At 71.4% G+C, this 113106-nt stretch carries 102 protein-coding genes and 1 riboswitch (2 of these 103 only partly in view); of the genes, 52 read left to right on the plus strand and 50 right to left on the minus strand.

The window, feature by feature from the left end; genetic code table 11:
* Together ACFVQ0_RS21260 and ACFVQ0_RS21265 are read right to left on the minus strand one after the other, a co-directional pair.
* On the minus strand, window positions 1–984 hold the 5' portion of the coding sequence (locus tag ACFVQ0_RS21260; RefSeq protein WP_390090192.1) for a hypothetical protein. Its footprint begins 969 nt before the window's first position; only the first 984 of its 1953 coding nucleotides appear in the window; the start codon lies at window positions 982–984; its stop codon lies off the left edge, out of view.
* A 76-nt stretch (window positions 985–1060) separates the two neighbouring features.
* Entirely contained in the window at window positions 1061–1612 is a 552-nt protein-coding gene (locus ACFVQ0_RS21265; protein WP_390090194.1) for a carboxymuconolactone decarboxylase family protein, read from the minus strand.
* A 69-nt stretch (window positions 1613–1681) separates the two neighbouring features.
* Here ACFVQ0_RS21265 and ACFVQ0_RS21270 point away from each other — a divergent pair, with 69 nt between their 5' ends.
* Together ACFVQ0_RS21270 and ACFVQ0_RS21275 are read left to right on the plus strand one after the other, a co-directional pair.
* Window positions 1682–2176 carry a MarR family winged helix-turn-helix transcriptional regulator gene (locus ACFVQ0_RS21270; RefSeq protein ID WP_390090196.1) on the plus strand — a complete coding sequence of 165 codons (495 nt, stop codon included), beginning with the start codon at window positions 1682–1684 and terminating at the stop codon, window positions 2174–2176.
* A gap of 162 nt (window positions 2177–2338) precedes the next feature.
* Complete coding sequence (locus tag ACFVQ0_RS21275; protein ID WP_390090198.1) at window positions 2339–3997, plus strand: alpha-L-fucosidase; 1659 nt, start codon at window positions 2339–2341, stop codon at window positions 3995–3997.
* Here the strand turns inward: ACFVQ0_RS21275 and ACFVQ0_RS21280 are convergent.
* On the minus strand, window positions 3994–4641 hold the full coding sequence (locus ACFVQ0_RS21280) for a LuxR C-terminal-related transcriptional regulator (protein ID WP_371773638.1): 648 nt from the start codon (window positions 4639–4641) through the stop codon (window positions 3994–3996). The two genes, ACFVQ0_RS21275 and ACFVQ0_RS21280, sit on opposite strands and share 4 nt — an antisense overlap.
* Window positions 4626–5894 carry a sensor histidine kinase gene (locus ACFVQ0_RS21285; RefSeq protein WP_390090200.1) on the minus strand — a complete coding sequence of 423 codons (1269 nt, stop codon included), beginning with the start codon at window positions 5892–5894 and terminating at the stop codon, window positions 4626–4628. Before ACFVQ0_RS21285 ends, ACFVQ0_RS21280 begins: the two co-directional genes overlap by 16 nt.
* A 285-nt stretch (window positions 5895–6179) precedes the next feature.
* On the opposite strand from ACFVQ0_RS21285, the gene ACFVQ0_RS21290 reads away from it, so the two are divergent.
* The gene (locus ACFVQ0_RS21290; protein ID WP_390090202.1) at window positions 6180–8315 is read left to right on the plus strand and encodes an MMPL family transporter; all 2136 of its coding nucleotides are present in this window, start codon (window positions 6180–6182) and stop codon (window positions 8313–8315) included.
* 91 nt (window positions 8316–8406) lie between these two features.
* Here ACFVQ0_RS21290 and ACFVQ0_RS21295 read toward each other — a convergent pair whose 3' ends face one another.
* The 4 genes from ACFVQ0_RS21295 to ACFVQ0_RS21310 form a co-directional block, all read right to left on the minus strand.
* A complete protein-coding gene (locus ACFVQ0_RS21295) occupies window positions 8407–9018 on the minus strand; it encodes a winged helix-turn-helix domain-containing protein (RefSeq protein WP_390090204.1) in 612 nt (203 codons plus the stop codon).
* 357 nt (window positions 9019–9375) lie between these two features.
* On the minus strand, window positions 9376–10410 hold the full coding sequence (glnII, locus tag ACFVQ0_RS21300) for a glutamine synthetase (protein WP_390090206.1): 1035 nt from the start codon (window positions 10408–10410) through the stop codon (window positions 9376–9378).
* 153 nt (window positions 10411–10563) lie between these two features.
* Window positions 10564–11697, minus strand: a complete 1134-nt coding sequence (locus tag ACFVQ0_RS21305) for a hypothetical protein (RefSeq protein ID WP_390090208.1) — start codon at window positions 11695–11697, stop codon at window positions 10564–10566.
* Entirely contained in the window at window positions 11694–13370 is a 1677-nt protein-coding gene (locus ACFVQ0_RS21310; protein ID WP_390090747.1) for a hypothetical protein, read from the minus strand. The genes ACFVQ0_RS21305 and ACFVQ0_RS21310 overlap by 4 nt, the downstream gene beginning before the upstream one ends.
* A 66-nt stretch (window positions 13371–13436) precedes the next feature.
* On the opposite strand from ACFVQ0_RS21310, the gene ACFVQ0_RS21315 reads away from it, so the two are divergent.
* Entirely contained in the window at window positions 13437–14351 is a 915-nt protein-coding gene (locus ACFVQ0_RS21315; protein ID WP_390090210.1) for a Gfo/Idh/MocA family protein, read from the plus strand.
* Between the two features lie 18 nt (window positions 14352–14369).
* Here the strand turns inward: ACFVQ0_RS21315 and ACFVQ0_RS21320 are convergent, their stop codons facing one another.
* Window positions 14370–14879 carry a MarR family winged helix-turn-helix transcriptional regulator gene (locus ACFVQ0_RS21320; RefSeq protein WP_390090212.1) on the minus strand — a complete coding sequence of 170 codons (510 nt, stop codon included), beginning with the start codon at window positions 14877–14879 and terminating at the stop codon, window positions 14370–14372.
* A gap of 69 nt (window positions 14880–14948) precedes the next feature.
* Between ACFVQ0_RS21320 and ACFVQ0_RS21325 the strand changes: the two genes are divergently transcribed.
* Complete coding sequence (locus tag ACFVQ0_RS21325) at window positions 14949–15827, plus strand: alpha/beta fold hydrolase (protein WP_390090214.1); 879 nt, start codon at window positions 14949–14951, stop codon at window positions 15825–15827.
* 18 nt (window positions 15828–15845) lie between these two features.
* On the opposite strand, the gene ACFVQ0_RS21330 is transcribed toward ACFVQ0_RS21325, so the two are convergent.
* Window positions 15846–16205, minus strand: coding sequence for an arsenate reductase family protein (locus ACFVQ0_RS21330; RefSeq protein ID WP_390090216.1), 360 nt, complete (start codon window positions 16203–16205; stop codon window positions 15846–15848).
* A gap of 119 nt (window positions 16206–16324) precedes the next feature.
* Here ACFVQ0_RS21330 and ACFVQ0_RS21335 point away from each other — a divergent pair, with 119 nt between their 5' ends.
* On the plus strand, window positions 16325–16594 hold the full coding sequence (locus ACFVQ0_RS21335; protein WP_390090218.1) for a hypothetical protein: 270 nt from the start codon (window positions 16325–16327) through the stop codon (window positions 16592–16594).
* A gap of 60 nt (window positions 16595–16654) precedes the next feature.
* On the opposite strand, the gene ACFVQ0_RS21340 is transcribed toward ACFVQ0_RS21335, so the two are convergent.
* On the minus strand, window positions 16655–17104 hold the full coding sequence (locus tag ACFVQ0_RS21340; protein WP_390090220.1) for a hypothetical protein: 450 nt from the start codon (window positions 17102–17104) through the stop codon (window positions 16655–16657).
* 130 nt (window positions 17105–17234) lie between these two features.
* Between ACFVQ0_RS21340 and ACFVQ0_RS21345 the strand changes: the two genes are divergently transcribed.
* Window positions 17235–17720: a hypothetical protein gene (locus ACFVQ0_RS21345; protein ID WP_390090222.1), complete on the plus strand. Its 486-nt coding sequence runs from the start codon at window positions 17235–17237 to the stop codon at window positions 17718–17720.
* A gap of 184 nt (window positions 17721–17904) precedes the next feature.
* Window positions 17905–18843, plus strand: coding sequence for a metallophosphoesterase family protein (locus ACFVQ0_RS21350; RefSeq protein ID WP_390090224.1), 939 nt, complete (start codon window positions 17905–17907; stop codon window positions 18841–18843).
* Window positions 18844–19032: 189 nt separating this feature from the next.
* Here ACFVQ0_RS21350 and glnA read toward each other — a convergent pair whose 3' ends face one another.
* Entirely contained in the window at window positions 19033–20442 is a 1410-nt protein-coding gene (gene glnA / locus ACFVQ0_RS21355) for a type I glutamate--ammonia ligase (protein ID WP_390090226.1), read from the minus strand.
* A gap of 254 nt (window positions 20443–20696) precedes the next feature.
* Here glnA and ACFVQ0_RS21360 point away from each other — a divergent pair, with 254 nt between their 5' ends.
* On the plus strand, window positions 20697–21164 hold the full coding sequence (locus ACFVQ0_RS21360) for an RDD family protein (protein ID WP_390090228.1): 468 nt from the start codon (window positions 20697–20699) through the stop codon (window positions 21162–21164).
* A 106-nt stretch (window positions 21165–21270) separates the two neighbouring features.
* Here the strand turns inward: ACFVQ0_RS21360 and ACFVQ0_RS21365 are convergent, their stop codons facing one another.
* The 4 genes from ACFVQ0_RS21365 to lipB all read right to left on the minus strand — a co-directional run bounded on the left by ACFVQ0_RS21365 (window position 21271) and on the right by lipB (window position 24420).
* Entirely contained in the window at window positions 21271–21981 is a 711-nt protein-coding gene (locus ACFVQ0_RS21365; protein WP_311306100.1) for a DUF4191 domain-containing protein, read from the minus strand.
* A gap of 19 nt (window positions 21982–22000) precedes the next feature.
* Entirely contained in the window at window positions 22001–22201 is a 201-nt protein-coding gene (locus tag ACFVQ0_RS21370) for a hypothetical protein (RefSeq protein WP_024492387.1), read from the minus strand.
* Between the two features lie 310 nt (window positions 22202–22511).
* Complete coding sequence (lipA, locus tag ACFVQ0_RS21375) at window positions 22512–23474, minus strand: lipoyl synthase (RefSeq protein WP_390090231.1); 963 nt, start codon at window positions 23472–23474, stop codon at window positions 22512–22514.
* 133 nt (window positions 23475–23607) lie between these two features.
* Complete coding sequence (gene lipB, locus ACFVQ0_RS21380) at window positions 23608–24420, minus strand: lipoyl(octanoyl) transferase LipB (protein ID WP_390090233.1); 813 nt, start codon at window positions 24418–24420, stop codon at window positions 23608–23610.
* A 265-nt stretch (window positions 24421–24685) separates the two neighbouring features.
* Here lipB and ACFVQ0_RS21385 point away from each other — a divergent pair, with 265 nt between their 5' ends.
* Window positions 24686–26425, plus strand: coding sequence for a regulator (locus ACFVQ0_RS21385; protein WP_390090235.1), 1740 nt, complete (start codon window positions 24686–24688; stop codon window positions 26423–26425).
* A gap of 9 nt (window positions 26426–26434) precedes the next feature.
* On the opposite strand, the gene ACFVQ0_RS21390 is transcribed toward ACFVQ0_RS21385, so the two are convergent.
* Window positions 26435–27802 carry an NAD(P)/FAD-dependent oxidoreductase gene (locus tag ACFVQ0_RS21390; RefSeq protein ID WP_390090237.1) on the minus strand — a complete coding sequence of 456 codons (1368 nt, stop codon included), beginning with the start codon at window positions 27800–27802 and terminating at the stop codon, window positions 26435–26437.
* A gap of 262 nt (window positions 27803–28064) precedes the next feature.
* Window positions 28065–28964 (minus strand): TIGR01777 family oxidoreductase, encoded by a 900-nt coding sequence (locus tag ACFVQ0_RS21395; RefSeq protein ID WP_390090239.1) that lies wholly within the window; start codon window positions 28962–28964, stop codon window positions 28065–28067.
* Window positions 28965–29017: 53 nt separating this feature from the next.
* Here ACFVQ0_RS21395 and ACFVQ0_RS21400 point away from each other — a divergent pair, with 53 nt between their 5' ends.
* On the plus strand, window positions 29018–29545 hold the full coding sequence (locus ACFVQ0_RS21400; RefSeq protein WP_390090241.1) for a GNAT family N-acetyltransferase: 528 nt from the start codon (window positions 29018–29020) through the stop codon (window positions 29543–29545).
* A 17-nt stretch (window positions 29546–29562) separates the two neighbouring features.
* Here ACFVQ0_RS21400 and ACFVQ0_RS21405 read toward each other — a convergent pair whose 3' ends face one another.
* Window positions 29563–30192 (minus strand): TetR/AcrR family transcriptional regulator, encoded by a 630-nt coding sequence (locus tag ACFVQ0_RS21405; protein ID WP_390090243.1) that lies wholly within the window; start codon window positions 30190–30192, stop codon window positions 29563–29565.
* A gap of 140 nt (window positions 30193–30332) precedes the next feature.
* On the opposite strand from ACFVQ0_RS21405, the gene ACFVQ0_RS21410 reads away from it, so the two are divergent.
* Window positions 30333–31103, plus strand: a complete 771-nt coding sequence (locus ACFVQ0_RS21410) for an SDR family NAD(P)-dependent oxidoreductase (RefSeq protein WP_390090245.1) — start codon at window positions 30333–30335, stop codon at window positions 31101–31103.
* Window positions 31104–31139: 36 nt separating this feature from the next.
* Here ACFVQ0_RS21410 and ACFVQ0_RS21415 read toward each other — a convergent pair whose 3' ends face one another.
* The 7 genes from ACFVQ0_RS21415 to ACFVQ0_RS21445 form a co-directional block, all read right to left on the minus strand.
* Window positions 31140–31661, minus strand: a complete 522-nt coding sequence (locus ACFVQ0_RS21415; protein WP_390090248.1) for a DUF4240 domain-containing protein — start codon at window positions 31659–31661, stop codon at window positions 31140–31142.
* 87 nt (window positions 31662–31748) lie between these two features.
* A complete protein-coding gene (locus ACFVQ0_RS21420; RefSeq protein ID WP_390090250.1) occupies window positions 31749–32729 on the minus strand; it encodes a helix-turn-helix transcriptional regulator in 981 nt (326 codons plus the stop codon).
* Between the two features lie 174 nt (window positions 32730–32903).
* Complete coding sequence (gene aceE / locus ACFVQ0_RS21425) at window positions 32904–35573, minus strand: pyruvate dehydrogenase (acetyl-transferring), homodimeric type (RefSeq protein ID WP_390090252.1); 2670 nt, start codon at window positions 35571–35573, stop codon at window positions 32904–32906.
* Between the two features lie 273 nt (window positions 35574–35846).
* Window positions 35847–36470: a GntR family transcriptional regulator gene (locus ACFVQ0_RS21430; protein WP_073735619.1), complete on the minus strand. Its 624-nt coding sequence runs from the start codon at window positions 36468–36470 to the stop codon at window positions 35847–35849.
* Between the two features lie 147 nt (window positions 36471–36617).
* Window positions 36618–38408 carry a 2-oxoglutarate dehydrogenase, E2 component, dihydrolipoamide succinyltransferase gene (gene sucB, locus ACFVQ0_RS21435; RefSeq protein ID WP_390090254.1) on the minus strand — a complete coding sequence of 597 codons (1791 nt, stop codon included), beginning with the start codon at window positions 38406–38408 and terminating at the stop codon, window positions 36618–36620.
* A gap of 60 nt (window positions 38409–38468) precedes the next feature.
* Complete coding sequence (lpdA, locus tag ACFVQ0_RS21440; RefSeq protein ID WP_390090255.1) at window positions 38469–39857, minus strand: dihydrolipoyl dehydrogenase; 1389 nt, start codon at window positions 39855–39857, stop codon at window positions 38469–38471.
* 325 nt (window positions 39858–40182) lie between these two features.
* On the minus strand, window positions 40183–41718 hold the full coding sequence (locus tag ACFVQ0_RS21445; RefSeq protein WP_390090257.1) for a leucyl aminopeptidase: 1536 nt from the start codon (window positions 41716–41718) through the stop codon (window positions 40183–40185).
* Window positions 41719–41978: 260 nt separating this feature from the next.
* Here ACFVQ0_RS21445 and ACFVQ0_RS21450 point away from each other — a divergent pair, with 260 nt between their 5' ends.
* Window positions 41979–42824, plus strand: coding sequence for an endo alpha-1,4 polygalactosaminidase (locus tag ACFVQ0_RS21450; protein ID WP_390090259.1), 846 nt, complete (start codon window positions 41979–41981; stop codon window positions 42822–42824).
* A gap of 9 nt (window positions 42825–42833) precedes the next feature.
* Here the strand turns inward: ACFVQ0_RS21450 and ACFVQ0_RS21455 are convergent, their stop codons facing one another.
* Complete coding sequence (locus ACFVQ0_RS21455; protein WP_390090261.1) at window positions 42834–43613, minus strand: adenosylcobinamide-GDP ribazoletransferase; 780 nt, start codon at window positions 43611–43613, stop codon at window positions 42834–42836.
* 88 nt (window positions 43614–43701) lie between these two features.
* Between ACFVQ0_RS21455 and ACFVQ0_RS21460 the strand changes: the two genes are divergently transcribed.
* The gene (locus ACFVQ0_RS21460; protein WP_390090263.1) at window positions 43702–44463 is read left to right on the plus strand and encodes a hypothetical protein; all 762 of its coding nucleotides are present in this window, start codon (window positions 43702–43704) and stop codon (window positions 44461–44463) included.
* Here ACFVQ0_RS21460 and ACFVQ0_RS21465 read toward each other — a convergent pair.
* The 4 genes from ACFVQ0_RS21465 to ACFVQ0_RS21480 form a co-directional block, all read right to left on the minus strand.
* Window positions 44364–45137 carry a hypothetical protein gene (locus tag ACFVQ0_RS21465; protein ID WP_390090265.1) on the minus strand — a complete coding sequence of 258 codons (774 nt, stop codon included), beginning with the start codon at window positions 45135–45137 and terminating at the stop codon, window positions 44364–44366. The two genes, ACFVQ0_RS21460 and ACFVQ0_RS21465, sit on opposite strands and share 100 nt — an antisense overlap.
* Window positions 45134–46942, minus strand: a complete 1809-nt coding sequence (locus ACFVQ0_RS21470) for a phosphatidylglycerol lysyltransferase domain-containing protein (RefSeq protein WP_390090267.1) — start codon at window positions 46940–46942, stop codon at window positions 45134–45136. The genes ACFVQ0_RS21465 and ACFVQ0_RS21470 overlap by 4 nt, the downstream gene beginning before the upstream one ends.
* Window positions 46943–47034: 92 nt before the next feature.
* Window positions 47035–48183 carry a nicotinate-nucleotide--dimethylbenzimidazole phosphoribosyltransferase gene (gene cobT / locus ACFVQ0_RS21475; protein WP_390090268.1) on the minus strand — a complete coding sequence of 383 codons (1149 nt, stop codon included), beginning with the start codon at window positions 48181–48183 and terminating at the stop codon, window positions 47035–47037.
* 162 nt (window positions 48184–48345) lie between these two features.
* Window positions 48346–49548 carry a bifunctional adenosylcobinamide kinase/adenosylcobinamide-phosphate guanylyltransferase gene (locus ACFVQ0_RS21480; RefSeq protein WP_390090270.1) on the minus strand — a complete coding sequence of 401 codons (1203 nt, stop codon included), beginning with the start codon at window positions 49546–49548 and terminating at the stop codon, window positions 48346–48348.
* A gap of 126 nt (window positions 49549–49674) precedes the next feature.
* Here ACFVQ0_RS21480 and ACFVQ0_RS21485 point away from each other — a divergent pair, with 126 nt between their 5' ends.
* Window positions 49675–49920, plus strand: coding sequence for a hypothetical protein (locus ACFVQ0_RS21485; protein WP_390090272.1), 246 nt, complete (start codon window positions 49675–49677; stop codon window positions 49918–49920).
* A 105-nt stretch (window positions 49921–50025) separates the two neighbouring features.
* On the opposite strand, the gene ACFVQ0_RS21490 is transcribed toward ACFVQ0_RS21485, so the two are convergent.
* From ACFVQ0_RS21490 to ACFVQ0_RS21500, 3 genes are all read right to left on the minus strand, one after another.
* Window positions 50026–51117, minus strand: a complete 1092-nt coding sequence (locus ACFVQ0_RS21490; RefSeq protein WP_390090274.1) for a S1C family serine protease — start codon at window positions 51115–51117, stop codon at window positions 50026–50028.
* A 144-nt stretch (window positions 51118–51261) separates the two neighbouring features.
* On the minus strand, window positions 51262–52014 hold the full coding sequence (locus ACFVQ0_RS21495; RefSeq protein WP_390090749.1) for a class I SAM-dependent methyltransferase: 753 nt from the start codon (window positions 52012–52014) through the stop codon (window positions 51262–51264).
* Window positions 52015–52103: 89 nt separating this feature from the next.
* Window positions 52104–52703, minus strand: coding sequence for a DUF3043 domain-containing protein (locus ACFVQ0_RS21500; protein ID WP_390090276.1), 600 nt, complete (start codon window positions 52701–52703; stop codon window positions 52104–52106).
* 352 nt (window positions 52704–53055) lie between these two features.
* On the opposite strand from ACFVQ0_RS21500, the gene ACFVQ0_RS21505 reads away from it, so the two are divergent.
* From ACFVQ0_RS21505 to ACFVQ0_RS21525, 5 genes are all read left to right on the plus strand, one after another.
* Entirely contained in the window at window positions 53056–53841 is a 786-nt protein-coding gene (locus ACFVQ0_RS21505) for a PspA/IM30 family protein (RefSeq protein ID WP_311306124.1), read from the plus strand.
* Window positions 53842–53850: 9 nt separating this feature from the next.
* Window positions 53851–54129: a hypothetical protein gene (locus tag ACFVQ0_RS21510; protein ID WP_390090278.1), complete on the plus strand. Its 279-nt coding sequence runs from the start codon at window positions 53851–53853 to the stop codon at window positions 54127–54129.
* Between the two features lie 152 nt (window positions 54130–54281).
* Window positions 54282–55544 carry a sensor histidine kinase gene (locus ACFVQ0_RS21515; protein WP_390090280.1) on the plus strand — a complete coding sequence of 421 codons (1263 nt, stop codon included), beginning with the start codon at window positions 54282–54284 and terminating at the stop codon, window positions 55542–55544.
* Window positions 55541–56236: a response regulator gene (locus tag ACFVQ0_RS21520; RefSeq protein ID WP_390090282.1), complete on the plus strand. Its 696-nt coding sequence runs from the start codon at window positions 55541–55543 to the stop codon at window positions 56234–56236. Before ACFVQ0_RS21515 ends, ACFVQ0_RS21520 begins: the two co-directional genes overlap by 4 nt.
* A gap of 163 nt (window positions 56237–56399) precedes the next feature.
* On the plus strand, window positions 56400–59549 hold the full coding sequence (locus ACFVQ0_RS21525) for an efflux RND transporter permease subunit (RefSeq protein WP_390090284.1): 3150 nt from the start codon (window positions 56400–56402) through the stop codon (window positions 59547–59549).
* A gap of 154 nt (window positions 59550–59703) precedes the next feature.
* On the opposite strand, the gene ACFVQ0_RS21530 is transcribed toward ACFVQ0_RS21525, so the two are convergent.
* Both ACFVQ0_RS21530 and nadA read right to left on the minus strand, forming a co-directional pair.
* Complete coding sequence (locus ACFVQ0_RS21530) at window positions 59704–63774, minus strand: hypothetical protein (protein ID WP_390090286.1); 4071 nt, start codon at window positions 63772–63774, stop codon at window positions 59704–59706.
* Between the two features lie 238 nt (window positions 63775–64012).
* Window positions 64013–65200: a quinolinate synthase NadA gene (nadA, locus tag ACFVQ0_RS21535; RefSeq protein ID WP_390090288.1), complete on the minus strand. Its 1188-nt coding sequence runs from the start codon at window positions 65198–65200 to the stop codon at window positions 64013–64015.
* A 247-nt stretch (window positions 65201–65447) separates the two neighbouring features.
* Between nadA and ACFVQ0_RS21540 the strand changes: the two genes are divergently transcribed.
* On the plus strand, window positions 65448–65804 hold the full coding sequence (locus ACFVQ0_RS21540) for an iron-sulfur cluster assembly accessory protein (protein WP_024488899.1): 357 nt from the start codon (window positions 65448–65450) through the stop codon (window positions 65802–65804).
* 106 nt (window positions 65805–65910) lie between these two features.
* On the opposite strand, the gene ACFVQ0_RS21545 is transcribed toward ACFVQ0_RS21540, so the two are convergent.
* Entirely contained in the window at window positions 65911–67371 is a 1461-nt protein-coding gene (locus ACFVQ0_RS21545; RefSeq protein ID WP_390090290.1) for a hypothetical protein, read from the minus strand.
* A gap of 161 nt (window positions 67372–67532) precedes the next feature.
* A complete protein-coding gene (locus ACFVQ0_RS21550) occupies window positions 67533–67730 on the minus strand; it encodes a hypothetical protein (protein WP_390090292.1) in 198 nt (65 codons plus the stop codon).
* A 179-nt stretch (window positions 67731–67909) separates the two neighbouring features.
* Between ACFVQ0_RS21550 and ACFVQ0_RS21555 the strand changes: the two genes are divergently transcribed.
* Window positions 67910–68884 (plus strand): carbohydrate kinase family protein, encoded by a 975-nt coding sequence (locus ACFVQ0_RS21555; RefSeq protein WP_390090294.1) that lies wholly within the window; start codon window positions 67910–67912, stop codon window positions 68882–68884.
* A gap of 8 nt (window positions 68885–68892) precedes the next feature.
* On the opposite strand, the gene ACFVQ0_RS21560 is transcribed toward ACFVQ0_RS21555, so the two are convergent.
* Window positions 68893–70275, minus strand: coding sequence for a cysteine desulfurase/sulfurtransferase TusA family protein (locus ACFVQ0_RS21560; protein ID WP_390090296.1), 1383 nt, complete (start codon window positions 70273–70275; stop codon window positions 68893–68895).
* Window positions 70276–70546: 271 nt separating this feature from the next.
* Between ACFVQ0_RS21560 and coxB the strand changes: the two genes are divergently transcribed.
* The 4 genes from coxB (at window position 70547) to ACFVQ0_RS21580 (ending at window position 75013) form a co-directional block, all read left to right on the plus strand.
* Complete coding sequence (coxB, locus tag ACFVQ0_RS21565; protein WP_390090298.1) at window positions 70547–71509, plus strand: cytochrome c oxidase subunit II; 963 nt, start codon at window positions 70547–70549, stop codon at window positions 71507–71509.
* On the plus strand, window positions 71506–73242 hold the full coding sequence (gene ctaD, locus ACFVQ0_RS21570) for a cytochrome c oxidase subunit I (RefSeq protein WP_073735590.1): 1737 nt from the start codon (window positions 71506–71508) through the stop codon (window positions 73240–73242). The genes coxB and ctaD overlap by 4 nt, the downstream gene beginning before the upstream one ends.
* Window positions 73239–73637: a cytochrome c oxidase subunit 4 gene (locus tag ACFVQ0_RS21575; protein WP_390090300.1), complete on the plus strand. Its 399-nt coding sequence runs from the start codon at window positions 73239–73241 to the stop codon at window positions 73635–73637. The genes ctaD and ACFVQ0_RS21575 overlap by 4 nt, the downstream gene beginning before the upstream one ends.
* Before the next feature lie 122 nt (window positions 73638–73759).
* Window positions 73760–75013: an Ig-like domain-containing protein gene (locus ACFVQ0_RS21580; RefSeq protein WP_390090302.1), complete on the plus strand. Its 1254-nt coding sequence runs from the start codon at window positions 73760–73762 to the stop codon at window positions 75011–75013.
* 49 nt (window positions 75014–75062) lie between these two features.
* Here ACFVQ0_RS21580 and ACFVQ0_RS21585 read toward each other — a convergent pair whose 3' ends face one another.
* Window positions 75063–75464 carry a hypothetical protein gene (locus tag ACFVQ0_RS21585; RefSeq protein WP_390090303.1) on the minus strand — a complete coding sequence of 134 codons (402 nt, stop codon included), beginning with the start codon at window positions 75462–75464 and terminating at the stop codon, window positions 75063–75065.
* A 202-nt stretch (window positions 75465–75666) separates the two neighbouring features.
* On the opposite strand from ACFVQ0_RS21585, the gene ACFVQ0_RS21590 reads away from it, so the two are divergent.
* From ACFVQ0_RS21590 to ACFVQ0_RS21615, 6 genes are all read left to right on the plus strand, one after another.
* Window positions 75667–76287, plus strand: a complete 621-nt coding sequence (locus ACFVQ0_RS21590; RefSeq protein ID WP_024494183.1) for a heme-copper oxidase subunit III — start codon at window positions 75667–75669, stop codon at window positions 76285–76287.
* Between the two features lie 62 nt (window positions 76288–76349).
* Window positions 76350–77159: a c-type cytochrome gene (locus tag ACFVQ0_RS21595; protein ID WP_024494182.1), complete on the plus strand. Its 810-nt coding sequence runs from the start codon at window positions 76350–76352 to the stop codon at window positions 77157–77159.
* The gene (locus tag ACFVQ0_RS21600) at window positions 77156–78208 is read left to right on the plus strand and encodes a Rieske 2Fe-2S domain-containing protein (RefSeq protein WP_390090305.1); all 1053 of its coding nucleotides are present in this window, start codon (window positions 77156–77158) and stop codon (window positions 78206–78208) included. The genes ACFVQ0_RS21595 and ACFVQ0_RS21600 overlap by 4 nt, the downstream gene beginning before the upstream one ends.
* Window positions 78205–79830 carry a cytochrome bc complex cytochrome b subunit gene (locus tag ACFVQ0_RS21605; RefSeq protein WP_390090307.1) on the plus strand — a complete coding sequence of 542 codons (1626 nt, stop codon included), beginning with the start codon at window positions 78205–78207 and terminating at the stop codon, window positions 79828–79830. Before ACFVQ0_RS21600 ends, ACFVQ0_RS21605 begins: the two co-directional genes overlap by 4 nt.
* A 126-nt stretch (window positions 79831–79956) precedes the next feature.
* Window positions 79957–81021 carry an anthranilate phosphoribosyltransferase gene (gene trpD / locus ACFVQ0_RS21610; RefSeq protein WP_390090308.1) on the plus strand — a complete coding sequence of 355 codons (1065 nt, stop codon included), beginning with the start codon at window positions 79957–79959 and terminating at the stop codon, window positions 81019–81021.
* Between the two features lie 84 nt (window positions 81022–81105).
* Window positions 81106–81223: riboswitch (SAM riboswitch) on the plus strand.
* Window positions 81224–81396: 173 nt separating this feature from the next.
* Window positions 81397–82812: an aminotransferase class V-fold PLP-dependent enzyme gene (locus tag ACFVQ0_RS21615; protein WP_390090310.1), complete on the plus strand. Its 1416-nt coding sequence runs from the start codon at window positions 81397–81399 to the stop codon at window positions 82810–82812.
* Between the two features lie 63 nt (window positions 82813–82875).
* Here the strand turns inward: ACFVQ0_RS21615 and ACFVQ0_RS21620 are convergent, their stop codons facing one another.
* Both ACFVQ0_RS21620 and ACFVQ0_RS21625 read right to left on the minus strand, forming a co-directional pair.
* A complete protein-coding gene (locus ACFVQ0_RS21620; RefSeq protein ID WP_073735580.1) occupies window positions 82876–83157 on the minus strand; it encodes an Lrp/AsnC family transcriptional regulator in 282 nt (93 codons plus the stop codon).
* Window positions 83154–83891, minus strand: a complete 738-nt coding sequence (locus tag ACFVQ0_RS21625) for a rhomboid family intramembrane serine protease (RefSeq protein ID WP_390090312.1) — start codon at window positions 83889–83891, stop codon at window positions 83154–83156. The genes ACFVQ0_RS21620 and ACFVQ0_RS21625 overlap by 4 nt, the downstream gene beginning before the upstream one ends.
* Window positions 83892–84052: 161 nt before the next feature.
* Between ACFVQ0_RS21625 and ACFVQ0_RS21630 the strand changes: the two genes are divergently transcribed.
* From ACFVQ0_RS21630 to ACFVQ0_RS21650, 5 genes are all read left to right on the plus strand, one after another.
* The gene (locus tag ACFVQ0_RS21630) at window positions 84053–84295 is read left to right on the plus strand and encodes a hypothetical protein (protein ID WP_390090314.1); all 243 of its coding nucleotides are present in this window, start codon (window positions 84053–84055) and stop codon (window positions 84293–84295) included.
* A 37-nt stretch (window positions 84296–84332) separates the two neighbouring features.
* Entirely contained in the window at window positions 84333–85694 is a 1362-nt protein-coding gene (locus ACFVQ0_RS21635) for an NYN domain-containing protein (protein WP_390090316.1), read from the plus strand.
* Between the two features lie 310 nt (window positions 85695–86004).
* On the plus strand, window positions 86005–87030 hold the full coding sequence (locus ACFVQ0_RS21640; protein ID WP_390090318.1) for an NlpC/P60 family protein: 1026 nt from the start codon (window positions 86005–86007) through the stop codon (window positions 87028–87030).
* Window positions 87031–87266: 236 nt separating this feature from the next.
* Complete coding sequence (locus tag ACFVQ0_RS21645; protein WP_390090320.1) at window positions 87267–88298, plus strand: NlpC/P60 family protein; 1032 nt, start codon at window positions 87267–87269, stop codon at window positions 88296–88298.
* A 16-nt stretch (window positions 88299–88314) separates the two neighbouring features.
* On the plus strand, window positions 88315–89568 hold the full coding sequence (locus ACFVQ0_RS21650; protein WP_390090322.1) for a hypothetical protein: 1254 nt from the start codon (window positions 88315–88317) through the stop codon (window positions 89566–89568).
* Here ACFVQ0_RS21650 and ACFVQ0_RS21655 read toward each other — a convergent pair.
* Window positions 89525–90757, minus strand: a complete 1233-nt coding sequence (locus ACFVQ0_RS21655) for a glycosyltransferase 87 family protein (RefSeq protein ID WP_390090324.1) — start codon at window positions 90755–90757, stop codon at window positions 89525–89527. The two genes, ACFVQ0_RS21650 and ACFVQ0_RS21655, sit on opposite strands and share 44 nt — an antisense overlap.
* Before the next feature lie 101 nt (window positions 90758–90858).
* Here ACFVQ0_RS21655 and ACFVQ0_RS21660 point away from each other — a divergent pair, with 101 nt between their 5' ends.
* Window positions 90859–92001, plus strand: coding sequence for a glycosyltransferase family 4 protein (locus ACFVQ0_RS21660; RefSeq protein WP_390090326.1), 1143 nt, complete (start codon window positions 90859–90861; stop codon window positions 91999–92001).
* Window positions 92002–92056: 55 nt separating this feature from the next.
* On the opposite strand, the gene ACFVQ0_RS21665 is transcribed toward ACFVQ0_RS21660, so the two are convergent.
* A complete protein-coding gene (locus tag ACFVQ0_RS21665) occupies window positions 92057–93856 on the minus strand; it encodes an AMP-dependent synthetase/ligase (protein WP_390090328.1) in 1800 nt (599 codons plus the stop codon).
* 279 nt (window positions 93857–94135) lie between these two features.
* Between ACFVQ0_RS21665 and ACFVQ0_RS21670 the strand changes: the two genes are divergently transcribed.
* The 6 genes from ACFVQ0_RS21670 (at window position 94136) to ACFVQ0_RS21695 (ending at window position 99225) form a co-directional block, all read left to right on the plus strand.
* On the plus strand, window positions 94136–94942 hold the full coding sequence (locus ACFVQ0_RS21670; protein ID WP_390090330.1) for a metallophosphoesterase: 807 nt from the start codon (window positions 94136–94138) through the stop codon (window positions 94940–94942).
* 117 nt (window positions 94943–95059) lie between these two features.
* The gene (locus tag ACFVQ0_RS21675) at window positions 95060–95509 is read left to right on the plus strand and encodes an SRPBCC family protein (RefSeq protein WP_311306157.1); all 450 of its coding nucleotides are present in this window, start codon (window positions 95060–95062) and stop codon (window positions 95507–95509) included.
* Between the two features lie 4 nt (window positions 95510–95513).
* Window positions 95514–96779 (plus strand): ArsA family ATPase, encoded by a 1266-nt coding sequence (locus ACFVQ0_RS21680; protein ID WP_390090332.1) that lies wholly within the window; start codon window positions 95514–95516, stop codon window positions 96777–96779.
* An 83-nt stretch (window positions 96780–96862) separates the two neighbouring features.
* Window positions 96863–97321 (plus strand): DUF5304 domain-containing protein, encoded by a 459-nt coding sequence (locus tag ACFVQ0_RS21685; protein WP_390090334.1) that lies wholly within the window; start codon window positions 96863–96865, stop codon window positions 97319–97321.
* Window positions 97322–97394: 73 nt separating this feature from the next.
* Entirely contained in the window at window positions 97395–98336 is a 942-nt protein-coding gene (locus tag ACFVQ0_RS21690) for an ROK family glucokinase (protein ID WP_073735568.1), read from the plus strand.
* A 79-nt stretch (window positions 98337–98415) separates the two neighbouring features.
* Window positions 98416–99225 (plus strand): endonuclease/exonuclease/phosphatase family protein, encoded by an 810-nt coding sequence (locus ACFVQ0_RS21695; RefSeq protein WP_390090336.1) that lies wholly within the window; start codon window positions 98416–98418, stop codon window positions 99223–99225.
* A 457-nt stretch (window positions 99226–99682) separates the two neighbouring features.
* Here the strand turns inward: ACFVQ0_RS21695 and ACFVQ0_RS21700 are convergent, their stop codons facing one another.
* Both ACFVQ0_RS21700 and ACFVQ0_RS21705 read right to left on the minus strand, forming a co-directional pair.
* Entirely contained in the window at window positions 99683–100363 is a 681-nt protein-coding gene (locus ACFVQ0_RS21700; RefSeq protein WP_390090338.1) for a hypothetical protein, read from the minus strand.
* Window positions 100356–101135 (minus strand): alpha/beta hydrolase, encoded by a 780-nt coding sequence (locus ACFVQ0_RS21705; protein ID WP_390090340.1) that lies wholly within the window; start codon window positions 101133–101135, stop codon window positions 100356–100358. The genes ACFVQ0_RS21700 and ACFVQ0_RS21705 overlap by 8 nt, the downstream gene beginning before the upstream one ends.
* A 177-nt stretch (window positions 101136–101312) precedes the next feature.
* Here ACFVQ0_RS21705 and ACFVQ0_RS21710 point away from each other — a divergent pair, with 177 nt between their 5' ends.
* From ACFVQ0_RS21710 to ACFVQ0_RS21730, 5 genes are all read left to right on the plus strand, one after another.
* A complete protein-coding gene (locus ACFVQ0_RS21710) occupies window positions 101313–102071 on the plus strand; it encodes a lysophospholipid acyltransferase family protein (protein WP_390090751.1) in 759 nt (252 codons plus the stop codon).
* 52 nt (window positions 102072–102123) lie between these two features.
* A complete protein-coding gene (gene macS, locus ACFVQ0_RS21715; protein WP_390090753.1) occupies window positions 102124–103359 on the plus strand; it encodes a MacS family sensor histidine kinase in 1236 nt (411 codons plus the stop codon).
* Window positions 103356–104051 (plus strand): response regulator, encoded by a 696-nt coding sequence (locus ACFVQ0_RS21720; RefSeq protein ID WP_390090342.1) that lies wholly within the window; start codon window positions 103356–103358, stop codon window positions 104049–104051. The genes macS and ACFVQ0_RS21720 overlap by 4 nt, the downstream gene beginning before the upstream one ends.
* Before the next feature lie 110 nt (window positions 104052–104161).
* Window positions 104162–105190 (plus strand): 6-phosphofructokinase, encoded by a 1029-nt coding sequence (locus ACFVQ0_RS21725; protein WP_390090344.1) that lies wholly within the window; start codon window positions 104162–104164, stop codon window positions 105188–105190.
* A gap of 121 nt (window positions 105191–105311) precedes the next feature.
* Window positions 105312–106316 carry a 2-hydroxyacid dehydrogenase gene (locus tag ACFVQ0_RS21730; protein WP_390090346.1) on the plus strand — a complete coding sequence of 335 codons (1005 nt, stop codon included), beginning with the start codon at window positions 105312–105314 and terminating at the stop codon, window positions 106314–106316.
* Window positions 106317–106326: 10 nt separating this feature from the next.
* Here the strand turns inward: ACFVQ0_RS21730 and ACFVQ0_RS21735 are convergent, their stop codons facing one another.
* The 3 genes from ACFVQ0_RS21735 to ACFVQ0_RS21745 form a co-directional block, all read right to left on the minus strand.
* Window positions 106327–108231: an anthranilate synthase family protein gene (locus tag ACFVQ0_RS21735; RefSeq protein WP_390090348.1), complete on the minus strand. Its 1905-nt coding sequence runs from the start codon at window positions 108229–108231 to the stop codon at window positions 106327–106329.
* 97 nt (window positions 108232–108328) lie between these two features.
* Window positions 108329–108385, minus strand: coding sequence for a trp operon leader peptide (locus tag ACFVQ0_RS21740; RefSeq protein WP_073735655.1), 57 nt, complete (start codon window positions 108383–108385; stop codon window positions 108329–108331).
* A 20-nt stretch (window positions 108386–108405) separates the two neighbouring features.
* Entirely contained in the window at window positions 108406–110427 is a 2022-nt protein-coding gene (locus ACFVQ0_RS21745; protein ID WP_390090350.1) for an N-acetylmuramoyl-L-alanine amidase, read from the minus strand.
* A 187-nt stretch (window positions 110428–110614) separates the two neighbouring features.
* Here ACFVQ0_RS21745 and ACFVQ0_RS21750 point away from each other — a divergent pair, with 187 nt between their 5' ends.
* Window positions 110615–111961, plus strand: a complete 1347-nt coding sequence (locus ACFVQ0_RS21750) for a class II 3-deoxy-7-phosphoheptulonate synthase (RefSeq protein ID WP_390090755.1) — start codon at window positions 110615–110617, stop codon at window positions 111959–111961.
* Between the two features lie 170 nt (window positions 111962–112131).
* Entirely contained in the window at window positions 112132–112398 is a 267-nt protein-coding gene (locus ACFVQ0_RS21755; protein ID WP_390090352.1) for a bacterioferritin-associated ferredoxin, read from the plus strand.
* A gap of 6 nt (window positions 112399–112404) precedes the next feature.
* Here ACFVQ0_RS21755 and bfr read toward each other — a convergent pair whose 3' ends face one another.
* The gene (bfr, locus tag ACFVQ0_RS21760; RefSeq protein ID WP_390090354.1) at window positions 112405–112884 is read right to left on the minus strand and encodes a bacterioferritin; all 480 of its coding nucleotides are present in this window, start codon (window positions 112882–112884) and stop codon (window positions 112405–112407) included.
* Window positions 112885–113038: 154 nt separating this feature from the next.
* On the opposite strand from bfr, the gene ACFVQ0_RS21765 reads away from it, so the two are divergent.
* A protein-coding gene (locus ACFVQ0_RS21765) for a sulfite oxidase-like oxidoreductase (protein ID WP_073735556.1) crosses the window boundary here: on the plus strand, window positions 113039–113106 show its beginning. 565 nt of this gene lie beyond the right edge of the window; 68 of the gene's 633 nt are visible here — the first part of the coding sequence; it begins with the start codon at window positions 113039–113041; its stop codon lies off the right edge, out of view.

The following is a 113106-nucleotide window of genomic DNA, read 5'->3' on the forward strand; positions in this document are numbered from 1 at the left end:
GGGCGTCCGGGGCGTCGCCGACGTCCGCACCCCGCCGCCCGGCCGGGCCCACACCGTCAGCGCCCGCCGCAGCAGCCGGACGTCCTCCGTGCGGTCGCCCCGGGTGGGCCACGCGGTGAAGTCGGTACGCGCTGAGCGCCGCCAGAACGTCGCGGGGACCACCCGTAGCGCCCCCGGGTCCAGGGCCTGCTCCGCCGCCGGATTGCGCGCGTACGGGGGCGCGGCCGGATCCCCGCGCCCCCAGCCGCCGCCCGGCAGCCCGAGCAGCGTCCCGCACACCGCGGCCGCGGCGACGGCGGCCAGCGCGGCCCGCGCGTATCTGCGCCGCCGCGGCAGGTCCGGCGGCCTGGCCTGGAGCGAGCACGGGTCGAACTCGGGCGAGGCCAGCAGCGCGTAGGGCGCCGCGACCCCGTCCGCCTCCCGCAGGGCCGCGTGCGGATCGGCCACCCCGGCGGCGGCCAGCTCCCGCCGGACCTCGCCGTCCGCGAGCGACTCCAGGCCGCGCAGGACGAACGCGGCACGGGCCGGTCCGCGGAGCGCGGAGAGCCGCTGCTCCAGCGCGAGTTCATCGGCTCCGCCGGAGTGCGGGAACAGCCGGAGCCCCCAGACCAGCGGAAGGACGGGCGGCAACTGGGCGCGCCGCGGCCACCACCGCCGACGCGGTGGCAGCCCCGCCGCCAGGGCGCCGCGCAGCACCCGCCGCCGGACGGACGCGTAGTCGGGCCCGGCCGCCGCCGCCGTACGGCCGGGACGGCGTGGCAGCGGGAGGCCCGTGTCCCGCGCCGGACCGGACCGGCGCGCCGCTTGCAGGGAGCGCTGGGCCAGGGCGTGGGCCGCCAGGACGCGCCGGGAGCGGCTCGGCGAGGGCGGCAGGACGAGATAGCCGAGCCGGACCAGTCGCGGGTAGTGCTCGACCAGCGAGGCCTCGGCCTGCTCCGCATCGACCGGGGCGGCGGCTGACGGTACCTCTGGCAGTGGGCGCACGTTCAGCTGAACGAGCGAATCGTGCGATGGTCACCCCGGGCGGGGTGCTCCGGGGGCGGCGTTCCGGCCCCGGGCCTCAGGCGAACCGGGCCAGCTGGGGGTCGACCGGGGCCGCCGTCATCCGGTTGGCCAGGGTCGACATGGTGTAGGCGCCGATCCCCAGGACCACCTCCAGCGCGTTGCGGGGGGTGTAGCCGTGGGCCAGGAACGACCGGAGGGTCTCGTCGTCCACGGCCCCGCTCGACTCGACCGCGGCGACGGTGAACCGGCGTACCTCCTCCAGTCGTTCGTCGGGGAGCGGCAGGGGGCTCTCGCCGCGCAGTGCGGCGATGAGCGCGCTGTCCGCGTCGAGGGCGGTGAGCTTCGCGGTGTGCATCGCCACGCAGAGGTGGCAGTCGTTGCGGGTGGCCATCGTCATGATCACGACCTCCCGGGAGAGCTGGTCCAGGGTGGTCGACTCGAAGAGCGCGCTCATCTTCAGGAAGCCGTTGAGCAGCTCCGGTGAGGAGGCGAGCAGGCCGACGCCGGTGGGCAGGTAGCCCTGTTTCGCCGTCACGGCCGCCATGGCGGGGCGGGACGCGGCGGGGGCGGATTCGGGGGTGTGGTCGGTGAAGACGGATGCGGGCATGGCTGACCCCTCGCGGTAAACTCGACAACGTGATTGACGAAAAGGTAAACCAAGTTGTCGAGTACCGCAATGGCTGAGCGCACCGGACAGGGCTCCCGGGGCACCGTCGGCGCGGGCTTCGAGCTGCCCATCCTGCTGTTCGCGGGGTTCCGGTCGATCATCGACGACCTCCACCGCGAGCTGGCCGGGCAGGGGCACCCCGAACTGCGCCCCGCCCATGGCTACGCGCTCCAGGCGGTCGGCCGCGACGGTGCGACCGCCAGTGAGATCGGGCGACGGCTCGGCGTCTCCAAGCAGGCGGCGGGGAAGACCGTCGACAGGCTCGAAACCCTCGGCTACGTCGAGCGCGCCGACGATCCGCAGGACGGCCGCCGCAAGGTCGTACGGCTCACCCCGCGCGGGATCGACGTACTGGCGCGGTCCGCCGCGGGCTTCGACCGGCTGCGCGCCGAATGGGTCCGGGTGCTCGGCGCGGAACGGGTCGCGGCGCTGGAGGCCGACCTGCGCACGATGGCCTCCGCGGACGCCTTCCGGCTCGACGTGGCGAGCTGGATCAACAGCTGAGCGGGTCGGCGGTTGACCGAATGTGCTGAGCACTTGGACTTTGCGGACGAAAGATAGGACGTATCTGGCTGGCACCCTTCCCGGGAGCCACTCCGTGCGGCAACATGCACGCGTCGGTACCCAAGAGATCCGACCACTCGTGGTCGGGAATGGGAGGGAACCATGGCACGACGCACCCATGTGCTCAGCGCGCTCGCACTGGCGGCCGCCGCCGCGCTCATCCCCGTACAGGCCACGGCGCAGCAGCCGGCGCATCCCGCCGCCCCCTGCGGCGCACCCGTGAGACCCGCTTCGCAGATGACGATCGAGGCGTGCGACAGCCCCGGCCGGATCATCGAGAAGGCCGCGAACATCGTCCCCACGACGGGGCAGCTGGCCTGGCAGCAGCGGGAGGTGACCGCCTTCACGCACTTCGGGATGAACACCTTCACCGGCCGTGAATGGGGCTCCGGCACCGAGGACGAGAAGCTGTTCGCGCCCAAGAGCATCGACGCCGACCAGTGGATGCGCGCCTACAAGGCCGCCGGTATCAAGCAGGTCATGCTCACCGTCAAGCACCACGACGGCTTCGTCCTCTACCCGAGCCGCTACACCGACCACTCGGTCGCCCTCAGCCCCGGCAGCCCCGACGTCGTCGCCCTCTACGTGAAGGCCGCCCGCAAGGCGGGCCTGAAGGTCGGCCTCTACCTCTCGCCCTCGGACGGCGCCGAACTCCCGCACGCCTGGCACGCCGACTGGGTCGAGAAGATCCGCGCCAAGGAGGCCGCCGGCGAGACGCTGAGCCTGCCCGAGCGGATGGCCCTGGAGGACGGCGACCGCGCCCCCGCGGGCCAGGGCCGCTTCGGCAACGGCAGCGCCGTCACCGAGCGCACCATCCCCACCCTCGTACCCGGCGACGACCGCGCCGCCCGTGTGAAGAGCGGCAAGCTGCCCACCTTCAAGGTGAAGGCCGACGACTACGACGCGTACTACCTCAACCAGCTCTACGAGATCTTCACCCAGTACGGCCCGGTCGAGGAGCTCTGGCTGGACGGCGCCAACCCCTGGTCCGGATCCGGCATCACCCAGAAGTACGACGTCAAGCAGTGGTTCGACATGGTCAAGGCGCTCTCGCCGAACACCGTCGTCTTCCAGGGCCCGCAGGGCGTGCGCTGGGTCGGCAACGAGTCCGGCGTCGCCCGCGAGACCGAGTGGAGCGTCACCCCGCACGTCACCGACCCGTGGACGGGCCTCGGCAGCCTGCCCAACGACTCGACCGACCCCGACATCGGTTCCAGGAGCAGGCTCCTCGAACCGGGCATCAACTACCTCCAGTGGTACCCGGCAGAGGCCGACGTCTCCAACCGCCCCGGCTGGTTCTTCCACCCGGAGGAGAAGCCCAAGACCCCGGCGCAGCTGATGGACCTGTACGAGAAGAGCGTCGGCCGCAACGCCTCGCTGCTGCTCAACGTCCCGCCCGCGCCCGACGGCCGGATCGCGGACGAGGACGTCACCTCGCTGACCGCCTTCGGGGCCGATCTGCGCCGGGTCTACGGCACCGATGTGCGCAAGAAGGGGCCGGGCCCGTACACCTTCGACCGGGTCGCCGTCCGTGAGGACATCCGGCACGGACAGCGGGTGGAGAAGTTCGCCGTGGAGGCCCGGATCGACGGGAAGTGGCAGCGGATCGCGGACGGCACCACCATCGGCCACGAGCGCATCCTGCCGCTGCCCGGGGCCGTCACCGCGACGGCGGTGCGGGTCAAGGTCCTGGAAACCAGGGCGAAGCCGTACCTGGGAGCCACGACCCTGCACCTCACCACCGCGCCGGACAAGCCCTAACCGCGGTCGAGATACGCGAGTACGGCCAGAACGCGGCGGTTGTCGTCGTCGGAGGGCGGCAGGCCGAGCTTCCCGAAGATGTTCGAGGTGTGCTTGGCCACCGCCCGCTCCGTGATCACCATGTGGGCGGCGATCGCCGCGTTCGAACGGCCCTGTGCCATCTGCTCCATGACCTCCTTCTCGCGCGGCGTCAGCCCGCCCATCGGCTTGTCCTGCGAGCGCCGCGACAGCAGCTGCGAGATCACCTGCGGGTCCATCGCGGTGCCGCCCGCCGCGACCCGGCGGACCGCGTCGATGAACTGCTCGGCGTCGAAGACCCGGTCCTTGAGCAGGTAGCCGATGGCGCCGTTGCCGTCCGCCAGCAGCTCACGCGCGTACAACTGCTCGACGTGCTGGGAGAGCACCAGCACCGGCAGGCCCGGCCTGGCGCGCCGGGCCGCCAGCGCGCACTGGAGCCCCTCATCCGTGTGGGACGGCGGGAGCCGGACGTCGACGACAGCGACGTCCGGCTCCAACTCGGCCAGTGCCCGGGTGAGTTCGGGCCCCGTCTCGACGGCGGCCGCGATCTCGAAGTCGTACGCCTCCAGCATGCGCACCAGGCCGTCGCGCAGCAGGAAGAGATCTTCGGCTAGGACAACTCGCAAGGGATCTCCATGGTCACCATGGTGGGACCGCCCGCGGGGCTGCTGACGGCCATGATGCCGTCGAATGTACCGAGTCGGCGTTCGACTCCGCTCAGGCCCGAGCCCGATCCGGCGCTCGCACCGCCCTTTCCGTTGTCCGTGACGGAGATCCGCAGCATGTGGTCGTCATGGTGCAGGTCCACCCAGATCCGGTCCGCGCCCGAGTGCTTCGCGGCGTTCGTCAGGATCTCGCTGACCGCGAAGTACGCGGCCGACTCGACCGGCGCCTCCGCGCGGCCGTTCAGCTCCACCTCGACCTCGGTCCCGATCGGCATCCGCAGCGCCAGCGCCTTGACCGCGTCACCGAGCCCGCGCTCGGCCAGGACCGGCGGATGGATGCCCCGCACCAGATCGCGCAGCTCGGTGAGCGCCTCGGCGGACGACTCGCGGGCCATCGCCAGGAGCTTCTTCGCCTGCGCCGGGTCCTTCTCGACCAGCGCCTCGATGGTGCCCAGATTCATGCCCATGGCGACCAGCCGGGCCTGCGCGCCGTCGTGCAGATCGCGCTCGATGCGCCGCAGCTCGGAGGCGGCGGTGTCGACCGCCTCGTGCCGGGTCTCGGTCAGCCGGTCGACGCGCAGCGCGAGCTCCCGCTCATGGGTGGGGGCCAGCATCGAGCGGGCGATCGCGAAGTGCGCGTGCAGCAGCCGCTCGCTCAGCAGCACCCCGACCCCGAAGATCGCCACGCCGAGCCCGGCGGCGACGAGCGCGGTCGCCTGGCTGTCGACGGGCACGAACCCGTACCAGTACCGGTCGTCGGTGAAGACCCGCCACAGCCCCGCCGCCAGGACGAAACCCTCCACCGGGTAGATCATCAGCACCGCGGCCATGATCGACACCACATAGCCGGCCGTCATGTCGACCAGCAGCCACTGCATGTCCCGCCAGGTCGCCGGGTCCTTCAGTATCAGCGTGGTCCGCTCCACCTGCCCGGTGAACCCGCTGCGGACATCCTTCGGGAACGGCCGGTACGGGACCGGGATCCGCACGTCCGACCAGGTGACCGCCAGCAGCCGGCGCTGATTGGCGTGCTTGCGTACCGCTGTCATGACGTACGGGGTGGTCACCAGGCCGATGCCCAGCGGGATGAGCGTGATGGAGACCAGCGCGAGCACAAATAGCGTGACCGACCCCACGATCGACGCGAACGACAGCGCCAGCCCGCGCCCCGCGGCCAGCAACGCGGCCCTTGTCCGTCCGTGCGGCGTGTTCATATCGGTTCCTCTTCTCTCGCCGGCACTCGTGGCAGCCCCGGTCCGCACACAGTCTGACGCCTGGGACGGCCCGGCCGTCAGCCGCTCTGACACCCGGCGGGGGTGTACCCAGCACCACCCCCGGGGCCTCGCCCTATGTCGCGGGGGAGTGGGTGTTCCAGCGGCTGGGGCGGCGGGCCCCGGATTCCTAGATTCGAGGTGTCTCGACAACCGGTTCTTCCACCGGTCATTACGCCGGTTCTTCCACCGGCTTTTCCAACGACTCTTTCAGGGGGCGAACACGCCATGAGGCGCAATCTCGCGGCACGTATCGGTGTGTGGAGCGCACACCACCGAAAGACGGCCATTCTCGGCTGGCTGCTCTTCGTCGTGCTCGCCGCGGGCATCGGCGGTGCGTCGGGCATGGTCGAGATGACCAACGCGGAGAACGGTGCGGGCGACTCGGCGCGGGCCGAGCAGATCCTCTCCGACGCCGGCCTCGGCCACCGGGCGGGCGAGCTGGTCATGGTCTCCTCCGCGCGGCCGGACGGCTGGAGGACCGCGGCACGGGAGCTGACCACCGCGCTCGGGAAGACCGGTGAGGTGACCGGCCTCAAGGCTCCGGTCCCCGCCGAGAACGGCAAGGACGCGCTGATCACCTTCGAGATGAAGGGGGACGCCGCCACCGCATCCGACCGGGTGCAGCCCGTCCTGGACGCCGTCGAGGGGGTCCGGAAGGGGCAACCGGACGTCACGGTCCACCAGTTCGGCGACGCCAGCGCCGGGAAGTGGCTGGGCGATCTGCTCTCCGACGATTTCAAGAAGGCCGAGTTCACCGCCGTACCGCTGGCCCTGGGCATCCTGCTGGTCGCCTTCGGCGCCGTCGTCGCGGCGCTGCTGCCCGTCGGTCTCGCGCTGACCGCCTGCATGGCCGCCTTCGGCCTGCTGTCGCTCGCCAGCCACCAGCTGCACCTCTTCCAGACCACGTACTCCGTGATGTTCCTGATGGGCTTCGCCGTCGGCGTCGACTACTGCCTCTTCTACCTGCGGCGCGAGCGGGACGAGCGGGCGGCGGGGCGCGACGCCGAGACGGCGCTGCGGATCGCCGCGGCGACCAGCGGCCGGTCCGTCCTGGTCTCCGGGCTGACCGTCATGGTCGCGATGGCCGGCATGTTCCTGTCCGGACTGCTGCTGTTCAAGGGCTTCGCCGTCGCCACGATCATCGTGGTCTTCATCGCCATGATGGGCTCCGTGACGGTACTGCCCGCCCTGCTGTCCTGGCTGGGCGACCGGATCGACGCCGGACGCGTACCGCTGCTCAACCGGCGAAGCAAGCGGGGCGCGAAGAAGGAGAGCGGCCGGATCGCCGGAAAGCTGCTGCGGCCCGTGCTGTCCAGTCCGAAGTTCTTCGCGGCCGCCTCTGTCGTCGTGCTCCTCGTCCTCGCCGCGCCCGCCCTCGGCATGAAGACCGAGTCGCTCGGCCTGGAGAAGCAGTTCGGCTCGCAATCCGAACTGGCCGTCGCCTACCGCCACATCAGCGAGACCTTCCCCGGCGGCCCCGCCCCGGCCCAGGTGGTCGTCGAGGCCGACGACATCGAGGCCCCCGCCGTGCGCGAGGCACTCGACGGCTTCGACAAGGTGACCGTCCACCGGGAGCGGAACGTCGCGGAGTTCGAGGTCCCGCTGGAGCGCGGGAAGGCCGATCTGACCGAGCTGCGCGAGCACCGGCTGCCCGCCGCCTTCGACGGGACGGGCGCCCGCGCCTACGTGACCGGTGAGACCGCCGGGTCCGTGGACTTCACGGCCCAGCTCAAGAGCGGCATCGCGCCCGTTTTCCTCTTCATCGCCGCGGTGACGTTCCTGGTGATGCTGTTCTGCTTCCGCAGCTACGTCATCGCCGTGACCGCGATCCTGCTCAACCTGCTCTCGGTGGCCGCCGCCTACGGAGTGATGGTCGCCGTCTTCCAGCACGGCTGGGGCGCCTCGCTGATCGGCTCCGAGGGCGTCGGCGCGATCGAGTCCTGGATGCCGCTGTTCGTGCTCGTCGTCCTGTTCGGGCTCTCGATGGACTACCACGTCTTCGTGGTCTCCCGGATCCGCGAGGCCCACGGCCGGGGCCTCGCCACCCCGGCCGCGATCGACGAGGGCATCCGCCGGACGGCGGGCGCGGTGACCGGCGCGGCCGTGATCATGGTGGCGGTGTTCGCGGTCTTCGGGACGCTGTCCATGCAGGACATGCAGCAGATGGGCGTCGGCCTGGCCGTCGCCGTGCTGCTGGACGCGACGATCGTCCGGATGGTGCTGCTGCCCTCCGTGATGGCGCTGCTCGGTGAGCGGAACTGGCGGACCCCGCGCGGACTGTCCCGGCTGCCCGCCCTGGACCACAGCGAGCCGGAGCCCGGCCCGGCGGCGGACCCGGTGGGCGCGGTCCGGCACGGCTGACCCCGGCAGAGCAGAGGACGTACGGGTGGGCCCCGGTTCCGGTACGTACCGGAACCGGGGCCCACCCGTACGTGACGCGAAAGGCCCTGGGTCAGGGCGTGTACTTGTACCCGACGCGCCGCACCGTCTGGATCGACCGGCGGTGCTCGGCGCCCAGCTTGCGGCGCAGCCGGGCGACATGGACGTCGACGGTGCGCCCGTCGCCCACGTGCCCGTAGCCCCAGACCGTGGTGACCAGCTGGTCGCGGGTGTGCACCCGGTTCGGGTGCGCCACCAGATGGGAGAGGAGCTCGAATTCCAGGTAGGTGAGGTCGAGCTTGTCGCCGTTCACCGAGGCGGTGCGCTGCACGGGGTCGATGCGCACGGGGCCCGCGCCCGGTTCCTCCAGTACCTCCGGCACCACGTACTGCCCGGCCCGGACCGCCGCGGCGGGCGGCTGCTGGTCGGCCGGGACGAGCACCAGATAGCCGACCATCGGAGGCCGGCCCGGCAGCGCCGGCAGGGTGTGCTGGGGTGCGGGCAGCCAGGTCGTGCCCGGCGCCAGGAACGCGGCCACATCGGCCTGCTCGAAGACCTCGTCCGGCGCGACGGCCCGCAGCCGGTGCCGGTTGGGGGAGGGGGGACGGGAGGCGGTGGCCGCGGCGGCCGCCGACTGGGCCGCGGTGGCGGCGGAAACGGCGGAGACGGTACGAGTGTTCGCCATGGGGTCAGCTCTTTCGCGCGAGGAGTCGTCTGTGGACGGACTTGCTGCGTGCGCGCGGACCGAAGACCGGGGTGAGCGGCTTTAGGGGGCCAGCGCGTTCAACGCGCGGCAACACACCCGGTCGAAGTCGTGATGCTGACGGGAAGGCCAGAACGGCTCCAGGTCGCTGCGACCTGTCGAGGTGTGCTGGATGCTGGCCATGTCCCCATTGAACCAGAGGAAACGGTCCCGCAGCAGACTTATCCCAGCCGTCGGTACGGACCCCTGGTGTTGAATCGCTCACCCCGGACGTACGACGAGGCGCCCACCGGCCGTGCGGTGGGCGCCTCTTGGCGCGCGGGCGTGTGCGGGGCGGGATCAGACCTGGGCGGCCTTCTCCAGCGCGGTGCAGCAGGTGTCGACGATCAGTCGCGTGACGACGTACGGGTCGACGTTGGCGTTGGGACGGCGGTCCTCGATGTAGCCCTTGCGGTCCTGCTCGACCTGCCACGGGATGCGGACGGAGGCGCCGCGGTTGGAGACGCCGTAGCTGTACTCGTTCCACGGGGCGGTCTCGTGCAGACCGGTCAGCCGGTCGTCGATGCCCGCGCCGTAGTGCTTGACGTGGTCCATCGGCTTCGAGCCCTCGCCCAGCGACTCGCACGCGGTGATGATCGCGTCGTAACCCTCGCGCATCGCCCTGGTGGAGAAGTTGGTGTGCGCCCCCGCGCCGTTCCAGTCGCCCTTGACCGGCTTCGGGTCCAGGGTCGCGGAGACGTTGAAGTCCTCCGCGGTGCGGTACAGCAGCCAGCGCGCGATCCACAGGTGGTCGGAGACCTCCAGCGGGGAGACCGGTCCGACCTGGAACTCCCACTGACCGGGCATCACCTCGGCGTTGATGCCGGAGATGGCCAGCCCCGCCTTCAGGCAGTTGTCGAGGTGCTTCTCGACGATCTCGCGGCCGAAGATCTCGTCCGAGCCGACGCCGCAGTAGTAGCCGCCCTGCGCGGCCGGGAAGCCGCCCTCGGGGAAGCCGAGCGGCCGGTGGCCGTCGAAGAACGTGTACTCCTGCTCGATGCCGAAGACCGGCTCCTGGCCCGCGAACTGCTCGGCGACCGGGCGCAGCGAGGCCCGCGTGTTGGACTCGTGCGGGGTCATGTCGATGTGGAAGACCTCGCACAGGACCAGGACGTCGTCGCCGCCGCGGATCGGGTCGGGGCAGGTGAAGACCGGCTTCAGCACCCGGTCGGAGGCGTGGCCCTCGGCCTGGTTGGTGCTCGATCCGTCGAAGCCCCAGATGGGCAGCCCGGCCGCGTCGGACGACGGGGAGCCGGGCATGATCTTCGTCTTGGAACGGAGCTTGGCGGTCGGCTCGGTGCCGTCGATCCAGATGTACTCAGCCTTGAACGTCACGGAAGCCATCCTTTGGGGGTGCTGCGGTCTATGCAGCGCAGCTTCGCAAGAGGCGATTTCCCGTCCGTTGCTCTCGTGTGAACCCCGTGTTACCTCAGGGATTACGGGACAGCCCTGAGGTTTCCCGCGCGGGACGGGCGTGTTGTACGGGCCTCAGCCGCGGGCCCGCAGCAGCGTCCCGAAGCCCGCGGCCCGGATCCGCCGGATCAGTTCCTCCTCGGTGGCGCCCAGCGACGCGGCGGCGCGCGGGAGCCGCCAGTCGGCGGCGTCGAGCGTCCGCAGCAGATGGCCGCGCCGGATCTGCGCCTCCGACAGCCGGAACGTCTTGAGGTAGGCGACCCGCCCCTTGTGGTCGGTGACTGTCTCCCCGATGTGCTGCCCGGTCCCGTTCCGCAGGAACGGCGGCAGGAACCGCCACAGCGTGAACGAGCCCATCCGGTACACCCGGTCGAAGCTGTACGAGGAGTCCAGCAGTTCCCGGGCGAACAGCGTGTCGTGCGCCTCGCTCCACTCCCGCTCCTGCTCCAGCGCGGCCGCCCGCAGCCCGGCGAGCGTGCCGAGGCCCGGCCCGTCCGCGATCCGCGCCCCGAAGGCGGCCACCGGGGCGCCGTACATCGCGTACTGGTGGACCAGTTCCCCGTACAGGTCCCGGACGAGCGACGCGTGCAGCAGGCGGTAGTCCTCGGGGTGCGGCACGACGAACGCGGCGGCAAGCGCGTCGGCCGCGTACACCATCACCCCGCACTGGCCGGGGTGGATCTCGAACACCCGCAGCGCGTCGCCGAGCCCGCGCACCGACCACCCCAGGTACGCGTCCTCGCCGCGCGGCGAGAGACCGTCGCGCAGCGCCTGCCGCGACCACTCCTCCCAGGCGGTCGACGGCCCGCCGAAGTGCAGCGAGAGATAGCCCTCCAGCGCGAGGTGGAGCGGCAGGAAGCGCAGCCGGTCGCCGGGCCGCCGCTTGGCCATCCGGTGGTGCGGGTGCCGAGGCAGCCGCAGGGTGCGGGGCGGGGTGCTCCCCGCACCGCCACCGGCGGCCAGCTGGGTGCCGTACGCGGCCGCCCCCGTCCCCTCGCCCGACCAGTCGGCCACGAAGCCGTGCGGGATGTACGCGGTGTAGTGGGTGCGCGGCCCCACCTCCACGACACCGGCCCCGCTCCCCGTGTACACCTCGCGGTGCAGCCGGAGCCCCTCGACGGGGTTCCCGCGCACCAGCGGCACCAGCCGGATGCCGCCCCAGACCTGCGAGGGGCGGGCGGTGAGCCCGGTCAGTTCGAGCCTGTTCACAGTGGATCCCCCTCCTGGCCGGCCGTCACGAACCGGGCGACCTGCCGGTCCAGGTACGCGTGCAGTGCGGCGGGCCCGGTCCGGCCCTCGGAGAACTGTGCGATCTCCACCAGGGCGGGCAGGTCCTCCGCGTCCCGGATACCGGCCGTCGGCACACTCGGGGCGAGCCGCCGGACGTCGAAACCGGCCGCGTCGTATACAGGGTTCACATGAACCACCGAGGTGCGCCGGTCCGGGTCGATCCTGGTCCGCCACACCCGCAGCACCTCGCCCGCGAGTCCGGCGGGCGCGTTGTCCCAGCCGTCCGAGACGATGACCAGCCGGTCGGGGCCGCACTCCAGGGCGTCCAGGATCCGGCTGCCGAGCGGCGTCGGGCCCCGGGGCACGACCAGCAACGGATCGGCCGCCCCGGTGGTCCACAGCGGGGTGTACGCCCCCGGCGCGGCCAGCTCCTCCAGCAGAAAGGCGCAGGCCAGCGCCACGGCGAGCGGCCGACGCCGCTTCTCGCCCGAACCGGACGACGAGTAGCTGTCATCCAGCACGGCGGCGACCCGCCCCCAGCTCCCGGCGTGCGGACCCGCCGCTCGACGGGCCGCGGCGCGCAGGGCCGAGGTCAGCACCTCGCGGTGGCGCCCGCGCAGCTCGGGGCGGAACGACAGGACGTACAGGGCGAGCCGGGTCAGCGGCATCACCGTCAGATCGACGTCCGTCGGCAGTTCCGGCGCGGCGGCCGTACCGCGCTGCCCCAGGGTGCGAAGCCGCTCCAGCCGGGTCATCCGGGGCACCATCCGCTCCAGGAACGCCTCCCGCTTCATGCCGTGCCGGGCGGCGAAGCCCTCGGCGACGGTGAAGGGGAGTTCACCGACGGCGCCCTGCTCGTAATGGGCACGGCGCCAGGCGTCGAGCAACTGGTTGCGGTAGCGGGGCAGTCTGCCGGGCCGGAAGAGGAAGTCCCCCAGCTCACCGCCGCTGCCGCTTCCGCGTTCGTGATCGCGTTCGCCGAGAGGGAGGTGCGCGTGGCGGGCGGCGTTCTTCAGCCCCGCGCGGTACTTCACCGCGTCGTGCGCCGGATCGGGCCGCGCGGCCACCCAGTCACGCATGATCGCGCGGGTGCGCCGGTTGTTGACCCCGGCCGCGCGCAGCTCCCGGAACAGCCGGTACACCCGCTGCGGAGGCAGCTTCGCCAGCCGGGCGGCGATCAGCCGGCCCTCGGTGCGCTTCTCCTGGACGGTGGCCTCACCGGCGTACTCCAGCAGCCCCCGCACGATGCGCGCCGCGTTGTGGTCGTTGATGTCGAGGGCGAGCGAGGCGGCGTACACCCGGCGGTAGTTGACCCGTACGTACTCGTGCAGGAAGTCGAGGGAGAGCTGCTGCCGGTACGCCCCCGAGTGGAACTCGCGCTGCCCGGTCGCGGTGACCGCCGCGTTGACGAAGAGGAGCACGTCCTCGGCGGCGACCAGGTCGGCAAGGGTCTCGGTCGTCATGATGCATCCCCCGTGGTGCCCGCGAGACGGTACGCGCAAGCGGAAGCCGGCCGGGGAATGGGGGCGCGAACAGCGAAATATTTGCTTTACAGGCAAGTCCCGGAAGTCGCACCGGAGTCCCGCGGCCGGCCGGCTCAACGTAACCGCCCGGCCGCGCGCCCCGCCACCGGATTCCGCGCGCCCCGCCAGCCGGTTCCGTGCGCCCGCCACACCCGGATTCTTCGAGGCGCCGTCCGTACCGGGCACACTTGTGCCATGACGACATCCGTGAAACCCCTGCGTATCGGCCTGGTCGGTACCGGCCCCTGGGCCGGCAACGCCCACGCCCCCGCCATCGCCGCGCACCCAGGCGCCGTGCTGAGCGGGGTGTGGGGCCGCCGGGCCGAGGCCGCGCGGGAGCTGGCCGGGGCCCATGGCGCCCCGGCTTACACCGGTGACGCGGGGCTCGACGAGCTGTTCGCCGCGAGCGACGCCATCGCGTTCGCCCTGCCGCCGGACGTCCAGGCGCCGCTGGCCGCCCGCGCCGCGGCGGCCGGCTGCCATCTGCTGATGGACAAGCCGGTGGCGACGAGCGTCGCGGCCGCCCGCGAGGTGGCGGAGGCGGCGGAGCGGGCCCGGGTCGCCTCGGTCGTCTTCTGCACGCTGCGGTTCGCCCCGGAGACCGCGGCCTGGATCGCGGAACAGCACGCGGCGGGCGGCTGGTTCACCGCGCACGCCCACTGGATCGGCGCCCTGTGGGCGCCCGGCGTCGACAGCGAGTACGCCGCGTCCCCCTGGCGCCACGAGAAGGGCGGCCTCTGGGACGTCGGCCCGCACGCGCTCTCCGTCCTCATCCCGGTGCTGGGCGACGTGACCCGGCTGACCGCCGCCCGCGGCCCCGCCGACACCCACCACCTCATCCTCCGCCACGCCTCCGGGGCCTCCAGCACGGTGACGCTCACCCTGGCCGCCCCGCAGGCGGCGACCGGGGTCGAGGTGGAGCTCAGGGGCGAACACGGCATCGTCGGGCTGCCCCGGTGGGACGGTGCGGTGGGCGCCTTCGGGGCGGCGGTGGACGCGCTGATCGAATCGGTGCGTACGGGAGTGGCGCACCCCTGCGACGTACGGTTCGGGCTCCGGCTGACGGAACTGCTCGCGGAGGCCGAGGCACAGGCGGGGTCCGCGGAGTAGCCGGGGACCGGCGTCGGGTCAGGGCCGCGGGGGTGCGCCGGCCGGTCCGGCGCCGGGGCCCTTCCCCGGCGCCGCGTCGCCCGGTCCCCGCGACAGCGCGGCGCGGAAGCCGTCCAGGAAGCGCCGGACGGCGGCCACCTCGGTGTCGTCGAAGCCGCGCAGCAGCTCGACGGCGCTCCCGATCGCCGGTCCGAACGCCGCCCACCCCAGCTCCACCGCCTGCGGCGTCACACTCAGCAGCACCCGGCGCCGGTCGCGCGCGTCACGGGACCGGGTGAGGTGGCCGAGCCGCTCCAGCCGGTCGATGAGCGAGGTGGTGCCCGCCGAATTCAGCCCGAGCTCCGCGCCGAGCCCGCCCGCCGTCACATCGGTCCCGTTCCGTCCGGCGTCGAGCAGACAGACCAGGGCCCGCACATCGGTCGGATGCATCCCGTTCCGGGCCGCGAACTCGGCCTGCCGCAGCCCGAATTCGGCCGTGACCCGGCGCAGCAGATGGACGATCTCCATTTCACGTCCCCGGTCGCTCATCACCGCTCCTCGTCTATTATCTCGCTCAGCGAGATAATATCCAGGTGTACGGAGTCCAGGGAGCACCCCATGACATCCACCCGGCAGCCCGCGACCGGTGACGCGGCCTTCCTCGCGGCGTACGACGAGGTCATCACGGCCAAGTGGCCCGCCGGAACGGCGCGGAGCGACATCCCCACCCCGTACGGCACCACCCGCCTCAACAGCCACGGCCCCGAGGACGCACCGCCCCTGATCCTGCTGCCCGGCGGCGGCGCGACCTCCACGGTCTGGTACGCCCAGGCCGCAGAGCTGGGCCGCACGCACCGGGTACACGCCGTGGACCTCGTGGGCGAGCCCGGCCGCAGCACGCCGGGGGAGCGCCCCATCCGTACCGTGGACGATCTGAACGCCTGGCTCGACGCGGTACTGGACGGCCTGGGCGCTGAACCCACCGCGCTGTGCGGCCACTCGTACGGCGGCTGGATAGCCCTCCGGTACGCCCTGCACGCGCCCCGCCGGGTCGGCGGGCTGGTCCTCGTCGACCCCACCGGCTGCTTCACCGGCTTCCGCCCCGGCTATCTGCTGCACGCGCTCCCGATGCTGCTGCGCCCGAACCCCGTACGGACGCGCGCCTTCCTGGACTGGGAGACGGGCGGGGCCGCGCTCGACCCGGTCTGGCTGCGGCTGCGCGAGGCGGCGGCCGGATTCCCCTCGGCCCGCCCGGTCACCGGCCCCCGCCCGTCCCCCGAGGCCCTGCGCGCGCTCGACGTACCGGCCCTGGTGCTGCTCGCCGGACAGGGCCGGGCCCATGACGCGGACCGGGTGGCGGCCACCGCGAACAGGCTGCTGCCGCACGCGGAAACGGCCGTCCTGCCCGGCGTCTCCCACCACGCCCTGCCGCTCCACGGGCCGACGGCGGCCGAACTGAACCGCAGAATGGCCCAGTTCCTCGACCAGGCGCGGTAGAGGTCCGCGGCCCCCGGCTCAGCGCCCCATCGCGTCCCGTACCGCCTCGTCGGTGCGCGCGACCACGGCGGTGCCGTCCTCGGCGGTGATGATCGGCCGCTGGATCAGCTTCGGGTGCTCGGCGAGCGCCGTGATCCATCGCTCCCGAGCGGCGGCATCGCGCGGCCACTCCTTGAGCCCCAGCTCCTTCGCGTCCGCCTCCTGGGTCCGCGTGATGTCCCACGGCTCCAGCCCGAGCCGGCCGAGGACGGCCCGGATCTCGTCCGGCGACGGCACGTCCTCCAGGTAGCGGCGGACCGTGTAGTCGGCGCCCTCCGCGTCGAGCAGCTGCACCGCGCCGCGGCATTTGGAACAGGCGGGATTGATCCAGATCTCCATGGGGCCAACGGTACGGGATGGACCCGCGAAAGCCCCTCTGGCCAGGGGCGATTGTCAGTGCCGGGCAGTAAAATGGAGGGAGTTCGTGAGGGTTCCACCACCGTGCCAGGAGGTTGCCAATGGCCGTTGCCGCAGTCACGACCAAGCCGCTCCACAAGCCCCTGCAGAAGAAGCGCCTGCCCGCCGGACGCCCCCGTGAGTGGTACGTCGCCCACAACCGGCGGCTGAAGGCGATGCGCCTGGCGATAGTCCTGCTCGACAGCGGAGTTCACCAGCCGTCGAGCGCGAGCAACGCCCGGATACGCACGGCCGCGGAGCGCCTCGGTATCCACCCGCCGTCCGACACCACCTGCCGCATGGTCCGCGCGCTCATCCGCTACGGCCGCTGACCGGGGGCCACCGGTCCGGTCCGCCGCGCCCCCGGGAGATCCCGGGGGCGCGGCCGCGTCTCAGTACCCGTCGCAGGTGGCGGTGGCGAAGGCGCCGGAGGCCCGGTCGGTCCGCCGGGTGATGTCGTCCACCTTCACGGAGCACGCGACGTCGCCGCCGGACCTCCCGAGGCTGACGACGAACGAGCCGCTGTTCATGAACCCCCTGGTCTCCAGCTCCCCGGCCCAGGGCAGCGTCCGCAGGGTGAGCCGCCCGGTGGAGAGGGCCTCGCCCTGCCAGGTGCTGTAGGTGAGCGTCACGTCCTTGGCGGTGCCGGTGACCTCGTACCTGATCCGCAGCCGCTCCGAGCTCTGCTCGGCCAGCCCGTGGGCCAGCACCGCGGAGACCGCGCCCGCGGCCAGTGCCAGGAGTACGACGGCCATCAGCAGCACCCACGGCCAGAGCCGCCGCCGAGGGGGCCGCGACCCGTCCGGCCCGTCCGGCCCGTCATCGGTCACCTGCTCGCTCATGCGCCCACCCTCCCCGCTCCGGCCCCGCCCCGCGACCCCGCCGCCCCCCTCACCCGTCCGGCCCACAGCGCATGCGGCACCACCCGCCGCCGCCTTGACTTGGGACGGTCGACGAGTGCTGGGAGGCACGATGACGAGGCGAGTCGTACGGGGCGTGGGTGCCGTGCTGGTGGCGGTGGCCGTGGCGGCGGGGGCCACGGCGTGCTCGGACGACGGGGACAGCGCGTCCAGCTCGGCGTCCAAGGCCGCGTCGGCGGCCTCCTCACTGGCGTCCAGGGGCGCCGACGCGGTCGCCTCCGCGACGGCCGCCGCCCAGGACAAGCTGAACAGCTTCAAGGACGGCGTGAACGCGAGCGGCGACGTCAAGGCCGGTGCGGCGACCACCGGCAAGGACGGCCGCGCCTCCTCGAAGGTCACCGTCCACAACAGCGGAGACTCGAAGCAGTCCTACGGCGTACAGATCAACTTCCGCGATCAGAGCGGAAACCTGCTCGACACGGTCGTGGTGACGGTCGACGACGTCGCCGCCAAGGCCACCAAGGACGCCACCGCCCGCAGCAACCGCAAGCTCGACGGCGACATCAAGGCCGAGGTGGGCAAGGCACTGCGGCACTGACCGCGACGGGCGCCAACGGATTCCGCCGGTCCGCAGACACCGGCACGGGCAGCGGACAGCATCACCCCAAAGCGGACAACTGATCATTGCCATCGCGCAGTTGGCCATGAGACGGTGATTTCGAAAAGCTCCGCACGGTCGCCGCGGGGGCACTCTTCGGCCGACAGAACGGGAAACCGTCTCCATGAGTCTTCCGAACGATCCCGGCCCGTCGGCGGGAGCGGTGGAGAGCCGGCTCCTCGCGGTCAGTGACCTGCACGTCGGCATGGCCGAGAACCGGCTGATCGTCGAGTCGTTGCGCCCGTCCGGCGACCAGGACTGGCTCATCGTCGCCGGCGACGTGGCCGAGAAGATGGCTGACGTCGAATGGGCTCTTGAGCTGCTCGCCGAGCGGTTCGCCCATGTCGTCTGGACCCCCGGCAACCACGAGCTGTGGACGACGGACAAGGACCCGGTGCGACTGACCGGCCGGGCGCGCTACGAGGGCCTGGTCGAGCTGTGCGGAAAGCTGGGCGTGAGCACCCCGGAGGACCCGTTCCCGCTGTGGCAGGGACCGGGCGGCCCGGTGGCCGTCGCGCCGATGTTCCTCCTGTACGACTACACCTTCCGGGTCCCGGGCACGGCGAACAAGGAGGAATCCCTCGCCCGCGCCCAGGAGGCCGGCGTCATTTGCACGGACGAGTACATGCTGCACCACGACCCGTACCCCGCACGGGACGACTGGTGCCGGGCCCGGGTGGCCCTGACCGAGCAGCGGCTCGCCGCCCACGACCCGGACATCCCCCTGGTCCTCGCCGGCCACTGGCCGCTGGTCCGCGAGCCCACATCGGTGCTGTGGCACCCGGAGTTCGCCCAGTGGTGCGGAACGGAACTCACGGCGGACTGGCACCGCCGTTTCAACGTCGCGGCAGTGGTCTACGGGCACCTCCACATCCCCCGCACCACCTGGTACGACGGGGTGCGCTTCGAGGAGGTCTCGATCGGCTACCCCAGGGAGTGGCGCAAGCGGGGCCACCCCTACGGACTGCTGCGCCAGATCCTCCCGTACGAACCACCGCCCAAGGAGCCGGACAGCGGAGGGGAAGCGGCCGGGAGCGGCAACGCGCCCACTGGCAGGGCGTGATGGAGCAGGTCACGAAGGAGCTGAGCTGACCGGGACAGCCGATCCGCTCGCCGCGCGGGCGGCACAGAGGCGGCCGACCGCTTCGAACTCCGCGGCAGACCGAAGAGGGCCGCTCCCACGCGATGGGGAAGCGGCCCTCTTCGGCTGTTCTGGGATCAGGTCGGCGACCGGGTCACCCGGCCCCGCCTCTTAGAGGTCGAAGTACAGCTCGAACTCGTGCGGGTGCGGGCGCAGCTGGATCGGGGCGATCTCGTTCGTGCGCTTGAAGTCGATCCACGTCTCGATCAGGTCGGGCGTGAAGACGCCGCCTGCCAGGAGGTACTCGTGGTCCGCCTCAAGGGCGTCGAGGACGGCCGGGAGGGACGTCGGGACCTGCTGGACGTTGGCGTGCTCCTCGGGAGCCAGCTCGTAGAGGTCCTTGTCGATCGGCTCCGGCGGCTCGATCTTGTTCTTCACGCCGTCCAGGCCGGCCATCAGGAGGGCCGAGAAGGCGAGGTACGGGTTGGACGACGGGTCCGGGGCGCGGAACTCGACGCGCTTGGCCTTCGGGTTGGAGCCCGTGATCGGGATGCGCATCGCGGCGGAGCGGTTGCGCTGCGAGTAGACCATGTTGACCGGGGCCTCGAAGCCGGGGACCAGGCGGTGGTAGGAGTTCACCGTCGGGTTGGTGAACGCCAGCAGCGACGGGGCGTGCTTCAGGATGCCGCCGATGTAGTAGCGCGCCATGTCCGAGAGGCCCGCGTAGCCCTGCTCGTCGTAGAACAGCGGGTCGCCGCCGGCCCACAGGGACTGGTGGACGTGCATGCCCGAGCCGTTGTCGCCGAAGATCGGCTTCGGCATGAAGGTCGCGGTCTTGCCGTTGCGCCAGGCGACGTTCTTCACGATGTACTTGAAGAGCATCAGGTCGTCGGCCGCGGCGAGCAGCGTGTTGAACTTGTAGTTGATCTCCGCCTGGCCGGCGGTGCCGACCTCGTGGTGCTGGCGCTCGACCTGGAGGCCGTTCTTGTCCAGCTCCAGGGAGATCTCCGCACGCAGGTCGGCGAAGTGGTCCACCGGCGGGGTCGGGAAGTAACCGCCCTTGTAGCGGACCTTGTAGCCGCGGTTGTTCTCCTCCGACCCGGTGTTCCAGGCGCCCGCCTCGGAGTCGATGTGGTAGAAGCTCTCGTTCGCCGACGTCTGGAAGCGGACGTTGTCGAAGACGTAGAACTCGGCCTCGGGACCGAAGAACGCGGTGTCGGCGATGCCGGTGGAGGCCAGGTACGCCTCGGCCTTCTTGGCCACGTTGCGCGGGTCACGGCTGTACTGCTCGCCGGTGATCGGGTCGTGGATGAAGAAGTTGATGTTGACGGTCTTGTCACGGCGGAAGGGGTCGACACGGGCGGTCGACAGGTCCGCGCGGAGCGCCATGTCGGACTCGTGGATGGCCTGGAAGCCGCGGATCGACGAGCCGTCGAAGGCGAGCTCCTCGGTCGGGTCGAAGACCGCCGCCGGGATGGTGAAGTGCTGCATCACACCGGGCAGGTCGCAGAACCGGACGTCGATGAACTTGACGTCTTCGTCGGCGATGTACTTCTTCACGTCGTCGGCGTTCTGGAACATCCAACTCCTCCTACTCCCGGCCCGGGGTGGGACGGGGTTGCAGCTCGTTGTGCGGCCAGTGCGGTGGCACACGCTGGACCCGACCATAGGCAGACCGGATTTCTCAAGCATGACCCATTTGTTTCGCTGAAGTTAACCGGGCCGGGTGTGAGTAGCGCCTCGTGATCGTGCGGTAACCGGTTCCGGGGGTGCCGGAACGCGGCTGCTCCCACCCGCCCGGCAGGGGTCAGGGGCGGGCGCAGTACCGTGTTCGGGTGGACAATAGGCAAGCAATCGGATCGTGGCTCTCCGGGCCGCGTGCGGCCGCCGAGGACATGGGCGCCGACTTCGGGTACCGGGGCAAGCGGCTCGGGCTCCCCGAGCAGGGGCCGGGGGCCGTCGCGCCGCTCGGCCGCCGCTTCGGCGCGATCTTCATCGACTGGGCCCTGTGCATGGTGATCGCATACGGGCTGTTCGCTCGCGGTGACCAGCAGGCGGCCGGCAACTGGGCGGTGGGGATCTTCCTCGTACTGAGCCTGCTCACCGTCGGCACCATCGGCTGCACGCCCGGCAAGCGCCTCATGGGCATCAGGGTCGTCGCGGAGGGTGGCGGGCGGCTGGGGCTCGGGAGGGTGTTGGTGCGCACCGTGCTCCTGTGCCTGGTGATCCCGGCCCTGGTCTGGGACCGCGACGGCCGCGGGCTGCACGACCGGGTCGCCCGCGCCGTCCAGATCCGCGGCTGAGACGGGATACGACGCGTACGACGGATGCGAAGAGGGCGGGTCCCGAACTCCTGGTTCGGGACCCGCCCTCTTCGCATCCGTCGTATCCGGAGGCCTGCTCCGTACGTCAGCGCATCTTTCCGCCGCGCGGCATCCGCATGCCCTTCGGCATCGGGCCCTTCGGCAGCGGCATGTTGCTCATCAGGTCACCCATCGCGCGCAGCCGGTCGTTGGCGGCGGTCACCTGGGGGCCGGTCAGGACGCGCGGCAGCTTCAGCATCTTGGTGCGCACCTTCTTCAGCGGCACCTGGCCCTCGCCGTTGCCGACGATGATGTCGTGCACGGGGACGTCGACCACGATGCGGGCCATCTTCTTCTTCTCGGCCGCGAGCAGGGACTTCACCCGGTTCGGGTTGCCCTCCGCCACCAGCACGATGCCCGCCTTGCCCACGGCGCGGTGGACGACGTCCTGGCTGCGGTTCATCGCGACCGCGGGGGTCGTGGACCAGCCGCGGCCCACCCGGTCCAGCACCGCCGCCGCGGCGCCGGGCTGCCCCTCCATCTGCCCGAAGGCGGCCCGCTCGGCGCGCCGTCCGAAGACGATCGCCATCGCGAGGAGGGCGAGCACGAAGCCCAGGATGCCCACGTAGATCGGGTGGTTGATCAAGAAACCGATCGCGAGGAGGACACCGAAGGTGACGATTCCCACACCCGCGACGACAAGACCGATCTTGGAGTCGGTCCGCCTGGTCATCTTGTAGGTCAGGGCGATCTGCTTGAGTCGCCCCGCGTTCTCGGCGCTGTCCGCGCCTTCAGTGGTTTTTGCCTTCCTCGCCATGCAATGAAGTTTACGTGGCCTAAGAACGGTGCTCGGCCACGGCCTCCAGTACGGACTCGGACTCGACCCGGTCCTTGGCCCGGCGGCGGTCCTCCAGGACGGCCGTCCAGGCGTTGCGACGTGCGGTGCGCTGGCCACTGCTCAGCAGCAGCGACTCGACGGCGCGGAGGGCGTTGGTGACGGTCGGAATGGCTGTGGCGCGTACCGGCGCGGCCTGCATCGTGGAAGTCCCCTCGGAACGGATGCGCGGACTGAGCGGCGCTCAGTGGGCGGACTGTGTTGCGCGGACTGGATACGGAAGCGGCATGGCCAGCGGCCGGGAAGCCACTGCGCTGCGTGCATCCAGGGTCACTGCTCGGTGTTACCAGCGCATGACCGGTCGGTCAAACACCAATGAAACCTTGATAGCGGCGCCGCGCACGTCGGCGCGGCCCATCCGCGCCTCCGACCTGCGAGGAGCGGACGGGCCGCGTCGAATCAGCTATTACTGCTCAGTAACTACTTGTGCCCGGTTTCACACGGGCGTCCGGCTACGCGGTCGGCGCGGTGGCGGCCTCACGCCGCTCCATCGCCTGCTGGAAGAGCCGGCCCGCGCGGTACGAGGAACGGACCAGCGGCCCGGACATCACACCGGAGTAGCCGATCGCGTCGGCCTCGTCCTTGAGCTCCACGAACTCGTGCGGCTTCACCCAGCGCTCGACCGGGTGGTGGCGCGGGGTCGGCCGCAGGTACTGCGTGATCGTGATGAGCTCGCAACCCGCGTCGTGCAGGTCCCGGAGCGCCTGGCTGACTTCCTCGCGGGTCTCGCCCATGCCGAGGATCAGGTTGGACTTGGTCACCAGACCGGCCTCGCGGGCGCGGGTGATGACCTCCAGGGAGCGCTCGTACCGGAAGCCGGGGCGGATCCGCTTGAAGATCCGCGGCACCGTCTCCACGTTGTGCCCCAGCACCTCGGGGCGCGAGGAGAAGACCTCCGCGAGCTGCGCGGGCTCGGCGTTGAAGTCGGGGATCAGCAGCTCCACCTTGGTGTAGCCGCCCTCCCGCTCCGCCGTCTGCGCGTGGATCTGGCGCACGGTCTCCGCGTAGAGCCAGGCACCGCCGTCCTCCAGGTCGTCGCGGGCGACGCCGGTGATGGTGGCGTAGTTCAGGTCCATCGTGACGACGGACTCGCCGACGCGGCGGGGCTCGTCCCGGTCCAGCGCCTGCGGCTTGCCCGTGTCGATCTGGCAGAAGTCACAGCGCCGGGTGCACTGGTCGCCGCCGATGAGGAACGTGGCCTCGCGGTCCTCCCAGCACTCGAAGATGTTGGGGCAGCCCGCCTCCTGGCACACCGTGTGCAGACCCTCGCTCTTCACGAGCTTCTGCAGCTGGTTGTACTCGGGGCCCATCTTCGCCCGGGTTTTGATCCACTCGGGCTTCCGCTCGATGGGGGTCTGGCTGTTCCGGACCTCAAGGCGCAGCATCTTGCGCCCGTCGGGTGCGACAGCGGACACTCCGGCACTCCCCTTTGCTTTCACTGCATTGGATTCTTCGGCGAACACCAGGGTACGCCCGTGGTTCATGCGGCTTTACGTCTGGACCAACCTGTGGCCGCCAGGCCCTATTCCCGGTGCGGTGTTCCGAGCGTCACGCCGTGGCCACGGCATCGGCCGGATGCTCGATGACGCGCGGAGCGAGTTCGGCGTTCTCCAGGACGTCCCGCAGGTGCTTCTCGACGACCGGGAGCACGTCCGTGATCGTGAGATCGCGTCCCAGCTCGTACGCCAGTGAGGTGACGCCCGCGTCCCGGATGCCGCAGGGCACGATCCGGTCGAACCAGGTGTTGTCCGGGTTCACGTTGAGGGAGAAGCCGTGCATCGTCACGCCCTTGGCGACCCGGATGCCGATCGCGGCCAGCTTGCGGTCCTCGCGGCGCTGTCCGGCGTTGGACGGGGCGTACTCGGGGCCGTTCAGCCGGGCGTCGAACTCCTCGTCCTGGATCCTGGGGTCGAAGTCCAGGGAGAGGCCGCCGATCGCCGGGCGCTCCTCGACCGGGTCCCCGAGCACCCATACGCCGCTGCGGCCCTCGACCCGGCTGGTCTCCACCCCGAAATCGGCCGCCGTACGGATCAGCGCGTCCTCCAGGCGGCGGACGTGCGCGACGACGTCCACCGGGCGCGGCAGCTTCTGGATGGGGTAGCCGACCAGCTGGCCCGGCCCGTGCCAGGTGATCTTGCCGCCCCGGTCCACGTCGATGACCGGCGTGCCGTCCAAGGGGCGCTCACTGTCGAGCGTGCGCCGGCCCGCCGTGTAGACGGGCGGGTGCTCCAGCAGCAGACAGGTGTCGGGGACGGTGTCCTCGAACCGTGCCGCGTGCACCTCGCGCTGCTTCTGCCAGGCCTCCCGGTAGTCGACGGATTCCTCGCCGAATCCCAGACGGACGAACCGAAGCTCAGTCACGGCAGCAGCCTTTCTCCTTGCGGTGCCGGAAGCCGGGAAGTGTCCCGGCGCCACGTCACCATGCACCGAATCGCGCCACCCGCAACTGTACGACCGGCGTCCGGGTGCCGGCCGGGCAGGTGGTTCCCGTCAGCTTCCCCGCAATCCTCACACGATCGGATGAAAGTGAAGCGAAGGTGGCCGAGGTCGCCCCGGAGGCCGCTAAATTCGCGCCGTTCCATAAGGGCTGCCCGCCCGGCCCCGAAGGCAGGAGACCGTACAGCTGATGTCGGATCGACCTCCGCAGCGCACGCCCAACCGCCGACTCGCCTCGCTCATCACCGAAGCCGGTTTCTCCAACGCCGGCCTCGCCCGCCGGGTGGACCAGCTCGGCCTCGAACACGGCCTGGACCTGCGGTACGACAAGACCTCCGTGACCCGCTGGCTGCGCGGACAGCAGCCGCGCGGGACGACCCCGGCGCTGATCGCGGAGGTCTTCACCCGGCGGCTCGGGCGCAGACTCTCCGCCCAGGACCTGGGCCTCGACGCCTGCGCCCCCGTCTACGCGGGCCTGGAGTTCGCCGCCACCCCCGCGGAGGCGGTCGACATCGTCAGCGGGCTGTGGCGGAAGGACTCCGGCAGTCATGCGGAGCTGCGGAAGATCGCCTTCACCCCGGCAGGGCTGGTCGTCCCCAGCCGGGACTGGCTGATCGGCCGGGCGGACGAGTGGGTGGCGCGCGGCGTCGAGCCCGGGGCGGCCGTGGGGGCGGCCGGCGGACCGGTGCGGACCGGTGGCGCTCCCGGCGCCCAGACCCAGACACCCGGCGGTCCCCGCGGGACGTCCGGTCCGAACGGCCTGAACGGTCCGAACGGCTTGAACGGTCCGATCGGCCTGAACGGTCCGAACGGCGGCCATGGCGGCTACGGCGGCGGAGCGAACGGGCATCCCGGCGGCGGTCTCGGCGCGGTGCCGGAGCAGGGCGGTGCCCCCGGTCCCGGCTCGCGGAGGCCGGTCCCGGTCCGGCCGCCCGGAACGCCGGGGATGCCCGTGACACCGCACGCTCCGGGTATGCCGGGTCTCCCCGGCGTGCCCCGGCAGCGGCAGACTGAGCGGGGCTCCGGTCAGAAGGTCAGCAGCGGCGACGTCGCCGCCCTCAGGTCGGTCGCCGAGCTCTTCCGCACCCTCGACAACGCCTACGGCGGCGGCCATGCCCGCCAGGCCCTGGTGCGGTACCTGGAGCACGAGACGGAGCCGATGCTGCGCGGCACGTACGGCGAGGCCACCGGGCGCCGGCTGTTCGCCGCCGCCGCGGATCTGACCCGGCTCGCGGGCTGGACCTCGTACGACATCGCCGCGCACGGGCTCGCCCAGCGGTACTTCGTGCAGTCCTTACGTCTGGCCCAGGCCGCCGGCGACCGGGCCTACGGCAGCTACGTCCTGATCACCATGAGCAGGCAGGCCGTCTACCTCGGCCACGGCAGGGAGGCGGTGCAGCTGGCGCGGGTGGCCCAGCAGGGCATCGGCTCCGCCGCGCCGAACGCGGTCCTGGCGCTGCTGCACGCGGTCGAGGCGCGCGGACACGGCGTCCTCGGGGAGGCCAAGGCCTGCGTGGCCTCACTGGCGCGGGCCGAGCGCGCGCTTGAGGTATCGCGCCCCGGGGACGAAGTGCCGCACTGGGCGCGCTACTTCGACGAGGCCCAGCTCGCCGACGAGTTCGGGCACTGCCACCGGGACCTCCAGCAGTACCGGGCCGCCGCGCAGCACGCGGAGCGCTCGTTGCAGCTGCGGGCCCCCGCGTACGCCCGCAGCCGGCTGTTCTGCCGGGTGGTGCTGGCCTCCGCCCGGCTCGGGCTCGGGGAGCTCGACCAGGCCTGCCGGCTGGGCGCGGAGGCCGCCCAGCAGGCCGCCGAGATGCGCTCGGTGCGCGCCACCGAGTACGTACGCGACTTCGAGCGCCGGCTCGAACCGTTCCGGGACGCCGCCCCGGTACGCGGGTACCGGGAGCGGGTCGCCGCACTGGGCTGAAGACGGGCCCTACGCCGCCTCCGGGAACGCGGTGGTGGCGCCGCGGCCCGGCCGTACGCCCAGGTCGGTGAGGATCGCCTCGGCCGCGCGGCGGGCCGAGGACAGCGCCCCCTGGACGGTGCTCGTGTCACGGTGGTCGCCGCACACGTAAAGACCCGCGAGCAGCCGGACCGGGCGGTGCGGGTCGTGCGGGGCCGCCATGGCGGGCACCGCCTCCGGGTCGTGGTGGACGGCCAGCAGCTCCCAGTCGTCCGTGGGCGTGCCGTACAGCACGGCGAGATGGGCCAGGACCGCGCGGTCCAGATCGGGCGGCGGGGTGCCGAGCACCGTCGAGCTGACCAGCGTCCGGCCGTGCGGGGCGCGGGCCGGGTCGACCTCGCTCATCACCGCGGTGTGCGCGACCGGGCCCGAGCGGTCGGCGTCCAGCACCAGGGACGCACCGGTCCGCGGGGGAGCGGGAGCGGTGTGGTGAAGCACCGTCACCGGGTGGAAGGACGGCACCCGCAGACCGGGCAGCAGTTCGGCGGCGGCGCCCGCACCGGTGGCCAGCAGCAGTGAGCGGCAGCCCAGTTCGCCGTGCTCCTTGGTGCGCACAGAGGTGATGTCGGCTGCCGTGACATGGACGCCCGTCCGTACCGTGCCGGGCGGCAGCGCCGCCGCCAGCAGTTCGGGCAGCGTGCCGGAGCCGCCCGACGGCACGCAGAGCCTGCCGCTCGCGTAGCTGCGCAGGGCCAGGTCGGCGCACCGGCTGGACGTGGTGAGTCCGGGGTCGCTGAGCAGCGCGGTGAGCAGCGGGCGCACGAAGCCGTTGAGCGTACGGGGGGACAGGCCGCGTCCGGACAGGGCTTCCAGCGCGGTCCGTTCGGGCCGGGCCAGTACCCGGGCCCGGGGGGTGGCGGCCAGCCGGGACAGCGCCGCGCCGAGCCTGGCCTGGTCTATCGCGCCGCCCATGGCCCCGGTGATGGTCTCGCCGAGCGGCGCCCTGGGCGCACTGGCGAGAGCGCGCGCCGCCTTGAGCGCGCCGCGGGCGTTGCGCGTGCCGAGTGCGTTGCGCGCGCCCCGGGTGCTCCGGATCTCACCGGTGCGGTGGCGGCGGCCCTCGCTGTGGACGAGCACGCCGGGGGCGAAGTTCCGCAGGACGAGATCGCTCAGTCCCGGTGCCGCGTACAGCTCCGGATAGGAGGTGTTGAGGAGCGGGCCGAGGAGGTCGAGCCGGAACCCGTCCACCTCCTCCGTCATCATCCGGCCGCCGACCCGGGGGCCGGCTTCCAGGACGCTGACGCTCACTCCCGCGCTGGTCAGCTGGTGAGCCGCTGCCAGGCCGGCGATCCCGGCCCCGATGATGACGACGTCCGCGTGGTGTGCCGTGCTGAGCACGTGCCCTCCCCGAGTCGGCGCGATTGGTGGGAGGGTTGTGCCCTCAACAGGCCACCGGAATGCGCGAGTTCGCCATGAGGCTAGGAGTGCGGCCGGTTATCGGCGCAGTCGCGCGCACCGGGGCACCGGTGCACGGGGTCGCACATCCGTCTGAATTCGCCTACGGGTGGGGTTCCTGGCGTCGCTGGGGCTTCAGGGGTCCGGGACCTGCGGCAGCCGGGGGTGGCGGCGGACCCGCCGCCGTGGTTCGCGGTGGGCCGGATCAGCGCAGTGCCGCGCGGATGGCGGCGTCGATCCCGGGGAAGGCGAACGAGAACCCCGTGTCCAGCAGCCGCCCCGGCAGCACCCGCTGACTGCCCAGCACGTCCCCGGCGAATTCGCCCAGGGCGATCCGCAGCGCGGGCGCGGGCGCGGTGAAGAGGGTCGGGCGGCGCAGCACCCGGCCCATCGCCGCCGTCACCTCGCCGTTGGTGACGGGGTCGGGCCCCGTCAGGTTCACCGCCCCGGACAGCTCGGGGGTGTCGAGGATGTGCCGCAGGGCCGCGATGTGGTCGTGCAGCGCGATGAAGCTCCAGTACTGCCGCCCGTCGCCCAGCCGCCCGCCGAGCCCCGCGCGGAAGAGCGGGAAGAGCCGGCCCCAGGCCCCGCCCTCCCGGGCGACGACCAGTCCGGTGCGGGCGTGCGCGGTCCGCACCCCCGCCTCCTGCGCGGCGGCCGTGGCCTCCTCCCACTCCACGCACACCGACGGCAGGAACCCGTCGCCGGGCGGAGCGCTCTCGTCGACCGCCCGGTCGCCGGTGTCCCCGTAGAAGCCGATCGCGGAACCGGCCAGCAGCACCTTCGGCGGGGTGTCGAGCGAGGCGACGGCCTCCGCGATGGCGGCGGTGCCCAGCACCCGGCTGTCCCGGATCTCGCGCTTGTACGCCTCGGTCCAGCGGTGGTCGCCCACCCCGGCCCCGGCGAGGTGGACGACGGCGTCGCAGCCCACCAGCCCGGCCACGTCGACGTAGCTCCGCTTCGGATCCCACTCCACCTCGTCACCCGACCTGGCCGGGTGCCGGACCAGCCGGACCACCTCGTGCCCGTCGGTGCGCAGGGAGCGCACCAGGGCCGCTCCGATGAGTCCGGTCGATCCGGTGACAGCGATACGGGAGTGCGGCATGGTGCCATCCTGCCGTACCGGGCGGGCCGCAGGGGCGTGGCACAGTGGCGCGCATGTCCGAGATTCATACGCACCTGGCCCACTCCGTCCGCCACTCGGTCCCTTCCGACGAAGCCGCGCTCGGTGAACTGGACCGCGCCACCTGGTCGACGCTGCACGCCGTGTCGCCCCGGCCGCAGCCCCCGTACGCCCCGTTCTTCGACGATGCCCACCGGCCGCCGGACTTCCTGGTGGCCGAGGTGCCGGACGGGACGGGCGGGACGAGGCTGGCCGGGTACACCAGGCTGGTCCCGCCGACCCCGCTGGCCTGCAACACACACGTACGCCAGATACAGGGCCTGGCCGTCGCCGACTGGGCGCGCGGCCGGGGGATCGCCAGGGCGCTGCTGCGGGCGGCGATGGCGGCGGCGCGCGAGCAGGGCGCGAACCGGATGACCCTGCGGGTGCTCGGGCACAACGCGCCCGCGCGGGCGCTGTACGCGTCGGAGGGGTTCGTCGTCGAAGGGGTGCTGCCCGGTGAGTTCTTCCTGGCCGGACGCTACGTCGACGACGTACTGATGGGGCGCTCGCTCGCGCCCTGAGCGGTTCCCGCTCGCAGTCAGTCCTTGAAGAGCCGCATTCCGCCCGTGAGTTCGTGCAGACAGCGCACCGCGAGCTCTGCGGGGGAGCCGGCCCCGGCCGCCGGGGCGTCGGTGCCCGCCCAGGTCTCCAGGGCGACCCGTACCGCGTCCGTGGCGGCGGCCGCGGCGAGCCGGATCTCCAGGGGGTCAGCCGCGTCACCCGCCAGCCGTGTCAGCACCGGCAGCAGCCGCTCCTCCGAGTCCTGGTTGACCCGGTACCAGACGGCTCGCAGCGCCGGATCGTCCTGCGCCGCCCGCAGCAGCCCGCGCGTCTGGCCGAGCTGCTCCGTGGCGTACTCGTCCCCGGGGCTGAGCGCCTCCGTCACCGCCCGCTCCAGAACCCCGGCGAACGGGGCGCCCGGCTCCGCCGCTTCGAGCAGCGCCTGCCAGCGCTCGGCGCCGCCGGTGAGCAGCGGCCCCACCGCGTCCTGCTTCGAGCGGAAGTAGCGGTAGAAGGTGCGCAGCGCGACGCCCGCCCGCAGGGCGATGTCCTCCGCGGTGGTGCCGTCGGGGCCGCGTTCGGCGAAGAGCGCGGCGGCCGCGCGCGCGATGTCCAGCTGGGTCGCGGCCTTGCGGCGTTCGGTGAGTGACGGCTGCGGCGGGTTCATTCCCCGCAGATTACCCCGCCCGTGCCCGGACCGCACCGAAAGACTGCACTAAATGCCGTCGTGGCAAAACGTGCCACTCAGGCGTACGGTGGACAGCGAAAGAGAACGTCATCGGGGGATTCGAGATCGGGAGACCTCATATGAACCGCTACGAAGGCCGACGCGTACTCATCACCGGCGCGGGCTCCGGTATCGGGCAGGCCACCGTCCACCGCGTCCTCGCGGAGGGCGGTCTCGTGGTCGCCGCCGATGTCAGCGAGGCGGGGCTGAAGGCCACGTACGCGACTGCCGTGGCGGACGGCACCGCGGAGCGCCTCACCACCACCGTCCTGGACATCTCGGACGAGACCGCCGTGCGGACCGGTGTCGCCGCCGCCGTGGCCACCCTCGGCGGGCTGGACGTGCTGGTCAACGCCGCGGGCATCCTGCGCTCCGAGCACACGCACAAGACCTCGCTGGAGTTCTTCAACAAGGTCATCGCGGTCAACCTCACCGGCACCTTCCTGATGATCCGCGAGGCGATACCGGCCCTGCTCGCGGGCGACAGCCCGGCCGTCGTGAACTTCTCGTCGACGTCCGCGAGCTTCGCGCACCCCTACATGTCCGCCTACGCGGCGAGCAAGGGCGGCATCCAGTCGATGACCCACGCGCTGGCCGCCGAGTACAGCAAGCAGGGGCTGCGCTTCGCCGCCGTCGCACCCGGCTCGATCTCGTCCGACATGACCAGTGGCAACGGCCCCGGGCTCCCGGCCGACGCCGACATGTCCCTCTTCGTGAAGCTGGCCCCGGCCCTCGGTCAGGGCTTCGCCAGCCCGGACACCGTGGCGGGCGTCGTCGCGATGCTCGGCTCGCAGGACGGCGCGTTCATCACCGGTACGGAGATCCGCATCGACGGCGGCACCCACTACTGACCTGACCGGGAGGGCGGAGCACGGGGGCGGTACGGCTCAGACGCCGCCGAACCGCTCCTGGAGCGACGGGAAGCGCTCGGCCAGGGCCGCGCCGTCCTCGATGCTGAACGGGATGCCCTCCGGCTCCGCGGGCTGGGGCGGCAGCCCGAGGTCCGGCGTGACCACCCCGGTGAGCTGTTCGTACGCCTCGTCGGCGGCGTAGCCCAGCTCCTCCGCGTCCCCGTCCAGCTCCTCGTCGAAGTCGTCGAGGAGCTCGGCGAGGCTGTCCGGATCGTGTACGGCGCCCTCGAAGACCTCCCGGCCCTGACCGATCAGCCAGCAGCGGAAGTAGTCGAAGGCGTCGTCGCTCGCCCCGCCGAGCAGTACGGCGGCGGCGCCCCACAGCTCCCAGCGGTAGGCGCGGTTGTAGCGGGCCTCGAAGTGCCGGGCGAAGTCCAGCACGGAATCGGGATCGAGCTGCACCAGCCGTTCGACCAGCAGATCGGCGTGGTCCTCGGGGTCGCCGTCGGCGGCCTCGCGGGTGCTGTCGATGAGCTCCCAGAATTCCGTCTCGTCCATCACGGGTCCAGCATCTGCCCTGGCGGCGGGCGATGCACGCGGAGACACCGAAATGAAGCCTTACGGTCTCCGCCGCAGGGGTGATCGTTACCGGGGCCGCCGGTAGAGCGAATGCAGCCGTTCGGCCGCGTCGGCGAACCGGGTCCGCAGCCCGGCCGGTTCCAGCACCTCCAACTCCGGTCCCAGGGAGAGCAGCTGGCCATACGCCACATCCAGGGACTCGACCGGCAGAGTGACCGTGACCCAGCCGTCCGGCCCCGCCGGCCCGGCCGCGTCCAGGGCGTCCTGGGCGGCGGCCCGGTCCACGGTGTGCGGCAGCCGGGCGGCCGCGGTCTCCGAGAGGCGCAGCGTCACCTCGGCACGCAGGATCGACCGGGCGAACTGCGCCGCGCGCTCGTCCCAGAACCCCGGCAGGTCGAAGCTCTCGTCCCGGACGAACCTGGTGTCGGACACGGTGACGGCCGTGAACCGGTCGATCCGGTAGACCCGGAAGTCGTCCGCCGCACGGGCGCAGAGGTACCAGACCCCGGCCTTGAGCACGAGTCCGTACGGCGACAGCTCCCGCTCCACCTCGGTGTCCCCGCCGGGCCGCCGGTAGCGCGCCAGCACCGTCCGGTCGTCCCGGACCGCCTCCGCGACGGCGGGCAGCAGCTCGGGAGTGACGGGTTCCCGGTACCAGCCGGGTGCGTCCAGGTGGAAGCGGCGGCTGACCCCGGTCGAGGCGTCGCGCAGGGAGGGCAGCAGAGCCGCAGAGACCTTCAGCCGGGCGGCGTCCCCGGCGTCCGCAAGGCCCATCTCGCGCAGCGCGGAGGGCAGCCCGGAGAGGAAGAGCGCCTCGGCCTCGTCACGGGCGAGCCCGGTGAGCCCGGTGCGGTACCCGCCGACGAGCCGGTACCCGCCCGCCCGCCCCCGCTCCGCGTAGACCGGGATCCCCGCCTCGGAGAGCGCCTGGGCGTCCCGGGTGACGGTCCGCTCCGACACCTCCAGCTCTTGGGCCAGCTCGGCGGCGGTCATGGCGGGGCGGTTCTGCAGGAGCAGCACCATTCTGATGAGCCGGGCAGCACGCATGCGGCCATTGTGTCCGGGGAGAGGGACACGTGTGCCCGCGGCCCGGCGCGCATGACACCGCACCGGCGGGCAGACCAAGCCCGTCCGGCGATTGAGGACAGAGCCTCTGCCGGACGGGCTGGAAGAAACACAGGACGGGGAGCAGGGTGGGCCCGCGCCCCGTCCTCCGGGCCGTCAGAGCCCGTAACGCTCGCGCGCGTCCTTGACCGCGGACGCCGGTACCTCGCCGCGGCGGGCCAGCTGGGCCAGGGCCGCGACGGTGACCGACTGCGCGTCCACGCCGAAGTGGCGGCGGGCCGCGTCGCGGGTGTCGGAGAGGCCGAAGCCGTCCGTACCGAGCGAGGACCAGTCCTGCTCCACCCACTGGCTGATCGAGTCCGGAACCGCGCGCATCCAGTCGCTGACCGCGAGGACCGGACCCGGTGCGCCCTCCAGCGCCTGGGTCACGTACGGCGTCCGCTGCTCACCGCGGAGCAGCGCCTCGTCGCACTCCAGCGCGTCGCGGCGCAGCTCGCCCCACGAGGTGGCGGACCAGACGTCGGCCGTGACACCCCAGTCCGCGGCCAGCAGCTCCTGGGCCTCCAGGGCCCAGTGGATCGCCGTACCGGACGCCATCAGCTGAAGGCGCGGCGCGTCCGCCTTCGCGGGAGTGCCCTCCTTGAACCGGTAGAGGCCCTTGACGATGCCCTCCTCGACGCCTTCCGGCATCGCGGGCTGCGGCTTCGGCTCGTTGTAGACCGTCAGGTAGTAGAAGACGTTCTCGGCCTCGGGGCCGTACATCCTCCGCAGACCGTCCTGGACGATCACCGCGATCTCGTACGCGAACGCCGGGTCGTAGTTGAGCGACGCCGGGTTCGTGGACGCGATCAGGTGCGAGTGGCCGTCCGCGTGCTGGAGGCCCTCACCCGTCAGGGTCGTACGGCCCGCCGTGGCACCGACCACGAAACCGCGGCCGAGCTGGTCGCCCAGCTGCCAGAACTGGTCGCCCGTACGCTGCCAGCCGAACATCGAGTAGAAGATGTAGAACGGGATCATCGGCTCGCCGTGCGTCGCGTACGACGTGGAGGCGGCGATGAAGTCGGCCATCGCGCCGGCCTCTGTGATGCCCTCGTTGAGGACCTGGCCGTCCTTGGCTTCCTTGTAATACATCAGCTGGTCGCGGTCGACCGGGTCGTACGTCTGGCCCAGCGGCGAGTAGATGCCGGCCGACGGGAACAGCGCCTCCATACCGAAGGTGCGGGCCTCGTCGGGGACGATCGGAACCCAGCGCTTGCCGGTCTCCTTGTCCCGCATCAGGTCCTTGGCGAGGCGGACGAAGGCCATCGTGGTGGCCAGCTCCTGCTTGCCGGAGCCCTTCTTCAGCGCGGCGAACGCGCGCTCCTCGGGCGCGGGCAGCGCCACCTGGTGCACCCGGCGGGCCGGGGCGGGGCCGCCGAGGGCGGCACGGCGCTCCTGGAGGTAGCGGACCTCGGGGGAGTCGGCGCCCGGGTGGCCGTACGGCACCAGGCCCTCGTCCAGCTTCGAGTCCGGGATCGGCAGCTCCAGCAGATCGCGCATGGCGCGGAACTGCTTGCCGTCGAGCTTCTTCATCTGGTGGTTGGCGTTGCGCGACTCGAAGCCGGGGCCGAGCGTGTAGCCCTTCACCGTCTGCGCCAGGATCACCGTCGGAGCACCCTTGTGCTCCAGCGCCGCCCGGTACGCCGCGTACACCTTGCGGGCCTCGTGGCCGCCGCGCGAGGTGTGGAAGCACTCCGCGATCTTCGCGTCCGTGAGCAGCTTCGCCAGCTCGGCGAGCGCGGGCTCCGCACCGAAGAAGTGCTCGCGGATGTAGGCCACGTCACGGGTGGCGTACGTCTGGAACTGGGCGTCCGGGACCTCCCGGAGCCGGCGCACCAGCGCACCCGTGGTGTCGAGCTGGAACAGCTCGTCCCAGGCGGTGCCCCAGAGCGTCTTGACGACGTTCCAGCCGGCCCCGCGGAACGCGCCCTCCAGCTCCTGGACCACGCGGAAGTTGGCGCGGACCGGACCGTCGAGGCGCTGCAGGTTGCAGTTGATGACGAAAGTCAGGTTGTCGAGCTGCTCACGGGCCGCGAGGGCGAGGGCCGCGGTCGACTCGGGCTCGTCCATCTCGCCGTCGCCCAGGAAGGCCCAGACGTGCGAGTTCGACGTGTCCTTGATGTTGCGGTTGGTCAGGTAGCGGTTGAAGCGCGCCTGGTAGATCGCCGAAAGCGGGCCGAGGCCCATCGAGACGGTGGGGAACTCCCACAGCCAGGGCAGCCGCCGCGGGTGCGGGTAGGAGGGCAGACCGTCGCCGCCCGCCTCCTGGCGGAAGTTGTCGAGCTGCTGCTCGCTGAGCCGGCCGTCCAGGAAGGCGCGGGCGTATATGCCGGGGGAGGCGTGGCCCTGGATGTAGAGCTGGTCACCGGAGCCGTCCCCCTCCTTGCCGCGGAAGAAGTGGTTGAAGCCGGTCTCGTACAGCCAGGCCGCGGAGGCGAAGGTGGCGATGTGGCCGCCGACGCCGAACCGGGAGCCGCGGGTGACCATCGCGGCCGCGTTCCAGCGGTTCCACGCGGTGATCTTCGATTCCATCTCCAGGTCGCCGTCGAACGCGGGCTCGGCGGCGGTCGGGATGGAGTTGACGTAATCGGTCTCCAGCAGTTTGGGCAGCGCGAGACCGGCGCCCTCGGCATGCTGGAGCGAGCGGCGCATCAGGTATGCGGCGCGGTGCGGGCCTGCGGCCTTGGTGACGGCATCGAGGGAGGCCGCCCATTCGGCGGTCTCCTCGGGGTCGCGGTCCGGGAGCTGGTCGAGCTCGCTCGGAAGCTTTCCTACGGGGTCGGTCATGATCGCCGCCTTCCGGTGAGGAGGGGGGTGGAGAAAGGTCCCTGACTGGCAGGACAGGGCGATGGGGCCGGTGGGCCCGCGGATGAACTGTAAGTCTCCGATCGATGATCGATCAAAGGATGAAAGGCAAAACTTCTCGATATGGAGAAAGTGGCATGGCGTGCCGCAGAACAGGGCACCCAGTGACGGGATATAGCACCTAAAAGGGGCGCCCGTCTGCACGGGTGAGCACCTCTCGCGTCACATGCGCACCATGGTCAGCGCCCGCCCCGCTCAGGCGCGCGGAGCGCAGCCGAGCACATGGGCCTTGACCAGTACGCCGATGTCCGGGTCCTTGCGCAGGAACGCCTCGATGAGCGCCTCGTGCTCCTCCGCGTACGACTTCTGCACCGTGCCGAGCCAGCGGATCGAGAGGGCGGTGAACACCTCGATGCCCAGCCCCTCCCAGGTGTGCAGCAGCACGGCGTTGCCCGCCGCCCGGACCAGCTCGCGGTGGAAGCCGACCGTGTGGCGCACCTGCGCCTCCCCGTCGGCCAGCCGGTCCGCCTCGTACAGTGCCGTGACGTGCGGGGCGAGCCGTGAGCAGTTCTCGCCCAGCCCCGGGGCCGCCAGCTCCGCCGCGATCTGCTCCAGGCCGGCCCGGACCGGGTAGCTTTCCTCCAGATCGGCGGCGGTGAGGTTGCGGACCCGGACGCCCTTGTTCGGTGCGGACTCGATCAGCCGGAGCGTCTCCAGCTCCCGCAGCGCCTCGCGCACGGGCGTCTGGCTGACCTCCAGCTCGGTGGCGATGCGCCGCTCCACGATCCGCTCGCCCGGCTTCCAGCGCCCGCTGACGATCCCGTCCACGATGTGCTCGCGGATCTGTTCGCGCAGCGAGTGGACGACGGGCGGGGTCATGTGGGGCTCCTTCGGGCAAACCGGTGCTGCCTGCACCCAACTCGGCTGCCGGAGCGGCCGGTGGTGTCTAGACAATACGGCGGCGCCCCCGCCCGGGAGTGTTCCGGACGGGGGCGCCGCTGGTGAGGCTGGTTACAGCCGCTGTGCTCAGAGGCCGAGCTCGACCTCGAACTCACCGGCCTCCAGGATCGCCTTGACCGAGGTCAGGTAGCGGGCGGCGTCGGCGCCGTCCACCAGACGGTGGTCGTAGGAGAGCGCGAGGTACGTCATGTCGCGGACACCGATGACGGTGCCCTCCTCGGTCTCGATGACGGCCGGGCGCTTGACGGTGGCGCCGATGCCCAGGATGGCTGCCTGGTTCGGCGGCACGATGACGGTGTCGAACAGCGCACCGCGCGAACCGGTGTTGCTGATGGTGAAGGTGGCACCGGACATGTCGTCCGGCGTCAGGCCGCCACCGCGGGCCTTGCCGGCCAGCTCGGCGGTCTTCTTCGAGATACCGGCGATGTTGAGGTCGCCCGCACCCTTGATGACCGGGGTCATCAGACCCTTCTCGGCGTCCACGGCGATGCCGATGTTCTCCGAGTCGAAGTACGTGATCGTGCCTTCGTCCTCGTTGATCCGGGCGTTGACGACCGGGTGGGCCTTCAGCGCCTGGGCGGCGGCCTTGACGTAGAACGGCATCGGGGAGAGCTTGACGCCCTCACGGGCCGCGAAGGCGTCCTTCGCCTTGTTGCGCAGCTTCATCAGCTTGGTGACGTCGACCTCGACGACCGTCGTCAGCTGAGCCTGCGAGTGCAGCGCCTTCATCATGTTCTCGCCGATGACCTTGCGCATGCGGGTCATCTTGACCGTCTGACCGCGCAGCGGGGAGGCCTCCAGCTTCGGCGCCTTGGAGGCGGCCGGAGCAGCGGCGGCGGGTGCCGGGGCGGCGGCGGCCTTGGCGGCCTCCGCGGCGGCGACGACGTCCTGCTTGCGGATACGGCCACCGACGCCGGTGCCCTTGACCGCGCCCAGGTCGACGCCGTTCTCGGCGGCGAGCTTGCGGACCAGCGGCGTGACGTACGCGCCGTCGTCACCGGAGGTCGCGGCCGGGGTGACCGGAGCCGGGGCAGCGGCGGCGGGCGCCGGTGCGGCCGGGGCCGGGGCGGCGGCAGGTGCCGCGGGAGCGGCCGGTGCCGGTGCCGGTGCCGGGGCAGCGGGAGCCGGGGCGGCCGGAGCCGGAGCGGCGGGAGCTGCCGGGGCGGCCGGGGCGGCCGGTGCCGGAGCGGCGGCCGGTGCCGGAGCGGCCGGAGCCGGGGCAGCGGCCGGGGCGGCGCCGGGGGCACCGATGACGGCGAGCTTGGCGCCGACCTCCGCGGTCTCGTCCTCGGCGACGACGATCTCCAGCAGCACACCGGAAACCGGGGCCGGGATCTCGGTGTCGACCTTGTCCGTGGAGACCTCAAGGAGGGGCTCGTCCTCCGTGACCTCCTCGCCGACCTCCTTCAGCCAGCGGGTGACGGTGCCCTCGGTGACGCTCTCACCGAGCGCCGGAAGGGTGACGTCGGTACCGGAGGCGCCACCGGCGGGGGCGGCTGCCGGGGCCTCGGCCTCGGCAGCGGGGGCCGGGGCGGCGGCGGGGGCCTCTGCGGCCGGTGCCGGTGCCGGGGCGGCCTCGGGCTCCGCGGCAGGGGCCGCCTCCGCGGCCGGCGCACCGGTGCCGTCGTCGATGACGGCCAGCTCGGCGCCGACCTCGACGGTCTCGTCCTCGGCGACCTTGATGGAGGCCAGGATGCCGGAGGCGGGAGCCGGGATCTCGGTGTCGACCTTGTCGGTCGATACTTCGAGCAGCGGCTCGTCGGCCTCGACGCGCTCGCCCTCGGCCTTCAGCCAACGGGTGACAGTGCCCTCGGTGACGCTCTCGCCGAGCGCCGGAAGGGTTACGGAAACCGACATGGTTTCAGTTGCTCCTTACGAATGTGCGGAAGTAGGTCGGTCGTCGCGCCCGTCGACTGATCAGTCGTGGGAGTGCAGAGGCTTTCCGGCCAGGGCCAGGTGGGCTTCGCCCATCGCCTCGTTCTGCGTGGGGTGGGCGTGGATGAGCTGCGCGACCTCGGCCGGCAGCGCCTCCCAGTTGTAGATCAGCTGGGCTTCGCCGACCTGCTCGCCCATACGGTCACCGACCATGTGGACGCCGACCACGGCACCGTCCTTGACCTGGACGAGCTTGATCTCGCCCGCGGTCTTGAGGATCTTGCTCTTGCCGTTGCCCGCGAGGCTGTACTTGAGGGCGACGACCTTGTCCGCTCCGTAGAGCTCCTTGGCCTTGGCCTCGGTGATACCGACGGAGGCGACCTCGGGGTGGCAGTACGTCACCTTCGGGACACCGTCGTAGTCGATCGGAACGGTCTTCAGACCGGCCAGCCGCTCCGCGACGAGGATGCCCTCGGCGAAGCCGACGTGCGCGAGCTGGAGAGTCGGGGCCAGGTCGCCCACGGCCGAGATGGTCTCGACGTTCGTCCGCATGTACTCGTCGACGAGGACGTAGCCGCGGTCCATCGCGACACCGGCCTCCTCGTACCCGAGGCCCTGCGAGACGGGGCCGCGGCCGATGGCGACCAGCAGCACCTCCGCGTCGAAGGTCTTGCCGTCGGCGAGGGTCACCCGGACGCCGTCCTGGGTGTACTCGACGCCCTGGAAGAACGTACCGAGGTTGAACTTGATGCCGCGCTTGCGGAACGCGCGCTCAAGGAGCTTCGAGCTGTTCTCGTCCTCGACCGGGACCAGGTGCTTCAGGCCCTCGACGATGGTGACGTCGGTGCCGAAGGACTTCCACGCCGAGGCGAACTCGACGCCGATGACGCCGCCGCCCAGCACGATCGCGGACTTCGGGACCCGGTCCAGCTTCAGCGCGTGGTCCGAGGAGATGACGCGGTTGCCGTCGATCTCCAGGCCCGGCAGCGACTTCGGCACGGAGCCGGTCGCCAGGAGCACGTGGCGGCCCTGGATGCGCTGGCCGTTCACATCCACCGAGGTGGGGGAGGAGAGCCGTCCCTCACCCTCGATGTAGTGCACCTTGCGGGAGGCGATGAGACCCTGCAGACCCTTGTACAGGCCCGAGATCACGTCGTCCTTGTACTTGTGGACGGCCTCCATGTCGATGCCCTCGAAGGTGGCCTTGACACCGAACTGGTCGGCCTCGCGCGCCTGGTCCGCGATCTCACCGGCGTGCAGCAGGGCCTTCGTGGGGATACAGCCGTTGTGCAGGCAGGTGCCGCCGACCTTGCCCTTCTCGATCAGAGCGACGTCCAGGCCCAGCTGCGCTCCGCGCAGGGCCGCGGCGTAACCGCCACTGCCACCGCCGAGGATCACTAGGTCGAAAACGGTGCTGGCGTCGTTCGCCACGTCACGTCCTCCATGCATGTGCGCCGTACGCCGGGCCCCGTCATCGGGGTGTGACCGGCCGGTCGGCTGGTGTGCGGCCGCTTTTGTCATTCGGCCCTGTGGTGGGGGCCCTGTCCTGCCGAGAACCCATCTTCGCACTTGTTGACGGTGGGCGGGACGCGGGGCCCTGCTCCGGGACGGACGATCGTCCGTTCCAGCGGGTTACCGCCGCTCGGGGAGGGCTGATTTCGTCGAGAGCGAAACCCGCCCGGACCCGGCAGCGGTGCCGTGGGTGCAACACGGACGGCCCCGGACGTATGCCCGGGGCCGTCCATCGCCTTCACCCTCAGCCGAGGTCTCCGGCAGCGGTGCGCTCCGCCAGCTTCACCAGGGTGCGGACCGCGGATCCGGTGCCGCCCTTCGGCGTGTAGCCGTACGGGGCGCCCTCGTGGAAGGCGGGACCCGCGATGTCCAGGTGCGCCCAGGCGATGCCCTCGCCCACGAACTCCTTCAGGAACAGACCGGCCACCAGGCCGCCGCCCATCCGCTCGCCCATGTTGGCGATGTCGGCGGTCGGGGAGTCCATGCCCTTGCGCAGGTCGGCGGGGAGCGGCATCGGCCAGGAGGCCTCACCGACCTCCTCGGCGATCTCGTGGATCGAGGTGCGGAAGGCGTCGTCGTTGGCCATGATGCCGAACGTGCGGTTGCCCAGGGCCAGCACCATCGCGCCGGTCAGGGTCGCCACGTCGACGATCGCGTCCGGCTTCTCCTCCGAGGCGCGGGTCAGTGCGTCGGCCAGGACCAGCCGGCCCTCGGCGTCCGTGTTGAGCACCTCGACGGTCTTGCCGCTGTACATGTTGAGCACGTCACCGGGGCGGGTGGCGTTGCCCGACGGCATGTTCTCCGCCAGCGCCAGCCAGCCGGTGACGTTGACGCGCAGGCCCAGGCGGGCGGCCGCGACGACGGAGGCGAACACGGCGGCGGCGCCGGCCATGTCGCACTTCATCGTCTCGTTGTGGCCGGCCGGCTTCAGCGAGATGCCGCCCGAGTCGTAGGTGATGCCCTTGCCCACAAGGGCCAGGGTCTTCTCCGCCTTCGGGTGCGTGTAGGCGAGCTTCACCAGGCGCGGGCCGCGGCTCGCGCCCTGGCCGACGCCGAGGATGCCGCCGTAGCCGCCCTTGACGAGCGCCTTCTCGTCGAGCACCTGCACCTTGACGCCGTGCTCCTTGCCGGCGGCGGAGGCCACGGCGGCGAAGGACTCGGGGTACAGGTCGTTCGGCGGGGTGTTGATCAGGTCGCGGGCGCGGTTGATCTCCTCGACCAGCGCGACGGCACGCTCCGCGGCGGCCTTGAACGCCTTGTCGCGGGGCTTGGCGCCGAGCACGGCCACCTCGGCGAGCGGCAGCTTGGCGCCACCGGAGGCCTTGGGGGCCAGCTTGTTCTCACCACGCTGGTAGGCGGTGAAGGCGTACGCGCCCAGCAGGGCGCCCTCCGCGATGGCCTCGGCGTCCTCGACGGTGCCGATGGGCAGCGCGAAGCCGGCCTTCTTCGAGCCGGTGAGCGAGCGGGCGGCGGAGCCTGCGGCCCGGCGCAGCGCCTCGGCGTCGTAGCTGCCGTCCTTGTCCGGGACCGGGCCGAGTCCGGCCGCGATGACGACCGGGGCCTTCAGGCCGTCGGGCGCGGGGAGCTTGGTCAGTTCGCCCTCGGCACCACTGGCGCCCAGGGTCTCCAGGACGGCGGCGAGCTTTCCGCCGAACGCCTTGTCGACGGCCTCGGCGCCCGGTGCGAGGACCAGGCCCTTGTCGCCCTTGGCGACGCCGACGACGAGCGCGTCGGCGCGCAGTGTCGCCGCACCGGAGGTGCTGAGAGTGAGAGCAGTCACGGTGGTGAAATCTCGCTTCCTAGAGTTCTGTGCCGGTCGAGAGGGTGGGCCGACCGTGCCCGGCGCATCGTAGACGCCGCCGCAATGTGCCGGGAATGAGCCTACGCGCGCCCTTGGTGCCGGATCACGGCGGCGGGCCGAGTACGTGGCCGAGCGCGTGTCCGGGCCGTCGTACGGTTGTGCTGCCGGGATGATCTTCCCGGGGGAACGGGCCACGGCCGTAGCGCGGTTGGCGGCACGTCGGTGAGCTGGGGGGAACGATGCGTGAGCGGCTGCCCGCGAGGGTGACCGGAGGGCCGGCCGGGCTGTCCGTCGCCGTACTGATTCTGCTGGCCGTGCTGGCGGGCTGCACCTCGGCGCCGGAATCCGCCGGATCCGGCCGGTCCGCCGGGGCCCGCTGGCAGCCGGAGCCGGGAACCGACTGGCAGTGGCAGCTCTCCGGCCGGCTGGACACCACCGTGGACGCCCCGGTGTACGACATCGACGGCTTCGACCGCGACGCGTCCCAGGTGGCCGCGCTGCACCGCAAGGGGCGCAAGGTCATCTGCTACCTCTCCACCGGTGCCTGGGAGGAGTTCCGCCCGGACGCGGACGACTTCCCGGCGGCGGTCCTGGGGAAGAGCAACGGCTGGGCGGGGGAGCGGTGGCTCGACATCCGCCGCACCGACGTGCTGGAGCCGCTGATGGAGGCCCGGATCGCGATGTGCGCGAAGAAGGGCTTCGACGCGGTGGAGCCCGACAACATGGACGGCTACCGCAACCGTTCCGGCTTCCCGCTGACCGCCGCCCACCAGCTGCGCTACAACCGGCTCGTCGCCCGCGCCGCCCACCGCCACGGCATGGCCGTCGGCCTGAAGAACGACCTCCCGCAGATCCCGGAGCTGGTGGGGGACTTCGACTTCGCGGTCAACGAACAGTGCGCCCAGTACGAGGAGTGCGAGGAGCTCAGCCCGTTCGTGAAGGCGGGCAAGGCGGTCTTCCACGTGGAGTACGAGCTGCCCGTGGCGCGGTTCTGCGCGGACTCCCGGCGGCTGGGCCTGAGCTCGCTGCTGAAGAAGTACGAGCTCGGCGTCTGGCGCGAGCGGTGCCCGGCGGCCGGGGCCTGAGCGGACTTCTCAGCCGAGCGCCAGCCCGACCAGCGTCACGGTCGCCGCCGTCTCCGCCAGCGCCCCGAACACATCGCCGGTCACCCCGCCGAACCGCCGCACGCAGTGCCTCAGGAGCAGCTGGGCGACCGCGAGAGCGGCCAGAGCGGCCAGCCCGTACCTCAGGGCCCCGTACCCGCCGAGCAGCGCTCCCGCGCCCGCGCAGGCCGCCACCGTCACGAGCGCGACCGCCACCGCGCCCCGGACCGGCACCGCGCCCGCCACCGCGGCGCCCAGCCCCTCCGGGCGGGCCGCCGGGACCCCGTCGCGGGAGGCGAGGGTGAGGGCGAGCCGGGCGACGACACCCGCCACGACGGCGGCCGCCGCGCCCTGCCACCAGCTCCGCGCGTACAGCTGCTGAAGGACGGCCACCTGCGCGAGCAGCGTGAACAGCAGGGTGATCACACCGAACGGCCCAATGTCGGACTGCTTCATGATCCGCAGCGCGTCCGCTGCCGGTTTCCCGCTGCCGAGGCCGTCGGCGGTGTCCGCGAGACCGTCGAGGTGCAGCCCCCTGGTGAGGGCGGCCGGTACCGCCGCGCTGACCACGGCGGCGAGCAGTGGTCCCGAGCCGCACAGCAGCAGCAGGCCGCCCGGCACCGCCGCGAGCACCCCCACGGCCAGACCGGCCAGCGGGGCGCACAGCATTCCGGCCCGCGCCGCCGCGCGGTCCCAGCGGGTGACGCGGACGGGGATCACGGTGAGGGTGCCGAAGGCGAAACGTATGCCGTGGCTGTTCAGGGAGGTCACGGCGCGCAGGCTAATCGGTGGGCGCGGCCGATAGATTGTCCGAAACGCCATGGAGCGGGGCGAAAGCGGCTTATCGGGAGTGGGTGGCATGGGTCACTGGTTCGATCAGAACATCGTCGAGCCGGGCAAGCTGCCCCTGCTCCTGGCGCTGGCCTCGTTCGTGCTGACCTTCGGGATCACCAGGGTCATCACCCGGATGATCCGGGCCGGTAAGGGCCCGTTCCGCAACTTCACCCCGGGCGGGGTCCACGTCCACCACGTGGTGCCGGGGGTGGTGCTGAGCGTGGTGGGCGGCTTCGGCGCGGTCGGCAGCGGGCGGCACGGTGTCACCGCCGGGATCTGCGCGGTGGTCTTCGGCATGGGCGCCGGCCTGGTGCTGGACGAGTTCGCGCTGATCCTGCACCTGGACGACGTGTACTGGACCGAGGAGGGCCGCCAGAGCGTGGAGGTCGTGGTCCTGACCGCCGCGCTGGTGCTGCTCGTGCTCGGCGGGTTCTCGCCGCTCGGCGTGAACGACCTGAGCGACGATCAGCAGCAGGGCCGGCTGAGCGCCGTGCTCACCGTCGTCGTCAACTTCTGCTTCGTGCTGATCTCACTGTTCAAGGGCAAGGCGCGGATGGCGGTGGTGGGCACCCTCGTCCCGTTCGTCGCCCTCATCGGGGCCATCCGCCTCGCCCGGCCGACCTCGACGTGGGCGAAGCGGTTCTACCGCAACCGGCACCGGGCCCGCTCCCGCTCCGTGCTGCGCGCCTACCACCACGACGTCCGCTGGGCCGGTCCGCGCCGCAGGTTCCAGGACCTGATCGGCGGCGCACCCGACCGGGTCCCGGCGCCCACCCCCAAACCCTGACGGCGGCGCCGCAGCCTGCGCCGGTCGTGCCGGGCCGAGACCGCGCACAGCACGAGGGCCGCCACGATGGCCGCCAGATGCTCCTTGCCCGCCAGGTTGTCCTTGACGGCGACCTCGGCCACCATCGCCCCGATCACCAGCGCCCCGGTGAACCAGGCCCGGTGGACGTAGGCGAGGTAGACCGCCAGGGCGACCACGGCGGCCGAGGGCCCGGTGTCGACCTCAAGCGCGTCGGAGGCGTGCAGCCCGAAGAGCCCGTCGGGGCCGACCGCGACGCCGATCCGCGCGTACAGCGTCCCGGCCAGCGTCGCGACGTACGCGATCAGCAGCGTCCGCCACCGGCCCAGGCAGATCTCGGCGATCCCGAACACCAGCAGCAACTGCGCCAGCGCGCCCCAGACGGGCAGGTCCGGCGCGGGCACGAACAGCGACAGCGGGGTACGCAGCAGAGCCGCCCACAGCGGATCCTCCGCCCGCACCGCGCCGAGCGTCTGGACAGGCCCGAAGCCCCAGGACTGGTTCTGCACCACCTGGAGCAGCGCGGTGAGGCCGACCGCCGCCAGCGTCATCGGGACGGCCCGCAGCCGGTCGGCGCGAAGCCCCGCCCGTACGGTCGTCCACAGCGGGCCCCACTCCCGGCGGGCCGCACGGCCGAGGGCGCGCACCGGTCTCATCCACGCGGTCCGAGGTGGGAGCGGTGCAGCCACTTGGGCAGTCCGGGCGCCTCCAGGAACCCTTCGGCGCGGCCGGCCGCGATGCCGATGCGCAGCAGGTCGGAACTCTTCTCGAAGAGCAGGAAGCGCGGTTCCCAGATCGGCCGGTACTTGGCGTTGGCGCGGTAGAGCGATTCGATCTGCCACCAGCGCGAGAAGAAGCTGAGCAGCGACCGCCACATTCTGAGCACCGGCCCGGCACCGAGCCGGGAGCCCCGTTCGAAGACCGAGCGGAACATCGCGAAGTTCAGCGAGACCTGGGTGATGCCGATCTCCTCCGCCCGTTGCAGGAGTTCGATGACCATGAACTCCACCAGGCCGTTCTCCGCGTCCCGGTCACGGCGCATCAGATCGAGCGAGAGGCCGTTCGGGCCCCAGGGGACGAAGCTCAGCACGGCGCGCAGCTCGCCCTGTTCGCCCTCCTCCGGAGATGTGCCGGTGTACCGGCATTCGAGCATCACGCACTGCCCGTCGGCCGGGTCGCCGAGCCTGCCCAGCGCCATTGAGAAGCCGCGCTCCGTCGCCCCGTCGCGCCAGTCGTCGGCCCGGCGCACCAGCTCGGCCATCTCGGCCTCCGGGATCTCCTCGTGCCGGCGCACCGTGACCTCGTAACCGGCCCGCTTGACCCGGTTGTAGGCCTGGCGGACGGTGCGCATCGCCCTGCCCTCCAGGGTGAACTCGGCGGTCTCCACGATCGCTTCGTCCCCGAGCTCCAGGGCGTCGAGCCCGTGCCGGGCGTAGACGGTGCCGCCCTCCTCGCTCACCCCCATCGCGGCCGGGGTCCAGCCGTGCTCGCGCGCCTCTGCCAGCCAGGGGGCGATCGCGCCCGGCCAGGCCTCCGGGTCGCCGATCGGATCACCGGAGGCCAGCGAGACCCCGCCGACCACCCGGTAGGCGACGGCCGCCTTACCGGTCGGGGACCAGATGACGCTCTTCTCGCGGCGCAGGGCGAAGTACCCGAGCGAGTCCCGGTCGCCGTGCTTGCCGAGCAGGACGCGCAGCGCCTCCTCGTCCTGCGGGCTGATCGGGTCGACCGCCCGGCGGGAGCGGAAGGCCGCGTAGACGACGGCGATCAGCAGCAGCGTGGACATGATGTTGATCAGGACGTTGACCCAGCCGGGCGTAGTGATGCCGGGGAACCGGGAGTCGTTGTCCGCGACGGACACCAGCCGCAGCGCCCCGTAGCGCCAGCGGTCCAGGAACGTCGAACGGGCCTCGTCGTGCGCGGTGTTGGAGGCGGCGACCAGGGCCGCCGCGATCAGCGAGGTGACCAGCAGCCCGACGACCGCCACCAGCGCGGCCAGCTTCGGGTTGGACCGGTCGCCCTTCGCGTAGAACTCGCGCCGGCCGAGGGCCAGCGCGAGGACGAAGGACGCGGTCAGTACCAGCGAGATCCAGTTCTGCGGGTACCGGCGGATCTCCGGGAAGCCGATCACCGCGGCGAAGAGCAGCAGCGTGAGCCCGCTCAGGACCATGTTGACGATCCACGCGGCGCGTTTGCGGCGCCGCATGGTGACCGCGAGGAAGAGCGCCACCACACCGGACGAGAACCCCGCGGTGAGCAGATAGGGCGTGAAGTAGTTCTCGGTGTTGTGGCGCCGGAGATCCTGTCCGAAGGTGACCCAGACGGCGCTCAGGAAGTTGATGAACGACACGACGCGCAGGTACCAGATGGCGAACGCGGCGCTGCGTCGTGACCGGACGGTGCTCTGTGCCGGGACGGCGCCCTGCCCGGATTCCTCGCTGGCCAATCTGACCTCTCCCATGAAAAGCGATCATATGGGGCATCGCACTTCATAAAGGGCCACTCCGCGGCCGGTGTCCGGCGATCGCAGCCTGATCGGTCAGCTGCTTCTCGTCAGTTCCCGGCCGGTTCGCTCTCGTTGGCCCCTTCGACGGCGGCCGCCTCCTCGCCGTCGTCCCCGTCCCCGAGCTCTTCCTTCTCTCCCGCTTCGTCCTCGTCGGCGGCCGGTGCGCGCTCGGGCAGCTCCGCTGCCAGCGCGGCAGCGGCCTGCACGAACGGAAGTGCGAGCAATGCCCCGCTTCCTTCCCCGACCATGACGCCGTGGTCGAGCAACGGGTTGAGTGCCATCCGGTCCAGCGCCTTCGCCTGCGCGGGCTCCCCGCTCACGTGCCCCGCCAGCCACCAGTCCGGCGCCCGGAACGCCGCCCGCTGGCCGACCAGCGCGCAGGCCGCGGAGACCACGCCGTCCAGCACCACCGGCAGCCGTCGCACCGCGCACTGGAGCAGGAAGCCGGTCATCGCCGCCAGATCCGCGCCGCCCACCGTGGCCAGCAGCTCCAGCTGGTCGCCCAGCACCGGCCGGGCCCGGCGCAGCGCGTCCCGGATCGCCGCGCACTTGCGCATCCACGCGAGGTCGTCGATGCCCGCGCCACCGCGCCCGGTGACGACCGAGGCGTCGGTGCCGCACAGCGCCGCGATCAGGGTGGCCGCGGCCGTCGTGCCGCCCACGCTCAGGTCACCGAGCACCACCAGGTCCGTGCCGGAGTCGGCCTCCTCGTCGGCGATCGCCATACCGAGGCGTACCGCCTGCTCGGCCTCCTCCGCCGTCAGCGCGTCCTCGATGTCGATCCGGCCGCTGCCGCGCCGCACCCGGGTCCGTACCACCTGCTCGGGCAGCAGCTCCGGGTCGCAGTCCAGGCCGGCGTCGACGATCCGCACCGGAACGCCGGACCGGCGGGCCAGCACGGCGGCCGGTGTCGCACCCTCCAGCGTGGCCCGCACCAGCTCGTACGCGGTGCCGGCCGCCCGGCCCGAGACGTCCAGCGCCGCCACCCCGTGGTCACCGGCGAACAGCACCACCCTCGGCTGCCCGATCGGCCGGACCGGTACGGCCTGCTGGGCCGCCGAGAGCCATTCACCCAGCTCGTCCAGGCGGCCGAGGGCGCCAGGGGCTACCGCGAAGCGCTCCCGGCGCTCCTCGGCGTCTCGCCGTACACCCCCGTCGGGGCGTTCGATCAGGTCGGAGAAGTCGTCCAGATTCACGGGGGTCTGCCTCGCGGGTCGATACGTCAGGTGGGCCGGGGGAGCCCGGCGGCAGCCTCGCAGAGGCTGCCGGGTGACCTCCCCTGCGGAACAGTACCTGCCGCGATTTCCGGACCCCGCCGGTGCGCTGCCCCATCCGCTGCCCCGTCCGCTGCCGGGCGCTCAGCCGCGCAGCGGCAGCGACTGCCCGGCCACCACCAGCAGCACCTGTTCGCACTCGGCGGCCACCGAGGCGTTCAGCCGGCCCAGCTCGTCCCGGAACCGCCGCCCGGCCGCGGAGGCCGGCACCACCCCGGAACCGGTCTCATTGGTCACCAGGACGACGGTGCGCCGCGTCCCGCGCACCGCGGCCACCAGCTCCGCCGTCCGCCCGCGCAGCGTGCTCCGCCCGCCACCGGCCCACGCCGCGTCCTCCCAGGCGTCCACCCGGTCCATCGCGTCCGTCAGCCAGAGCGAGAGGCAGTCGATGAGCAGCGGGGGCCCGTCGGAGGTCAGCAGCTCCACCAGCTCGCAGGTCTCCTCCGTGCGCCAGGCCGCCGGTCTGCGCTCCCGGTGCAGCCCGATCCTGGCCGCCCAGTCCGCGTCGCCGTCGCGGGTGCCGCCGGTGGCCACGTACACGACCTCCGGATACGTCTCCAGGCGCCGCTCGGCCTCGACCGACTTCCCGGACCGCGCGCCGCCGGTGATCAGGGTGCGCCGGGGGACGTCCGGTGCGGAGTGGTACCCGCCGACCGGCAGCGTCGTCCCGTCCGGCACGGCCCGCGCCCCGGCGGCCGCGAGCCGGCGGTCGAGCGCGGGCCCCGACGGCGCGTCATGGTCCAGATGGACGGCGACCACCTCGGTGGCCGGCCCGACCGCCTCGACGGCCCGCAGCCGGGCCACCGTGTCGGGCCTGCCCACCACATCGCAGACCACCATGTCGTACGGCTCCGCCATCCGGTCGGCGAGACCGGCGGGGGCGCCGCCCGGCGGCAGGTACAGCAGCCGCTCGCCCTCCGGCGCGATCACCTCGTACCCGGTGCCCGGCGCGTCCATCGGGACGGCCCGCACCCGGTGTCCGCTGATCAGCGTCAGCACCTGCCCGTCCGGCACCCGGCCCGCCGGGGGCAGCCCGGGAGGCAGCTCGACGGCGGGACCGTCGTGCGGGTGGGTGAGCAGCACCTGGCGTACGCCGGTCAGCGAATGCCCCGCGCGGGCGGCGGCGAACACCGCCCCCGGGGTCAGGTCGAGCAGCAGCGCGTCGTCGACCAGCAGAGCGGTCGCGGCCCGGCTGCGCACTCCGTGGGCGGTGGCGCAGGCGGCGCAGGGGCATTCCGGCCGGGGCAGCCCGTCGGGGGCTCCGGTGCCGAGCAGAGTCAGTTCCACGGTCCGATCCTCCCGCGTACCCGCACCGGGTGCGCGACGTGGGGTGCACCGGGCGTGCCCGCCCCCTTCCTTGCAGGTCCGCAGCCACTAGGCTGCGGAGCGTAACAAGTGACCCAGGAGGCGGACATGGCGTGGACGTGGCGGTTCGAGAAGTCCGACGGTACGGAGACGGAGCCGGCCCTTCAGCCGGAGGAATTCACGACGCAGGGCGACGCGGAGTCCTGGATCGGTGAGTACTGGAAGGAACTCCTCGACGGCGGGGCGGCTCAGGTGACGCTCTTCGACGACACGACGAAGATCTACGGCCCGATGAGCCTCCAGGCCGAGCAGCCCGAGCAGGCGGAACAGCCCGAGCAGGCTGAACAGAGCTGAGCCGGGCAGGCCGAGCTGAGCGGACGGCCGCCGGACGCACCCCTCGGGGTCCGTCCGGCGGCCGTCCCGCGTACCGGCTCGGGCTCAGATCTCGGCTCTCGGATCTCAGATCTCGCCCAGGGTGACCTTCGCGGTCTTCTCCGACTCGCTGCGCAGATACGTCACGGTGACCTTCTCGCCCGGCCTGTCGGAGGCCAGCGCCTCCGACAGGGACGTGATCGTGGTGACCGGGGTGTCGCCGATCTTGGTGATGATGTCGCCGGCCCGCAGCCCCGCCTTCTCCGCCGCGCCGCCCTTCGAGACGCTGACGATCGCGACCCCGGCCGGCTTGTAGCTGTTGTCGACGACCGTGCGGCCGGTGATGTCCAGCGCCGCCCGGCCCGAGTCGGTGACCTTGCCGCTCTTGATGATCTGGTCCGCGACCGTCTTCACCATCGAGACCGGGATCGCGAATCCGATCCCCGGCGCCGCGCTCCCGCCGAGCTGCGGGTCGGTCGCGGCCAGCGTCGGGATGCCGATCACCTCGCTGTTCAGGTTGACCAGCGCGCCCCCGCTGTTGCCCGGGTTGATCGCGGCGGAGGTCTGCACCATGTTCGCGATGGTGGCCCCGGTGCCGCCGCCCGCGCTGCTCTCGCTGACGGTCCGGCCGAGCGCCGAGACGATCCCCTGGGTGACGCTGCTGGACAGCCCGAGCGGCGAACCCATCGCCAGCACGATCTGGCCCACCGCGACCTTGTCCGAGTCACCGAACTTCGCGGCCTTGATTCCCTTGGGCACCTTGTCGAGCTTGATGACGGCGAGGTCCTGCTCCGGGTAGGCGGCGACCAGCGAGGCGCTCTGCACCCGCTCGCCGGTGGCCGAGCTGACCTTGAAGGTCTTCTCCTTGCCGACGACGTGAGCGTTGGTGACGATATGGCCCTTGGTGTCGTAGACGATGCCGGCACCCAGGCTGTCCGACGCGTCGATCTGCACCACGGAGGGCAGCACGTCCTTGATGACGGACTCGTATTCGGCCTGGAGGTCGCCGGTGGCCTTCGCGGCCGGGCCCTGCTGGACCTGCCCGGACTTCGTGGCGTCGGGGCCCGAGGAGTTCGAGTTCGAGTCCGAGCAGCCGCCGACCAGCGCGATCGCACAGACACCCGCGGTCAGAGGCAGCAGCAGCCGGCGCGCACGGCGGCGGGAGTGAAGGGAATCCATGTCCGGATTATTACTTTCAACCCCATTGGTGGCATTTTGAGCGCACCCGCCCGAGCTCGGTTGAAGGCACCCGCCCGAGAACGGCTGAAGGCACCCGCCCGAGCGCAGCCGGGCGCACCCGCCCGAGCTCGGCAGGGGCAGCCCTCAGCCCCGTACCCCGCACAGGTGCAGCAGGGCGGCCACCCTGCGGTAGGGGTCCGTCCGGCCCGCCCGGTCCTCCGCCGCCAGCACGCGTTCCAGCTCCGCCGCGGGGGGCAGGGGCGCGTCGTTGCTCACGTTGTCCGTGAAGACCCGCACCCCGTACCAGGCGTGCAGCGGGGCCGCGATCCCGGCGAGCGTCGCGGTGAGTGCGTCGAGCCGGTCCGCGCGGACGGACACCCCGAGCCGGTTGGTGTAGCGGTCGGTGTCGAACGCGGTCAGCGCCGCGTCCCAGTCCCCGGCGGTCCCGGCCCGCATCGCCAGCGCGTCCGCGTTCCGCACGAGCAGCGACAGCAGGCCGCCGGGCGCGAGCATCCGGGCCAGCCCGGCCACCATGGCGTCGGGTGCCTGGACGTACATGAGCACGCCGTGGCAGAGCACCACGTCGAAGCTGCCGGGCAGGAAGTGGACCCCGGTGTCCTGGCCGTTGCCCTCGATGAGCCGGACCCGCTCACGGATTCCGGCGGGCTCGCCCGCGAGCGCCTCACGGGCGGTCCGCAGCATCTCGGTGTCGGACTCAAGGCCGGTCACGGTGTGCCCGGCGCGGGCGAGGCGCAGCGCCTGCGTGCCCTGGCCGGTGCCGACGTCCAGGATGCGCAGCCGCTGCCCGACCGGGAAGCGGCCCGCGATCTGCTCGTCCAGCTGCCGGGCGACCAACTCCTGACGGACGGTGTTGCGCAGCCCGCCGAGCCCGTCCAGCCACGCCGAGGCGGCTCCGGAGAACCCGGCGACGGCGTCACCCGGCCGACCGGCGGACGCACCGCCGGCCGAGCCGAAGAGATCCGTACTCAGGGCCGCTCTCCGCGCTTGACCTGCGGCTTGGGCAGCCGCAGCCGTCGCATCTGGAGCGTGCGCATCAGGCCGTAGGCGACCGCGCCGCGCTTGGGCGTATCGGGGAACCGCTCGTTGAGCTGCTTGCGCAGCCGGAACGTCAGCCCGATCGAGTCGACCACGATCAGCACGATGACGCCGAGCCAGAGCAGCAGCGAGATGTTCTGGATGCCCCGCACCTGGATCACGCTGAGAATCAGGATGACCACGGCGAGCGGCAGGAAATACTCCGCGATGCAGAAGCGCGAGTCCACGAAGTCACGGACGAAGCGCCGCACCGGGCCCTTGTCACGGGCCGGCAGATAGCGCTCGTCACCACTGGCGAGCGCCTCACGCTGCTTGGCCATGTCCACGCGGCGCGCCTCGCGCTGGCGCTTCATGGCCTCCTTGCGGTCGGTCGGCGCTCCACTGGAGGCACGACGGCGCTGCGTTTGGGCATCGCTGCGCTTGGGGGTGGGGCGACCTTTGGGGGCCTGCGGGTCGCGGGGCGTCTTGGAGAGGTCCGCCGTCACCTTGCCGGTGGGGGCCTTCTCTTCCTTGGAGCGGCTACGGAACACAAGGCCCAAGGGTACGGGGTCGATCGCCGCGACCCCAGGCCGGCCGGGAACGATCCGGCAACGGCCCGCGTCCCCGGCCGTCTGCGAGCGGGACGATACGGGCGTTGCGGGCGGGACGACAGGGGATGACAGGGGCATCGCAAGCGGGACGATCCGGGTGCGGTCAACGGATTCCCCGGCCTTCACCTACTCCTTGCGCTGGAGCGCCGGGCGGTGTCAGTCGTCCTTGGGGAGGACCACATCCTTGCTCGAACAGTGCGGTAATAGAGACAGGGCCCGTACTGTGGGTTCTGTTGGAGTGCTGGAGCCCAGTTAAGTCAGAAGGGGGCGCGCGAAGCCCATGAGCGGTGTCATGAAGCGTATGGGGATGATCTTCCGCGCGAAGGCAAACAAGGCCCTTGACAGGGCCGAGGACCCGCGCGAGACCCTCGATTACTCGTACCAGAAGCAGCTGGAGCTGCTTCAGAAGGTACGCCGCGGTGTCGCCGATGTGGCGACGTCGCGCAAGCGTCTGGAGCTGCAGCTGAACCAGTTGCAGGGCCAGACCTCGAAGCTGGAGGACCAGGGCCGCAAGGCACTCGCGCTCGGTCGCGAGGACCTGGCCCGCGAGGCGCTGTCGCGCCGGGCGGCCCTCCAGCAGCAGGTCACCGACCTGGAGACGCAGCACACCACGCTGCAGGGTGAGGAGGAGAAGCTCACTCTCGCGGCCCAGCGGCTGCAGGCCAAGGTCGATGCCTTCCGTACCAAGAAGGAGACGATCAAGGCCACCTACACGGCGGCCCAGGCGCAGACCCGGATCGGGGAGGCCTTCTCGGGCATCTCCGAGGAGATGGGCGATGTCGGCCTGGCGATCCAGCGGGCCGAGGACAAGACCCAGCAGCTCCAGGCGCGCGCGGGCGCGATCGACGAGTTGCTCGCCTCCGGCGCCCTGGACGACCCGACCGGCACGGCGAAGGACGACCTCACCGCCGAGCTCGACCGGATCTCCGGCGGCTCCGACGTGGAGCTGGAGCTGCAGCGCATGAAGGCCGAACTGGCCGGCGGCTCCTCCTCGCAGCAGGCCATCGAGGGCGGCCCGCAGGATGCCGCCCAGCAGCAGTCCCAGGACCGGTCCCCGCACAAGTTCGACAAGAATTAAGGCAGCGACATGATCGTACGGATCATGGGGGAGGGCCAGGTACTCCTGGCCGACAGTCATCTCGCCGGGCTCGACGAGCTCGACAACGAACTGCTCGCCGAAATGGAGAGCGGCGACGGCCCCGGCTTCCGCTCCACTCTCCACGCGCTCCTCGCCAGGGTGCGCGAACTCGGCACGCCCTTGCCGGACGACTCCCTGGAGCCGTCCGAGCTGATCCTGCCGTCACCGGAGGCGACCCTCGAAGAGGTACGCGCCATGCTCCGCGACGACGGTCTGATTCCCGGCTGAGAACCGGCAGCTCCAGCACCCGCACCGACAGTGCCCCGCGCCCGGTCCGCCGGACGCGGGGCACTGTCGTGCGTGCGGCGGACCGGCCGACGGCATTCCGCTCGCCGCGGGCCGGACCGATTCCCGCGCGACACGCCGTAACGTTGCTTGACGTGACCTCCCTCGGAACCGGCGTGCTGCGCGTCCGGCACTGGCTGCGCGACCATCCGCTCGCGCTGGACGGAGCACTCGCCCTGTGCGTGCTCACCGCCATGATCGTCGGCTCGTTCGCCGACCCCGGCTCGCGCAGCGGACACACCTTCGGCACCCGCACCCCCGACGCGAGCAGCGTGCTGCTGATGGTGCTGGGCGCCCTCGCCCTGGTGTGGCGCCGCCGCCACCCGAAGGCCGTGCTCGTCGCCACCAGTGCGCTGACGGTCGTCGAACTGGTGCTGGTGGACCCGCCGACCCCGGTCGTGTTCAGCGTGGTCATCGCGCTCTACACCATCGCCGCCCGCACCGACCGGCCCACCACCTGGCGGGTCGGGCTGCTCACGATGGCCGCGCTCACCGCCGCCGCGATGCTCTTCGGTCCCGCGCCCTGGTACAGCCAGGAGAACTTCGGCGTCTTCGCCTGGACCGGGATGGCGAGCGCCGCCGGGGACGCCGTACGCTCCCGGCGCGCCTTCGTCGACGCGATCCGGGAACGCGCGGAGCGGGCCGAGCGGACCCGCGAGGAGGAGGCCGGGCGACGGGTGGCCGAGGAGCGGCTGCGGATCGCCCGCGACCTGCACGACGTCGTCGCCCACCACATCGCCCTGGTCAACGTGCAGGCCGGGGTCGCGGCCCACGTCATGGACAAGCGCCCCGACCAGGCCAAGCAGGCGCTCGCCCACGTCCGCGAGGCCAGCCGCTCCGCGCTCAACGAACTACGGGCCACCGTCGGGCTGCTGCGCCAGTCCGGCGACCCGGAGGCGCCGACGGAGCCCGCCCCCGGCCTCGCCGTCCTGGACGAGCTGGTGAAGACCGTGCGCCGGGCCGGGCTGCCCGTCGAGGTGGCCTGCGCGGCCGGCGGGAACCCACCGCTGCCCGCCGCCGTGGACCTGGCCGCGTACCGGGTGATCCAGGAGGCGCTGACCAACGTCCGCAAGCACGCGGGCCCCGGCGCCAAGGCCGAGGTGAGCGTCGTACGGGTCGGGGCCACCGCCGAGGTCATGGTGCTCGACAACGGCCGGGGCAACCAGGGCGGCACGGCCGACGGGGGCGGCCACGGACTGCTCGGCATGCGGGAACGGGTCACGGCCCTGGGCGGCACCCTCAACGCCGGACCCCGTTACGGCGGCGGCTTCCGCGTCCATGCGATCCTGCCCGTCAAGGCCCTACCGCAGCAGCCGGATCAACCGGACATGGCGGGCCGTACGGGGGAGAACGCATGACACCGGCCATCAAGGTCCTGCTCGCCGACGACCAGGCGCTCCTGCGCAGCGCGTTCCGGGTGCTCGTCGACTCGGAGCCGGACATGCGGGTGGTCGGTGAGGCGGCCGATGGCGCGGCAGCGGTGGAGCTGGCCCGCTCGACCGGCGCCGACGTGGTGCTGATGGACATCAGGATGCCGGGCACGGACGGGCTCACCGCGACCCGGATGATCAGCGCCGACCCCGAACTCACGGGCGTACGCGTGGTCATGCTCACCACCTTCGAGGTGGACGAGTACGTGGTCCAGTCGCTGAGGGCCGGTGCCTCCGGCTTCCTGGGCAAGGGCGCGGAACCGGAGGAGCTCCTCAACGCCATCCGGATCGCCGCGGGCGGCGAGGCGCTGCTCTCACCGGCCGCGACCAAGGGGCTGATCGCCACGTTCCTGGCGCAGGGCGGCGGTTCGGGCGAAGAGGGGCCGGGCGCCGCTGAGTACTCCGCGCGCCTCGCGGCCCTCACCACCCGGGAGCGCGAGGTGCTGGTCCTGGTCGCGGCCGGGCTCTCCAACGACGAGATCGCGGAGCGCCTGGTGGTCAGCCCGCTCACCGTCAAGACGCATGTGAACCGGGCGATGGCGAAGCTGGGCGCCCGCGACCGCGCGCAATTGGTGGTAATCGCCTACGAATCGGGCCTGGTGCGCCCCAGGGTGGAGTGAGGGTGCAGCCGCGGCGTACTCCAGCTGCGGTATGCGGCGGACAAGAAAGCGACCTGGGATTGACGCTTCCCTGCCCAGCGGTAGGAGATCGTATAAGTGGGCCGGGTCTGTCCCCGAGTTACCCGCCCACCTGCCGCGTAAGCCACAGAAGAGAGACCCACCCATGTCCTGGCTGTCAAGATTCAGCCTCGCGCAAAGGGCCCTGATCGGGCTGATCTCGATCGTTGCGCTCGTGTTCGGAGCGATCGCGATCCCGCAGCTCAAGCAGCAGCTGCTGCCCACCATCGAACTCCCGATGGTGTCGGTGCTCGCCCCCTATCAGGGTGCGTCCCCCGATGTGGTCGAGAAGCAGGTCGTCGAACCGCTGGAAAACTCGATCAAGGCCGTCGACGGCGTCACCGGAATCACCTCCACCGCCAGCGAGGGCAACGCCGTCATCATGGCGTCCTTCGACTTCGGCGACGAGGGCACGAAGCAGCTCGTCGCGGACATCCAGCAGGCCGTGAACCGCGCCCGCGTCCAGCTGCCCGACAGCGTCGACCCGCAGGTCGTCGCCGGTTCCACCGACGACATCCCGACCGTCGTCCTCGCCGTCACCTCCGACAAGGACCAGCAGGCCCTCGCGGACCAGCTGGACCGCACCGTCGTCCCCGCCCTTGAGGACATCGACGGCGTCGGCCAGGTGTCCGTCGACGGTGTGCGGGACCTCCAGATCTCCGTCACCCCCGACGACAAGAAGCTCGCGGCAGCCGGTCTGAACGCGGCCTCGCTCTCCCAGGCGCTCCAGTCCGGCGGCGCGACCGTCCCGGCCGGTTCCTTCTCCGAGTCGGGCAAGAGCCGCACCGTGCAGGTCGGCGGCGCCTTCACCTCGCTGAAGCAGATCGAGGACCTCCGGGTCAACGGTCAGGACCCGGCGACGGGCAAGCCCGGCAAGCCGGTCCGGGTCGGTGACATCGCGAAGGTGACGCAGGAGCCCGCCACCGCGGACTCCATCACCCGCACCAACGGCAGGCCGAGCCTCGCCGTCATGGCCACGATGGACAAGGACGGCAGCGCCGTCGCCATCTCGGACGCGGTCAAGGACAAGCTCCCCGATCTGCGCAAGGACCTCGGCGCCGGCGCCGAGCTGACCGTCGTCTCCGACCAGGGCCCCGCGGTCTCCAAGGCGATCTCGGGCCTGACCACGGAGGGCGCGCTCGGCCTGGTCTTCGCGATCATCGTCATCCTGATCTTCCTGGCCTCGCTCCGCTCGACCCTGGTCACCGCGGTCTCCATCCCGCTCTCCGTGGTCCTCGCGCTGATCGTGCTCTGGACCCGTGACCTCTCGCTCAACATGCTCACCCTGGGCGCGCTGACCATCGCGATCGGCCGGGTCGTCGACGACTCGATCGTCGTCCTGGAGAACATCAAGCGGCACCTCAGCTACGGGGAGGAGCGCCAGTCCGCGATCCTCGCCGCGGTGAAGGAAGTGGCCGGTGCTGTCACCGCCTCCACCCTCACCACGGTCGCCGTCTTCCTGCCGATCGGTCTGGTCGGCGGCATGGTCGGCGAGCTGTTCGGCTCGTTCTCGCTGACCATCACCGCGGCCCTGCTGGCCTCCCTGCTGGTCTCGCTGACCGTCGTGCCCGTGCTGTCGTTCTGGTTCCTGCGCTCCCCCAAGGGCAGCGTGGAGGACCCGGATGCGGCCCGCCGCAAGGCCGAGGAGAAGGAAGCCCGCAGCAGGCTCCAGCGGATGTACGTCAAGGTGCTGGGCTTCGCCACCCGTCGCCGCATCGTCAGCGTGGTCATCGCCGTCGTCGTGCTGATCGGCACCTTCGGTATGGCCCCGCTGCTGAAGACCACCCTCTTCGACCAGGGCGAGCAGGAGGTCCTCTCCATCAACCAGGAGCTGGCCCCCGGCACCAGCCTGGCGGCCGCCGACGAGGCGTCCAAGAAGGTCGAGAAGCTCCTCGCCGCCGACAAGAGCGTCAAGGAGTACCAGGTCACCGTCGGCTCGTCCGGCTTCATGGCCGCCTTCGGCGGCGGCACGGGAGCCAACCAGGCCACCTACCAGGTGACGCTGAAGGACCCGGCCGAGTACGACGCCACCGAGAAGCGCCTCGACGAGGCGCTCGGCAAGCTCGACGGCATCGGTGACACGACCATCGCGGAGGCGGGCGGCTTCGGCAGCCAGGACCTGAGCGTCGTGGTCAAGGCCGCCGACGCGGACGTCCTCGCCAAGTCCTCCGAGCAGGTGCGCAAGGCGGTGGCGGGCCTCAAGGACGTCTCCGACGTCCAGAGCGACCTGTCGCAGAGCATCCCGCGCATCTCGGTCACGGCGAAGCCCGAGGCCGCCGACCACGGCTTCAGCCAGGCCACCCTGGGCGCGGCCGTCGCGGGCGCCGTGAAGGGCACTCCTTCCGGCAAGGCGATCATGGACGACACCGAGCGCGACGTCGTCATCAAGTCCGCCCACCCGGCCGCCACCATGGCCGAGCTGAAGAACCTCCCGCTCGGCCCGGTCAAGCTCGGCACGATCGCCGACGTGAAGCTGGTCCCCGGACCGGTCTCCATGACCCGGATCGACGGCCAGCGCGCCGCGACGATCACCGCCAAGCCCGTCGGTGACGACACCGGCAGCGTCAGCGCGGCACTCCAGAAGAAGGTCGACTCGCTGAACCTCCCGGACGGCGCCACCGCCACCATCGGCGGCGTCTCCGAGGACCAGAACGACGCCTTCGTCAAGCTGGCCCTGGCCATGCTGGCGGCCGTCGCGATCGTCTTCATGCTGCTGGTCGCCACCTTCCGGTCGCTCATCCAGCCGCTGATCCTGCTGGTCTCCATCCCGTTCGCCGCCACCGGCGCGATCGGCCTGCTCCTCATCACCGGCACCCCGATGGGCGTCGCGGCGATGATCGGCATGCTGATGCTGATCGGCATCGTGGTGACCAACGCGATCGTGCTGATCGACCTGATCAACCAGTACCGGCGACAGGGCATGGGCGTCGTCGAGGCGGTCATCGAGGGCGGCCGCCACCGTCTGCGCCCGATCCTGATGACGGCACTGGCGACCATCTTCGCCCTCCTCCCGATGGCGCTCGGCGTCACCGGCGAGGGCGGCTTCATCTCGCAGCCGCTGGCCGTCGTGGTCATCGGCGGTCTGGTCACCTCGACGCTGCTGACGCTGCTCCTGGTGCCGACGCTCTACGCGATGGTGGAGCTCCGCAAGGAGCGCCGCGCGAAGAAGAAGGCCGACAAGCGCGCCGCGAAGGCGGGCGTCCCGGCCCAGGCCGAGTCCGAAGAGGCCCGGGAGACCGAGCCCGCACAGGCCTGACCGAGTCGGAGCCCGATACGACGGAGAGGGCCCGGTCCCACGCGAGTGCGTGGGACCGGGCCCTCTCGGTCTTCCGCCCGCTGACCGGCATGCGGTACACGGGCGGTCGGCGAACGGTGGGGGCGCCGGCCGGCGGGACGGGAACGCGCGGGCCTCAGGCGGGAGCGCTTCCGCTGAGGGCCTTGACGATCCGGAGCCACGTATCGCCGTGCGGATGGGCGTGCTGGACGCTGAGGGCGCAGATCTCCCTCAGCAGCCGGACCCGGATCTCCTCCCGGGCCCTGGGCAGCAGCGTGGCCAGATCGTTCGGCTCCACGGCGTCGACCGCCCCGGAGAGCACCATGCTCGCCTGGGCGTGCGTGAGGGAGGACAGCTTGTCGTTGAAGACCTGCCCCTCCACGGCCGCCGCGTGCATCAGCGCGTTGCCGTCCCCGGCGTCCAACGCGCGCTCCACGTAGGCCTGGAGGGCGCCGCGGTCCTCGACGAGGCGGTACGCGGCATCCAGTCCCTCGGTGCGGGTGACATCGAGGACGGCGACGTGCGTGAGCGGGGTGGCCTCGGGCGGCTGGACCTGGAGGATGCGGGGGTGGTCCTCAAGGAAGGCCCGCGACTCCGCCCAGTCCGCGCACTCCACCCACTCCGCCAGCTGCTCCCTGATGATCAGCGGATCGTAGGCGGCGGTCACGCCGTGGGCCATGACGATCTCGCGGAGTGCGGCATGCCGTTGAGCGGTGCCGGGGTCGAGGAGGGCCGCCTCTTCGAGGGCGGCCGCTGTCTCCCCGCTGCTGAGCGCCTCGGCGTTCCGGGACCAGAAGTCGCGTGACTCGGGCCAGTTGGGCGCGAACATCCAGGAACTGACCAGGTTCACCGTCTCCGGAGACAGGTCGAGCCAGGCCGGTGCGGCGGAACCGGTCTCCGCCTCCCACGCCGTGCGGACGGCCCCGGCGTCACCGTACGCGCGCAGCGCCCTGCGGGCCCGTACGGTCGTGAGGTCCGCGACACCGTTCGGCGCGGACTCCCCGTCGAGAAGGGCCACGAGCTCGCGTACCCCGGCCGGGGCGTGGGGCGCGGGACAGCCCAGCAGGAAGATGCTCCGCTCGGCACCGAGACGGTGGCCGGTCGCCGGGTGGACGGAGGCGAACTCCGCCACGGTCTCGTCGAAATGCCGGACGGCGGAGGTGTGGTCGCCGGTGCGGACGAGGGCCTGCGCCAGGTTGACGAGAGCGGAGACCAGGTCCTTCTCGTAGGCGTCGGGGTCCTCCAGCGCCAGCGTCCGGTAGACGGCGGCCGCCTCCTCCGCCGCGCTCACCGCGCCTTCGGTGTCGTGGTCCGCCTCCAGGTGCTTGCTGAGGTTCTGGAGGGCGAGCGCCAGATCGGGGCGGTGGGTGCTGCCGAGACCGCGCAGGATACGGACGCCCTCCCCGGCCGTCTCCAGGGCTTCCTTCCGGTTGCCGGTGGCGCCGAGATTCTGCGCCAGGGTGCCGAGCGAGCCCGCGAGCGGGGAGCGGAGAGCGGGCTCGTGCGCGGCGAGTTCACGGAAGAGGGCGACCGCCTCCTCCGAGGCGCTCAGCCCCGCCGCCGGGTCGTCGGCCCGGTACAGGTGAGCGGCGAGCCGGGTGAGCGCCGTGGCCAGCTCCTGCCGGAAGGCGGGGGGCTGCTGGACGGCGAGTGCGCGGCGGATGGCGACCGACTCCCGGCCCGCCGCGAGCGCCCCCGACACATCGCCCAGGCTCGCGCGACGGTTGCCGAGGTCGCTGAGAGCGGTCGCGTACCTCGGCAGCCAGGTGTCCGGGTCCTCGGCGGCCAGGCGCCCCCAGAGGGCGGTCGCCTCCTCGGCGTTGGGCAGAGCCGCGGCGGGCTCACCCGTGGCGGCGAGATGCGTGGCGAGATGGCTGAGCGTCTCGGCCAGTCCCGGGAGGGCCGCTGCCGGCCGGTCCAAGGTCAGCTCGCGCTGGATGCGTACGGCCTCGCTCGCGAGGATGACCGCCGATGTCAGATCCCCCGCGGCTGCCGTCTTGTTGGCCAGGGAAGACATGGAACGGGCGAAATCCGGCTGGAAGACGTCGTGGTGCCGCGTCGCGACCTCGGCGTACAGGAGCGCGCCGTCCCGGACGGTAGTGAGGGCGTCCGCGTGGTCACCGGTGGCGGAGAGGCGGTCCGCCAGGCTGTTGAGGGCGCCCGCCAACTGCGGCTGGAAGGCCGCCGGATGGAGCGCGACGAGATCCCGGCAGAGCTCCACGGCCTTCCGCGCGGGCGCCAGGCACCGGTCGAGATCACCGGCTTCCTGCCGGTACGCGGACAACTGGATCAGGGCATCGGCGAGCGGGGCGAGGAACTCGTCGGGGTGCGAGGCCGCCAGCTCCTGGTAGATGTCCACGGCCTCCTGTGCGGCGGCCACGGCCGTCCGGGGCTGCCCGACGGCTGCCAGCTGCGCCGCCAGGCCGGTCAGCGCCGTGGCGAGACCGGGGCGGAACGCCACCGGGTCCCGCTCCACGTGCCGCCGGCAGACGGAGACTGCCTCCAGCGTCAGGGCGACCGCGCCCTCGCGGTCACCGATATCGCCGACCCGCCGGCCGAGACCGCTCAGGGCGGGAGCGAGGCCGGGGTGCGACGCGTTGTCGCCCGCTTCGGCCAGGTTCCGTTGGAGCTCGGCCACTTCGCGCGCCGATCCCAGGGCCCCGGCACGGTCGCCGGCGGCGGCGTACGCGTGGGCCACGTCGACCAGGGCGCGTACCGGCGCCGCACCGAACGCTCCGGGAGCGCCGGTTTCCAGCTCCCGGTACAGATCGGCCGCCTCCCGCGCCGCGTCCAGCGCACCCGCCGGGTCGCCTTCCGCCCCGAGCCGCTCGGAGAACCGGGACAAGGCCTCGGCCAGCACCGGCGCCGCCCCCGCCCCGCCCCGGTCCACCAGTCCCCGCAGCATCGCGATCCCCGGTGCGCCCGCCCGGACCGCGTGCGGCGCCAGCCCCCGCACCACGTACGGATCTACCGCCGCCCAGTCGTCGCCCACCGCTCGCCGCCCGATGTGACCGACCAGCGCGGTCAGCGCCGCCTCACCGGCCCCGGAGCGGCTCCGCTCCTCCCGGTCCGCGAGGAGCGGCACGAACGCGTGGTGGGAGAGCCGGTACACCGCCCGGCCGTCCTCCGAGTCCTCGGTGACGTAGCGGCCGTACGTGGACAGCAGCCAGTCCACGTCGCTCTCGTCGTACGCCACCGCACCGCTGCCGCCCAGCGCCCCGGCGACCTCCTCCCACACACCCCCGGCGGGCATCCCGCGCCCGGCCGTCCACGCCAGCGCGGTCAGCAGATCCCGGGCGGCCGACGGCAGTTCGGTGCCGTCCTCCCGTACCCGTACCGGCCCCGACCGCAGGTCCTCCTCGAACGCGGCCCCGACGGAATCGGGCAGCCGGTCCCCGTCGGCCCCGGCCGACGCCGCCACCAGCCGCGCGAACAGGAACCCGCCGTCCAACTCGGCGGCGCGGGCGGCGACCGTCTCGCCCGCCGCCCGCGCCCGGTCCTCCGCAACCCCGGCCGCCACGCACCGCCGGAACACGTACTCACCGATATCGGCGCGGGTGTGCGGCTCCCGCTCCAGGTCCGCGACGGTGACCCGCGCGCCGGTCAGCCGGGCGAGGGCGTCCGGCAGGGTCTCGCCCCGGTACCCGCCCTCCGCGATACGGCCGCCGAACGCGCCCTCGCGGGAGCCGAGCAGGACCGGGCTCGTCCGGCAGAGCGGGAGGACCAGCTCCTCGATCATGGCGCGGAGGTGCTCGGCGGGCACTTCGTCCAGGCCGTCCAGCACCAGTACCGGCTGCGGGGAAGAGGCGCGCAGCCCGGCCCGGAAGTCGTCGGCGCTGCGGGGTTCCGGCAGTCCGAGCCGCAGGGCCAGCTCCGAGGCCGCCTGGAGCGGGCTCAGGTCCCGCAGGAGCACGGAGGCGAGTGGGCGGCGCGGGCGGTGGCGGGGGCCCGGGTCGGCCTCGTGCGCCTCGGTCTCCTCGCGCCGCACGTGGCCGCCGAGCGTCGTGATCCGGTCCAGCACGGCCGACTTGCCGCAGCCCGCCGGGCCGGTCACCAGGAAGAGCCCGGTCTCGTCCGCCTCCAGCCACGCGGTGATCCGGCCCAGCACCTCCTCGCGGCCCGTGAAGAAGGAGCCCGCCGGGAGCCCGGCCGCCCCCTCCACCGGCTCGCGTCCCTCGTCGCCCGTCACACCCGACTCACGCACCATTGCCCGTCCCGCTCTCCGTCACAGAACCAACGCGGTCATCACCAGGTGACCCGCGCTTCCCGTCCGCACCGGTCCGTTCTCGGCCGGGGCCGCTGCGGTGAGTAGCAGGGTAATTACGGAAAGGGCAACTTGGGTGCCGTACGGCGGAAACCGGCCGACCGCCACCAGCGACGCGAAAGGCCCCGGGCAACCGCCGGAAGGCGGCCCGGGGCCCTTCGCGTTACTGGGGCACTGGTGGCTACGGCAGCGCCAGCATCCGTTCCAGCGCGAGCTTCGCGTACTTCTCGGTCTCCGGGTCGACCTCGATCCGGTTGACGAGATTGCCCTCGGCCAGCGACTCCAGCGTCCAGACCAGGTGCGGCAGGTCGATCCGGTTCATCGTCGAGCAGAAGCAGACCGTCTTGTCGAGGAAGACGATCTCCTTGTCCTCGGCCGCGAACCGGTTCGCCAGCCGGCGCACCAGGTTCAGCTCGGTGCCGATCGCCCACTTGGAACCGGCCGGGGCCGCCTCCAGGGCCTTGATGATGTACTCCGTCGAGCCGACGTAGTCCGCGGCCGCCACGACCTCGTGCTTGCACTCCGGGTGCACCAGCACGTTGACGCCGGGTATCCGGGCGCGCACGTCGTTGACGGACTCGACGGAGAAGCGCCCGTGCACCGAGCAGTGGCCGCGCCACAGGATCATCTTCGCGTCGCGCAGCTGCTGGGCGGTCAGACCGCCGTTGGGCTTGTGCGGGTTGTAGAGGACGCAGTCCTCCAGGGTCATCCCCATGTCGCGGACGGCGGTGTTGCGGCCCAGGTGCTGGTCGGGGAGGAACAGCACCTTCTGGCCCTGCTCGAAGGCCCACTCCAGCGCCCGCTTCGCGTTCGAGGAGGTGCAGATCGTGCCGCCGTGGCGGCCGGTGAAGGCCTTGATGTCGGCGGAGGAGTTCATGTACGAGACCGGCACGACCTGCTCGGCGACACCGGCCTCCGTCAGCACGTCCCAGCACTCGGCGACCTGCTCCGCGGTGGCCATGTCGGCCATCGAGCAGCCCGCCGCGAGGTCCGGCAGCACGACCTTCTGGTCGTCGGTGGTCAGGATGTCCGCGGACTCGGCCATGAAGTGCACACCGCAGAAGACGATGTACTCGGCCTCCGGACGCGCCGCCGCGTCGCGCGCCAGCTTGAAGGAGTCGCCGGTGACGTCCGCGAACTGGATGACCTCGTCGCGCTGGTAGTGGTGGCCGAGGACGAAGACCTTCTCGCCCAGCTTCTCCTTGGCCGCGCGGGCGCGCTCCACCAGGTCCGGGTCGGACGGGGAGGGCAGGTCGCCGGGGCATTCGACGCCGCGCTCGCTCCTTGGGTCGGCGTCGCGGCCGAGCAGGAGCAGGGCGAGGGGCGACGGCTGGACGTCGAGTTCCTGGACGGGGTGGGCCGTGGTCACGTCACGCACCCTTTCTTCTCTGCGAGGAGCGCCTCCGGGGAGGAGCCTTTTCGTCGAATTGACGTTATCTATCATATCCGCTTCACGTCACTTTGACGATGCCGATAACGTCAATGTGACGCACCCGCCCGAGGGTCGGGTGTGCGAGCATGAATGGAACAGGCAAGCGCGCGGCCCGGAATGAATCCGCGGTTCCGGCGGTTGCAACGTCGGCAAGCAGACTCCGTACAACCCGGGAGAGAAGCAGATGTCCGTATCGGACGAGACCACCACCGTGAGCGACGGCATCCTCCTGTCCGACGCCGCCGCAGCCAAGGTCAAGGGCCTGCTGGAGCAGGAAGGCCGTGACGATCTGGCGCTGCGCGTCGCCGTCCAGCCCGGCGGCTGCTCGGGCCTGCGGTACCAGCTCTTCTTCGACGAGCGCTCGCTCGACGGTGACGTCGTGAAGGACTTCGGCGGCGTCAAGGTCGTCACCGACCGGATGAGCGCCCCGTACCTGGGCGGCGCCTCCGTCGACTTCGTCGACACCATCGAGAAGCAGGGCTTCACGATCGACAACCCGAACGCCACGGGTTCCTGCGCCTGCGGCGACTCCTTCAGCTAGGGCGCCCGCGCGGCAGCAGTAGCGACAGAGGTACGGCGGCGGCCCCCAGGACTCGATCCCGGGGGCCGCCGCCGTACCTCTGTGTGCCCTGTGCGCGGGCGTCACGTCACTTCCGCGGCACCTCGCCGCCGGACTCCGCGTCGACCACCTTGCGGTCGCCCAGCGGCCGGTCCAGGGTGACCGTACGGGTCAGCTCCTTGGCGATCATGATGCAGGCCCGGTCCGGGTCCGGCTTCGACTCCGCCACGGTCACCCGCACGGTGTCGCCGTCCTCCTTCGCGCTCGCCTTGTACGTACTGCACGCGCCGCCCCAGAACGTCACCGAGAGCGTCCGCCCGTCGGCGCTGTACGACCGGACCGTGCCGCCCGTGTCCGGCGTCTTCTCCGAGGGGGCGTGGTCCGTCAGGTACGCCGGGTCCACGGCGACCTGGGTGACCGTGTTGCCCGTGCCGCCGGCGGCCGGCCGGACCGTGAAGATCCAGGACGGCACGAGCAGCTGCTTCCCGTCCACGTACCGCGCCGCCAGACCGAAGGCGGCCTTGTCGACCGTCACCGTCCGCGTGGGCGGCTCCGCGCCCGTCCGCGTGCCGCAGGACTTCCCGGACGGCTTCCGGTCACCGCTGAGCGGCGCCACGGTCGCGCATCCGCCGATGTTCTTGCGGCCGTCAGAGGGCTGCGCCGCGTTCAGCTGCTTCAGCGCGTCGGCCGCGCCGATCACCGGGTACTCGGCGCCCTTCTCCAGGCCCTTCAACTGCCCGCCGCCGCCGATCACCTCGCCGTCCGTGCCGACCTGGACGCCGGTCGCCCAGCCGTACGTCGGCAGCCCGTCCACCACCGGGTCCGCGTTCACCACACGGGCCGAGCCCATCAGTTGGCGGGCATCGAGGGCGGCGGCGTCCTGGCCGGTCGCCTTCAGTACGGGCGCCGCAGCCGCCATGGCGGCCTTCTCGCTCACCGGTGATCCCGAGCCGCCGGGCGCCACGTGCTCGCCGGAACAGGTCGCCTTGTGCCCGCAGTTGTCCGTGCCGCCGGAGCCGTAACGGGCGAAGGTCCAGGTGCCGGGCGCCTGCTTGTCGACCCGCAGCTCCGGGCCCGAGCCGTCCCCGCCGGGGCCCACCTTCCAGGAGGTGCCCTCGGCCCGCGGGGTGCCGTGGAGGCCGAGCGCCTTCGCCAGCCGGGTCACCTCGGCGGCGGAGACGGTTCCGCTCGTGCGCCGGACCGCCGCCTTCGCCGGGCCGTCCGGCAGCGCGCCCGCCGCGCGGTAGACGAGCCGCTCACCGTGCGGATCGGGCTCGCCGGGCGCGATGCCCCTCGGCGGGGCCGACGCGGTGGGGGAGGAGGGCGCGGCCGGTCCGCCCGTCCGCTCGTCCAGGGAGAGCGGCGGGGGGTCGCCGGCACCGCTGGCCGCACTGTCCTCGGCGCCGCTGCCGCCGTCCGCCGCGGTCGCCGCCCAGTACGCGCCGCCGCCACCGGCCAGCAGCACGGCTGCCGCTACCGAGGCCACGGCGAGCGGCGAACGCCGCCGCCGGGGGCCGGTCTCGTCGTTGTCGGGTCGCTCGGTGCTCACCGGATCGCTCCTTCGCCTGCATTGGCGTCATATACCTGGCCGGCATATGGCCCGCCCCTCGGGTGCGGACACCGATGGGACGGGGCGCGGGAGCGCACGGTTCCCCCGTGGGGCGGCAGTTGCGGCGGGGGCGGGGTCCGGTAGAGGCCCGGAGCGTGGACTCAGTCGCCGTACTCCGCCATCGCGTCGATCAGCTTTGCCGAGGCCGGGGGCACGGTCACCCCGTGAATCAGGGACGGCGCCACCGGGGTCGCGGCGGCCCTGGCGGGTACCACCCAGTGCGGAGCCATGCGTGCGCAGTCCCCGCGCAGCTCGGCCAGGCCGGTCTCGGACTCGCGCGAAGCGATGTAGTTCGACATATCCGCACCGTAAGCACCTCCGAGCTCAGGAGGAAAGCCCTACTATCGGGTAGTTTTTCCCATTCGGACCGCCCCGGGAACCGGTAGCGTAAAGGGGCCCTCGATTTCTGGGCCCCCTGTCATGCCGCCCCGGGGACGCGGACACCGTTCCCCCTCGACCTCCGCAGGAGCAGTCTCCCGTGCGTATCGCAGTCACCGGCTCCATCGCCACCGACCACCTCATGACCTTCCCCGGCCGATTCGCGGACCAGCTGGTCGCGGATCAGCTGCACACGGTCTCCCTCTCCTTCCTGGTCGACAACCTGGACGTGCGCCGCGGCGGTGTCGCCGCCAACATCTGCTTCGGCATGGGGCTGCTGGGCACCGACCCGATCCTGGTCGGCGCCGCGGGCTCCGACTTCGACGAGTACCGGGCCTGGCTCGACCGGCACGGCGTCGACACCGGCTCCGTGCGGATCTCCGAGGTCCTGCACACCGCCCGCTTCGTCTGCACGACGGACGCCGACCACAACCAGATCGGCTCCTTCTACACCGGCGCCATGAGCGAGGCCCGGCTGATCGAGCTGAAGGCCGTGGCCGACCGGGTGGGCGGTCTCGACCTGGTCTCCATCGGCGCCGACGACCCCGAGGGCATGCTCCGCCACACGGAGGAGTGCCGTACGCGCGGTATCCCGTTCGCCGCGGACTTCTCGCAGCAGATCGCCCGGATGGACGGCGACGAGATCCGCATCCTGCTCGACGGCGCCACCTACCTCTTCTCCAACGAGTACGAGAAGGGGCTCATCGAGTCCAAGACCGGCTGGACCGACGCCGAGATCCTGTCCAAGGTCGGCCACCGCGTCACCACCCTCGGCGCCCAGGGCGTACGGATCGAGCGGGCCGGCGAGGAGCCGATCGAGGTCGGCTGCCCGGAGGAGAACGCCAAGGCCGACCCGACCGGCGTCGGCGACGCCTTCCGCGCCGGATTCCTCTCCGGACTCGCCTGGGGCGTCGGCCTGGAGCGGGCCGCCCAGGTCGGCTGCATGCTCGCCACGCTGGTCATCGAGACGGTCGGCACCCAGGAGTACACCCTGCACCGCACCCACTTCATGGACCGCTTCACCAAGGCGTACGGCCACGAGGCCGCCGCCGAGGTCCGCACGCACCTCGCGTAGCCGGGCGGTCAGGACAGCCGGCGGACCACATAGGCCGAGCCCCGGTCCGCCGGCTCCTCACCCACGTACTCCTGCTCGCGCATCGCGCACCAGGCCGGAATATCGAGCCGGGCCGCCTCGTCGTCGGACAGGACGGTCACCGTGCCGCCCACCGGTACCTCTCCGATCACCTTTGCGAGTTCGATCACCGGGATCGGGCAGCGCCTGCCCAGCGCGTCGACGACCAGCGAGGCCGCCGGGGCGGCGGCGGGCGCGGCAGCCGCGGGCGCGCCCAGCTTCTCCCGTACCCCCGCGACCGCCCCGGGCAGCACGTCGAGGAAGCGGTCGACGTCCTCCTCCGTAGTGCCCGTCGGCAGCGACACGCGGACGTTGCCTTCCGACAGCACCCCCATGGCCTTCAGCACATGGCTCGGTGTCAGGGTGCTGCTCGTGCAGGACGAACCGGACGATACGGAGAAACCCGCCCGGTCCAGCTCGTGGAGCAGGGTCTCTCCATCGACATAGAGACAGGAGAACGTGACCAGGTGCGGCAGCCGCCGCACCGGGTCACCGACGACCTCCACATCGGGCACCAGTACCGGCACCCGGCTCCGGATCCGGTCCACCAGCGCGCTCAGCCGCACCGACTCGGCCGCCGCCTCCGCCCGCACCGCCCGCAGGGACGCCGCCGCGGCCACGATGGCCGGAATGTCCTCGAAGCCCGCGGCGCGCCCCGACTCCCGCTCGTCGGCCGGTCCTTGGACCGCGAACCGGACGCCCTTGCGCACCGCCAGCAGCCCGACCCCGGCCGGGCCGCCCCACTTGTGGGCGCTCGCCGCCAGCAGCGACCAGCCGCCGGGCACCGGTTCCAGGCCCAGCGACTGCGCGGCGTCCACCAGCAGCGGCACCCCGGCCTCCCGGCAGAGCCCGGCGACCTCGGCCACCGGCTGGAGAGTGCCGACCTCGTGGTTGGCGGACTGGAGGCACGCCAGCGCGGTGTCCTCGCGCAGCGCGGCTCCGTACGCCGCCGGGTCCACCGCCCCCGACCGGTCCACCGGCACCTCCGTGACCGTCCCGCCCCGGCTCTCGTGGTCGGCCGCCGAATGGAGCACGGACGAGTGTTCGACCGCGGAGACGGCCAGATGGCGGCCGACACGCCGACGTCCGGCGAGAGCCCCGGAAATTCCTGAGTGCACCGCCCGGGTGCCGGACGAGGTGAAACTGAGCTCGTCAGGGCGGCAGCCGACGGCCTCCGCGGCGGCTTCCCTGGCCGCGTCCAGCAGCAGCCGGGCCCGCCGCCCCTCCCGGTGGAGCCGGGCCGGATCGGCCCAGCCCTCGTCCAGCGCGGCAAGCAGCGCCTGGCGGGCGACGGGGTGGAGGGGGGCGGCGGACGCGGCGTCGAAGTAGGGCACCCGGCCACGCTAGCCGGGCCCGGAGCCCGGCCCGGGACCCGGCCGCCCGCGGGGTCAGGAGAGGGGGCGTCAGATGGCGGCCGGAGGCGCGGATTCCACCCCTTCGGGGAGTCGGGCGGCGCGTTGGGCACCCTCCCCGCGCGACCCCAAATAGCGTCCAGTAGGGTTTGGTCCGCATAAACATCCAAACCCCTGCCCGCGTCAGGGGCGGCGACCGACAAACGAGACGGGCGCGCCGACCGTGCGGGCGAGACTCTCGGGAAGGCGCTACGTGAGTCCCAACGGCTCCGACCGCTCGTCGCGGCGCCCGATGCGGCGGAAGCTGCCGCAGGTGCTGACTGCGGGCCTGATCCTGGCGACCGCAACCGGTTGCACATACAAGGATTTCCCCCGCCTCGGTATGCCTACTCCGGTGACGGAAGAGGCCCCACGGATCCTTTCCCTCTGGCAGGGCTCGTGGGCGGCAGCGCTCGCCACGGGTGTCCTGGTCTGGGGCCTGATCCTGTGGAGCGTCATCTTCCACCGGCGCAGCCGCACCAAGGTGGAGGTTCCTCCGCAGACCCGGTACAACATGCCGATCGAGGCGTTGTACACCGTGGTCCCTCTGATCATCGTCTCGGTGTTGTTCTACTTCACCGCGCGCGACGAATCGAAGATCCTCGAACTCTCCCCGAAGCCGGCCCACACGGTCAACGTGGTCGGCTACCAGTGGAGCTGGGGCTTCAACTACATCGAGAACGTGGACGGCTCCACCGCCACGGGCAACGAGGTCCCCAAGGAGCTCGACGCCATCCCGGACCGGTTCCGCAAGGACTTCCCCAAGGGTGCTGACGGCGTCTACGACGTCGGCGTCCCGGGAACCCGGAATCCGCAGAACGGCAACCCCGGTCCGACCCTGTGGCTGGCCAAGGGTGAGAAGGTCCGCTTCATCCTGACTTCGCGTGACGTCATCCACTCCTTCTGGGTGGTGCCGTTCCTCATGAAGCAGGACGTTATTCCGGGCCACACCAACTCCTTCGAGGTGACTCCCAACCAGGAGGGCACCTTCATGGGCAAGTGCGCCGAGCTCTGTGGCGCCGACCACTCCCGCATGCTCTTCAACGTCAAGGTCGTCTCCCCGGAGCGCTACCAGGCGCACCTCAAGGAGCTGGCGAAGAAGGGCAACACGGGCTACGTGCCGGCCGGCATCGAGCAGACTGACCCGGCCAGGAATGCGGAGACGAACAAACTGTGAGCATCCTCAACGAACCTCAGGGTGCCGCGGCAGCAGACGACTCGTACGAGGACGAGCTGCCGGTCCGGCGCAAGCAGCCGGGAAACGTCGTCATCAAGTGGATGACCACCACTGACCACAAGACGATCGGCACGATGTACCTGGTCACATCGTTCGCCTTCTTCTGCATCGGCGGTCTGCTCGCGCTCTTCATGCGCGCCGAGCTGGCCCGTCCGGGTACGCAGATCATGTCGAACGAGCAGTTCAACCAGGCGTTCACGATGCACGGCACGATCATGCTGCTGATGTTCGCGACGCCGCTGTTCGCCGGGTTCGCGAACTGGATCATGCCGCTGCAGATCGGCGCGCCCGACGTGGCGTTCCCGCGGCTGAACATGTTCGCGTACTGGCTCTACCTCTTCGGCTCGATCATCGCGGTGGCCGGCTTCCTCACCCCGCAGGGTGCGGCCGACTTCGGCTGGTTCGCCTACTCCCCGCTCTCGGACGCGGTCCGTTCGCCGGGCGTCGGCGCCGATATGTGGATCATGGGTCTGGCCTTCTCCGGATTCGGCACGATCCTCGGCTCGGTCAACTTCATCACCACGATCATCTGCATGCGCGCACCCGGCATGACGATGTTCCGCATGCCGATCTTCGTCTGGAACGTCCTGCTGACCGGTGTGCTGGTCCTGCTGGCCTTCCCGGTCCTGGCCGCGGCGCTCTTCGCGCTGGAGGCCGACCGAAAATTCGGGGCGCATGTATTCGACGCGGCCAATGGCGGCGCATTGCTATGGCAACACCTGTTCTGGTTCTTCGGGCATCCAGAGGTGTACATCATCGCTTTGCCCTTCTTCGGGATCGTCTCCGAAGTGATCCCAGTGTTCAGTCGAAAGCCGATGTTCGGATACATCGGCCTGATCGGCGCGACGATCGCCATCGCTGGTCTGTCCGTGACCGTGTGGGCCCACCACATGTACGTCACCGGCGGTGTGCTGTTGCCGTTCTTCTCGTTCATGACGTTCCTCATCGCGGTACCGACCGGGGTGAAGTTCTTCAACTGGATCGGCACGATGTGGAAGGGCTCGTTGTCCTTCGAGACACCGATGCTCTGGGCCGTCGGCTTCCTGATCACCTTCGCCTTCGGTGGTCTGACCGGCGTGATCCTCGCGTCGCCCCCGATGGACTTCCACGTCTCGGACTCGTACTTCGTGGTGGCGCACTTCCACTACGTGGTCTTCGGCACCGTGGTCTTCGCGATGTTCTCCGGATTCCACTTCTGGTGGCCGAAGTTCACCGGGAAGATGCTGGACGAGCGGCTCGGCAAGATCACCTTCTGGACGCTGTTCGTGGGCTTCCACGGCACGTTCCTGGTGCAGCACTGGCTGGGCGCGGAGGGCATGCCGCGTCGTTACGCGGACTACCTCGCCGCTGACGGCTTCACCGCGCTGAACACGATCTCCACGATCTGCTCGTTCCTGCTCGGACTGTCGATCCTGCCGTTCTTCTACAACGTCTGGAAGACGGCCAAGTACGGCAAGAAGATCGAGGTCGACGACCCGTGGGGCTACGGCCGTTCGCTGGAGTGGGCGACCTCCTGCCCGCCGCCCCGGCACAACTTCATCACCCTTCCGAGGATCCGTTCCGAATCCCCGGCGTTCGACCTGCACCACCCGGAAATCACGGCGCTCGAACAGCTTGAGCACCACTCCGAGGGTGACAAGGCCCTCGCCGGCGGCAAGGAGGCTGGCAAGTGAAGATCCAGGGCAAGCTGTTCATCTGGCTATCGGTCTTCATCCTCGCCATGGCCATCACGTACGGCGTGTGGTCCAAGGAGCCGGCCGGCACGACCGCGCTCGTCCTGGCCTTCGGCCTGAGCGTCATGATCGGCTTCTACCTGGCCTTCACGGCCCGGCGGGTCGACGCGCTCGCGCAGGACAACAAGGAAGCCGACGTGGCGGACGAGGCCGGCGACGTGGGGTTCTTCTCCCCGCACAGCTGGCAGCCGCTCTCGCTGGCGGTCGGCGGCGCACTCGCCTTCATGGGAGTCGTCTTCGGCTGGTGGCTGCTGTACTTCTCACTCCCGGTGATCATGGTCGGTCTGTTCGGCTGGGTCTTCGAGTACTACCGGGGCGAGAACCGCACCCAGTGACACCGCTCCACCCGTGACACCGCTCCACCTGACGGGGGGCCCGCACTTCTCCGAGAAGTGCGGGCCCCCCGTTTGCAGTCACCCCGCGCGCTGAAACGGATGAATCTTCTTAGCGTGGGTTCATGAACCACACGCCGCGCATCCGTCCCGTAGTGAGCTGCACTCTGCTGGTCGTGACCCTGGTCGCAGGGATGACCGCCTGTGGGGAGTCCGGCAGCCATCCGCTGGCGGCCAAGCCGTACGACGCCGCCGACGAGATCTCCTCCAACACGCCCGACGGCGGTGAGAAGGTCGATCCGGACAAGCCCCTCGAAATCAGCGTGGACGGCGACGACGGCCGGATCACCGACGTGACGGCCGTGGACGGCGAAGGACGCCATCTGGCGGGGGAGCTCGACGCCGACGGACACCGCTGGCACTCCACGGCCCCGCTCGCCGCGGGCACGCGGTACACCGTCAAGGTCAGCATGGAGAACGACGAAGGCGCCCCAGGCAGCCGCACGCTGTCTTTCGGGACCGCCGCCGCCAAGAGGTTCCTGAAGGTCACGTTCGGCCCTGAGGCGGGCACCTACGGCGTCGGACAGCCCGTTACGGCGCAGCTCAGCGCCCCGGTCGCCGACAAGGCCGCCCGCGCCACCGTCGAACGCGCGCTGAGGGTGCGCTCCACGCCCGCCGTGACCGGCTCCTGGTACTGGGTCGACGACAAGACGCTGCACTACCGCCCGAAGGACTACTGGCCGGCCAAGGCCTCCATCGAGGTCACCAGCGACCTGACCGGCATCAAGGTGGCCAACGCCCTGTACGGGGCGCCCACGAAAGCGTTGAAGATCACTACCGGCGACCGGATCGAGGCCATCACCGACGCCTCGGAACACTCCATGACGGTCAAGCGCAACGGAGAAGTGATCAACACCATTCCGGTGACCACGGGCAAGCCCGGCTTCTCCACCCGCAACGGCGTCAAGGTCGTGCTGGGCAAGGAGTACTACGTACGTATGCGCGGCGAGACCATCGGCATCGCCGAGGGTTCGAGCGACTCGTACGACCTGCCGGTCTACTACGCCACCCGGGTCACCTGGAGCGGCGAGTACGTGCACGCGGCCCCCTGGTCCACCGGCTCGCAGGGCGTCGCGAACGTCAGCCACGGCTGCACCGGGATGAGCACCAGCGAGGCGGAGTGGTTCTACAACACCGTGCGCGAGGGCGACATCGTCAGCGTCGTCGGCAGCGAGGGCGAGACCATGACGCCGTTCGACAACGGCTACGGCGACTGGAACCTGTCCTGGGCGAAATGGCAGAAGGGCAGCGCACTGCAGAACGACACGCCCGACCGGGTCGACCCGGTTCAGGCGGCACGCCTGCGCCCCGCGGTCTGACCGGGGGGTGCGCTGCCCCTCCGCGGGACAACGGGCGGGAGACGGGCGCTCAGGCGCCCACGGAGAGCCTGCTGCGGAGCAGGGCGGCCAGGGCGTCCGCGAACCCGACCGGCTCGACCGGCAGGGTCACCGCGGCGTCCGCGCGGCTCCAGGTGGCCAGCCAGGCGTCCTGCGGGCGCCCCATCAGCAGCAGCACCGGCGGGCAGCGGAAGATCTCGTCCTTGATCTGACGGCAGACGCCCATGCCGCCCGCCGGGGCGGTCTCACCGTCCAACACGCAGACGTCGACGCCTCCCTGGTCCAGAGCGTCCAGGACGGCGGGCAGGGTGGCGCACTCCAGGAACTCCACCGGTGGCACGTCCGCCGCGGGCCTGCGCCCTGCCGCCAGCCTCACCTGCTCACGGGTGTGTGCGTTGTCGCTGTAGACCAGGACCGTGGCGGTCGGCTGCATTGTTCCTCCGTGACATCCGTGTCTTCGGGGCCGTCGGGGCCCTCGGTGCGTGAGGGCTGTCCGATGCGCGGATCGTACTCCGCCCGACGCCCTGTCAGCACTGCCCGGGACAGCGGATCCATGGGCCGTTCGGGGAGGACACACCCCTCTGACACACCGAACGGCACCCCCCGGAGTGAGGGCGGGATAAGCGACCGACATAATGTCGGTCGTGGCGACAGCAACGACAGTAGAAACCGGGCACGCGCACCCGTCGGTCAATCGGCCGAACCTCACCAGCGTCGGAACCATCATCTGGTTGAGTTCCGAGCTGATGTTCTTCGCGGCCCTCTTCGCGATGTACTTCACCCTGCGATCGGTGACCGGACCAGATCACTGGAAGGAAATGGCGTCGTCCCTGAACGTTCCGTTCTCGGCGACGAACACCACCATCCTGGTGCTCTCCTCACTCACCTGCCAGCTCGGCGTCTTCGCCGCGGAGCGGGGCGATGTGAAGAAGCTCCGCGCCTGGTTCGTGATCACGTTCGTGATGGGTGCGATCTTCATCGGAGGCCAGATCTTCGAGTACACCGAGCTGGTGAAGAAGGACGGCCTCTCGCTGTCCTCGGATCCGTACGGCTCGGTGTTCTACCTGACCACTGGCTTCCATGGTCTGCATGTGACAGGCGGTCTCATCGCCTTCCTGTTCGTTCTGGGCAGGACATACGCAGCCAAGAGGTTCACCCATGAACAGGCGACCGCTGCCATCGTCGTGTCCTATTACTGGCACTTCGTCGATGTTGTGTGGATCGGCCTCTTTGCCACGATCTACTTGATCAAGTAACCGGGCCAGAGCCCGAACCACATCCAGCATCGACGCAGAAGATCCTGACACCGGGGTAATCCGTGAAAAAGCTCTCCGCACGACGACGCCATCCGTTGGCGGCGGTCGTCGTACTACTCCTCGCGCTTGCGGCTACTGGGGGGCTGTACGCCGCGTTTGCGCCCGCGAGTAAGGCGCAGGCCGACGAAACCGCCCAGTCCCTCGCCATTGACGAGGGCAAGAAGCTGTACTCCGTCGGTTGCGCCAGCTGCCACGGAACCGGTGGTGAGGGAACCACCGACGGGCCCCAGCTTGTCGGCGTGGGCTCCGCCGCCGTGGACTTCCAGGTCGGTACCGGCCGCATGCCCGCGCAGCAGCCGGGTGCCCAGGTACCGAAGAAGAAGGTCATCTACACCCAGGCCGAGATCGACCAGCTCGCGGCATACGTCGCGTCGCTCGGCGCCGGCCCGATCGTCCCGACCAAGAGCCAGGTCAGCCCCGAGGGCGCGGACGTGGCCAAGGGCGGCGACCTGTTCCGTACCAACTGCGCCCAGTGCCACAACTTCACCGGCGAGGGCGGTGCCCTGACGAAGGGCAAGTCCGCTCCCAGCCTTGAGGGCGTGGACCCGAAGCACATGTACGAGGCCATGCAGACCGGCCCTCAGAGCATGCCGTCCTTCCCGGACACGACGATGCCCAATCAGCAGAAGAAGGACATCATCGCGTACGTCCAGACCGTGAACAGCGCGCAGGCGGAGAGCCCCGGTGGCCTCAAGCTGGGCGGCCTCGGTCCGGTCAGCGAGGGTCTGTTCGGCTGGATCTTCGGGCTCGGCGCACTGATCGCAGTTGCCATCTGGGTCGCGGCCCACACCGCTAAGGCCAAGAAGTCATGAGTAGCCAAGAGATTCCAGAAGAGAACCTGCCCGCAGAGCAGGTCCCCGCGCACGGCGCTGTAGAGGGCGCGGACGATCCGTTCGCCGACCCGGGGCTGCCGGCCCACCAGCCGCGCATCCAGGACATCGACGAACGGGCCGCGGACCGGTCCGAGCGCGTGGTCGCGTTCTTGTTCACGCTGTCCATGCTGGCGACGGTCGGCTTCATCGCCTCCTACGTCATCTTCCCGGTCGACAAGATCGTCTACATCTTCCCGTTCGGCCATGTGAGCGCGCTCAACTTCTCCCTGGGTCTGACCCTGGGCGTGGCGCTCTTCGCGATCGGCGCGGGAGCCGTCCACTGGGCGCGCACCCTGATGTCGGACGTGGAGGTCGCCGACGAGCGGCACGCGATCGCGGCCGAGCCCGAGGTCAAGGCGAAGGTTCTCGCCGACTTCGCGGCCGGTGCCGAGGAGTCCGCGTTCGGCCGGCGCAAGCTGATCCGCAACACCATGTTCGGCGCGCTGGCCCTGGTGCCGCTCGCCGGTGTGGTGCTGCTGCGCGACCTCGGTCCGCTGCCGGAGAAGAAGCTCCGCTCGACCCTGTGGGCCAAGGGCAAGCAGCTCATCAACATGAACACGAACCAGCCGCTCCGTCCCGAGGACGTCGCGGTGGGTTCGCTCACCTTCGCCATGCCCGAGGGCCTGGAGGAGGACGCTCACGACTTCCAGACGCAGATCGCCAAGGCTGCGCTGATGATCATTCGCATCGAGCCGTCCAACATCAAGGACAAGCGCGAGCGCGAGTGGGCCCACGAGGGCATCGTGGCCTTCTCGAAGATCTGCACCCACGTCGGCTGCCCGATCAGCCTGTACGAGCAGCAGACGCACCACGTGCTCTGCCCGTGCCACCAGTCAACCTTCGACCTCTCCGACGGCGCCCGCGTCATCTTCGGTCCGGCCGGTCACGCCCTCCCGCAGCTGCGGATCGGCGTGAACAGCGAGGGCAACCTCGAGGCGCTCGGTGACTTCGAAGAGCCCGTCGGTCCTGCATTCTGGGAGCGCGGATGAGTACTGCGACCGATACGAAGCGCAAGGCGCCCGCCGGTGAGAAGATGGCCGACTGGGCGGACGGCCGGCTCGGGATCTACTCCCTGGCCAAGGCCAACATGCGCAAGATCTTCCCGGACCACTGGTCCTTCATGCTCGGTGAGATCTGCCTCTACAGCTTCATCATCATCATCCTCACGGGTGTGTATCTGACGCTGTTCTTCCACCCGAGCATGGCCGAGACCGTCTACAACGGTCCGTACGAGCCCATGCAGGGCATCCGGATGTCGGAGGCCTACGCCTCGACGCTGAACATCAGCTTCGACGTCCGCGGTGGTCTGCTGGTCCGGCAGATCCACCACTGGGCCGCGCTGATCTTCCTGGCCGGCATGTTCGTGCACATGATGCGCGTGTTCTTCACGGGCGCGTTCCGCAAGCCGCGCGAGATCAACTGGCTGTTCGGCTTCCTGCTGTTCGTGCTCGGTATGTTCACCGGCTTCACCGGCTACTCGCTCCCGGACGACCTGCTCTCGGGTACGGGTGTCCGCTTCACCCAGGGCGCGATCCTGTCGATGCCGATCGTCGGCACCTACATCTCGATGTTCCTGTTCGGCGGGGAGTTCCCGGGCGGCGACTTCGTCGCGCGGTTCTACTCGGTGCACATCCTGCTGCTGCCGGGCATCATGCTCGGGCTTCTGGTGGGCCACCTCATCCTGGTCTTCTACCACAAGCACACCCAGTTCGCGGGTCCCGGCCGGACGAACAAGAACGTCGTGGGCATGCCGCTGCTGCCGGTGTACATGGCCAAGGCCGGAGGCTTCTTCTTCCTGGTCTTCGGTGTCATCGCCGTCATCGCGGGCATCGCCTCGATCAACCCGATCTGGGCCATCGGCCCGTACCGCCCGGACCAGGTGTCCACCGGCGCCCAGCCCGACTGGTACATGGGCTTCGCCGAGGGTCTCGTCCGAGTGATGCCTGGCTGGGAGATCAACCTCTGGGGTCATACGCTCGTCCTGGGCGTGCTCATCCCGCTGGTGCTCTTCGGGCTCATCCTGGGCGCGATCGCGATGTACCCGTTCATCGAGTCCTGGGTCACCGGGGACAAGCGCGAGCACCACATCCTGGACCGCCCGCGCAACGCCCCGACGCGTACGGCCTTCGGTGTCGCGTGGATCACGGTGTACTTCATCGGCCTGGTGGGCGGCGGTAACGACCTCTGGGCGACGCACTTCCACCTGTCGCTGAACTCCATCTCGTGGTTCGTCCGGATCTTCTTCTTCGCCGGACCGGTCCTCGCGTTCATCGCGACCAAGCGGATCTGCCTCGGACTTCAGCGCCGGGACAAGGAGAAGGTGCTGCACGGGCGCGAGTCCGGGCTCATCAAGCGCCTGCCGCACGGTGAGTTCGTCGAGGTCCACGAGCCGCTGTCGCAGGGTCAGCTGCACACCCTCACCGCGCACGAGCAGTACGCGCCGGTCGAACTCGGCCCGCTGGTCGACGAGAACGGCGTCAAGCGCAAGGTGTCGCCGCTGGAGAAGACGCGGGCCAAGCTCAGCAAGAGCTTCTACGGCGAGAACAGCCAGATCGCCAAGGCGTCCCCCGAGGAGTACAAGGAGATCACCGAGGGCCACGGCCACCACTGATCACCTGAACTGATCGCCACAGCAGGAGCCCCGCCCATCCATACGATGGACGGGGCTCTTCGCTGTCCCCGGCGCTCGATAGGGTGGACGCATCCCTGTATCGGCTGTGGACCCCAGGAGCGGACCATGAACGTTGTGACCCCGGTCGGCGGCGACAGCGTGGCGGCTCGTACCTGGCCCGGCGTGCTGACCCCGCTGATGCGCGGCGAGGACCTGAGCGCGGACGACACCGCGTGGGCGATGGACCGCATCATGAGCGGCGAGGCGACCGACGTACAGATCGCCGGCTTCGCGGTGGCCCTGCGTGCCAAGGGCGAGACGGTCGGGGAGGTCACCGGTCTGGTCCGTGCGATGTACGAGCACGCCACCACGGTCCACGTGCCCGGCCGCACGGTCGACATCGTCGGCACCGGCGGCGACATGGCCAAGACGGTCAACATCTCCACCATGTCCGCGATCGTCCTGGCCGGGGCGGGCGCCAAGGTCGTCAAGCACGGCAACCGCGCCTCCTCCTCGGCCAGCGGCTCCTCCGACGTACTGGGCAAGCTCGGCGTCAATCTGGATCTGCCGCCGCAGCGCGTCGTCGAGGTGGCGGAGGAGGCGGGCATCACCTTCTGCTTCGCGGTGAAGTTCCACCCCGCCCTGCGGTACGCGGCGAAGGCGCGGGCGGAGCTCGGCGCGCCGACCACCTTCAACATCCTGGGCCCGCTCACCAACCCGGCCCAGGTGCGCTCCCAGGCCATCGGCGTCGCCGACCTGCGGATGGCGCCCATCGTCGCGGGCGTCCTCGCCGAGCGGGGCAACTCCGCGCTGGTCTTCCGGGGCGACGACGGGCTGGACGAGCTGACCACCACCGCGACCTCCCGGGTCTGGGTGGCCCGCGACGGTGTCGTGCGCGAGCAGGCCTTCGACCCGCGCGACGTCGGCCTTGACCTGGTGCCGGTCGAGGCGCTGCGCGGCGCCGACGCCTCGTACAACGCGGATGTGGCCCGCCGGCTGCTGGCCGGTGAGACGGGGCCGGTACGGGACGCGGTCCTGCTCAACGCGGCGGCGGCGCTGGTCGCGCTGGATCCGGGGGAGGGCACCCTTGAGGAGCAGCTCGTCGCCGGTATGGCGAGGGCCGCCGAGTCCATCGACTCCGGGTCCGCCGGGCGCGCGCTGGAGAGATGGGTCAAGGCCAGCAACGCCTGAACAGACGGAGCGGTGCAGCGGGGCGCAGTCCGGATCATGGACTGCGCCTTGCGCGTTCCCGTACGTATGGCAAGATGCTGGGCAGGTCATGAGTGACAGCGACTACGGCCCCGGCCCGCTGTCCGGCAACCCTCCGTCCGTGGCGGGGTGCCCCGGGTGAAGACCAGGCCGTAGGCAGCGAGGTCTGCGGCAAGCGCGGACCCCTCGACGTCGTGAGATGTCCACCCGTGGGGTCCTGGTCCTCAGGGAGCCTCTGTGAGCAAGCGAATGCGATAGGGCTTTTCGGCCCTCCTCCGCACACCCTCTTTTCCTCCCTCCGTGCTGCCGCGTATCCGCGGGCACGCGGAGTTCGCCTGCCTGTTACGGGAGTTCGTCATGTCTGTCTTCACCGCTGCCGCCGACCAGTCCATTTGTGCCCCGCTGCCCGTTCTGGGCAAGGATGTGACGGTTCCCCTGGTGACCGGCGGTGAGGTCACGTACGCCGCGCTCGACTACGCCGCCAGCGCCCCGGCCCTGCAGCGCGTGTGGGACGACGTCGCCGCGTACGCGCCGTACTACGGCAGCGTCCACCGCGGTGCCGGCTACCTCTCGCAGCTCTCCACGGACCTCTTCGAGTCCAGCCGGGTGACCGTCGCGGAGTTCCTCGGCTGCCGCGAGGGGGACCAGGTGGTCTTCACCCGGTCGACCACCGACTCGCTCAACCTGCTGGCCGCCGCGTTGCCCGCCGACTGCCAGGTGTTCGTCTTCGAGACCGAGCACCACGCGTCCCTGCTGCCCTGGCGCGATGCCCGGGTGACCTACCTGAACGCCCCGCGCACCCCGGCCCAGGCCGTCGCCACGCTGGAGCGGGCGCTCGCCGACCGCGACCCTTCCCCAAGCTCTCAGCTTCGTTCGAGCAGGGGAGGCCCCACCCGCCCCGCGCTGGTCTGCGTCACCGGCGCCTCCAACGTCACCGGTGAGCTGTGGCCGGTCAAGGAGCTCGCCGCCGCCGCGCACGCCCACGGCGCCCGCATCGTGCTCGACGCGGCCCAGCTCGCCCCGCACCACCCCGTCGACATCAGTGAACTGGACGTCGACTGGGTCGCCTTCTCCGGTCACAAGCTGTACGCGCCCTTCGGCTCCGGCGTGCTGGCCGGCCGCTCCGACTGGCTGCGCGACGCCGAGCCCTACCTGGCCGGCGGCGGCGCCTCCCGCAAGGTCGCCCGGCGCACCGACGGCGGGGTGGACGTCGAGTGGCACACCACCGCCGCCCGCCACGAGGCCGGTTCGCCCAACGTCATCGGCGTCTACTCCATCGCCGCCGCCTGCAAGGCGCTCACCGAGGCCGGGTTCGACAGCCTGGTCGCCCGCGAGCAGCAGCTCGTCTCCGAGGTCCGGGCCGGGCTGGCGGAGGTCCCCGAGGTCAAGGTCCTCTCGCTGTTCGGTGACGACGCCCCGCGCGTCGGCGTCATCTCGTTCGTGGTGGAGGGCTGGAACAGCTCGCACTTCGCCGCGGCGCTCTCCGCCGAGTACGGCATCGGGGTGCGCGACGGTCTGTTCTGCGCCCACCCGCTGGTGCGCACCCTGCTCGGCAGCGACCCGCAGGACGTCGGTGAGTGCGGCGCGCCGGAGGCGGAGCCGGGCGAGAAGTCGCTCAACGCGATCCGCGTCAGCTTCGGTGCCGGTACGCCGGACGAGCACATCGAGCGCTTCGTGCGGGCGGTCAAGGAGCTGGTGAGCGAGGGCGCCCAGTGGAAGTACCGCACCGAGGACGGCCGCTGCGTCCCGGACCGGGGCACCGCCCAGCACTGAGCCGCAACGCGTTCGGCCGGGCACGGAAGCCATTCCGTACCCGGCCGAACACGTTTACGTAAGTCAGCCGTCCAGGCCGATGGCGAAGGCCGCCTCCAGGTCGTGCTGCGAGTACGTACGGAACGCCACATGGGTGTCGGTCGCCTCGACACCGGGGATCTTGCTGATCCGGCCGGGGATGACGTCGGCGAGATCGTCGTGCTTGGCCACCCGGACCATGGCGATGAGGTCGTACGTACCGGTGACCGAGAAGACCTCGCTGACGCTGTCCAGTGCCGCGACGGCCTCGGCGATCTCGGGAATCCGGTCCACGCTGGTTTTGATGAGCACGATCGCGGTGATCACGGCTGGCTTTCTCCCTCGGTGGCCGTGGCTGGAGATCTCACTCTAGCGTTACCCCGGTAGCGCCCCCAGGCGTAGAGGAACCCGACGGCGAAGCCGACCACATGGGCGAGATAGGCCACGCCGGGGCCGCTGCCCGCGCCCTCCGCGGCCAGCCACTGGAGCGCGAACCAGAAGATCAGCACGATCCAGGCGGGGAAGCGCAGCGGGAGGAAGAGCAGGAACGGGAACACGCTGGTGACCCTGGCCCGGGGGAAGAGGTAGAGGAAGGCGCCCAGTACCGCCGAGATGGCCCCGGAGGCGCCGACGAGCGTCTGGTCGGAGGTGGCGTGCGCGGCCGCGTAGGCGAGCAGCGCGAGATAGCCGCAGCCGAGGTAGAAGAACGCGAACTCGGTGTGGCCCATGCGCTCCTCGGCCATCGCTCCGAACACGTACAGGAACAGTATGTTGCCGAGCAGGTGCAGCCAGCTGCCGTGCACGAACAGCGCGGTGAGCGGAGTGATCAGGGCGTGTGCGGAGCCGTCCCACAGCTCGCTCGGGATCACGCCCCAGCGCTCGAAGTACCCGGCCTGGGCCGACAGCAGGGCGTCGGCGCTGCCGTACACCGGGGCGAGCCCGGAGAGCGGGCTGATCGCGAAGACCACGCAGCACAGGGCGATGAGGGCGTAGGTGACCGGCGGCCCGCCCGAGGTGGCCGCCCGCAGAAGTCTGCCGGCCGCAGCCCGCCGATCGATCATGAACAGAGCATGACGCAAGCGGAGGGAACGGGACAGAGCGCCTCGCCGTGCCGGTGGTATGCGGTGAGGCCGTAGGGTTGCGGCAGGACACCCGCAGTTCGACGGCGCACCGCGAAGATCCTTATCTGGCAGCACGAGGCCCGAGACAAGAGGACACAACGATGACGACGGTTCCCCAGCCGACCGAGGCGACCCGCTGGCGCTGCACGCTCTGCGGAAACCTCACGCGATTCGACGTGACGCGCTCGTCCAGGGTCGTCGAATACGTCCATCTCGACCTGGCCGGGGAGTCGAGCGTCGAAGAACGCGAGGTCGTCAGTGAGACCATCGAGTCGGTGCGCTGCCGTTGGTGCAACGCGGTGGACCAGATCGAGCTAGTCGACAGGCCGGGTGCCGACTCCTGACGGGGCCGTGCGGACATACAGTTTGAGGTGACGGATGGTGGAGCAGCCCCCTGGCGGCGCCGCGTCGGCCGATGCGGCCGACGATGCCGTGGAGATGCTCGACCGCCCGCTGCCCGAAGGCGTACGGCATCGGGTCGTCGCGCTGGTCTCCGACGCGTTCGGCGCGCTCACGGTCACCGAACTCCCCGCTCAGCTCCGACAGTACGCCCGTTTCACGCCGACGAGGCGTGCCAAGTTCGCCGGGAACGCGATGGCGGCCGCCCTGGCGGGCGACGTCGCCTTCCGGCGGCGCATCGGTGAACGGCTGCGGGAGACCCAGCCGGAGCTGAGCGCCGCCCTGGAGGCCGGCTCGCCGCCCGCCGCCGCCGACCCCGTGGACGTCGCCGCCGCGGCCTATGTGCTGCGCCCGGACGGCTGGGTGAAGCTCCTCGCCGCCGCGGGCGAGGAGGCCCAGCGGGCCGACGCGGAACGGGCCGACGAGGAGAGCCGGCGCGAGCTGGAACGGCTCCGCGAGGAGCTGGACCGGGCCCGCGCGCAGACGAAGAGCGAGACCGAACGGCTCCGTAGCGACCTCGACGCGGCCCGCAAGGAGGCCGAGTCGCTCCAGCGCAAACTGCGCAGCGCCGCCAACGAGGTGAAGCGCGCGGAGGCCGCCCTGCGCCGGGGCAGGGCCGAGAGCGACACCGTGCGGGCGGAGGCGGCCGCCCAGGTATCCGCGGCGGAGAGCGAGACCCGCAGGCTCCGGGCCCGGCTCAGCGAGGCGGAGGCGTCCGTCGAGGCGGGACGCAGGGCCGCCCGTGAGGGGCGCTCGGTCGAGGACATGCGGCTGCGGCTGCTGCTGGACACGGTGCTCGAAGCGGCCGGCGGACTGCGGCGCGAACTGGCGCTGCCGCCCTCCTCGATGCGCCCCGCGGACACCGTGGACGCGGTCGAGCCCGGCCGGATGTCGCCCAAGGACGTTGCCGCCAGAGCCCTTTCCGACACCGATCCGGCGCTGCTGGACCAACTGCTGGCGCTGCCGCAGGCGCACCTCATCGTGGACGGTTACAACGTCACCAAGACCGGCTATCCGCAGCTGCCGCTGGAGAAGCAGCGGCTGCGGCTGCTGGGCGGTCTGTCGATGCTCGCGGCCCAGACGGGCGCGGAGATGACCTGTGTCTTCGACGGGGCGGAGCTGGCCGCTCCGGTGCTGCTCGCGCCGCCCCGCGGCGTACGGGTGCTGTTCAGCAGGGCGGGTGTCACCGCGGATGAGCTGATCCGTCAGCTCGCGCGCGCCGAACCGTCCGGGCGGCCCGTCGTGGTGGTCTCCACCGACCGCGAAGTGGCCGACGGAGTGGCGAAGGCGGGAGCGAGACCCGTCGCGTCCGTCCTGCTCCTGAAGCGGCTTTCACGTGTTTGACCGAGCTTGTCAGGATTGACGACCTTGTCGGGCTTGTCGGTGGTTGCCGTAAATTAGGGAACGGGCCGTCAGTTCGCCGCTACGCGCAGTGTGGTGTGGGTAAAGAAGTACCCGGTGTGACGAGATTTTTCCTGCGAGGATTTGAACTGATCACAGGATGGTCACTATGGTCGGGCCTCGAACCTTCGCGCGGTTGATCACCCATCCGGGGTGGCAGTGAAGGAACCGCCGAGTCCGCGAACCATGCGGAGCCGGGGATGACGTCCCCCACAGCCCGGTAGGCGGCTCACGGAAGAAGGAGCTCGCCTTCGTGGCGTCCCACCGCCGTCCCAAGAACCCGAGCCGCGCCCGTGTGACCGTGCTCACCGCGACCGCCGCCGCGGCCGTGGCCCTCACTTCCCAGGCCGCTCACGCCGACCCGAAGCCGACCAAGAGCGAGGTCAAGGCGAAGGTCGACAAGCTCTACCACGAGGCGGAGGCGGCCACCGAGCAGTACAGCGGGGCCAAGGAGAAGCAGGAGAAGCTGGAGAAGCAGGTCGGCGCGCTTCAGGACAAGGTGGCCCGCGGCCAGGAGGAGCTCAACACGATGCGGGCCGGACTCGGTTCGCTCGCCGCCGCGCAGTACCGCTCCGGCGGTATCGACCCCTCGGTGCAGCTCTTCCTCGCCTCCGACCCGGACAGCTTCCTCGACCAGGCCTCCTCGCTGGACCAGTTGACGGCCAAGCAGACCGAGGCGCTGACGAAGATCCAGGAGAAGCAGCGGTCCCTCGCGCAGGAGCGCAAGGAGGCCCAGGACAAGCTGGACGACCTCGCGGACGTCCGCAAGACGCTCGGTGAGAAGAAGAAGCAGCAGCAGGGCAAGCTCGCCGAGGCGCAGAAGGTGCTCAACACCCTGACCGCCGCCGAGCGCGCGAAGATGCGCGAGGACGACCTGCGCGCCAGCCGCTCCGCCGGTGACCGGGTCGACCTCGGCAGCGAGGTCCCCGCCTCCGCCCGCGGCGCCGCCGCACTTCAGGCCGCTTCCACCCAGCAGGGCAAGCCGTACGTCTCCGGCGGCACCGGCCCGAACTCGTTCGACTGCTCGGGTCTGACCCAGTGGGCGTACCACCAGGCCGGTGTGGAGATCACCCGCACCACGTACACCCAGATCAACCAGGGCACCCAGATCGGGCGCAGCCAGCTGAGGCCGGGCGACCTGGTCTTCTTCAGCAACACCTCGCACGTCGCCCTCTACGCGGGCAACAACACCGTGCTGCACGCCCCCAAGCCGGGCGCCGTGGTCCGCTACGAGTCGATGAACACCGTCGGCGCCTACCAGACCGCCGTACGCATCTGATCACGCCCGAACGGGCGAATTCCCGCGCCCCGTACTGACTGCCCGCCCCGCCGGAGACCACAGGTCACCGGCGGGGCGCCGCTGTTCGGGGCCACCGCCGGCCCGGCGTGTTCTTTGTCCGCTCCGTGATCGTCCGACTACTGTCTGGCTGCCGCGCAGCTCCAGGTGTCGGTCCGCCCACCCGGGCGGCAGGGGCTGCGCACATCTGCGTACAGCGGAAGGGAGTGCGGCGTCCTGTGGTGTCCCATCGCCGTTCCACACAGTCCGGCCCGAGCCGGAGCGTCCGGGCCACTGTCCTGTCGGCCGCGGCGGCGACCGCCGCCGCGACGCTCGGCGCGGCCACCGCGAACGCCGAACCCCAGGACACCCCGCAGACCGCCGGGTCCCGGGCCGACCGCCTCTACGCCGAGGCCGAGCAGGCAACCGAGCAGTACAACAAGTCCGGTGAGGACGTCCGGCGGCTGCGCGGCGAGGTGAGCAGGGCGCAGGACCGGGCGGCCCGGGGCCAGGAACGCGTCAACGGGATGCGCAGGGCGCTCGGTTCGGCGGCCCGCGCCCAGTACCGCTCAGGCGGCATCGACCCCTCGCTCGCACTGCTGCTCTCCTCCGACCCGGACAACTACCTGGAGCGGGCCGCCGCGCTGGGCCGGGTCAACGACAGCCGGGCGGCCGCCCTGGCCGACCTCCGCAGGGCCCAGCGGTCGCTGGCCCAGACCCGTGCGGAGGCCGCGCACGCACTCGCCGGCCTGGAGCGCGACCGCGCCGCCCTCGGCCGCCACAAGCGGACCGTCGTCCGCAAGCTCGCCGAGGCCAGGCGGCTGCTCGGCACGCTGCCCGGTGCCGAGCGGGCGGCCTTCGACCGGGCGTCGCGCACCGGCCGGGACACCGCGAACGGGACGGTGGCCGGACTCCCGGCGGGCTCCGCGCGGGCGGCGGCCGCCGTCATGGCCGTCCAGCGGGCGCTGGGCCGCCCGTACGTCTGGGGCGCGAGCGGCCCCTCCGGATTCGACTGCTCCGGTCTGATGCAGTGGGCGTACGCGCAGGCCGGGGTCAGCCTGCCCCGCACCTCGCAGGCCCAGCGGTACGCCGGCCATCAGGTGCCGCTCTCCGAGGCCCGCCCCGGTGATCTGGTCGCCTATCGCGCGGACGCCAGCCATATCGGGATGTACGTGGGAAACGGCCAGGTCATCCACGCCCCGTACCCCGGTGCCGCGGTCCGCTACGACCCGGTCGGCATGATGCCCGTCTCCTCAGTGACCCGGGTCTGACCGTACTCTCGGTCGTGTGGCTGATCAGGGGCGTACCGGAACACGGGCGCGCGGTGGACGACGGCGCGCGGCGGGCGCCGTGCTCGCCGCGCTGCTGTGCGCCGCCGCCTGCTCGGCCCCGCCGCCCGGCCTCCCGGCCGGCGCCGCCGCCGATATCCGCGCCACCCTGGACCGCCGGGCCGCCGCCGTCATGCACCACGACGCGGACGCCTACGTCTCTGTCGTCGCCCAGGACGCCACCGATCTGCGGGCCGCGCAGCGCAAGGAGCTCGGCCACCTCGCGGACATGCCGATCGGCTCCTGGACGTACCGGCTGACCGACATCTCGCCGCACGGCGCGGACCGGGCCACCGCCGACGTCCGGCTCGGCTACCGGATCAAGGGCTACGACAGCGCGCCGGTCTCCGTGGACCGGGTCATCGACCTCGAACGGGACAAGGCGGACGGCCGCTGGTACCTCACCGCGGACCGTCCGGCGGGGGGCGGTGGCCGGCAGCTCTGGCAGCAGGGCGACGTCGAGGTGGCGCGCGGCGAGCACAGCCTGGTGCTGGGCGTCGGCCGCCCCCGCGAGGAGCTGACCGGGATCGCGGACACCGCGGATCGGGCGGTGCCCGCCGTCTCCGGGGCCTGGCCGGAGAAGTGGGCCGGGCGGGTGGTGGTGCTGGTCCCGGACACCGTGCAGGACATGGGCGAGCTGCTCGGCTCACCCGCCGCCAACTACCGGGGCATAGCGGCCGTCACCACCGGCGAGACCGGCGGTTCCGGCACCGCGCCCGCCGACCGGGTCATCGTCAACCCGCAGGCGTACGCGCTGCTCGGCGGCTTCGGGCAGCGCGTCGTCCTCACCCACGAGACCACCCACGTCGCCACCCGCACCCGCACCTCGTCCGCCACCCCCACCTGGCTCTCCGAGGGCTTCGCGGACTGGGCGGCCTACCGGGACGGGGAGCGCACCGCCGCGGAGGTCGCGCCCGAGCTGGCGGACGCCGTCCGGCGCGGCGAGCCGCCCGCCGCCCTGCCCACCGACGGCGACTTCGGCTTCACCGAGGACCCGGACCGCCTCGCGAGGGCGTACGAGGGCGGCTGGCTGGCCTGCGAGCTCATCGCGGAGCGCTGGGGCGAGGAGAAGCTGTTCGCCTTCTACCGGGCCGTCGGAGGGCACTCAGGACGGGACGGGGCGGTGGAGCAGGCCCTGCACGAGGTGCTCGGCACCACACCGCAGGACTTCACGGCGCGCTGGCGGGAGTACGTGCGCGACCGGCTGGGCTGACCTCGGGGGCCGGCCGGGTGACCGTGTCCCGCCAGAGCCGCGCGCCCGCGATCAGCGTCGCGGCGACCAGCAGCCCGTTGCGGACGAACATCAGCAGCACGCCCGTCGCGTCGCTCGTCACCACATGGATGAACCCGAGCGGGAACTCCAGCTGTGTGACGCCCGTCGCCACCAGCACCAGACAGGCGGGCAGCGCCATCCGGCTCTCCCGGAAGACCAGGCAGACCGCCGCCAGACCGACCAGCCACAGCATGTACTGCGGGCTGATCACCCGGCTCGTGGTGGTGAACAGCAGTACCGCGGTGAACGCCGCGTCCGCCGGCGTACTCACGCCGAACGTGCGCGCCTTCAGCCGCCACACCAGCAGCCAGCCGAACGCCAGCACGCTCAGCCCCAGCGCGAGCGTGCTCACCAGCGGCACGTGCGGGCCCAGGAACTCCAGTGAGCCGTAGTGCAGCTCCACCCGGCCCTGCCAGCCGAACTGCCGCGCCACGTGGAAGACCAGCGCGCCCAGCGACTCGACCTCCGTGCCCCGGTCGCGCTGGAAACCGAGGAAGGCCAGCGCGCCCGGCGCCGCCAGCGAGCACAGCACCAGCAGCGCCACCGCCACCCCGGCCGCCGTCGCCCACGCCAGCCGCGTCCGCCGCCCCCGGGCCGTACCGGCGAGCACCAGCGCGGGCCACACCTTCAGCAGCGCCCCGAACGCCGCCAGCGCCCCCAGCACCCTCGGGTGCCGCACCCCCGCCAGCAGCGCCGCCACCGCGACCGCCGTCACCATCACGTCGTACCTGGCGTACGCGGTCGTCCCCAGCAGCGGCACGCCAGCCACCCACACCCACGCCCCGGCGGTCCGCCGGGCCGCGCTCCGGCCCGCGTACAGCAGCAGCCCGAACACCAGCGCGTCGCAGAGGAACGCCAGCACGAAGAAGGCCGAGGCGTAGTCCAGGAACGGCAGCAGGGCGGGGGAGAGGATCGCGAGCGCCGCGACCGGCGGGTACTGCCAGGTCACGTCGGACTCCGGGTAGCTGCCCGAGCTCAGCACGTCGTACCAGCCGTGGTAGATCACAGACACGTCGGTCGTCACGTCCGGGCCCGGCAGCGTGATCACCTTCACGACACAGAGCAGCAGCAGGGCCCTGCTGAGGGCCCACACCACGAAGGCCGGTCGTGCGCTGCTCGAACCCGTCATGTCCCGCCCTCGTCCGTTCCGTCGGTCGTACGACAGGACATGATGCCCGCCCCGTCCCGGCGAGAGCCACGAGGCGGGGCCGCCCGGTACTGTCGGCGGCGATGGACAAGACCCTGATCGTGACCAACGACTTCCCGCCCCGCCCCGGTGGCATCCAGGCGTTCCTGCACAACATGGCGCTCCGGCTGGACCCGGACCGCATCGTCGTCTACGCCTCCACCTGGAAGCGCGGCCCCGAGGGCGCCGAGGCCACCGCCGCCTTCGACGCCGAGCAGCCGTTCACCGTCGTCCGCGACCGTACGACGATGCTGCTGCCCACGCCGAGGGTCACCCGGCGCGCCGTCCAACTGCTGCGCACCCACGGCTGCTCGTCCGTCTGGTTCGGCGCCGCCGCCCCGCTCGGGCTGATGGCACCCGCGCTGCGCCGGGCCGGCGCCCGCAGGCTGGTCGCCACCACGCACGGGCACGAGGCGGGCTGGGCCCAGCTGCCCGCCTCCCGGCAGCTGCTGCGGCGGATCGGCGAGGGTACGGACACGATCACCTATCTCGGCGAGTACACCCGCTCCCGGATCGCCGCCGCGCTCACCCCGGCGGCCGCGGAGCGCATGGTCCAGCTGCCGCCCGGCGTGGACGAGAAGACCTTCCACCCGGACTCGGGCGGCGATCTGGTCCGGGCCCGGCTCGGGCTCACGGACCGGCCGGTCGTCGTCTGCGTGTCCCGGCTGGTGCCCCGCAAGGGCCAGGACACCCTGATCCTCGCGATGCCCGCGATCCTGGCCGAGCAGCCGGAAGCCGTGCTGCTGATCGTCGGCGGCGGGCCGTACGAGGCGGACCTGAGGAAGCTGGCGGCGGAGACCGGGGTGCGGGACTCGGTGCGGTTCACCGGCCCGGTGCCCTGGGCGGAGCTGCCCGCGCACTACGGGGCCGGTGACGTCTTCGCGATGCCGTGCCGCACCCGGCGCGGCGGCCTCGACGTGGAGGGCCTCGGCATCGTCTACCTGGAGGCGTCCGCGACCGGGCTGCCGGTGGTGGCGGGCGACTCGGGCGGCGCCCCTGACGCGGTGCTCGACGGCGAGACGGGGTGGGTGGTGCGCGGCGGCTCGGCCGAGGAGTCGGCGGAGCGGATCGTCGCGCTGCTCGGGGACGCGGAACTGCGCCGGCGGATGGGGGAGCGGGGCCGGGCCTGGGTCGAGGAGAAGTGGCGCTGGGACCTGCTGGCCCAGAAGCTCCGGGAACTGCTCTGAACGTACGCGGGGGCCCGCACCGCTTCCGGTGCGGGCCCCCGCGTCCAGGTGGGGATCAGCCGCGGTAGATCGACTCGACCTCGTCCGCGAAGTCCTTCGCCACCACGTTGCGCTTCAGCTTCAGCGACGGCGTGATGTGGCCCGCCTCCTCGGTGAACTGGGCGGCCAGGATGCGGAACTTCCGTACGGACTCGGCCTTGGAGACCGCGGCGTTGCCGTCGTCGACGGCGCGCTGCACCTCGGCCAGCAGCTCCGGGTCCTCGCGCAGCGACAGGGCCGTCGAGCCGACGGGCTTGCCGTGCTCCTGAGCCCAGTGCCCGAGGAACTCCTCGTCCAGCGTCACCAGCGCGCCCACGAACGGGCGCCCGTCGCCGACCACCATGCACTCCGCCACCAGGGCGTGCCCACGGATGCGGTCCTCGATGACGGCGGGCGCGACGTTCTTGCCGCCCGCCGTGACGATGATCTCCTTCTTGCGGCCGGTGATCGCGAGGTAGCCGTCCTCGTCGAGGGTGCCGATGTCGCCGGTGTGGAACCAGCCGTCGGCCAGCGCCTCCGCCGTCGCCGTCTCGTTGTTCCAGTAACCGGAGAACAGGTGCTCGCCGTGCAGCAGCACCTCGCCGTCGTCCGCGATCCGCACGACGGAGCCGGGCAGCGGCTGGCCGACCGTGCCGATCTTCTGGCGGTCCCACGGGTTGAAGGCGGTGGCCGCGCACGTCTCGGTCAGGCCGTAGCCCTCCAGGACGGTGAAGCCGATGCCCCGGTAGAAGTGCCCGAGCCGCTCACCGAGCGGGGCGCCACCGGAGATCGCGTACTCGCCGCGCCCGCCGAGCACGGCCCGCAGCTTGCTGTAGACCAGCCGGTCGAACACCTTGTGCTTGAACTTCAGGCCCACGGACGGGCCCTGCGGCGTGCCCAGCGCGCGGCTGTAGGTGATCGCCGTGTTCGCGGCCTTGTCGAAGATCTTGCCCTTGCCGTCGGCCTGCGCCTTGGCGCGCGCCGAGTTGTAGACCTTCTCGAAGACCCTCGGCACCCCGAGGATCAGGGTCGGCCGGAACGCGGCCAGCTCATCGGTGAGGTTCTTGATGTCAGGTACGCAGCCGAGCTTGATCGGGGCCATCACCGAGGCGACCTCGACCAGCCGTCCGAAGACGTGCGCGGCCGGCAGGAACAGCAGCACCGAGCACTCGCCGGTACGGAAGAGGGGCTTGAGCCGCTCCACCACGTTGCCGCACTCCGCGAAGAAACTGCGGTGGGTCAGCACGCAGCCCTTGGGGCGTCCGGTGGTGCCGGAGGTGTAGACGATGGTGGCCGGGTCGTCGGCCTTGGCGCTCGTCATCCGCAGGTCGAGGACCTCGTCCGAGACCTCCGCCTCGCCGAGCGCCGACATCTGACGGATCGTGCCGTCGTCGATCCGCCAGATGCCCTTCAGTCCGGGCAGCCCCTCCTGGACCGAGACGACGGACGCCTGGTGCGCCTCGGACTCCACGACGCACAGGGTGGCCCCGGAGTCGCCCAGGATCCACTGGATCTGCTCGGCGGAGCTGGTCTCGTAGACCGGAACGGTGACCGCGCCCGCGCTCCAGATCGCGAAGTCGACCAGTACCCACTCGTAACGGGTGCGGGAGAGCAGAGCCACCCGGTCGCCGGGCTCGACACCGGCGGCGATCAGGCCCTTGGCGACGGATCTGACCTCGGCCAGGAACTGGGTGGCGGTGACGTCCGTCCAGACGCCCGCCACTTTGCGGCTCATCACCGCGACATCGGGATGCTGAGCGGCATTGCGGCGGATGAGATCCGTCAGGTTGCCGTCCGAGGGGACCTCGTACAGGGCCGGAAGGCTGAACTCGCGCAAGACTGCTGCTCCTCATCGGGCTCCGGTGCCACGGCTCTGTGTGACGCACCGGATGCGGTCCAAGATGGCGGGTGCTCAGTGGGGTGAGCACAACTGGACTGCCCGGACGTTACCCACCAGTACTCGGTTCCGGATAGGGGGTTCCGGCCAGATGTCTTACGCGTCACACATATCGGCCGGGCTTTCGCGCACAGTAGTGCACCCGTACCGTCCCCTGGAAGTAACCGCAGGTCCGGTGCCCTCTACCCAGGCGGACGCGGGAGTTCTAGGGTGATCAACATGCGAGCAGCACCGAACAGCCGGGGGGCCGCCGCCGAGCGGCGCACCCGCATCCACGTGGTCAGTGACGTGCACGGGAACACCGAGGCACTGGCCCGCGCGGGCGACGGCGCCGACGCCCTGGTCTGCCTCGGCGACCTGGTGCTCTTCCTCGACTACGCGGACCACGCGCGCGGCATCTTCCCGGAGCTCTTCGGTGTGGAGAACGCCGACCGCATCGTCGCCCTGCGCACCGAGCGCCGCTTCGAGGAGGCCCGCGACTTCGGCCGGGAGCTCTGGGCGGGCGTGGACCGCGACGCCGCGATCATCGCCGCGGTGCGCAAGCAGTACGCCGAGATGTTCGCCGCGCTGCCCACCCCGACGTACGCCACCTACGGCAACGTCGACATCCCCACCCTGTGGCCCGAGTACGCCCGCCCCGGAACCACCGTCCTGGACGGCGAGCGCGTCGAGATCGGCGGCCGTGTCTTCGGCTTCGTCGGCGGCGGCCTGCGGACCCCGATGCGCACCCCGTTCGAGATCAGCGACGAGGAGTACGCGGCGAAGATCGAGGCGGTGGGCGAGGTCGACGTGCTCTGCACCCACATCCCGCCCGACATCCCCGAGCTGACCTACGACACCGTCGCGCGCCGGTTCGAACGCGGCAGCCGCGCCCTGCTCGACGCCGTCCGCCGCACCCGGCCCCGGTACTCCCTGTTCGGCCACGTCCACCAGCCCCTGGTCCGCCGGATGCGGATCGGCACCACCGAGTGCGTGAACGTCGGCCACTTCGCCTCGACCGGCACACCCTGGGCGCTGGAATGGTGACCGGGCCGGGCCGGGCATCGCGGCAGGCCCTGGGCCGAGGCACGGCGCACACGCGATAGCCTTCTGGCGGCAGGCTTCTGCCGACCGACCGGTACACCGCACTGGAGGGCCACAGCGATGGCTGAACACACCAGCTCGACGATCACGATCGAGGCGGCACCGGCCGACGTCATGGGTGTGATCGCCGACTTCGACCGCTATCCGGAATGGACCGGCGAGGTCAAGGAGGCCGAGGTGCTCGCCTCCGACGACCACGGGCGCGCGGAGAAGGTCCGCCTCGTCCTCGACGCCGGAGCGATCAAGGACGACCACACCCTCGCGTACACCTGGATCGGTGACTACGAGGTCAGCTGGACCCTGGTCAAGTCCCAGATGCTGCGCGCCATCGACGGCTCCTACGCACTGGCCCCGCTGGGCGACGGCGACCGCACGGAGGTCACCTACCGGCTGACCGTCGACGTCAAGATCCCGATGCTCGGCATGATCAAGCGCAAGGCGGAGAAGGTCATCATCGACCGCGCCCTGGCCGGACTGAAGAAGCGCGTCGAGTCCGTCCCGAAGGCCTGACCCGGTGCGTACGGTCTTGGTCACCGGCCCCGGCGGCGCCGGCCGTACCACCGTCGCGGCGGCGACCGCGCTGGCCGCCTCGCGCCGGGGCGCCCGCACCCTGCTGATCTCCCCGGACGACATACCCGGCTTCCCCGCGTCCACCGTGCCCGCGCAGGTCACCGAGACCCTCTGGTCCGTAACGACCGACTCCGCGGAGCACTTCCGCACCGAACTCCTCGCCCTCCAGGACCAGCTGTCCGCAGTGCTCGGCCTGCTCGGCGGCAACCGGCTGGACGGTGAGGAGCTCACCGAACTCCCCGGCAGCGGCCAGCTCGCCCTCCTGCAGAGCCTGCGCCGCGCCGCCCGGGGCGACTGGTCCCGCGACGGATACGACCTCCTCGTCGTCGACCTGCCGCCGCTGCGCGAGGCCCTCGCCGTACTGGCCCTGCCCGAACAGCTGCGCCGCTATCTGCGCCGGCTGCTCCCGCAGGAACGCCAGGCCGCACGCGCCCTGCGCCCGATGCTCGCCCAGCTCGCGGGCGTACCCATGCCGGCCCAGTGGCTCTACGAGGCCGCCGCCCGCCGCGACGCCGAACTCGCCGAGGTCCAGGCCCTGATCGAGGACCGCGCCACCACCGTCCGGCTGGTCGCGGAACCGGGCCCGGCCGCGGAGGACGCGCTGCGCACCGCCCGTACCGGACTCGCCCTGCAAGGTCTGCGCGTCGACGCCCTGGTGGCCAACCGGGTGCTGCCCCGGCACTCCGGCGACCCCTGGTTCGCGGCGCTCGCCGCGCAGCAGGAGAAGTGCCTCGACCACTGGTGCGAGGAGTGGGCCGCAGAAGCCCCGCCGCGGGAGCTGCCCCACCTGGGCCGCGATCCGCAGGGCGTCGATGACCTGGCCGCCCTGGCCGCCCTGGCCGCCTCGGCCGGTGGGGACGGAGCGCCGGCCGTGGCCGTGGACGACCGGGGGACCGGCCGCGCCGAGGACCCGTGGTGGATCGAGGAGTCCGAGACGCCGGACGGTCCGGGCGGTTCAGGCGGTCAGGACGGTTCAGGCGGTCCGGGCGGGATACTGGTCTGGTGTCTGCGGCTGCCCGGAGCGGTCAAGAAGGATCTCCAGCTGGTCCGCCGAGGCAGCGAACTCCTGCTCACCGTCGGCCCGTTCCACCGCATCGTGCCCCTGGAGTCCGCGCTGCGCCGCTGCACCGTCTCCGGTGCAGCGCTCACCGACGGGGTGCTCCGGGTCCGGTTCACGCCCGACCCGGACCTGTGGCCCAGGACGGGCTGAACGGCTCGCGGCCGTTCGGGTAACGTCGTATGTACGGGTCCCGTGTGCCGGGCCGCCGGCCACCCACGTCGCAGGAGTCCGCCATGAGCGAAGCCACCGATCGTCCCGCCGACGACGACGCGTGGGCCCAGGCCTGCGCCGAGGACCTCGCCGCCGAGAAGGCCCGCCGCCGGGCCGAGTACGGTCCGCCGCCCGGCTCCGCCGCGGAGGAGCTGCGCAAGCTGATGGACGCGGTGGCCGACAAGTTCTCCTCCCTCCAGTCGCCGCTGTTCGGCGTGGCGGCCCAGGGCGCGGTCCAGCAGGTCATCCGGCAGGCGAAGTCCGCGGTCGAGCCCGTCATCGAACGCAATCCGGACGTTTTCGACCATATCGCCGCAGCCGGCGGTGAACTGCTCGCCGCCTACCGCTCGGCCGTCGAGGGTCAGGAACGCCGTTGGACCCAGGGCGCGGGGGACCCGGCAGGCACGGAAAAGAAGGCGGACGACGCCACGGACCCCCGGGACGAGGGGCCGGACACCGGCGAACAGATCGACCTGGACTGACCGGCACCGACAGGACGGGGCCCGGCCTCGGGTACGGTTGCCCCAGCGGGGCTCGACCGAAACTGAGGGATTCATGGGACTCACCATCGGCGTCGATATCGGCGGCACGAAGATCGCAGCTGGAGTGGTCGACGAAGAGGGCCACATCCTCTCGACCTTCAAGGTGCCGACCCCGCCGACGGCCGAAGGCATCGTGGACGCGATCGCGGCGGCGGTGTCCGGCGCGAGCGAGGGGCACCCGGTCGAGGCGGTCGGCATCGGCGCGGCGGGATACGTCGACGACAAGCGTGCCACGGTGCTGTTCGCACCGAACATCAACTGGCGGCACGAGCCGCTCAAGGACAAGGTCGAGCAGCGCGTCGGCCTCCCGGTGGTCGTCGAGAACGACGCCAACGCGGCGGCCTGGGGCGAATACCGCTTCGGCGCCGGCCAGGGCCACGACGACGTCATCTGCATCACGCTCGGCACCGGGCTCGGCGGCGGCATCATCATCGGCAACAAGCTGCGCCGCGGACGCTTCGGCGTGGCCGCCGAGTTCGGCCATATCCGGGTCGTCCCGGACGGTCTGCTCTGCGGCTGCGGCAGCCAGGGCTGCTGGGAGCAGTACGCCTCCGGGCGGGCGCTCGTCAGGTACGCGAAGCAGCGGGCCAACGCCACCCCCGAGAACGCCACGATCCTGCTGGCGCTCGGCGACGGCACGGTCGAGGGCATCGAGGGCAAGCACATCAGCGAGGCCGCCCGGCAGGGCTGCCCGGTGGCCGTCGACTCGTTCCGCGAGCTGGCCCGCTGGGCCGGGGCCGGACTGGCGGACCTCGCCTCGCTGTTCGACCCGTCCGCCTTCATCGTCGGCGGCGGCGTCTCGGACGAGGGCGAGCTCGTCCTCGACCCGATCCGCAAGTCGTTCCGGCGCTGGCTGATCGGCGGCGAGTGGCGTCCGCACGCCCAGGTCCTCGCGGCCCAACTGGGCGGCAAGGCCGGTCTGGTGGGCGCGGCGGACCTGGCCCGGCAGGGCTGATCCGACCGGATACGGACACACCGGACGCCCGTCGCGCCCCTCTCGGGGAGCGGCGGGCGTCCGTCGTATCGTGACCGGCATGGTCATGACGTCGCTGCCAGAATCCCGTACCGAGCAGGACGGTTCGGCCGTCATCAGAGTGCTCGGCTACAACATCCGGTCGATGCGTGACGACCCCGCCGCGCTGGCCCGGGTGATCCGCGCCTGCGCCCCCGATCTGGTCCTCGTCCAGGAGGCGCCGCGCTTCTTCCGCTGGCGCAAGTACGCCGCCCGGCTCGCCGCCGCCAGTGAACTGGTGATCCTCGGCGGCGGAGCCACTGCGGCCGGACCGCTCCTGCTCTGCTCGATGCGCGTCGCGGTGGAGCGCACGGAGGACATCCTGCTGCCGCTCACCCCCGGACTGCACCGCAGGGGCTTCGCCACCGCGGTCGTCCGGATCGCGGGCACCCGGATCGGGGTGCTGAGCTGCCACCTGAGCCTGCGGCGCGAGGAGCGCCTCACCCAGGCGGAGGCGCTGCTGGGCCGGCTGGAGGCGATGGGCGTGGAGCACGCCGTGGTGGGCGGCGACCTCAACGAGGCACCGGACGGGCAGGCATTCCGGCGGCTGGCCGGACGGCTCCAGGACTGCTGGGCGGTACGGCCCCGGGGCGGCGAGCACACCTTCCCGTCGCACGACCCGGCCCGGCGGATCGACGCGCTCTTCGCGACCGGGGGCATCGAGGTGCTCGGCTGCGGGGTGCCGGCCGGGCTGCCCGGCGTGGCCGGGGACGACCTGTCGGCCGCCTCCGACCACCTGCCGGTGCTGGCCGCGCTGCGGGTACCCGCGACGCGGGGCGCGGGTGCTCCGCGGAGCGGCGGGGTTCCGTCCTCAATCGCCGGACAGGCTTGATTGTGCGGGTGCTCCGCCTGTGCGGGGTGCGCCTGCCCGGTGGGTGGGGGCGGTGCCCCTCCGGGGAGACTCCTCAAAAATGGCGTGCTCACCCAGGGCCGAGAGGGACCCGGGTCGTACGCCATTTTCTGCGGGGACTCCCCTGCACGTCCCCACCCCGGCATCAGTCGCGTCTGCACGCCCGTGGAACTGCTGCCGCAGACGCGCGACGGGCGGGTTCGGGGGCGTGCAGGGGAGTCCCCGCAGGACGACGAACACAGACTCGGGTGCCCTTGCGGACCCGCCGCACGTTCGTCGTTCGAGGAGTCTCCCCGGAGGGACCTCGGACCCCCACCCACCGGGTCAGGCGCTGAGCGGGGGACCCGCACAAACAAGCCCGTCCGGCGCTTGAGGACAGAACCCCGCGCCCCGGGCCGGGGCAACCACACCGGGGCACAGCCACCCCGCGGGGATCCGCTCAGACCACCGCGCCGCGGCCGGGGTCGTCGCCGTCCTCGTCGTCGTCGTGCTCCATCCGCGCCACCAGCGTCACGAAGCCGCCCAGGAAACCGCCGACGCAGACCGTCGTCAGCCACCAGGTCATCTCCCAGCGCAGCAGCACCGCGAGCAGCAGCAGGACCGGGCCGCCGATCACGGCCAGCCAGGCGAACTTCGCCGTGACGTCGGCCTCCGGCAGCGGCGGCGGCTCCGGCGGCACGAAGTGTCCCTCGCCGCTGTCGTCGTCGTCCGTGTCACCCTCGGCCGGCTCCGCCGGTTCGTAGTCGCGCGGGCCGGCACCGACACCGGGGGCGAAGACCACCGAACTGCCGAGCGGCTTCTCCGGGGGCTTGGGCGGGCGTTTGCCGATGCCCTTGTCCGGGTCGAGGGCGGTCAGCGGACCGTCCTCCAGCAGCGCCACGTCCTCGATGGACCTGAACGGCCTGGCGCCCGGCGGGTCCGGCGGCTCGTCGCCGTACCCCGCGACGATCGCCTTCCAGACGGCGTCCTCGTCGACCGGCGGCTCCCCGTCGCCGCCCCGGTCGGGGCCCGGGGCCTCCGCCGGAGGTGCGCCGCCGTCATCGGGGACGGCCGCTCCCTCGGCGGGGAGCGGCTCGCGCTCCTCCTCGCCGCCCGCGCGATCCGCGTTGTGCTCAGCCACCGGTCGTGCTCCCCTTCTTCCCGACGCTCGGAGCGAGGCGGCCGATGAACGAATAGCTCTCGTCGAAGATCCGCTCCGCATCGTGGTCCAACGTCGCCACGTGGTAGCTCTGTTCCAGAAGGATCTCCTCGACGTCCCGCGAAGAGATCCGGCTCAGGATCCGGGCCGAGTCGGCGGGCGGCACCACATGGTCCTGCGGGCTGTGCAGGAGCAGCAGCGGCTGGGTCACCTGGGGCAGCTCCGCGTCGACCAGCCGGAAGAACTTCCGTACCGAGTGGGCCGCGTGCAGCGGCACCCGGTCGTAGCCGACCTCCTCGGAGCCCGTCAGCGCGATGTCGCTGACCAGGCCCTTCGTCGTCGGCACCAGATGACGGGCGACCGGCAGCGCGTGTGCCGCGAGACCGTGCACCTTGTTGGCCGGGTTCACCAGCACCAGGCCCCGGACCGCGTCACCGTGCTTCGCCGCGAGCCGCAGCGCGAGGGCGCCGCCCATGGAGAGGCCGAAGACGAAGACCTGGGAGCACCGCTCCAGCAGTGCCCGCAGCTCCCGGTCCACCTCCGCGTACCAGTCCTGCCAGCCGGTCACCTGCATGTCCTGCCAGCGGGTGCCGTGTCCGGGGAGCAGCGGCAGCGAGACCGTGAGCCCGCGCTCCGCCAGATATCCGGCCCAGGGGCGCAGCGACTGCGGGGAGCCGGTGAATCCGTGACAGAGAAGGACGCCGACCTCTCCGCCGTCGTGGCGGAACGGCTCGGCTCCAGGAAGGACCGGCACCGGGGTCTCCTGTTCGTGAGGCTCGAAGGGGAGCGAAAGGGGGGAGTGCAGAGGATTACTTCACCGTACGCGACCGGACCGACACCGACCAGGGCCGTCACCGGGGGCGGGGGTGGACGGATGCTCTATGGTCTGATCGACAGCACACAGGAGGCACCCGAGTTGATCTACGGCGCTATGAAGTTCTCCATCGGCGGGTCTCTGAAGCTCGCCTTCAGGCCGTGGGTGGAGGGCCTGGAGAACATCCCCGCGCAGGGACCGGCGATCCTCGCGAGCAACCATCTGTCGTTCTCCGACTCCTTCTTCCTGCCCGCGGTCCTGGACCGCAAGGTCACCTTCATCGCCAAGGCCGAGTACTTCACCGCGCCGGGCGTGAAGGGCAAGCTGACCGCCGCCTTCTTCAAGGGTGTCGGCCAGCTCCCGGTGGACCGCTCGGGCGCCCGGGGCGCCGGCGAGGCGGCGATCAAGGCCGGTATCGAGGTGATCGAGAGCGGCGGTCTCTTCGGCATCTACCCGGAGGGCACCCGCTCGCCCGACGGCCGCCTCTACCGGGGCAAGCCCGGCGGGCTGGCCCGGGTGGCGCTCGCGACCGGGGCGCCGGTCATCCCCGTCGCGATGATCGACACGGAGAAGATCCAGCCGCCCGGCCAGGTGGTGCCCAAGCTGATGCGCCCGGGGATCAGGATCGGCAAGCCGCTCGACTTCAGCCGCTACCACGGCATGGAGGGCGACCGTTTCATCCTGCGCTCGGTCACCGACGAGGTGATGTACGAGATCATGAGGCTCTCCGGGCAGGAGTACGTGGACATCTACGCGACCGCCGCCAAGCGGCAGCTCGCGGACGAGGCGAAGCGGCAGGCGGAGGCCGCCAAGCGGGCCGGGTCCGGCCGCCGGGACGGGCAGCCGGGTACGGACGGGGACCGCGGCGGCGCCTGACGGGCTGCGGTCCGTCGGGGGCGGGGAGAGGTCCGGCGTGGGGGAGAAGAAGATGGCCAGACGGGTGCGGGTCGTGCGGATGTCGGTCGAGCAGCCGCTGTGGCGTGCGCTGACCGCGTACCGCATTCTCACGATGCTCTACGCGATCCTGCTCGCCGTCTTCGGACGCGACAAGTACGAACGGCCCTGGGTGGCCATCGCCTTCCTGACGGTCATGGCCGTCTGGACGCTCGCCACCCTGCCGAAGGTGGCCGGCGCGGTGGCCTGCACCAAGCGCTTCCTCGGCATCGATCTCGCGCTCGCCCTCGCCGGCATCCTGCTGACCCCGCTCGCGGACTTCCAGGCCCAGCACATGGACGGTCCGACGCTGCCGTCCATCTGGACCGCCGGCTCCGTGCTGGCCTTCGCGATCAAGGGCGGCTGGCGCTGGGCGGCCTTCGCCTCCACCTTCGTCGCCGTCGCCAACCTGATCGAGCGCGCCGAGCCCAGCCGCGACACCCTGCACAACGTCCTGCTGGTCTGGGTCGCCTCCATCGCGATCGGTTACGTCGTCGAGGTGGCCCGCGCCAGTGAGCGCACCCTCGCCCGCGCCCTGGAGATCGAGGCCGCGACCCGGGAACGGGAACGCCTGGCCCGCGACATCCACGACAGCGTGCTCCAGGTCCTGGCGATGGTGCAGCGAAGGGGTACGGCGATCGGGGGCGAGGCCGCGGAGCTGGGCCGGATGGCCGGGGAGCAGGAGGTCGCCCTGCGCACCCTGGTCTCCAGCGGCCTGGTGCCGCCCACCCGGGTTTCGGAGGACGCCGCCGAGGGCGCCGTGGTGCGTACCGTCGAGACGGACGACGACGAGCCCGGCGCCCCCGGCGAGACCGATCTGCGCGCCCTGCTCGCCCCGCACGCCGGATCCAGGGTCAGCTTCGCCGAGCCCGGCGCCCCGGTGCTGCTCCCGCCCCCGGCGGCGATGGAGCTGGCCGCCGCGGTCAGCGCCGCCCTGGACAATGTCCGGGTGCACGCGGGGGAGGGCGCCCAGGCCTGGATCCTGGTCGAGGACTGGCCGGACGAGGTGATCGTCACGGTCCGGGACGACGGTCCGGGCATCCCGGAGGGGCGGCTCGCCCAGGCCGAGGGCGAGGGGCGGCTCGGGGTGGCCCTGTCGATACGCGGCAGACTGCGGGAGCTCGGCGGCACGGCAGAGTTGATCTCGGTACCCGGCCAGGGCACCGAGGTCGAGTTGAAGGTTCCGAAGGTCCCGAAGGTTTCACGGGGGAAGGCGGGTTCAGTCCGATGAGCAGAGCACACGAAGAGGGCGCCGGGCAGCAGCTGTCCATCAGGGTCATGGTGGTCGACGACCACCCGATGTGGCGCGACGCCGTCGCCCGTGACCTCGCGGAGTCCGGGTTCGACGTGGTGGCGACGGCGGGCGACGGCCCCCAGGCGGTCCGCCGGGCCGGGGCCGTCACCCCCGACGTCCTGGTCCTCGACCTCAACCTGCCCGGGATGCCGGGCGTCCAGGTCTGCAAGGAGCTGGTCGGCGCGCACCCCGGGCTGCGGGTCCTGGTGCTCTCCGCGAGCGGCGAGCACGCCGATGTGCTGGAGGCGGTCAAGTCGGGCGCCACCGGCTACCTGCTCAAGTCCGCGAGCACCCAGGAGCTGACCGAGGCGGTCCGCTCCACCGCGGCCGGCGATCCGGTCTTCACCCCCGGCCTCGCCGGACTCGTACTCGGCGAGTACCGCAGGCTGGCCTCCGAGCCGGCCCCCGCGGCCTCCGACGAGCCGAAGGCCCCGGAGCTGACGGAGCGGGAGACCGAGGTGCTGCGGCTGGTCGCCAAGGGGCTCTCGTACAAGCAGATCGCGGAACGGCTGGTCATCTCGCACCGCACCGTCCAGAACCACGTCCAGAACACCCTGGGCAAGCTCCAGTTGCACAACCGGGTGGAGCTGGTGCGGTACGCGATCGAGCGCGGCCTCGACGACGTCTGAGATCAACACCCGGACATTGCACGGGAATTGACCGTACGACCCATCCCGTTGTGACCTGGATCACCTTAGCGTGGAGTGGAGTGGGCTCACTTCGGCGAAGGGATGCTTCCATGCGGGTCGGAGTACTGACCGGGGGCGGCGACTGCCCCGGGCTCAACGCGGTCATCCGTGCCGTCGTCCGCAAGGGCGTGCAGGAGTACGACTACGACTTCATCGGATTCCGGGACGGCTGGCGGGGACCGCTGGAGGGGGTGACGGTCCCGCTCTCCATCCCGGCGGTGCGCGGCATCCTGCCGCGCGGCGGCACCATCCTCGGTTCCTCGCGCACCAACCCCCTCAAGGCGGATCACGGCGTCCGCCGCATCCGCGACAACCTCGACAGGTACGAGGTCGACGCACTCGTCACGATCGGCGGCGAGGACACCCTCGGCGTGGCGGCGACCCTGTCCGAGGAGTACGGGATCCACTGCGTCGGCGTACCCAAGACCATCGACAACGACCTCTCCGCCACCGACTACACCTTCGGTTTCGACACCGCCGTCAACATCGCCACCGAGGCCATCGACCGGCTGCACACCACGGCCGAGTCCCATATGCGGGTCCTCGTCGTCGAGGTGATGGGCCGCCACGCCGGCTGGATCGCGCTCCACTCGGGACTGGCCGGCGGCGCCAACGTCATCCTCGTCCCGGAACAGCGCTTCGACGTCGGCCAGGTCTGCGCCTGGGTCGCCTCCCGGTTCCGGGCGAGCTACGCCCCGATCGTGGTGGTCGCGGAGGGAGCCATGCCCGCGGAGGGCGAGATGGTCCTCAAGGACGGCTCGCAGGACTCCTTCGGCCATGTCCGGCTCTCCGGGGTCGGTGAGTGGCTGGCCAAGGAGATCGAGCGCCGCACCGGCAAGGAGGCCAGGACCACCGTCCTCGGCCACATCCAGCGCGGCGGCACCCCCAGCGCCTTCGACCGCTGGCTGGCCACCCGGTTCGGCCTGCACGCCATCGACGCCGTGCACGACGGCGACTTCGGGAAGATGGTCGCCCTGAACGGCACGGACATCGTCCGGGTGCCGATCGCGGAGGCGACCGCCCGGCTCAAGACGGTCGACCCGGCGCTCTACGCGGAGGCGGAGGTCTTCTTCGGCTGAGGGCCGGGCGGCGTGCCGGGCGCCCCGGCCGTATATTCGCGATGACCGGACCGGGTCCGGACCCGCACCACGGTGCGCGCCGGGACCCGGCACCCCGCCCGCATCAGTCACGGGAGACGTCGTGGAAATCCTGGCCTTCGGTGTGCAGTCCGACGAGAAGCCGCTGATCGAGAAAGCCTTCGCCGGGAAGCACGAGGTCCGCTGCCTGGACGTCTTCCTGAACCAGGACACCGCGCCCATCGCGGCCGGCTACGAGGCCGTCTCCACCAGCGTCAACGCCGACCTGGGCAGCTCCGTACTGCAGACCCTCGCGGCCGGCGGCACCCAGATGATCGCCCAGCGCTCCACGGGCTTCAACAACATCGACCTGGACGTCGCGGAGCGCCTCGCCATGCGCGTCGCCCGGGTCTCCTACTACTCCCCGTACGCCGTCGCCGAGTTCGCCTGGACCCTCGCCATGGCGGTCAACCGCCGCGTCATCCGGGCCGCGAGCCGCACCCGCGACTTCGACTTCCGCCTCGACGGGCTCCTCGGCCGCGACATGCACGGCCGCACGGCCGGCATCGTCGGCACCGGCAAGATCGGGGAGGCCTTCACCCGGATCGCCCATGGCTTCGGCATGAATCTGCTGGGCTGGGACGTCGCGGAGAACCCGGCCTGCGTCGAGCTGGGCATGCGCTACGTGGAGAAGGAGCAGCTGCTGGCCGAGTCCGACCTGATCAGTCTGCACGTTCCGCTGCTCCCCTCGACGCACCACGTCATCGGCAGAGAGGCGCTGGCCCGGATGAAGGACGACGCGATCCTGATCAACTCCAGCCGGGGCGGACTCGTCGACACCACGGCCCTGGTCGGGGAGTTGCGGGCCGGCCGGTTCCTCGGCGTCGGACTCGACGTGTACGAGGCCGAGGCCGGGCTCTTCTTCCTCGACAAGTCTCTGGAGGGCGTCGACGACGACACGCTCGCCCGGCTGGTCACCTTCCCCAACGTCATCGTCACCTCGCACCAGGCGTACTACACGGAGGACGCGGTCGGCCAGATCATCGACGCCACCGTCCGCAACATCGACGACTACCTGGCCGGCCGGCGCAGCGAGAACGTCCTGGTCCCCGCGGCGCCCGCCCCCTGAGCCCGCTCTCTCAGCCGCGCACCGGCAGCCCCGCCAGCAGCTCGCCCACGATCGCCGCGCCGCGCAGCGTCAGCACCGACTCCGGGTGGAACTGCACCGAGGCGAAGCCGTCCCCGCGCAGCGCGTGCAGCTCCCCGGTCGCCCCGTCCACGCTCGCCTCGATGCCGTGCGCCGCCAGCTCGGTGACGGAGGCCTCGTCGCAGCGCGCGGTGAAGCTGTTGTAGAAGCCGACGGTCTCCGGGCGGCCGAACAGCTCGATCCGGGTCTGCGCACCCTGGTACGGCACCGCCTTGCGGACGATGTCGAGACCCAGCTCCGCCGCGATCAGCTCATGGCCCAGGCACACCCCCAGCAGCCCGTGCCGGTGGTCCCGGACCAGTTCGGCGGCCAGCCCCCGCAGCAGCCGCATCTTCGGATCGGCCGCGTCGCCCGGGTTGCCGGGGCCGGGCCCCAGCACGATCGGGCCCTCGTGCGCCCGCACGGTCTCGCGCAGCCCCGGCTCGTCGTAGCGGCGCACCGACACGTCGAGCCCCGAAGCGCGCAGCAGATGCCCGAGCATCGCGGTGAACGTGTCCTCGCCGTCGATGACCAGCGCATGGCCGGACAGTTCGTCGGTGCGCTCCTGCATCCGCAGCCAGAACGGCGCGAGCCCGTCCCGCCTGGCGTCCAGCGCCGCCCGCACCCGGGGGTCCGCGGCCAGCAGCGGCCGGGCCTCCTCCGCGCGCGGACGCCCCGGCCGCACCCCCAGCGCGGTCAGCACGCCGGCCGCCTTGGCGTGGGTCTCCGCCACCTCGCTCTCCGGGTCCGAGTGACGCACCAGCGTCGCGCCGACCGGAACCCGCAGCTCACCGCCGGGCGAGATGTCGGCGGTCCGGATCAGGATCGGTGAGTCCAGCGTCTGCGCCCCGTCCGGGCCCTGCCGCAGGAGGGCCAGCGCGCCCGCGTAGTAGCCGCGCCCGCCGGACTCGTACCGCTCGATGACGCGGCAGGCGTTCTGCACGGGGGAGCCGGTGACCGTCGCCGCGAACATGGTCTCCTTCAGCACCTCGCGCACGTCCAGCGAGGAACGCCCGCGCAACTCGTACTCGGTGTGCGCGAGATGGGCCATCTCCTTGAGCCGGGGGCCGATCACCACCCCGCCCATGTCGCCGACGGTGCACATCATCTTGAGTTCCTCGTCGACCACCATGGAGAGCTCCTCGGTCTCCTTGCGGTCGCCGAGGAACTTCAGCAGGTTCTCGGCGGTCGGTCCCTCAGCGGGGTAGCGGTAGGTGCCGCTGATCGGATTCATCACGACCGTCCCGCCCGACATCCGCACATGCACCTCCGGGCTGGCGCCGACCAGCGTCCTGGCCCCGGTGTGCACGACGAACGTCCAGTACGCGCCCCGCTCGCCCGCCAGCAGCCGCCGGAACAGCGCCAGGGCGTCCGACCGTCCGAAGCCGGGGATCTCGCCCCGGAAGGTCCGCCGGATGACGAAGTTCGCGCCCTCGCCCCGGCCGATCTCGTCCTCGATGACCCGCCGGACGGTCCCCGCGTACTCCTCGTCCGGAACGTCGAACGCACCGTCCCTGACCCGCACCTCATGCGTGGGGAGCAGCTCCAGCGCCTCGTCGAGCGGCAGCGTGTACGTCTCGTCCGCGACCAGCACGGACAGCGGCGTCCCGTCGTCCCGCACGTCGAAGCCGCGCTCGGCGATCTGCCGGAACGGGACCAGGGCGAGCGAGGGCCGCTCACCGACCGGGAGGTCCGCCAGCCGGTCCACCTCCCGCACCTCACCGATCAGCACCTCGACGGTGTCGTGGTCATGGCCGGGGGTGCGCCTGCGGAGCAGGGCGAACGGCGGGCAGTCGGCACCGAGGAGTCGCTGGACGAGCGTGTGCGGTGCCGGGTGCGGGGTCATGTGCGGCGTCATGCCGGGTTCCTTCCAGTGGGATCAGCTGGGAGGAACGGCCCGTGAAAACGGAAAAGGCCGCCCCTCGGGCGGCCTCTGCGTTTCTGTGTACGCGCAGTCAGTGGGCCGCCGGATGAGCGGTCCACCACCAATTACGGGTCGAGTGCGCGAACATGGCTGAACCATAACCCACGATCAGGCCCTGGGCGGCCCGATCCGGACGTCGCTCGCCCTGATCCAGCCGATGCGGTGGTTGTACCGGATCGGGTAGAAGAGGTTCGTGCCGCCCTTCACCAGAGTGCGGTCGTTCGCTGCCGTACCGGCGAACGTACCCGCGAACCAGTAGTCACCGGCCTGCGCCGGACCGGCCTGGGGGTAGGCCTGGCCGGCCGGGACGGTGTACTTCGACAGCGACTCGCCGTTCTTCTCCTGCACCGGGACGCCGGTGCCCGAGTAGGCGGCGTCCTCCGGGTAGGCGCGTCCGTACACCGGGATGGACGACGCGCCCGCCCTGGGCGTCAGCACCGCCGTGCCGGTCCCGGTGACGGCCTCGGTGAACCGGCCGCCGGGGTTCTGGAACCAGGCCTTCCTGCCGCCGTACCAGATGGCCGTCCAGTCGGCCCGGGCCTCCGCGACGACGTACGCGCCGCCCGCGACGACCTTGTTGCCCCAGTTCGGCGCGTCGGTGGCCGTCACACCCGGCAGGTACGGGTCTGTGATCATCGCGGCGGCGGTGGAGGCCGAGGTGTAGAGGTAGCCGAAGTTCGCCGGCCGCCCGGCCACCGCGGCGCCGTCGTACGTCAGCGCCGGCTGGTTCGCCGCGGTGAACGGCGGCACCACCCTGACGACCTGGCCGGCCTCGACCGGTCCGCCCGCACCGCCGCCGGCCGGGGCGCCGATCAGGGACATGTAGTGGTTCCAGTCCCAGAAGGGGCCCGGGTCCCAGTGCTGGCTCGCGACACCGGTGTCCAGGACGCCCGGCACCTCGTCGTGGCCGATGATGTGCTCACGGTCGAGCGGGACGGCGAACCGGGCGGCGAGGTACTTCACCAGTGCGGCGGACGACTCGTACTGCGGCTCGGTGTACCAGCTGCCCGACTTGATCGCGTAGCCCTCGTGCTCGATCCCGATCGAGTGCATGTTCACGGTCTTGTTGGCCGCGTGCCAGGCCTCGTCCTTGGTCCTGACCAGCTGGGTGACCAGTCCGTCCCGGGCCCGGATCAGATAGTGCGCGCTCGCGTAGGACGCCGGGTTCCGGAACGCCGCGAGCGAACCGTCGTACCCGCCCTCCGTGTCGTGGACGACGATGTAGCGGATGTCCTCGCCGTTCGCCGGCCGGTCGGCCACGTTGTAGTTGCCGAAGTCGTCCGGGGTGGAACTGTTCTGCTGGTAGGCGGCGGGCTCGAAGTCGCAGTTCAGCCCGGTGGGGCACTCCGGGGCGGGTGCGCCGCTGGCTTCCGGCGCGGCCGACCGCGTCCTGGCGGGCCTGACCGGGGTCACCGACGGGTCTGCGGGCAGTGACAGCCGCTCGCCGTCCGCCGTCGTACGGCTCTCGCCGCTCCTGACCGACTCGAAGACCCGGTCGGCGAACAGCGTGGCGCCCTTGGTGTCCGGCGCCTGGCTGTAGCGCGCGACGGCCGGGTACCACCGGCCGGCGTCCTCGGGCAGCGAGCCGGTGGCCTCGCGCTGGTACTTCGCGAGCAGCGCCGCGCCCGCGCGGACGGACTGCGCGGCGTCCTCCCGCACCGAGCCCGCCGTCCTGCCGATGAGCTTCGCGCCCTCGTCCAGCGTGTGCAGCGCGGCGGCGCCGGTGTCCACCCGCTTCGGCAGGGCGCGCAGCGCGCGACCGGCGTCGAAACGCCTCGTCACGGCCGGGTCGCCGCTCAGGTTCAGGTGCGCGAGCCGCTCCGCGTCCGTCGGCTGCTCGATGTCGTCCTCGGTGACCCGGGTGAGCCCCATCACGTTGTACGCGCCACTGGTGCTCGGCTCGCCGTGGTGGCTCTCCCACAGCGTCCGGCGGTACGCGACCGCCATCAGCACGTTCTGCGGTACGCCGAACTCGCGCGCCGCGTCCGCGAACCGGGTCTGCAGCGAGGTGGCCGCCGACGCGACCGGTCCGCCGTCGGCCGTCACGGTGGCCTGGGACGCCATGGCTGCGGCCGTGACCGCGGCGGTCACCACGACCGCAACCCCCACCCCGTGGAGCAGGCGACGCATCCTGAGATCTTTGCGATGGTTTCGCTTCAAATCCCCACCCCTGCGGTCGAATCAGTCAAAACCGGAGGTCGAGACGGTAGCAGTACCCGGCTGTGTCCCCGGTCACTGGCGCGCCACGTCATCCGTCTCAGTCACTGAGCACCAGAAAAAGCACTCGACATGACCCCGTAATGTGGGACCCGTGACCGTGAACGCCAATACCTCCGTCGCCGGTGGCAACACCTGGCGAGACCTTCCCGCGGCGCAGCAGCCCGAGTACCCCGACTCCGAGGCGCTGCGCGATGTACTCGCGGACCTCGCGTCGTATCCGCCGCTCGTCTTCGCGGGCGAGTGCGACCAGCTGCGCGCCCGCATGGGAGCCGTCGCCAAGGGCGAGGCGTTCCTGCTTCAGGGCGGTGACTGCGCCGAGGCCTTCGACGCCGTGTCGGCCGAGCACATCCGCGCCAAGCTGAAGACGCTGCTCCAGATGAGCGCCGTCCTCACCTACGCGGCCTCCGTGCCCGTCGTCAAGGTGGGCCGGATCGCCGGCCAGTACTCCAAGCCCCGCTCCAAGTCGACCGAGACCCGCGACGGCGTGACCCTGCCGACCTACCGCGGCGACTCCGTCAACGGCTTCGCCTTCACCGAGGCCGAGCGCGTTCCGGACCCGGAGCGGCTGAAGCAGATGTACCACGCGTCCGCTTCCACGCTGAACCTCGTGCGCGCCTTCACCACCGGCGGTTACGCCGACCTGCGCCAGGTGCACGCCTGGAACCAGGACTTCGTGAAGTCGTCCCCGTCCGGCCAGCGCTACGAGGCACTGGCCCGCGAGATCGACAGCGCGCTGAACTTCATGAAGGCGTGCGGCACCGACCCGGCCGAGTTCAAGGCCGTCGAGTTCTACTCCTCGCACGAGGGCCTGCTGCTGGACTACGAGTCGGCGCTGACCCGCACCGACTCGCGCACCGGCGAGCTGTACGACACCTCGGGCCACATGGTGTGGATCGGTGAGCGCACCCGCCAGATGGACGGCGCGCACATCGAGTTCGCCTCGAAGATCCGCAACCCCATCGGCATCAAGCTCGGGCCGACGACCACCGTCGACGAGGCGCTCGGCTACATCGACCGCCTCGACCCCGAGCGCGAGCCCGGCCGGCTGACCTTCATCGTCCGGATGGGCGCCGACAAGGTCCGCGACAAGCTCCCCGAGCTGGTCGAGAAGGTCACCGCCTCCGGTGCCACCGTCGCCTGGGTCACCGACCCGATGCACGGGAACACCTTCGAGGCCGCGTCCGGCCACAAGACCCGCCGCTTCGACGACGTCCTGGACGAGGTCAAGGGCTTCTTCGAGGTGCACAAGGGCCTCGGCACCCACCCGGGCGGCATCCACGTCGAGCTCACCGGCGACGACGTCACCGAGTGCGTCGGCGGCGGCCACGAGATCTTCGTGGACGACCTGCACCAGCGTTACGAGACGGCCTGCGACCCGCGGCTCAACCGCAGCCAGTCGCTGGACCTCGCGTTCCTGGTCGCCGAGATGTACCGGGACCAGTAGCCATCACGGCAGGTGGCGCACGTACGACTGTGGGGCACGGATCGATGTGATCCGTGCCCCACAGGGCGTTCCGGGGCTTTTACCACCCTGGAGTGGCGGGTAAGGTTAGGTTAGCCTCACCGATTATCGGGGCGGCCGCACGACCTCGTCCCGCCGGGAGGTGAAACCGCATGTACGTCTGCTCGTGCTTCGGCGTTACGGAGCAGCAGGTCAAGAAGCATGCGGAAGCCGGCGCCTGCACGCCCCGCCAGATAGCCTCCGCCTGCAAGGCGGGTACCGACTGCGGCGGCTGTGTGCGCACCATCCAGGCGATGCTCGGCCGCGGCGCCTGTCCGCGTCGCGAACTGCTCGACCGGAAGCAGCCCGCCGGCACCGTCGAGCGACTCGACGCGGGCACCGCTCCCGCACCGGCGGCGGGCTTCCCCGAAGCCGCCTGAGCCGGGTCAGCTCTCCGGCTGCTCGATCAGCTGCGCGATGTAGAGCGGCTCGCCGAGCTTCTCGACCAGGTCCAGCTGGGTGTCGAGATAGTCGATGTGGTGCTCCTCGTCGGCCAGGATCGACTCGAAGATGTTCGCGGACGTGATGTCGCCCTTGGCGCGCATCAGCTCGATGCCCCGCTTGAGGCGGTCGATCGCCTCCACCTCGACCTGGCGGTCCGCCTGGAACATCTCGGTGACCGTCTGGCCCACCCGGACGTGGAAGAGCCGCTGATAGTTCGGCAGCCCGTCGAGGAACAGAATCCGGTCGGTCAGGATCTCGGCGTGCTTCATCTCGTCGAACGACTCGGAGCGCGTGTACTTCGCGAGCTTCGTCCAGCCGAAGTTGTCCTGCATCTTCGCGTGCAGGAAATACTGATTGATGGCAGTCAATTCGGCGGTCAGCTGCTCGTTCAGGAACTCAAGGACCTCGGGGTCGCCCTGCATCGCAGAGGCTCCTTCCAACCGGTGAACTGGGCAAGTTGGCCGCATCTTCGCATCGCACCCGGTGGCCGTCCAGTAAGTACATGCTTAGTAACGCATGCCCGAATCGTCTCTGTGCTGGTCATGACCACCCCTGCCTGTCTGTCACCATGGAGTCATGGGTCAGCCGGAAAGCCGGGAAAACCGCGCAGCAGAGCAGTCCGAGCTTCCGCCGGGACAGCGACT

The sequence above is a fragment of the Streptomyces sp. NPDC057900 genome, assembly GCF_042887885.1.
GTDB lineage: Bacteria > Actinomycetota > Actinomycetes > Streptomycetales > Streptomycetaceae > Streptomyces.

Excerpts from the sequence above, each read along its gene's own strand:
- ACFVQ0_RS21485 (WP_390090272.1), top strand. The coding sequence starts at position 49,675 with ATGGCGTGGACGTGGCGGTTCGAGAAGTCCGACGGTACGGAGACGGAG.
- ACFVQ0_RS21710 (WP_390090751.1), top strand. The coding sequence starts at position 101,313 with ATGAAGTTCTCCATCGGCGGGTCTCTGAAGCTCGCCTTCAGGCCGTGG.
- ACFVQ0_RS21365 (WP_311306100.1), bottom strand. The coding sequence starts at position 21,981 with ATGGCGAGGAAGGCAAAAACCACTGAAGGCGCGGACAGCGCCGAGAAC.
- ACFVQ0_RS21325 (WP_390090214.1), top strand. The coding sequence starts at position 14,949 with ATGACATCCACCCGGCAGCCCGCGACCGGTGACGCGGCCTTCCTCGCG.
- ACFVQ0_RS21335 (WP_390090218.1), top strand. The coding sequence starts at position 16,325 with ATGGCCGTTGCCGCAGTCACGACCAAGCCGCTCCACAAGCCCCTGCAG.
- ACFVQ0_RS21350 (WP_390090224.1), top strand. The coding sequence starts at position 17,905 with ATGAGTCTTCCGAACGATCCCGGCCCGTCGGCGGGAGCGGTGGAGAGC.
- ACFVQ0_RS21695 (WP_390090336.1), top strand. The coding sequence starts at position 98,416 with ATGGTCATGACGTCGCTGCCAGAATCCCGTACCGAGCAGGACGGTTCG.
- ACFVQ0_RS21415 (WP_390090248.1), bottom strand. The coding sequence starts at position 31,661 with ATGGACGAGACGGAATTCTGGGAGCTCATCGACAGCACCCGCGAGGCC.
- bfr (WP_390090354.1), bottom strand. The coding sequence starts at position 112,884 with ATGCAGGGCGACCCCGAGGTCCTTGAGTTCCTGAACGAGCAGCTGACC.
- ACFVQ0_RS21385 (WP_390090235.1), top strand. The coding sequence starts at position 24,686 with ATGTCGGATCGACCTCCGCAGCGCACGCCCAACCGCCGACTCGCCTCG.
- ACFVQ0_RS21420 (WP_390090250.1), bottom strand. The coding sequence starts at position 32,729 with ATGCGTGCTGCCCGGCTCATCAGAATGGTGCTGCTCCTGCAGAACCGC.
- ACFVQ0_RS21460 (WP_390090263.1), top strand. The coding sequence starts at position 43,702 with ATGGGTCACTGGTTCGATCAGAACATCGTCGAGCCGGGCAAGCTGCCC.
- ACFVQ0_RS21295 (WP_390090204.1), bottom strand. The coding sequence starts at position 9,018 with ATGGCGAACACTCGTACCGTCTCCGCCGTTTCCGCCGCCACCGCGGCC.
- aceE (WP_390090252.1), bottom strand. The coding sequence starts at position 35,573 with ATGACCGACCCCGTAGGAAAGCTTCCGAGCGAGCTCGACCAGCTCCCG.
- ACFVQ0_RS21735 (WP_390090348.1), bottom strand. The coding sequence starts at position 108,231 with ATGACGCCGCACATGACCCCGCACCCGGCACCGCACACGCTCGTCCAG.
- ACFVQ0_RS21340 (WP_390090220.1), bottom strand. The coding sequence starts at position 17,104 with ATGAGCGAGCAGGTGACCGATGACGGGCCGGACGGGCCGGACGGGTCG.
- ACFVQ0_RS21285 (WP_390090200.1), bottom strand. The coding sequence starts at position 5,894 with ATGAACACGCCGCACGGACGGACAAGGGCCGCGTTGCTGGCCGCGGGG.
- ACFVQ0_RS21530 (WP_390090286.1), bottom strand. The coding sequence starts at position 63,774 with ATGGTGCGTGAGTCGGGTGTGACGGGCGACGAGGGACGCGAGCCGGTG.
- ACFVQ0_RS21395 (WP_390090239.1), bottom strand. The coding sequence starts at position 28,964 with ATGCCGCACTCCCGTATCGCTGTCACCGGATCGACCGGACTCATCGGA.
- ACFVQ0_RS21290 (WP_390090202.1), top strand. The coding sequence starts at position 6,180 with ATGAGGCGCAATCTCGCGGCACGTATCGGTGTGTGGAGCGCACACCAC.
- sucB (WP_390090254.1), bottom strand. The coding sequence starts at position 38,408 with ATGTCGGTTTCCGTAACCCTTCCGGCGCTCGGCGAGAGCGTCACCGAG.
- ACFVQ0_RS21275 (WP_390090198.1), top strand. The coding sequence starts at position 2,339 with ATGGCACGACGCACCCATGTGCTCAGCGCGCTCGCACTGGCGGCCGCC.
- ACFVQ0_RS21615 (WP_390090310.1), top strand. The coding sequence starts at position 81,397 with ATGTCTGTCTTCACCGCTGCCGCCGACCAGTCCATTTGTGCCCCGCTG.
- ACFVQ0_RS21550 (WP_390090292.1), bottom strand. The coding sequence starts at position 67,730 with ATGTCGAACTACATCGCTTCGCGCGAGTCCGAGACCGGCCTGGCCGAG.
- ACFVQ0_RS21690 (WP_073735568.1), top strand. The coding sequence starts at position 97,395 with ATGGGACTCACCATCGGCGTCGATATCGGCGGCACGAAGATCGCAGCT.
- ACFVQ0_RS21605 (WP_390090307.1), top strand. The coding sequence starts at position 78,205 with ATGAGTACTGCGACCGATACGAAGCGCAAGGCGCCCGCCGGTGAGAAG.
- ACFVQ0_RS21370 (WP_024492387.1), bottom strand. The coding sequence starts at position 22,201 with ATGCAGGCCGCGCCGGTACGCGCCACAGCCATTCCGACCGTCACCAAC.
- ACFVQ0_RS21625 (WP_390090312.1), bottom strand. The coding sequence starts at position 83,891 with ATGATCGATCGGCGGGCTGCGGCCGGCAGACTTCTGCGGGCGGCCACC.
- ACFVQ0_RS21745 (WP_390090350.1), bottom strand. The coding sequence starts at position 110,427 with ATGCGTCGCCTGCTCCACGGGGTGGGGGTTGCGGTCGTGGTGACCGCC.
- ACFVQ0_RS21265 (WP_390090194.1), bottom strand. The coding sequence starts at position 1,612 with ATGCCCGCATCCGTCTTCACCGACCACACCCCCGAATCCGCCCCCGCC.
- ACFVQ0_RS21520 (WP_390090282.1), top strand. The coding sequence starts at position 55,541 with ATGACACCGGCCATCAAGGTCCTGCTCGCCGACGACCAGGCGCTCCTG.
- ACFVQ0_RS21725 (WP_390090344.1), top strand. The coding sequence starts at position 104,162 with ATGCGGGTCGGAGTACTGACCGGGGGCGGCGACTGCCCCGGGCTCAAC.
- macS (WP_390090753.1), top strand. The coding sequence starts at position 102,124 with ATGGCCAGACGGGTGCGGGTCGTGCGGATGTCGGTCGAGCAGCCGCTG.
- ACFVQ0_RS21465 (WP_390090265.1), bottom strand. The coding sequence starts at position 45,137 with ATGAGACCGGTGCGCGCCCTCGGCCGTGCGGCCCGCCGGGAGTGGGGC.
- ACFVQ0_RS21585 (WP_390090303.1), bottom strand. The coding sequence starts at position 75,464 with ATGCAGCCGACCGCCACGGTCCTGGTCTACAGCGACAACGCACACACC.
- ACFVQ0_RS21345 (WP_390090222.1), top strand. The coding sequence starts at position 17,235 with ATGACGAGGCGAGTCGTACGGGGCGTGGGTGCCGTGCTGGTGGCGGTG.
- ACFVQ0_RS21720 (WP_390090342.1), top strand. The coding sequence starts at position 103,356 with ATGAGCAGAGCACACGAAGAGGGCGCCGGGCAGCAGCTGTCCATCAGG.
- ACFVQ0_RS21510 (WP_390090278.1), top strand. The coding sequence starts at position 53,851 with ATGATCGTACGGATCATGGGGGAGGGCCAGGTACTCCTGGCCGACAGT.
- ACFVQ0_RS21525 (WP_390090284.1), top strand. The coding sequence starts at position 56,400 with ATGTCCTGGCTGTCAAGATTCAGCCTCGCGCAAAGGGCCCTGATCGGG.
- ACFVQ0_RS21600 (WP_390090305.1), top strand. The coding sequence starts at position 77,156 with ATGAGTAGCCAAGAGATTCCAGAAGAGAACCTGCCCGCAGAGCAGGTC.
- ACFVQ0_RS21580 (WP_390090302.1), top strand. The coding sequence starts at position 73,760 with ATGAACCACACGCCGCGCATCCGTCCCGTAGTGAGCTGCACTCTGCTG.
- ACFVQ0_RS21755 (WP_390090352.1), top strand. The coding sequence starts at position 112,132 with ATGTACGTCTGCTCGTGCTTCGGCGTTACGGAGCAGCAGGTCAAGAAG.
- ACFVQ0_RS21410 (WP_390090245.1), top strand. The coding sequence starts at position 30,333 with ATGAACCGCTACGAAGGCCGACGCGTACTCATCACCGGCGCGGGCTCC.
- ACFVQ0_RS21685 (WP_390090334.1), top strand. The coding sequence starts at position 96,863 with ATGAGCGAAGCCACCGATCGTCCCGCCGACGACGACGCGTGGGCCCAG.
- ACFVQ0_RS21315 (WP_390090210.1), top strand. The coding sequence starts at position 13,437 with ATGACGACATCCGTGAAACCCCTGCGTATCGGCCTGGTCGGTACCGGC.
- ACFVQ0_RS21655 (WP_390090324.1), bottom strand. The coding sequence starts at position 90,757 with ATGACGGGTTCGAGCAGCGCACGACCGGCCTTCGTGGTGTGGGCCCTC.
- ACFVQ0_RS21405 (WP_390090243.1), bottom strand. The coding sequence starts at position 30,192 with ATGAACCCGCCGCAGCCGTCACTCACCGAACGCCGCAAGGCCGCGACC.
- ACFVQ0_RS21490 (WP_390090274.1), bottom strand. The coding sequence starts at position 51,117 with ATGGATTCCCTTCACTCCCGCCGCCGTGCGCGCCGGCTGCTGCTGCCT.
- ACFVQ0_RS21450 (WP_390090259.1), top strand. The coding sequence starts at position 41,979 with ATGCGTGAGCGGCTGCCCGCGAGGGTGACCGGAGGGCCGGCCGGGCTG.
- ACFVQ0_RS21330 (WP_390090216.1), bottom strand. The coding sequence starts at position 16,205 with ATGGAGATCTGGATCAATCCCGCCTGTTCCAAATGCCGCGGCGCGGTG.
- ACFVQ0_RS21470 (WP_390090267.1), bottom strand. The coding sequence starts at position 46,942 with ATGGGAGAGGTCAGATTGGCCAGCGAGGAATCCGGGCAGGGCGCCGTC.
- ACFVQ0_RS21320 (WP_390090212.1), bottom strand. The coding sequence starts at position 14,879 with ATGAGCGACCGGGGACGTGAAATGGAGATCGTCCATCTGCTGCGCCGG.
- ACFVQ0_RS21540 (WP_024488899.1), top strand. The coding sequence starts at position 65,448 with ATGTCCGTATCGGACGAGACCACCACCGTGAGCGACGGCATCCTCCTG.
- ACFVQ0_RS21675 (WP_311306157.1), top strand. The coding sequence starts at position 95,060 with ATGGCTGAACACACCAGCTCGACGATCACGATCGAGGCGGCACCGGCC.
- ACFVQ0_RS21430 (WP_073735619.1), bottom strand. The coding sequence starts at position 36,470 with ATGACCCCGCCCGTCGTCCACTCGCTGCGCGAACAGATCCGCGAGCAC.
- ACFVQ0_RS21270 (WP_390090196.1), top strand. The coding sequence starts at position 1,682 with ATGGCTGAGCGCACCGGACAGGGCTCCCGGGGCACCGTCGGCGCGGGC.
- ACFVQ0_RS21670 (WP_390090330.1), top strand. The coding sequence starts at position 94,136 with ATGCGAGCAGCACCGAACAGCCGGGGGGCCGCCGCCGAGCGGCGCACC.
- trpD (WP_390090308.1), top strand. The coding sequence starts at position 79,957 with ATGAACGTTGTGACCCCGGTCGGCGGCGACAGCGTGGCGGCTCGTACC.
- glnA (WP_390090226.1), bottom strand. The coding sequence starts at position 20,442 with ATGTTCCAGAACGCCGACGACGTGAAGAAGTACATCGCCGACGAAGAC.
- ACFVQ0_RS21660 (WP_390090326.1), top strand. The coding sequence starts at position 90,859 with ATGGACAAGACCCTGATCGTGACCAACGACTTCCCGCCCCGCCCCGGT.
- ACFVQ0_RS21630 (WP_390090314.1), top strand. The coding sequence starts at position 84,053 with ATGACGACGGTTCCCCAGCCGACCGAGGCGACCCGCTGGCGCTGCACG.
- ACFVQ0_RS21590 (WP_024494183.1), top strand. The coding sequence starts at position 75,667 with ATGTCGGTCGTGGCGACAGCAACGACAGTAGAAACCGGGCACGCGCAC.
- ACFVQ0_RS21505 (WP_311306124.1), top strand. The coding sequence starts at position 53,056 with ATGAAGCGTATGGGGATGATCTTCCGCGCGAAGGCAAACAAGGCCCTT.
- ACFVQ0_RS21400 (WP_390090241.1), top strand. The coding sequence starts at position 29,018 with ATGTCCGAGATTCATACGCACCTGGCCCACTCCGTCCGCCACTCGGTC.